Origin of the sequence: Endozoicomonas sp. 4G (genome assembly GCF_023822025.1) — a bacterium.
Classification (GTDB): Bacteria; Pseudomonadota; Gammaproteobacteria; order Pseudomonadales; family Endozoicomonadaceae; genus Endozoicomonas_A.
In genome coordinates this window covers 980,418-1,095,760 of sequence record NZ_CP082909.1, presented here as the reverse complement: position 1 = coordinate 1,095,760, position 115,343 = coordinate 980,418, and the positions used below count along the sequence as shown (strand labels likewise).

Genomic DNA, 115,343 nt, shown 5'->3' with positions numbered 1-115,343 from the left:
GTGAGCTTTAGAGGCAGGATAAAGCCACAGCCTTCGTTCACCCTGAGCGGAGTCGAAGGGTGACTGGCAGGATCTTTATAGTTGGTTCGGAGTCCAAATCCTTCGACTCCGCTCAGGATGAACGTAGATTATTCACATCAAACTTATTGAGGTGACGCACTAAATTAAAGTCACTGCATAAACAGCTGGACAATACTTTCCTGGAGAGCATCAATGTCTTCGGGAGAAACAGGCGCGACAAAAATAGTATCGTCGCCCGCTACACAACCCAGGATACCATCAGAGCGACTGATGGAATCCAATAGCCGGGCAATCATCTGGGCAGCCCCCGGACTGGTTTTGATCACAATCAACATGCCATTGTTGGCAACGTCTTCCACCAGATCCCTGACCGCAATATTAGAATCCATTTTTCCCAGTTCGGGGGGAAGACAATACACTTGTTCATTGCGGGCATTTCGGACGCGAACAGCACCATGCCGACAAAGCAGCCGGGAAACTTTTGACTGACTGATATTGTCAAAACCCTGGCTCTGCAGCTGCTCAACGATCTGGCTTTGGGATCCGCAGCGCTCTTCTTTTAGCAGCTGCCTGAAAGCCTTAATCAGTGCTTCCTGTTTTTGACTGGCCATAATCTTTATGTATTGCTCCTGAAAATCCCGACACTGCTGACCAGAAACCCCGGTCTTCTCTCGATAAAAAGCAGAAAATGAATAAATATTCACTTGCCGCTTGATTTTACCCACAATTATATAAGAGAATCCAATTTCATGTGAAGCGGTGATCTGTTCGGGCTATGCTCAACGGATTCCGTCAGCCCTGAAGAGGGTCACAACGGGGCGGAAATCACAGAGACAATGGGCATGATCGTAGAAGGCATGGTCGTAGAAGGCATGATTGTAGAAGGTATGGCTGTAGAAGGTATAGTCGTAGAGGGCCTAAGCAAAGCATTTGGCTCCACACAGGTTCTTAAAGATATCAGTTTTACTATCCCCCGGGGTGAAACTACGGTTCTTCTGGGAGCCAGCGGTGCCGGTAAAAGCACCCTGCTGCGCATGCTGAACCTGCTGGAAACCCCCGATAAGGGCACCATGCGCATTGCGGATATGACGTTTAATTTCAGCGATGGCGACAACAAACACCTGAACAAACAGGCTTGCGCCCTGAGGCGCAAGGTAGGCATGGTGTTTCAGCAATACAATCTCTGGCCACATATGACGGTACTTAACAACCTGATTGAAGCGCCCGTGGTGCAGGGGATGCCCAAAGAAAAAGCCACCACCAAAGCCAGAGAACTGCTGGAACGTGTTGGCCTGTCTGAAAAGGCCGATGCCTGGCCATCTTCACTGTCGGGTGGTCAGCAGCAGCGGGTGGCTATTGCCCGCTCCCTGATGCTGTCACCCGATGTCCTATTGTTTGATGAGCCCACTGCCGCCCTTGATCCCGCCATCACCAATCAGGTAGTCGAAGTGATCAGGGAGCTGAGCCAGTCCGGCATCACCCAGGTGGTGGTTACCCACGAAGTGGAATTCGCCCGGAAAATTGCCAGCAAAGTGATTTATCTTGAAAATGGCCACATTGTTGAAGAGGGGCCATCCGATCACTTTAATCAACCTCAGACAGAGGCTTTCCGCAGCTATCTGGAACATTGACCCACTGGAGCCTGCACCTTTGCTAACTTATTTGCAGACTTTCAGGATTTCTGGAGTATCAAAATATGAAAAAAATGTTCGCTTCTCTTCTGGCAACCAGTGTTCTGACCGTTGCCACAGTGATCATGAGCGTTCAGGCTCAGGCTGCTGAAACGATCCGCTTTGCCACAGAACCCACTTACCCCCCTTTTGAGTTCATGGGTAAGGATAATCAGCTGGAAGGTTTCGATATTGATCTGGCCAGGGCCATCTGCAATGAACTAAAAGCAGAATGTACATTCAGCAGCCAGCCCTTTGACAGCCTGATTCCCAGTCTCAAGTTTCGTCGCTTTGACGCTGTCATTTCAGGGATGGACATTACTCCGGACCGTCTCGAAGAAGTCGATTTCAGTACCCCCTACTATGAGAACTCGGCCATCTTTATCGCCAACAAGGACGAGGGACTCACGTCGGTTAAAGCACTCAAGGGCAAATCGGTAGGCGTTCAGAACGGCTCCACCCATCAGCAGTATCTGATCGACAAACTGGAGAGCCAGGGGGTGAAAGTTCGTCCTTACGACTCGGTTCAGAACGCTTTTCTGGATTTGATCAGTGGCCGGATTGATGCCGTCTTTGCCGATAAGGCGGTTGCCAAAGAATGGCTGGCAAAAAGAGGCGAAGGTCAGTACGCACAGGTAGGCCCGGTGGTGAAGGATCCGGAATACTTTGGCATCGGCTATGGGATCGCGGTCAGGAAACATAACGACCTGAAAAAAAGAATAGATTCAGCTCTGGAAAAACTGAAAGAAAACGGCACTTATCAAAAAATATACGATAAGTACTTTGACTAAAATTCCCATACGCGCTTGCTATTGGCCTGCGAGCTCCCTATTACCTGATAGACCGTTATATTCATGCTCGAGCTCTTCTTCAATGCAACGCTGATGACCCTGGGACTGGCGCTCTCTTCCCTGCTTCTGGGTCTGATGCTGGCTGTCCTGCTGGCTCTGGGCGAGCTGAGTCATTTCCGGTTGCTTAGATATCTGTCCGTTTCATGGGTCACCCTGATCAGAGGGCTGCCAGAAATCCTGGTGGTCTTTTTTGTCTACTTTGGTTCGACCCATCTGCTGTTTCTACTCACCGATGAGTTTATCGAAATCAGCCCTTTCACAGCCGGTACCCTGGCCCTGTCGCTGATCTTTTCAGCCTATGCCAGCCAGACTCTGCGGGGGGCGTTCATGGCCGTTCCCAAGGGGCAGTCAGAAGCGGCAAAAGCCTTGGGGATCGCCCCGGCTCGCTGCTTTTATCGGGTAATACTGCCCCAAGCCTGGCGTCATGCCCTGCCCGGGCTGGGTAACCAATGGCTGGTGCTGCTAAAAGATACGGCACTGGTCTCCTTAATCGGCGTAACTGACCTGCTGCGCCAGGCTCAACTGGTGTCATCCCAGACTTATGAACCTTTTACCTGGTATGCAACTGCCGGCGCTATCTACCTGATAATCACCCTTATAAGTCAGTTCTGCCTGAACAAAATGAAGCAGAAAACCAGTCAACACATCAGGACGGTCAATGTATGATGCTGGAATCCTTGCTCGAATACCTGCCTCAGCTGTTAAAAGGTCTGCAGACAACCCTGAAGCTGACGTTTGCCAGCCTGCTGCTCGGTCTGGTTATGTCATTGCTGTTCACTCTGATTCTTTCTTTGCGCATTAAAGCGCTGGCCTGGCTGGTGCGATTGCAAATTCTGCTGTTTACCGGCACCCCCCTGCTGATCCAGATTTTCCTGATTTATTACGGTCCGGCCCAGTTCCCGATCCTGCAGGAAACCGTATTATGGTCATTGCTCAGCCAACCCTGGTTCTGCGCCATGCTGGCCCTGGCACTGAACAGTGCGGCTTATTCCACGCAACTGTTCAAGGGCGCCATTGACTCAGTCTCTGCCGGGGAATGGGAAGCCGCCATGGCGCTGGGTATGACCCGCCAGCAGGCGCTGACCCGGATCATCCTGCCCCATGGGATTCGCAGGGCGCTGCCAGCCTATGGCAATGAAATGATTCTGGTGATGAAAGGAACGTCTCTGGCCAGCACCATCACCCTGATGGACCTCATGGGCTATGCCGCACGCCTGAACGCCCAGACTTACGACACACTCACCGTGTTCTCCCTGGCCGGGCTGATCTACCTGACACTGACGGGTATCCTGACACTGATTGTAAGATGGATAGAGCGCAAAGCCCTGGCATTTTCCCGCTAAAAACCCGATCAGAGCCAAGCCATGCAGAACTGCCTGAATGAAATAAAAGCAAAAGCCAGCGTTTTTTATCAACAGCAAGACCCTTACCACAACCTCAGGCATGGCGAGCGAGTGGTGAGATACGCCCTGAAGATTAATCAGACCGAAGCGGGGAATGCCTTTCTTGTCGAAGCAGGCGCCTGGCTCCATCAATACCATGATCACCTGGAACAACTCGACAAACTGTTGCAGGAGACTGGCTTGAATCCCGTTATTCAATCTCAGCTCTATGAGATTGTCAGGCTTTGCCGCCCTCATCTGATTTCCGACAGCGCCCCCATAGAAGCAAAAGTTGTCTTTGATGCCGACGCCATGGACCTTATGGGAGCTTACGGCATAACCCGAGAGCTAGCCTGTAACCTCGAAGTCAGAAAGCTCCCCTACGACCAGGCACTGACAGCAACCCGGAAAGTGCAGAACCTGTTCGAAGAGAAACTGATGACCGCAACAGGCCGTTCCATGGCTCAAAAAGATATCAGGGTCGCCCATCGGTTCTGGCGTAACTTTGATGAATCAAAGCAGCCCTGACACCCCCCTGCTCTGCACCAATAACCTTGCCGCTGTATCGCACATGCTGTTGATGGAAGCTTTGTCCAGATAAACACCGTCAATTAATAAACGACTCAGGCCGTGCAAACTGCCCCAGGTGACCTGGGCCACCCGCAGGGCATCCTGATCCTGACCGAAGCCATCGCTCGACAGGCATTGTTTAACAAAGTTTGCATAATGCTGAAAAGTTTCAAAGGAGATGGTCCTGAGCGCATCCGTGGGTTGCCCATTTTTCCAGATAGGTCGGCCAAACATCAGGTCATACTGCTCGGCATGATTCTGGGCAAAGTCGATGTAGGCATGGGAAAACTCACGAAACCAGGCTTCAAAATCGTCAGGAACCTCTCTCAACCTGCTCCCCAGCACCTGGTACCAGTGATTAAAACCTTGTTCTGCGATGGCACACAAAAGCTCATTCTTATCTTTGAAATGGTGATAGGCGGCGGTTCTGGAAACCCCAACACTTTCAGCCAGTCCGCGCATGGAGAGTTTCTCAACGCCGGATCCGGCGATCATCCGGGTCGCCTCATTAATCAGGCTTTGTCGTAAGTCTCCGTGATGGTAGCTCTTCTTGGCTGACATATTGTTACTCTGACATATTGTTACTCAAAGGCGATGCCCTGTCTCAGAAACTGAATACCCAATCTTGACAGTGTCAACATACCGCCTTATCTTGACGCTGTCCAGATAGCATAATGACAAATACTCTTTAAAACATGATGAGGATCTGTTGATGACCAGCTCCCTATACAGCCCTGAGCCATACAGCCCTGAGCCGAACAGCCCTGAGCCATACAGCCAGCCTGAGCGGCACAAGCTGTACCCCCACCTTCTGAAACCACTGGACCTGGGCTTTACCCAGTTAAAAAACCGGGTGTTGATGGGTTCCATGCACACCAACCTGGAAGAACACCCCGGAGGCTACCAACGGCTGGCCGCTTACTTTGGTGAGCGAGCAAAAGGTGGCGTTGGCCTGATGGTAACCGGCGGCATTGCGCCCAACCGGGAATCCGGCGGCCTGCCCAATGCGGCCCTGATTAAAACAGAACAAGAAATTGCCGGTCACAGCCTGGTCACCCAGGCGGTTCATAAAGAAGGCGGCAAGATCTGTATGCAGATTCTGCACACTGGCCGCTATGCCTACCACCCTGAAGCCATTGCCCCCAGTGCCCTGCAAGCACCGATCGCACCTTTTCCGCCCAGAGAGCTGACACCCGAAGAGATTGACGGCCAGATTGAAGACTTTGTGCAATGCAGCCTGAATGCTCAAAAAGCGGGCTACGACGGTGTTGAAATCATGGGTTCGGAAGGTTATTTCATCAACCAGTTTATCGTCGCTAAAACCAACCACCGGGATGATGACTGGGGTGGCCGATACGAAAACCGCATTCGACTGCCCATTGAAGTCATTCGTCGTGTAAGAGAAAAAACCGGCACCGACTTTATTATTATTTATCGTCTTTCCATGCTCGACCTGGTTGAAGGAGGCAGCAGCTGGGATGAGATTGTGGCGCTGGGCAAAGAGATCGAAAAAGCAGGCGCAACGATTATCAATACCGGTATCGGCTGGCACGAAGCCCGCATTCCCACCATTGCCACCATGGTCCCCCGTGCGGCCTTCACCTGGGTCACCGCAAAAATCAAAAAAGAGTTAAGTATTCCGGTTATTACCTCCAATCGTATCAATATGCCAGAAGTAGCTGAAACAGTTCTGGCCCGAGGCGATGCCGATATGGTGTCCATGGCCCGCCCACTGCTGGCTGACCCTGAATGGGTCAACAAAGCGAAAGCGGGTCGTGCCGACGAAATCAACACCTGCATCGCCTGTAACCAGGCCTGCCTGGACCATGTTTTTGCCCTGAAACTGGTCAGCTGTCTTGTTAACCCCAGGGCCTGTCATGAGACAGAACTCAACTATCTGCCCACCGATAAGCCGAAAAAACTGGCGGTAGTGGGTGCCGGTCCCGCCGGTCTTTCTTTTGCGACAACAGCCGCCTGTAGAGGCCATGATGTCACTCTGTTTGAAGCCGCTGACAAAATCGGTGGTCAGTTCAACATTGCCAAACAGGTTCCGGGCAAAGAAGAGTTCTCTGAAACACTGCGTTATTTCCAGCGTCAAATAGAGCTGACGGGTGTCAACCTGAAACTGAACACCCGGATTTCTGCCAGTGAACTGGAAAACAGCGATTTTGATGAAGTCATTGTGGCGACCGGTGTCATGCCGCGCACACCGGATATTGAAGGACTGGATCATCCCAAAGTTCTGAGTTACCTGGATGTCTTCAAGGGTGCAAAAGTCGGCAAAACCGTGGCAGTGATTGGTGCCGGTGGCATTGGTTTCGATTTGACTGAATTTATTACCCAGAAAGGGCCTTCACACAGTCTGGATGTTGAAGCCTTTATGAAAGATTGGGGCGTTGATATGAGCCTCAGCCACCGGGGCGGCCTGACAGTTTCTGGTTCCGGGAAAGAAGAAAGTTCACGGGAAGTCTACCTGCTGCAACGCAAAAAAACCAAGCCGGGAGCCAGCCTGGGTAAAACCACCGGCTGGATTCACCGAACCGAAATGCTCAAGCGTGGTGTGAAAATGGTGCCCTCCTGCGAGTATCACAAGGTAGACGACAGTGGCCTTCATGTCTCCATTGATGGTGAACCAAAGGTTCTGGATGTGGATAACGTCGTCATCTGTGCCGGTCAGTTACCGCTCAGAGAGCTGGCTGACACCCTCACCAGCAAGCCAGTCCACCTTATCGGTGGTGCTGACGTTGCTGCTGAACTGGATGCCAAGCGAGCCATCAATCAGGGGGCTCGCCTTGCTGCTGAAATCTGATCCCAAGCTCCGTTCACCCTGAGCGCCCTTCGACTCCGCTCAGGATGAACGTAGTACGCGGTTTCAATGTAATTGATGGGTTCCCTCTATTAATGACACCCAAACTCCGTTCACCCTGAGCGGAGTCGAAGGGTGCCGGGCACGGTCTTTATTTTTGGTTCGGAGCCCACATCCTTCGACTCCGCTCAGGATGAACGTAGATTGTTCACATCAAACTCATTGAAGTGACGTACTAGCTCAGGGCAAGCGGTCAAAGACCATAACGCTCTATTATGCTGAACCTAATTCCATTGAATTTCGATTTTTCAAGAACCCTCAGTAAGTCTCTAAAGGTCACTTTACCCTTCACTTGTTGCCATCTATGCAGCATTTCTATTGCCTTGTCATAAACCAAATTGTTATCAGCATCAATATTGTCTATGACAGCCTTTTTAAGATCACCCGTATTTCTGGCAAACAATTTCCAATGGATGCTTAGTTCATCAGCAAGATCCAGCAATAGCTCATCTGGTAAACGATTGTCGATTATGGAAGAACCCTGATTGTTTCTTTTTGATTGTTTATGCTGAGGATGTGCCGCTGCCTGAGCAACCGCTTGCTTTTCTGAACCGAGCCCAGGATTCCATTGCTGAGTCAGCTCACCCGCCAGTTCTTTAGGAACCGTGCCAAAGATCAAAAACATATTCCGAATGAATTCGTCTTTTTGTTCAGGATCACTCACTCTCAGTATCTCAACAAGCTGTCTTGTGGCTGTAATGGTAAAGGTTCTTAAGAATTCAGGTTGTTCATAGACTAATATTTGTGATAAGGCATCCTGATTCGGGAAGATTGCTTTTGAACGTTCCCCAAACATTGATCTAATAACAGCCAAAGCGGTAAACATAGCCCTGATTTTTTCAGTTTCAAATGGATTGCCAGTAATAGTCAATGCAAGATCTTGAAGTGTTCGACGATTAGGGCCATCACGTAATTTTGCCTTGTTAAATAGACTAACAAAAGAATAATTAGGATTGACCGCAAAGCCCCACGCAACAACCTCTAACTGCTCATTATTAATAACCGGAAAACCAAAACGAAACTTATCAAAAGCTTCTCTGGCCAAGCTATTAAACATCACCATTGTTTTATACTGCGATGGAACCATTTCTTCTTTTAGCACGTCACCCGTTTGCTTAAATATCTGATAAATAAAATTAATTAACTCGTCTTTCTGTCGGGGATCCAATCCTGAATACAAAGCTTGATCCGAATCATTCGGTGGAAGAATATTTTTACTCGTTAAGTAATCTTTCAAACCGTTTCCAAACAGTTCATGAGCATCTTCATTCTCAAATTCACTCCTGTAAAAAGCCAGTGCCTTTATAATTCTCGCCACCTCAACATGCTTCTTGACGTCCTGAGATTTTGCCAACTCACCGACTACTGAAATAAGCTGATAGAGTCCTACATTGCCTCTTAAAAATTCTAACCATTTTAAATGAAATTTACTTAGCGTATCCCTGTCTAATAAAAAACTATGAGTTAAAAGCTTATAAAGTTGTGGCAATTTATAGTATTCACTAAGGTAAAAATAATTTCCTGCCTGTTCTCGCAAATGCTTGAACCATTGACATATAGTGACTGCTGAAGTATCAACCTCTTTTGCCACAGAGATCGGAATTGCCTCACCTCGCTTTATTTCTGGAGGCGGTTCTCTAGTCGGTTCCTGCTCAATCATTTCAGATTGAAGATCCAGGCATTCCTGGCACATATTGAAGGCGTATATGGTTTTATAAGGGTTCTTACAACTCTGACATACCCCCTTTTTTGGTGCCCCCCCTGAACCATCGTCTTCGCCACTTTTTTTACCACCACCGTAGCCACCTGAATATTGACGACCATACTTTTGTGCTTGAGATTCTGTGTAGGAGGGCGGCTTAAGGTTAGCCATTTGCTTTTCAACCTCACTGGTCCCTCCAGAGCAGCCGACACCAGTGGGGCAGTGGCCCGGAAAAACGGATACACTGCGTAATTGTTTCGGATTTAAAATAAGCACCTGCTGCTCATAACCCTGGTAGTCTTCTGTTTGAAGCGGTTGTGGCGGGTTATTGCTCAGGTAATGATCAAATACCGCTTCGGGATTATCGGGGTTTCCGGACAATGCCAGAAAAAGCCCTGTACTCCTTTCAAGACGTGCAGCCCTTATCTTATTCCAGAGTTCCTGAGAAATAATAATCGACTGCTCATTCCAGCCCTGCTTGATGTTGAGCACGATTCGGGTATCCCAAATCTGTTTTTGTACAGTCTGGCCGTCAGTGCCGGGGACAGGCACCAGGATGATTCTGCTGAACAGCTCACTCATCCATTCAAACGCGTAAAGAGGGGCCCTCCCTCCTCCCGGCCTTTTCTTGAAATCTAAATCATCGCTACCTCCAAAACCGCCGCCACCATAGCTTGGGAATGGCTCGCTGTTGTCGGCAGCAACAGGCGCATCGGGTATTCCCAGAGGCCCGCTGAAACGGCCATTGTCGTCAGGATTATTTTCAGCCTGTGTGTTGCGAAAGAAGATATCAACAGATGATCTATTTTTGTTATCGGAAGTATTGCGGCTCAAAGACGACGGTGAAGCAGTGCTTTCTGAAACAATACCACTGCATTGGGGCTCTATAACCCAGCCATTATTATTGTCTTCAACGGTCAGAAGCAACGACTGATGACCTGTGGGTAAACGCCATCTGGCCGAGTACTGGTACTGCCAGCGACCACTGTCAGGTGCCAATGGAACCAGCTTTACTCCTCCGTCTTGTATCTCTGGCATACCCTGGCCTGCTGGCTTTGTAATGACTGGGGGAGAGGGCAAATTTCCCGCCCATAATGCCGGCGGGGTTCTGAAACAAACATTAAACAGCTCGCCTGGTTGACCATTCTGAATGATATAAAACTGATCGTTCCCCAGTTCAGAAATGGTCTTGCTGCTCTGGTCAGCCGTGTTGAGACCGTAAGTAAGATGGAGAGGCGGATGAGTTCCTCTAAACGACAGTTTGCTGATTTCACCCGGTGTCTGAATGGCTTTGGAAGAAATCCCCCAACCTGCCCAGCTCAATAGGTTAGTATAAGCATCGCTGTAACCAGCAATCGGAAAAATGACCGACAGGATGAATAACAGAAACAGGTGAGTTTTAGGGAGAAGTCTTACTGCTTTCATTGTTTGATTTGATCCACATTTTATTGGTAAGGCTTAACAATAGACCTTAAATTTGCTGATGGTTTATTTTTTTTCATCTTTGATGGTATTCAGTATTTTTTCGCTGGCCCGGTGCGTTCTTGTACTAGTTTGTCAGGTGAGGTATGCATTCCCACGCAGAGCGTGGGAACGAGGGAACGCCTTGCAAGGGCTTGACCCGCCTCTAAAGAAGCGGGATTGCGCCCTTAATTTCGTTCAAAGACCATAACGACCGATTATTTCGAACTTGGTTTTATTGAGCGCCATTCTTCCAAGAATATCTAGTAGGTTTCTAAAGGTAGGAGCACCATCTTCTTTCATTTGTCTCCATTGCGCTAGCATTGTATACGCCTTTTCAAAAGCGTCACCGCTGTTAGCATCAATATTGTCTATATGAGGATTTTTAAGAACACCCGTACATCTGCCAAACATTTTCCATTTTACGCCTATGTCTGTAGCAAGATCGATGTATATAGCTTCTGGCATGGCAGAATCTATTTTTAAAGGGCCAGAGCTCTGGTTCCTTGTTTTTGATTTTTTATGTTGAGGATCTTCCGCTACCTGAGCCCTTCTTTTCCTTATCGAGCCAAGCCCAGGATCCGATTCCTGAGTCAGCTCATCCATTATTTCTCGAGGAACTACACCAAAGATCAAAAACATATTCCGGATAAATTCCTCTTTTTGTTCAGGATCACTCAATTTCAGTATCTCACCAAGCTGTTGTCTGGCTTTAATGGCAAATTTTCCTAACAAATCAAGTTGGTCATGATCAACTTGATTTGATGAATTCGCACATTGCGAAAGTATTGCTTTTGCACGTACCTCGAACATTGATCTAATAACAGTCAAAGCGGTAATCATAGCCCTGACATCTTCAGCTTTTCCTGCTACATCAGCACCAATAGCTGATACAAGACCTTGAAGTGATTGATGACTCGGACTTATAGATAATCTTTCATTGTTAAGTTGTGTAATAAAAGAATATTTATTATTGAGCGGATAGCCCCACACAATAATTTTTAACCCCTGATCGTTAATATCCGGAAGACCAAAACCATACTTACTATAAACTTCTCTGGCCAAGACATTTAACATTCTTATTATATTGAATTGCGATGGAACCGTTTCTTCTTTTAGCACGTCACCCGTTTGTTTAAACTTCTGATAAATAAAATTAATTAACTCTGCTTTCTGCTGGTCATCCAATCTGGAATACAAAACTTCATCATCCGTCGGAAGAATATTGTTAGTCTCTAAGTAGGTTTTCAAATTATTTCTTAATTCTCCCACACCATCTTCATTCACAAATTCTTTCCTGTAAAAAGCAAGCGCTTTAACAATTCTAGCCACTTCAACATGTTTCTCACCCCCTTGAGATTTTACCAACTTGCCGACCTCTAAAATAAGGTCGTAAAGCCCTACATTGCCTCTTGTAAATTCATTCCATTTTGAATGAAACTTACGTAGCGTATTCACATTTGATAAAAAGCTATGAGTTAAAAGCTTATAAAGTTGTGGCAACTTATAGTACTCACGATGGTGAAAATAATCCCCTGTCCCGGCTAGCAAATTCTTGAACCATTGAAATATAATGACTGCTGAAGTATCAACCGCTTTTGGTGCAGAGATTGGGATTGCCTCACCTCGCCTTATTTCAGGAGGCTGTTCTATCACCGGCTCCTCCTCAAGCAGATTAGTTTCACTATCCAGACAATCCTGGCATTTATTGTAGAGGAATACAGGTTTAGCAGGGTTCTGACAAACTATACATAACCCATTGTTTGGTGCGCCCCCTGAGCCATCGTCTTCGTCACTCCCTCTGCCACCAAAGCCGCCTCGATCTTGATATAGACGACCATACTCTTGAGATCGGGCGTAGGAGGATGGTCTAAGGTCAGCCGTTTGTTTTTCGGCCTGACCGGCTCCTCCAGGACAACTGACCCCGGTCGGGCAGTGGCCCGGAAAAACGGATACGCTGCGTAATTGTTTCGGATTTAAAATAAGCACCTGCTGTTCATAACCTTGGTAGTCTTCTGTTTGAAACGATTGTGGTGGGTTATTGCTCAGGTAATGATCAAATACCGCTTCGGGATTATTGGGGTTGCTGGACAATGCCAGAAAAAGCCCTGAGCTCCTTTCAAGATGTGCAGCCCTTATTTTATTCCAGAGTTCCTGGGAAATAATAATCGCCTGCTCATTCCAACCCTGCTTGATGTTGAGCACAATCCGGGTATCCCAAATCTGTTTTTTTACGGTCTTGCCGTCAGTACCGGGGACAGGCACCAGAATGACTCTGCTGAACAGCTCACTCATCCATTCAAACACGTAAAGAGGAGCCCTCCCTCCTCCCGGCCTTTTCTTGAATAAATCATCTAAATCATCACTACCACCAAAACCGCCGCCACCAGAGCTTGGGAATGGCTCGCTGTTATCGGCTGTATCAGGTGCTCCGGGTATTGCCAGAGGCCCACTGGAACGACTACTGTCGTCAGGATGGTCAGGCTCGTTTTTTTTAGTCTCTGTATTGCGGAAAATGATATCGACAAATGATGTTTTTTTGTTATCGGAAGTTTTGCTACCTAAAGACGATGGCAAGGCAGTACTTTCTGAAACAATACCGCTGCATTCCGGTTCTATCACCCATCCGTTGTGATTGTCTTCAACGACCAGAAGCAAGGACTGACTGCCTGTCGGTATACGCCATCTGGCCGAGTACTGATACTGCCAGCGACCACTGTCGTGTGCCAATGGAACCAGCTTTACTCCTCCATCTTTTATCTCTGACATACCCCGGCCTGTAGCGGACTTGGTAATAACCGGGGGAGAGGGTAAGTTACTCACCGATAATGCGGGAGGCGTCCTGAAACAAAAATTAAACAGGTCGCCTGGTTGGCCATTCTGGATGATATAAAACTGATTGTTCTCCAGCTCAGGAACTGTCTTGCTGCTCTGGTCAACCGTGTTGAGACCATACGTCAGATGAAGAGGTGGATGACTTCCTCTAAACGACAGCTTGCTGATATCCCCCGGTGTCTGAATGGCTTTGGAGGAAATCCCCCAACCGGTCCAGATCAATAGGTCAGTATAAGCATCGCTGTAAGCGGCAACCGGGAAAATGACTGACAGGACGAATAACAGAAACAGGTGAGTCTCAGGGAGAAGTCTTACTGCTTTCATTGTTTGATTTGATCCGCATTTTGTTGATAAGGCTTAACAATAGACCTTAAATTTGCTGATGTTTTATTTTTTTCATCTTTGAGGATATTCAAGATTTTTTTTGCTGGCCCGGTACGTTCTTGTTCTGATTTGCCCCTCGTGCATCCTGAGCGGAGTCGAAGGACGCTCAGGTTGAACGGAGTTTGGGTGCCATTAATAGAGGGAACCCATCAATTACATTGAAACCGTGTACTAGTTTGTTAGGTGAGGTATGCATTCCCACGCAGAGCGTGGGAACGAGGGAACGAGGGAGAGCCCTACTTCCTTTTCCCTCTTTTTGGTTGCTGAATATATCGCGCTACATGAGCACCCGGTTTGTTTCCCCAAACAATCCTGGGATCCCATTCCTGAGACAGCTCATCTGCTAGTTGTTTAGGAACCATACCAAAGATCAAAAACATACTCCGAATGAATTCATCTTTTTGTTCAGGATCACCCGCATTCAGTATCTCAATAAGCTGTTCCCTGGCTTTAAAGGTAAACTTTGCAAATGAATCAAGTTGCTCGTCGTCTAATTCTTTTGATAAAGCAGCCGGTTTCCGAAACATTGTTCTTCCACATTCCTCGAACATTGATCCAATAAGAGCCATAGCAGTAAACATAGCCCTGACATCGTCAGCTTCTGATAGTTTATTACCAGTAATAGCTAATGCAAGATCTTGAAGTGTTTGATAGCTAGGATTGTCAACTAAAACTTCCCTGCTAGATGGTGTAATAAAAGCATGTTTAATACTGTAGGGATGACCCCACGGAATAATGTGGAACTCCTCACCAATAGTAAACGGAAAACCAAAACCATACTCATCATAAATTTCTTTGGCAAAGTCATTTAGCATATTTATTATATTGTATTGCGATGAAACCATTTCTTCTTTTAACAAGTTACTTGTATGTTTAAATTTATAATAAATAAAATTAATTAACTCTACTTTCTTCTTGTGACCCAATCCTGAATACAAAACTTCACCTGGATCATCCATCGGAAAAATATTGTTACTCTTCAAGCAGTCTTTCAATTCATTTTCAAAAAAACTCATTTGACTTTCAAATTCATTCCTTTGTGCCAACACATCGACTTTTGAAATAATGTCGTCAAGCCCTACATCTCCTCTTAAAAATTTAACCCATGCTGTATTAAATTTATGTAGCGCATCCCTATTTGATAAAAAACTACGAGTTAAAAGTTCATAAAGTTTTGGCAAATTATAATGATCACTAAAGTCAAAATACGTCCATGCCTTTTTTTCCAACCTCTTGACCTCTTGGAAGTTAGTGAATGCTGAAAGTTCAAATTCAGGATCCAGGCATTCGCGGCATATATTGGAGGCGATTACGGGTTTAGCAGGATTCTGACAAACTATGCATAACCCATTGTTTGGTGCGCCCCCTGAGCCATCGTCTCCGTCACCCCTTCTGCCACCAAAGCCGCCTCGATCTTGATATAAACGACCATGCTCTTCTTGAGATCTGGTGTGGGAGGATGGTCTAAGGTCAGCCGTTTGCTTTTCGGCCTGACTGCTCCCTCCAGGGCAGCCGACGCCAGTGGGGCAGTGGCCCGGAAAAACGGATACGCTGCGTAATTGTTTCGGATTTAAAATAAGCACCTGCTGTTCATAACCTTGGTAGTCTTCTGTTTGAAACGATTGTGGTGGGTTATTGCTCAGGTAATGATCAAATACCGCTTCGGGATTATCGGGATTTCTGGACAATGCCAGAAAAAGCCCTGAACTCCTTTCAAGATGTGCAGCCCTTATTTTATTCCAGAGTTCCTGGGAAATAATAATCGCCTGCTCATTCCAACCCTGCTTGATGTTGAGCACAATCCGGGTATCCCAAATCTGTTTTTTTACGGTCTTGCCGTCAGTACCGGGGACAGGCACCAGGATGACTCTGCTGAACAGCTCACTCATCCATTCAAACACGTAAAGAGGAGCCCTTCCTCCTCCCGGCCTTTTCTTGAATAAATCATCTAAATCATCACTACCACCAAAACTGCCGCCACCAGAGCTTGGGAATGGCTCGCTGTAATCAGCTGTATCAGGTGCTCCGGGTATTGCCAGAGGCCCACTGGAACGACTACTGTCGTCGTCAGGCTCGTTTTTTTCAGTTTCGGTGTTGCGGAAAATGATATCGACAAATGATGTTTTTTTGTTATCGGAAGTCTTGCTACCTAAAGACGATGGTAAGGCAGCACTTTCTGAGACAATACCGCTGCATTCCGGTTCTATCACCCATCCATTGTTATTGTCCTCAACGGCCAGAAGCAAGGACTGACTGCCTGTCGGTATACGCCATCTGGCCGAGTACTGATACTGCCAGCGACCACTGTCGTGTGCCAATGGAACCAGCTTTACTCCTCCGTCTTGTATCTTTGACATACCCCGGCCTGTAGCGGGCTTGGTAATAACCGGGGGAGAGGGTAAGTTACTCGCCGATAATGCGGGAGGCGTCCTGAAACAAAAATTAAACAGGTCGCCTGGTTGGCCATCCTGGATGATATAAAACTGATTGTTCTCCAGCTCAGGAACTGTCTTGCTGCCCTGGTCAACCGTGTTGAGATCATAAGTCAGATGGAGAGGCAGATTGTTCCCTCTAAACGACAGCTTGCTGATTTCTCCAGATATCTGAATGGCTTTGGAAGAAATCCCCCAGCCTGTCCAGCTCAATAGGTTAGTATAAGCATCGCTGTAACCAGCAGCCGGAAAAATGACTGATAGGACGAACAACAGAAACAGGCGAGTTTCAGGGAAAAGTCTTACTGCTTTCATTGTTTGATTTGATCCACATTTTTATTGATGAGGATTAACAATAGACTTTAAATTTGCTGATGCTTTATTTTTTGCCATCTTTAATGATATTCCGGACTCTTTCTTTTGCTGACCCGGCACGTTCTTGTTCCTCCTGGTACATCATTTCAATGAGTTTGATGTGAACAATCCACGTTCATCCTGAGCGCCCTTCGACTCCGCTCAGGATGCACGGTCGAAGGATGTGGACTCCGAACCAACTTGGCACAGTCGGCTGGCCAGCTGAACCGGTTGCTTGAGCAATACACCCAGACCGGTCAGGATGGCGATGCCGTGGTCAGCTTTATTAACCAGCATCCTTTTATCGAATTTTGCGTAAAACCCCTCGCTTCAGCCTGTCTCTTAGTCACAAATTCTATACTTGGCTTATCCTCTCTGAGATGAGTCAAGATCATGCTTCCACTACCTCCTCAACAATGGGCTGAACATACTTTCGAGTGCGCAGAATTAGGTGATAAGCGTCGTACAAAGAGACTAACCCAAGTAGCTGCTGAACTAGCTGCCCACACGGGCTCATCTTTAGCCTCCTCATGTGAAGGCAACCTTGCATTGGTTGAGGGTGCCTATCGGCTTATTGAAAATGAAGCTGTAGAGCCGGATGCTATTGCAGAAGCCGGTTTTCAGGCGACCGCACTCGCTGCAAACGATGCACAACTCTTGTTAGCCATTGAGGACAGCACCACTCTCAGCTACACACATTCCACCAGGTCAGAGCTGGGCAATATAGGCGAGTCAAAAAATAGCAAATCCAGAGGCATTTGGGCTCATTCAGTGATGCTTATTGATGCTGATACTGAGCGAACAGTGGGTTTGATTGATCAGCAGCGCTGGATTAGAGACGATGAAGAGCGAGACAAGCGGAGCGCCCGTAAACAGCGACCTTACGAAGAAAAAGAAAGTTTTAAATGGCAGCAGTCTTCTGAAAACATCAAGCACAGGTTAGGTGCCCAAATGACCAAGGTAGCTAGTGTCTGCGATCGGGAAGCGGATGTTTATGAATATATCCAGTACAAGCTGACTCACAACCAGAGGTTTGTTGTCAGGGCAACACAAAACCGAATTTTGATTGACCATGACCTACTTCTTTTTGATGCCCTGGCTGAAGAGCCAGCCTTGGGAACTTATACGATTAAAGTGCCTCAGCGTGGAGGGCGAAATGCACGTAAAGCACGCAAAGTAACTCTGGAAGTGAAGAAGAAAACCGCTACGATTCAATCACCCCAAAGACCGGGTGGGCGTTTGGCTCCAATAACTGTCAACGTTTTGATTGCAGAAGAAATCAATAATGACACTGAGGATCGGTTGCGCTGGATTTTATTAACTTCTGAATCAGTAGAAACATTTAAAAACTGTCGTACAGTGCTGAGATTTTATGAATTGCGTTGGCGTATTGAAGAGTTCCATAAAGCGTGGAAAACCGGTACAGGTGTTGAGCGCCTGAGAATGCTGTCCGCCGGTAATATGCAACGTCTGGCAGTAATACTGATGTTTGTAGCGGTCAGATTATTGCAAATCAGGGAGGCTCTGATTCTGCCTTATGACAGGAAGGCAAAAGGTGGCAAAACATGGAATGAAAAGACGCCAGCTAACAAAGTTGTGAGTGACGAGGAATGGAAAGTTCTCTGGATCACATATTATGAGGGCAAAGCTCTACCTAAAAAAGTACCAACACTGGCCTGGCTACTCCAAACCATAGCGAAAGTAGGTGGCTGGTGTGACTCTAAACGAACAGGCATTCCCGGATGGTTAGTTGTTTGGGAAGGCTGGGCGAAACTGCAAGACCGTCTCCACACCTACCGGGTGACAAAGGGTGTGGAGATCTGACTAAGAGACAGGAGTTAAAACAGAGGCTTTTTTGAGATTGTTTGAAATTCTGAATTTATGTCTTGATAAGTCATACATTGACATCAAAGCGAATTTTTTTTGAACTTCCGGCATATCATCTCTAACAGTGGGTATCCAGACATTGTCGCCTCGATACTTATCCATTCCTCTATAGCGTTCTGTTGTCTTATGTGTTCTTAAAGGCAGAATAAGTTTGTATTGATAAAGCATATTATTAGCTTTTGCCTGTTTCTTATTGTCGAATAAATGTATTTCCCATTTTATGGGTTTGCGTAGCTCGCTTGTGTTAACTATCTCGCTAAGTGTATAGCTATTTATAAAGTGGTATTTCTGTTCTGTAATATAATGTTTATCTGCATGGCATACAGCCTGTAAAAATGCACGTCTTTCATAACCAGGAACTTTAACAATCATCGTCAGGATATCGCGCTTTTTCTTCCTTTTCGTATTTCCCTTCCTTATGTCGGACAAAACTTCTTGAATATTATGTTCGTCGAGCTTTTTGTGTTTATAATAAACGACGGGTTTAATGGATTTTGGTATTATAAATCTCGACTTGTTACTGGCTTCATAAATCAGATCATTAAATTTTTTAATCGTGGTATAGTCAAACTCGATAATCTCAGCTTCATTATACATTCTGACAGGCATGAAAATATCAGTACTTATTGATTCTGAATTAAACTCATCCGTGGTCAAGTAATTGAAAACTGGATCTTCTCCATCTTTTATTCTTTCACGCACACTTTTTTCTATCTTGCCAGGATCCGTTTCTATATAAACCTGCGTGTTAACTTCTTGTTGTGCCAGATTATTTGCATTTATTATTTCTTGTATAATCGCATTCTGGGGTGAGGTTCCATTCCAATCACTTGAAAAAACATCCTTTGTCATTGTATCCATGCAATCTACTAGAAAATTGATAATATTTAACATCTGCTTTTCTACAGAAAAATTGTTTGGGTACTTATTGTGAAAATCGAAGATGGGTTCTTTATACTTTCGATATCTTTGCAGCATAGAGAATTTATTGCTAACAAGGTGGGATACCTCTGGTGCATATCTAAGGCAAAATCCTGGCTCTTTCTCACCAAAATTGTCGAAATTAAACAGTACTCTAAAAAATGCATCTTTCCACCATCCAGAGGGTGCGATAAAGTCGAGAGATACCTGAAACATATTTTTATCACAGATACGTAATCTAAATTTTTCCGGATACTGATTATCAAGAAAGGCTTGAAGTCGACTAACTGAAATATAAATCTCCCTGGCTTTAGATGCAGGGTTTTTTATGGGTGATTTTTTTAGGTGTGATAAATTATCAGGTATAATTATCTTATCGCCATTCTTTAAAACACCTTCTCGAATCATATTGACATTGGTAAAAATAAACTCTCCATTACGTAGCAGATGCATTTTTTTATGAAGGATATTGTAAGGTGGATATTTAACTGGAAAATTATATTGTTTATTATTTAATGTCCTGATGGTAGTAGTCGTTGTTATTGGTATATTAAACCGATTTTCGAGGATTATCTCTATCGAGGCTATATCCTTTGTGGGCTCTTGATTAATTGTTCTTCTTTTTGATAACAATATTTTGACATAATTAGTAACAACAGTGGCTGCGCTATTTTTTACTTTACGATCACGATAAATCATTGCTTGAACAAGATTAAACGTCCTTAATAGTGTGTAAGGTATTTCAGGTTTGGTCGTATTTCCAGTAGCTTTAATACCCATTTGTTTAGCTACTTGCCTATTCTTTTTTATAAAAAAATGTTTTTTTTCTTTTCTATTAAAATCTGCCATTACTATATTGATGTAAGATTTAGCCTTTCTGTACAAACCGTCTTTTCTTTTAAGTTCTTGATCAAGTTTTTCATAATCCTGGAGGGTGAGCTGTTTTAACATGTTTTTTTGTGTGTCGTTCAGTGCAAGAGCACTTCCTGACAGCAGTGTTATCAATAAAACGATAAAATGAATACCGATTCTTAGTGGGCTAAAAGTCATACTTGGCAATCCTTACATTATCATGCTTAAACATGCTTAAAATTTTCTATAATGAACGTCAATGGTCGAGTACGCATTACTGGCTGAATCCTGTGTCGAATGCTTCCAATGGCTGGTACCTATGTTAGCTTATAAGTTACTGGTGGGTGTGCCGGGCGTAGTAAGGAGTGCTCCAACACTGGTTTGAATCATTAATGATAAGGGGTTGCTGTCCTGTAAAGTCTCATCCATCGGAGTGGTTCGTGACAAATTAACAGCCATATTCTGGGGGGCTTCAATACTGACCGCCGCATCAAAGTGTTCCATAAGAGCCACAGAACTGGGGTAGTGGATAAGATAAGCTGAAGACTGATGAGGGTCTACCATAATTTGGGAGACGAAGAGCTTAGCCTGATCGAAATTCTGGCTTAACAACAACTGTAAAAGTGTTCCCCTTTGTCTTTCAGTGAGATCAGGAAATTTGTAATTTTCGTTTTGTAACAGAACGGCCAAAAGGTTAGGAGCAAGATTAACCCAACGCCTCAGGTCATACATCTCGTGAAAAGACCCATTGTGGCCTTGTGTAATCACCGGGAACCAGACACCCTGTGTCGGCACCAGCAAGGCAATAAGCTGGGCATCGCCAAATTGTTGCAATCGGCCTAACTCTGACTGAGCGAAAGAGTCTGAATCAGTAATGATTTTATTATTAAGAATGGCCGGAATCATGCCAGCATCGATCCCCAATAGTAGCTCAAGCTCTTGCACCAGTTTTCCTTCGTCAGAATCAATCGAGAAATAAATCTGACGAAGGTTATAATCTATTGTCTTCCTTATTTTTTGCTGGTTCCATGGGCCTGCTTGTCTTGTCCATATATTCCTGTTGAATATCTCTGCAATGGACGAGTACATACAGTTACCATCACCATTAATCCTTATCAGCTCAAAACCGTCGGGGACCGGGTTATAATGATAATCAGGGCCGACCCGTTGTTTTTTTGGATAGCTCTTTTCCATCTTTTTAAATAATTTCCCAGCTTGTTGCCTGATGTATCTGTCTTTTTCCATGCAGATTTCGTGAAAAGGCCTTACCAGTGTTTTTTTTGGTTTGCCAGTGGTTCTGTTTTTGGTACGCCCTTTCCCTCTTATGGAGTCTCTTGTTTCATAAAGTTGACGACAATGGTAACAAGTTTGTCTGAAGCCACCCTGCTCATTCGGAGCGTTGATCAGAAGCTCTGGCGTATTCTTTCTGAATAAAGAGATTAATTCATTTGTTTTTTCCTGGCAAAAAAATTCTGATTTTTGCTCTGTGTTTTTCAAAAAAGCATGCAGTGTAGCTTTTACCTCGTTGTTTTTTGTTCGACTTCGATAATTTTCTAAAACACTGAGCGTAAACTTATCTAAAAACTCATTGCTTTCGAAATCCATATCGTCGGAGTAATAGCTGGCGACAGGCAACAATTGACGCAAAAACACTGGAATAAGATTTTTCTCTCCATCAAGAATATTACGTATGCTCTTGATACTGGACTGAAGACTTTCTACCTCACTTTCATAAACAGTAAAGTCGATTTTATTTTCTTTATTACGATCGAAGACGATTTTAGTAATAAGGAAATCAGTAATTTGCAATACATTAAAAGCTAAAGAGATACCTTTTGGGTTGGCAGTGTAGATACTTTCCAGACTAAATTGCTCTGGTTTTTTTATAAGTTCTTTGATGATTCCAGTAGTTGCATCAAACTCGTTATATAAAAGAGTCCTAACACATATTTCAATGAGATAGTTTATAACAATACGATGAATAAATTCTTCCTTGTCCCGTTCGCTCATTCCGGATAGATGACTAAGGCTTGGAGCCAGGTAGCCAACAAAATAGGCTAAATCTTTGATAATATTCTTGTCAATATTGCCATTAATGACATGTTCAAAAAAAACATTGTTCGCCTCAGCAATTGAGTAATCCTGACGAGTGATAAGGGAAGACATCTGAACTTGTTGCAGCAACAACGCTAAATAGGCCTGAGTTGGCACCCAGTCATTCTCCTTTGGCATGAATAATGACTTGGTAATAATGTTATTACCAAAGTTAGAAACAGCGCCTTTTTTTAGATTACTTGGGATTTGTAATTCACTGCTTGATAAGTCAAACATTGACATCAAAGCGAATTTTTTTTGAATTTCTGACATGTCATCTCTAATAGTGGGTATCCAGACATTGGCATGATTTCCATACTGAGATCCTCCTCTAAACCGTTCTGTTGTCTGTTGCGTTTCTACAGGTAAAATAAGTTTGTATTGATAAATCATATTATTAGCTTTGGCTAATTTCTTGTTTTCAAATAAATGTATTTCCCATTCTATGGGTTTGCCTAGCTTGCTTTCGTTAAGCTTCTCTTGAATTGTCAGCTGGCGCGGATTTTCTGGAATATAATAATATTCATCCAAACTGCCTTGTTCAGGTATTGCATTTTCAAATGCATGCTTTTCATAACCAGGAACTTTAACAATCATCGTCAGGAAGTCATGCTTTCTCTTGTGTCTGGCTTTTGAGTTTCTTATCCTTATCCCATCTAAAACCTGTTGAAAATTATGTTCACCCAGCTTTTGATTTTTATAATAAACAACAGGTTGAACTCTTTCAGGTATTGCAAAACCCGACTTCATTCTAGCTTCATCGATTAGGTCATAAATGTTACTGATTGCAAGATAATCAAATTCTACAATCTTAGCTTCAGCATACATTTGGACAGGAATAAAAATATCAGTTCTTGTTGATTCATCCTTCTGTGTATTATCGAATTCTGTAAACTCTGCATTGAACTCATCATCAATCACCAAATAATCGAAGGTTGGGTCTTCTCCATCTTTTTTTATTCTTTTACGTACGCTTTTTTTTATCTTGTCATGATCTGTTTCTACATAAAGGCGCTTGTGAACTTTTTGAGCTCGATTATTAACGCGGATTATTTCTTTTGCAATCAATCTTCGGGGGCTTTTTTCTTTAAAGTTATAGGCAAGAATGCCTTCTGATCTTATGTCTAAGTCAGATAGCATAAAATTAATAATGTTCAAAATTTGCTCTTCTATAGAAAAGTTGTCTGATCCATAGCGTACACGTTTCGAGCAATAGGACCACCAGTATTCGTTAAAATCATGGTTGAACCTTTTAGAGCTTTTAAAGCTTTGCATCAGGCAAAGTTCATTTCCCATAAGGTGGGATACCCTTGGAGCATATTCAACATCAATGTCAGGGCCTTCTGTACCAATATTGTCAAAATTAAACACGACTCTAAAAAATGCATCTTTCCACCAACCATAGGGTGCTACAAAATCCAGTGACACCTCAAACATATTACTGTCGTTAATCGTTAAACTAAATTTATCGGGATACTTCTTATTAAGAAAAGCTTGAAGTTTATTAACTGCAATATAAATCTCTCTAGCTTTGGATGCAGAGTTTATTGTGGTTGATGTTTGTATAAGCGATAAGTTAACATCATTGGGTGAAATTATTTTATCACCATCTTTTAAAGTTCCTTTCCGAATGATATTGACATCGGTCAGAACAAATTCTCCATTGCGTAGCACGTGCAGTAAATTATATGGATGCCAGAAAGGATCTATTGAATGAATATCAAAGTCTTTATTTTTTGCTGATCTAATAATATTTGTTCCCAGATGTTGATAAGCACGGTCTTCATGATACACACTTATCCAATTCGTACTCTTTTGGAGCGATTTTTGAGATCTTGCTAACAATTTTCGTGCATACTTTCTGACAACACGGGCTGCTCTATTATGTTTATTGACCGTTAGGTGTTTTACACTTTTTTTGCCGATCCTGTTTGCTGTATCGAAGTGAATCATTACCTGAACAAGATTAAACGTCCTTAACAGGCTATAAGGTATTCCAAACTTGGTAGCACTCGCTTTGACACCCATTGTTTTGGCTATTTCCTTATTTTCATTTTTTAAAAATTTATATCTTTTTTTTCTATCCGCGTTTGCCATCGCGTCGTCAATGTAACGTTCAGCTTCCCTGTATAAACCTTTTTCTTCAAGTTTTTGATTAAGTTCTCGATACTCTTGGAGGGTGAGCTGTTTTAGTATGCTTCTATGCTTTTTGTCTAGTGCAAGAGCACTTTCTGACATTAACATTATCAATAAAACGATAAAATAAATGCTGATTTTATTCGATTTAGATAAGGCAGTAAAAATCATACTTGGCAATCCTTATGATATCTAAAACGTTTCTGCATTGAACGTCACTGGCTATGTATATCTTAGCAACCCCGGTAGCGAATGAAGAGTAGCTTGTTTTAAAAACATCTGCTTTCCGATTGTTGGCACAAAGCTTCAAGCTTCAAGCTTCAAGCTTCAAGCTTCAGGGCTTTCTTCAGACGGCGGTTACATAGTACTGGTGGGTGTGTTTGACGTGGTAAGCAGTGCTCCAGCTAGAATCATTAACGATAAGGGGTTGCTGTCTTGTAAAGCCTCATCAACCTCAGCGGTTTGTGATAGATCAACCTCTGTATTCTGAGCTGCTTCAATGCTTACTGCTGCATCAAAGTGTTCCAGGAGAGCAGCAGAACTGGGGTAGTGAATAAGATAAGCTGAAGACTGATGAGGGGCTCGCAGAATTTGAGAGACAAAGAGCTCAGCTTGATCGAAACTTTGCTCTAACAACAACTGCAAAAGCTTTGTCCTTTGATGTTCAGTGAGATCAGGAAATCGATAATTCCCGCTATTTAACAGCATGGCCAAAAGGTTCGGAGCCAGTTTGACCCAACGCCTCAAGTCATAAATCTCGTGATAAGTCCCATAGTCACCTTGGGTAATGACCGGGAACCAGACACTCTGTGTCGGCACCAGCAAAGTCATCAGCTGGGCATCGCCAAATTGTTGTAATTGGCCTAACTCCGACTGACCGGAAGAGGCTGACTCGGCAATGACATGGTTATCGAGAACCGCTTGAATCAAATCAGCATCAATCCCCGATAGTAGCCCAAGCTCTTGCATCATTTTTTCCTGGTCAGAATGATTCTGAATCGCGGAATAAATCTGGCGAAGGTTATCATGCATCATCTGCCTTACTGTTTGCTGGTTCCATAGTCCTTCTTGCCTTGACTGCTCATTTCTGTTGAATATCTCTGCAATGGATGAGTACATACAGTTCCCATCGCCATTAATCCTTATCAGCTCGAAACCATCGGGGACAGGGTTATAGACATAATCGGGTTTGAGAATCTGTTTTTTGGGGTATCCCTTTTCCATTCTTTTATATAATTCCCTTGCTTGTTTCCTGATGAGCTTGTCTTCTTTCATGCAACCTTTGTGTAAAGGCTTTATCCGCTTTTCTTTGGATTGGACAGTGGCTCTGCTTATCGTACGACTACTTCCTCCTATGGGGGTTTTAGTGTCATAAAGTTTACGACAACGGTAGCAGGTTTGTCTGAAACCACCTTTTCCATTCGGAACATTAATCAGAAGCTCTGGAGTTTTTTTCCTGAATGAAGAAACTAATTCATCCGTTTTTTCTTTGCTGAAAAAATCCGATGTTTGTTCTGTGTTTTTTAGAAAAGCTTGCAGTGAAGCTTTTACTTTTTTGTTTTTTGTTCTGTCTTCATACTTTTTCAAAACGTTTGACGTAAATTTATCTAAAAATTCTTTATTTTCGAAATTCAGGTCGGCTGAGTGATACTTGGCAGCAGGATACAAGTGATTTAAAAAAAGTGGAATAAGATTTTTTTTGCCATCAATAATATTACGCATATTCTTGATATCAAGCTGAAGCGCTTCTAACTCATAATCATAAAAAGTAAGATCGAAAGTCTCTTTCTGAAAAGGATTAAAGGCAATTTTTGTAAAAAGGAGGTCAGAAATTTGTAATACATTAAAAGCTACAGCAATATCTTTTGTGTTAGAAGCATAGATGTCCTCCAGGCTGAATTGCTCCGGTTTTTCTATAAGTTGTTTTACTATTCCAGTACCGGTATTAAGTTCGTCGTGCATCAGAGTCCTGACACATAGTTCAGTGAGGTAGTTTAAAACAATGCGATAAATAATTTCAGTCTTATCTTGGCTATCCATTTTATGTACGGTTCTCAAACTTGGAGTCAGATGGCCAAGAAAAAATGCCAAATCCTTGATAACATTTTCGTCAATATTTCCATTAAGGACACTTTCAAAAAAAACATTGTTTTCTTTAGCAATAGAGTAATCCACATGATCTATAAGGAGAGACATCTGAACTCTTTGCAGCAAAAAAAACAAATAAGCTTGAGTGGGTAACCATCTATCGTCCTTAGGCGTTAATAATGCTTTGGTAATAATGTCATTACCCAGATTTGAAACGGAGTATTTTTTGAGATTATTTGGAATTTTAAATTTATGTCTTGATAAGTCATACATGCACATCAAAGCGAACTTTTTTTCGACTTCCGACATATCATTGCTAACAGTAGGTATCCAGACGTTAGGCAAACTTCCATACTGAGATATTCCTCTATAGCGTTCTGTTGTCTTTTCTGTGTCTGAAGGCAAAAGTAGGTTGTATTGATAAAGCATATTATTAGCTTTTGCCAATTTTTTATTTTCAACTAAATGTATTTCCCATTTTATGGGTTTGAGTGACTTGCTTTCGTCAACTATCTCGTTCGGCGTTAAATGGTGCGAATTTTCTGGAACGTAGTAATAGCCAGATGAGTTGGCTATAGCATTTTCAAATGGTTGCTTTTCATAAATAGGAACTTTAACAATCATCGTTAAAGTGTCATGATTTTTCTTGTTTTTATTTTCTTCTTCTCCTTTTTTCTTCTTCTTTATATCACCCTTCTTTATTCCATACAAAGTTTGTTGAAAATTATGGCTATCCAGTTTTTTATTTTTGTAATAAACAGTAGGTTCAATATCTATTGGTATTTTAAATCCCGACTTTCTCCTGGCTTCATTGATAACGCCACTAAAATTTATAAAGGAGGTATAGTCAAATTCAACAATCTCAGCTTCATTATACATTTTGACAGGAATAAAAATATCAGTCCTTGCTGATTCTGAATCCAACTCATCAATCAGCAAATACTCAAAAGCCGGATCTTCTCCATCCTTTAGTCTTTCATGTACACTTTTTTCTATCTTACTATGATCGGTTTCTATATAAAGAAGTGTGTTAGCTTTTTGTGCTTCGGTATTTACGTTGATTATTTCCTCTGTAATCAAATTCTGTTGGGTTTCTTCATCGGTACTATAGTGAAGAATACCTTCTGATTTTATATCTAAATCAGCTGCCATAAAATTGATAACATTTAAAATCTGCTCTTCTATAGAAAGAATCTCTGGCTCATAGCGTGCAGAATTTTTCTGCATCACGCAAAGTTTCTTGCCAGTAAGGTGGGCTACCCTTGGTGAATATTTAACATCAATTTTTGGTTCTCCGCTATCAATATTATCAAAATTAAACTTTATTCTAAAAAATGCATCTTCCCACCATCCATAGGGTGCCACAAAGTCCAGAGTCACCTGAAACATATTTTGGTCATCGATACTTAATGTGAATTTATCTGGATATTTATTGTTAAGGAGTTCTTTAAGTCTATTAACTGCAATATAAATCTCTCTGGCTTTTGATGCGGAATTTCTCGTGAGTAATGTGGGTGAATTTCTTTTTTTATCCTGGTGAATTATTTTATCTCCATCTTCTAAACTTTCTTCCCGAATTATATTTACATTGGTTAAATGAAATGATCCATTACGTAGCAGGTGTACTTGAAGATCTGGATGATAAAACGGGTTAATTAATTGCAAATCAAAGTCTATATTTTTTTTTACCTTAATAATACGCGTTCTGCGTCTGTTATAACCTGGGGGTTCATAGAGCAGCTTTACCCAATTTGTATCGTTTGTCGACTGTTGCTCATCTCTTTTGGACAGCCATCTATTGACGTAATCTATAACAGCACTGGCTGCTTCATTACTTTCAACAGCCGTTACTTGCTCTGAATTTAAGAAGATTGATTGCTCGATAGGTTCTGCTTTGGCATAATGAATCATTGCCTGAACAAGATTAAACGTCCTTAGCTGGGTGTGAGGTATTCCAAATTTAGTGGTCTTATCAGTAGCCTTAACACCCATTTTCTCAGCTATTTCCCTATTTTCGTTAACAAAGAAATGCTTTCTATTTATTTTATTAACATTTGACATAACTTTATCAATATAGGATTCAGCTTTCCCGTACAAACCTTTTTCTTCAAGTGCTTTATCAAGTTCTGCATATTCTTCAATGGTGAGTTGTTTTAGTACACCTTTTTGTTTTTCGTTCAGTGCAAGAGCTCTCCCTGATATCATGGTTATTAATAAAGCGATAAAATAAATTCTGATTTTATTTAATTTAGATAACGCAATAAAAATCATACTTGGTAGTCCTTATAGGCTATTAAAACTTTCTGAATTGAACGTCACTGGTAAGGTTTTTCTTAATAAACACTGTAGCGAGTAAATACTAGCGTATTTTAAAAACATCTGCTTTGCGATTGCTTATTATTATTTGATCATCCCGTTCACCTCTGGCGAAACGGCAAAATGGCGTTTCTTACATAGTATTGGTGAGTGCATCTGGCATAGTAACGAGTGTTCCAAGACTGGTTTCAATCATTAACAATAAGGGGTTACTCTCCTTCTCATGGTAAGTCTCATTGGTTGAAAGGGAAGAAGTGGGATTAAGCTCCATATTCTGAGCTGTTTCAATGCTTACTGCTGCATCAAAATGTTCCAGAAGGGCGACTGAACTGGGGTAGTGGATAAGATAAGCCGGAGAGTCATGGGGGGCTGCCAGAATTTGAGAGACAAAGAGCTCAGCTTGATCGAAATTTTGCTCTAACAACATTTGCCCTAACAACAACTGCAAAAGCTTTTCCCTTTGATTTTCAGTGAGATCAGGAAATCGATAATTCTCATTTTGTAACAGCATGGCTAAAAGGTTCGGAGCCAGTTTGACCCAACGCCTCAGGTCATAAATCTCGTGATAAGCCCCGCAGTTACCTTGGGTAATGACCGGGAACCAGACACCCTGTGTCGGCACCAGCAAAGTCATCAGCTGGGCATCGCCAAATTGTTGTAATCGGCCTAACTCCGACTGACCGATAGAGGCTGAAATTGTAATGACATTGTTATAGAGAACCTCTGGAATCAAGTCAGCATCGATTTCCAATAGTAGCCCAAGCTCTTGCATCAGTTTTTCCTGGTCAGGATGATTTTGAATCGCTGAATAAATCTGGCGAAGATTAGAATCCATCATCTGCCTTACTGTTTGCTGGTTCCATAGACCTTCTTGTCTTGATCGTACATTTTTGTTAAATATCTCTGCGATGGATGAATACATACAGTTACCATCGCCATTAACCCTGATCAGCTCAAAGCCATCAGGGACAGGGTTATAGTAGTTGTTTGCTTCGGACATTCGTTTTTTGGGGTATCCCTTTTCCATTCTTTTATATAATTGTTCTGCTTGTTTCCTGATTTGCTTGTCTTTTTTTATGCAACCTTTGTGAAAAGGCTTTATCAGCTTTTCTTTTGATTTGCCAGTGGCTCTTGATGTGCCAGTGGCTCTTGATGTGCCAGTGGCTCTTGATGTGCCAGTGGCTCTTGATGTGCCAGTGGCTCTTGATGTGCTAGTGGCCTTGTTTGTTGTACGACTACTTCCTCTTATGGGGGTTTTAGTTTCATAAAGTTTACGACAACGGTAACAGGTTTGTCTAAAACCACCTTTTCCATTCGGAACATTAATCAGAAGCTCTGGGGTATTTTCCCTGAATAAAGAGATTAATTCATCTGTTTTTTCTTCACTGAAAAAATCCGATTTATATCCTGTAGTTTTTAGAAAAGCGTGTAGTGACGTTTTTACTTCTTTATTTTTTGTTCGGTCTTTGTACTTTTTTAAAACGGTTAACGTGAATTTATTTAAAAACTCTTTGTTTTCGAAATTCAAGTTGGCTGATCGATACTTGGCAGCAGGATGCAGGTGATTAAAAAAAAGTGGAATAAGATTTTTATTGCCATCAATAATCTTTCGCATATTCTTGATATCAAGCTGAAGCACTTCCACCTCACGATCATAAAAAATAAGATCGAAATTCTCGTTATGAAAAGTCTCGTTATGAAAAGTCTCGTTATGAAAAGTCTCGTTATGAAAAGTCTCGTTATGAAAAGTCTCTTCCTGAAAAGGATCAAAGGCAATTTTTGTAAAAAGGAAATTAGACATTTGTAATACATTAAAAGCTGTAGCAATGTCTTTTTTGTTGGAGGCGTAGATGTCTTCCAGACTAAATTGCTCTGGTTTTTCTGTAAGTTGTTTTACTGTTTCAGAACTGGTATCAAATTCGTTGTGCATCAGAACCCTGACACATGTTTCAATCAGGTAGTTTAAAACAATGCGATAAATAATTTCTGTCTTATCTGGATTATCCATTCTTTGTAAAGATCGCAGGTTTGGAGTCAGATGGCCAAGAAAAAATGCCAAATCCTTGATAACATTTTCGTCAATATTTCCTTTAAGGGCACTTTCAAAAAAAACATTATTTTCTTTAGTAATTGAGTAATCCTCATGATCTATAAAGAGAGACATCTGAACTCTTTGCAGTAAAAAGTGCAAATAAGCTTGAGTGGGTAACCATTCATCGCCCTTAGGCGTTAATAATGCTTTGGTAATAATGTCATTACCCAGATTTGAAACGGAGTGTTTTTTGAGATTGTTTGGAATTTTAAATTTATTTCTTGATAAGTCATACATGGACATCAAAGCGAATTTTTTTTCAACGTCTGACATATCTTCTCTAAAAGTGGGTACCCAGACATTGGCGAAACTTTTATACTGATTTCCTCCTCTATAGCGTTCTGTTGTTTTTTGCGTATCTGAAGGCAAAATAAGGTTGTATTGATAAAGCATGTTGTTAGCTTTTGCCAATTTTTTATTTTCAACTAAATGTATTTCCCATTTTATGGGTTTGAGTATCTTGCTTTCTTTAACTATCTTGTTCCACGTCAAATGCTGTGAGTTTTCTGGAACATAGTAATAGCCAGATGAATTGGCTATAGCATTTTCAAATGGTTGCTTTTCATAACCAGGAACGTTAACAATCGTCGTCAAAGTGTTATGATTTTTCTTGTGTTTATTTTCTTCTTCTTGTTCTTTATTCTTCCTCTTTATATCACCCTTATTTATTCCATGCAAAGTTTGTTGGAAAATATACTTATTCAGTTTTTTGTTTTTATAATAAACAATAGGTTTAATATTTATTGGTATTTTAAACCCCGACTTCCTCCTTGCTTCGTGTACCAGATCATTAAAAGTTTTAGTTGAGGTATAGTCAAGTTCTACAACCTCAGCTTCATTATACATTCTGACAGGAATAAAAATATCAGTCCTTGTTAATTCTGAATCGAACTCATCAATCACCAAGTAATCAAAAGCTGGATCTTCTCCATCCTTTACTCTTTCATATACACTTTTTTCTATCTTACTATGATCGGTTTCTACATAAAGAAGTGGAGTAACTTTTTGTGCTTGGGTATTTGTGTTGATTATTTCTTTTATGATGACATCCTGAACACTTTTTCCGTGCAAATAACATGAAAGAACACCTTTTGTTCTTATATCAAAGACAATTATCATATAATTGATAATACTCAAAATCTGATTTTCTACCGTTAAATTTTCTGGTTCATGGCATAGCTGTTCGGCACAATTCAACGACCATTTATAGAGCAAACTTAAGATGGGTCTATCAGGGTTTTTATACATATCCATCACGAAAGTGGAACTTTTAAAAAGATGGGATATCTCTGGTGCACATTCAATAGTTATGTCTGGTTGTTCATTACCAATGTTGCTAAACATAAGCACCACTCTAAAAAATGCATCTTTCCACCAACCATAGGGGGCGACAAAATCAAGAGATACCTCAAACATATTTCTATCTTTGATACTTAATCTAAATTTTTCTGGATAGTTCTTGTTAAGAAAGGCTTGAAGTCGATCAACCGCGATATAAATCTCTCTGGCTCTGGATGCGGAGTTTTTCACGGGTGGTTCTAATTTTCGTTTAAATGGCTTTAAGCAGGGTGAAATTATTTTATCTCCATTTTTTAAATTTCCTTGTCGAATGATATTGACATTGCTTAACACAACTTTTTCATTACGCAGCAGGTATAGTTCATGATCAGGATGGCCAGACGGAAGTATTGATTGAAAACTGAATTCTTTGTTTTTTTCTGCCTTAATAGTACGTATTTTTTCTGGATACAAAACCCGATCTTCATAAAGCAGATTTATCCAATCTGTACCATTTGTGGGAGCTTGCTCGGCTCTTTTTGATGACAATCTGTTTACATAGTCAATAACAACACTGGCAGCTCTATTATCTTTATTTATTGCAATGACAGATTTTTCTTCATGATTATGATAAATCATGGCCTGAACCAGATTAAACGTACTTAATAAAAAGCAAGGTATTACAAAGTGAGTCGTATTATCACTAGCCTTAATGCCTGTTTGTTTAGCTATTTCCCTATTTTTGCGTATAAAAAAATTATTCCTTTTTCTTCTTTTAACGTTTGCCATCGCTCTATAAATGTAAAATTCAACTTCCCTGCATAAATTTTTTTTAAGTTCTTGATCAAGTTTTTTATACTCTTCAATGGTGAGTTGTTGTAGAAAGCTTTTTTGTGTTTCGCTGAGTGCAAGAGCACTTCCTGATATCAGTGTTATCAATAAAAAGATAATATAAGTATCGATTTTTAATACACTGAAAGTCATACTTGGCAATCTGTACACTATCATGCTTAAAAGTCTCTACATTGTACGGCTCTAAATTGTACGGCTCTAAATTGTACGGCTCTAAATTGTACGGCTCTAAATTGTACGGCTCTAAATTGTACGGCTCTAAATTGTACGGCTCTAAATTGTACGACAATAGCCGAGTACACCTTACTGGCTGAACCCTGTGTCGAATGAACCTGTATCGAATGAACCTGTATCGAATGAACCTGTATCGAATGAAGAGTAGCTTGTTTTAAAACACTTGCCTTCCAATGGCCGGTACCGGTGTTAGCTTACAGGCTTTTGGTAGGAGAGACTGGCGTGGTAGTGAGTTCTATAGCTTGAATCATTAACCATAAGGGGTTGCTGTCCTGTAAAGTCTCGCTTGCAGTTTCATTGCTTGAAATGGAAGAAGAAGCGGGATCAAGCTTGATTCTTTTACTATTTTCATCGTGTGAGAGATCGTCAAAAACCTCATCAACCTGTGCAGTTTGTGGCGGATCAACCTCCATACTCTGAACTGCTTCAATGTTTACTGCGGCATCAAAATGTTCCAGAAGAGCCACTGAACTGGGGTAGTGAATCAGATAAGCTGAATACAGATGGGGGGCCAGCAGAGTTTGAGAGATAAAGAACTCAGCTTGATCGAAATTTTGCTCTGACAACAACTGCAAAAGTGTTTCCCTTTGATTTTCAGTGAGGTCAGGAAATCGATAATCCTCGTTTCGTAGCAGCATAGCCAAGAGGTTCGGAGCCAGTTGAACCCAGCGCCTCAGGTCATAAATCTCGTGATAAGACCCATAGTCACCTTGGGTAATGACCGGGAACCAGACACCCTGTGTCGGCACCAGCAAGGTCATCAGCTGGGCATCGCCAAATTGTTGCAGTCGGCCTAACTCCGACTGACCGGTAGAGGCTGAATCGGTAATGATATGTTCATCAAGCACCGCTTGAATCAAGTCAGCATCGATCCCCGATAGTAGCCCAAGCTCTTGCATCAGTTTTTGCTGGTCAGGATGATTCTGAATCGCGGAATATATCCGGCGAAGGTTATAATCCATTATCTGCCTTACTGTTTGCTGGTTCCATATTCCAGTTTTTCCTGACGGTCCAGTCCGGTTGAATATTTCTGCAATGGACGAGTACATACAGTTACCATCGCCATTAATTCTTATCAGCTCGAAACCGGTGGGGACAGGGTTATAGAAATCATCGGGTTCAAAAAACTGTTTTTTGGGGTATCCCTTTTCCATCTCTTTGAATAATTGCCCTGCCTGTTTTCTGATGTCTTTGTCTTCTTTCATGCAACCTTCATGAAAAGGCCTTACCAGCGTTTTTTTTGGTTTGCCAGTGGCTCTGTTTGTTGTACGCCCTTTTCCTCTTATGGGGCTTTTAGTCTCATAAACTTCATCACAACGGTAACAGGTTTGTCTGAAACCACCTTTTCCATTTGGAACATTAGCCAGAAGCTCTGGAATATTTTCCCTGAATGAAGCGATTAATTTATCCGTTTTTTCTTTGCTGAAAAAATCCGATTTTTGTTCTGTGTTTTTCAGAAAAGCTAGCAGTGAAGCTTTTACCTTTTTATTTTTTGTTCGGTTTCCGTAATTTTCCAAAATACGTAAAGTGAAGTTATTTAAAAACTCTTTGCTTTCGAAGTCCAGATCGCCAGAGTAATGCCTGGCAGTAGGCAATAAATGATTTAAAAACAGTGGGATAAGATTTTCCTCAGCATCAATGGACTTATGCATATTATTGATATCAAGTAGAAGAGCTCTTATCTCATTATTATTAAAAACAAGATCGGAAGGTTTTTTATACAAAGGGTTAAAGAGTGTTTTTGTGAAAAGGAAATCAACAATTTTCAATACATCAAAAGCTACAGAAAAACCTTGTTGGTTAGCAGCATAGAGGTCATTCAGGCTAAATTCCTCAGGTTTTTCTATAAGTTGTTGAGTTATTCCAGAGCTTGCATCCAATTCGTTATAGCTCAGAGTCCTGACACAGAGTTCAATAAGGTAGTTTAAAATAATGCGGTAAATAATTCCTGTCTTATTTTGGCTATCCATTCTGGATAAGCCTGACAGCCCTGGAGTTAAGTGTGGAAGAAAAAGTGCCAAGTCCTCGATGACATTTTCATCAATAGTGCCATTAATGACACTTTCAAAAAAAGCATTATGTTGCTGAGCAACTGAGTAATCCTCATGACTTATAAGGAGAGACATCTTGATTCTTTGCAGCAAAAATTCAAAATGAACCTGACTTAGCAACCACTCATCATCCTGGGTTGTTAATAGTGCTTTAGTAAAAATGTCATTACCCAGAATTGAAACGGAGGCTTTTTTGAGATTATTTGGAATGCTGAATTTATATCTTGATAAGTCATACATTGCCATCAAAGTGAATCTTTTTTGCACTTCCGACATATCATCTCTAACAGTGGGTATCCAGACATTACTGGGACCTCCAAGTGTAGTTCCTCCTCTATAGCGTTCTGTTGTCTTTTGCGGTTCTAAAGGCAAAATAAGTTTGTATTGATAAGGCATATTAGTAGCTTTTGCTAGTTTTTTATTTTCGAATAAATGTATTTCCCATTTTATAGGTTTACGTACCTCACTTTTTTTAACTCTCTTGTTAATGCATTTGCCAACTATAAAGTGGCACGAATTTTCTGGAATATAATATGTAGCTAAATGGTGTTTAGCTTCTTTAAACGCAGGCTTTTCATAACCGGGCACGTTAACAATCACGGTCAGGATATCATGGTTTTTCTTACTTTTTGTATTCCTTTTTTTTATGTTATTTAAAACTTTTCGAACATTATGTTTGTCAATCTTTTTATTCTTATAATAAAAAGTCGGCTCAATATTTTTCGGTATTATAAATCCTGACTTCCTTCTGGCTTCATAGATTAGATCATAAAAATTTTTAACCGAGGTATATTTAAGCTCTACAATTTCAGCTTGATTATACATTTTAACAGGCATAAAAATATCAGTGCTTATTGATTCAGATTTCAACTCGTTAGTGACTAAGTAATCAAAAAATAGATTGTCTTTATTTTTTGTTATTTTACGAAAATTTCTTTCTATCATTTTAGGGTCTGTTTCTATAAAAATAGGTGGGTTGAATATCATTTCTGCCTGATTATTTGAGTTTATTATTTCTTCAATAAGAGTATCCTCAGGTGAGTTTTCATTCAGATTGCGTGAAAAAAAATGTTTTATTGTTGTATTGGTTTCATCTGCTACATAATTAATAATATTCAAAATCTGATGTTCTAGAGAAAAATTGTCTGGCCACACACTGTGCAAATCGAAGATAGACTTTTTATACTTTTGATAGGTATCTTCCAGGGCGTGTTTAAAGCAAAAATTAAAGGGTGTATTTGGTGCATAGCTAAGGTTAAATTCTGGTTCTTTCTTGTCTAAGTTGCCAAAATTAAACACTACTATAAAAAACGCATCTTGCCACCAACCACAGGGTACGATAAAGAAAAGAAGTACCTCAAGCATATTTTTTTCATTGATACTTAAGCTGAATTTTTCCGGATACTGCTTATCAAGAAAGGCTTGAAGTCGATTAACAGCAATATAAATCTCCCTGGCTCTGGTTGCAGGATTTTTTATGGGTGTAGCTAGAGGATGTAAATCAATATAGGGTGAAATTATTTTGTCTCCATCCTTTAAATTTACTTGCCGAATCATATCGACATTGGTGAAGACAAATTCTCCATTACGTAGTAGATGCATTCTTCTATAAAATATATTGTCATTTAGATATTTAGTTAGAAGATTGGATTCTTTGTTATTAAATGTCTTTATAGGGATTCTTCTTGCTGGTTTATTAAATCGATTTTCAAGGAATATCTCTATCCAGGCTATATCCTCTGTGAGCTGTTGCTCAGCGCTTCCTGTTTCTGATAACAATCTGTCGACATAATGAGTAACAACACTAGCTGCGCTATTTTTTATTTTTACTTTGCCATTATAACGAATCATTGCCTGAACAAGGTTAAACGTTCTTAGCAGCCTGTATGGTATTCTATATTTAGCAGTTTTATTAGTAGCCTTAATACCCATTTGTTTGGCTATTTTTCTATTTTTGGTTGCGAAAAACTTTTCTCTTTTTCTTATCTGAATGGCGGACATTGCTCTATTAACATAAGATTCAGCTTCTGCGTATAAATTTTTTTCTTCAAGTTTTTGATCAAGCTCTTCATACTCTTGAAATGTGAGCTGTTTTAGCATGGTTTTTTGTGCGTCGTTGAGTGCAAGAGCACTACCTGACATCAGTGTTATCAATAAAACGATAAAATGAATACATAATGCGCTAAAAATCATACTAGGCAAACCTTGCAATATCATACTTAAAATTTTCTATATTGAACGTCAATGTCTGAGTACGCCTTACTGGCTGAACTGTGTGTCTAATGAATAGTCGAATGAATAGTCGAATGAATAGTCGAACTAATAGTCGAATGAATAGTAGCTGGTTTTAAAACATTTGCCTTCCAATGGCAGGTATCGGTGTTAGCTTACAGGCTATTGGTAGGTGTGTCTGGGGTGGTAAGTTCTATAGCTTGCATTATTAACCATAAGGGAGGGCTGCCCGTCTCACGGTCAGTCTCATTGCTTGAAACCGAAGAAGCGGGGTCGAGCTTTATTTTTTTATGACTTTCGTCGTTGGAAGGAACTTGAAAAGCCTCATCAGCCTGAGCGGTTTGTGATGGATCAACCTCTGTATTCTGAGCTGCTTCAACGCTTATTGCTGCATCAAAGTGTTCCAGGAGAGCCACAGAACTGGGGTAGTGGATAAGATAAGCTGAAGAGTCATCGGGGGCTACCAGAATTTGAGAGACAAAGTGCTCAGCTTGATCGAAACTTTGCTCTAACAACAATTGCAAAAGTGTTGCCCTTTGATCTTCAGTGAGATCAGGAAATCGATAATCCTCGTTTTGTAACAGCATAGCCAAAAGGTTCGGAGCCAGTTGGATCCAGCGCCTCAGGTCATAAATCTCGTGATAAGACCCGTAGTCACCCTGGGTAATGACCGGGAACCAGACACCCTGTGTCGGCACCAGCAGGGTCATCAGCTGGGCATCGCCAAATTGTTGCAATCGGCCTAACTCTGACTGACCGGAAGAGGCTGAATTGATAATGACATCGTCATCGAGAACCGCTTGAATCAAGCCAGCATCGATCCCCGATAGTAGCCCAAGCTCTTGCATCAGTTTTTCCTGGTCAGGATGATTCAGAATCTCGGAATAAATCCGGCGAAGGTTATAATCCATCATCTGCCTTACTGTTTGTTGGTTCCATATCCCAGTTTGTCCTGACTGCCCACTCCGGTTGAATATCTCCGCAATGGACGAGTACATACAGTTACCATCGCCATTAATCCTTATCAGCTCAAAACCATCGGGGACAGGATTATAGGCATGATCGGGTTCAATAATCCGTTTTTTGGGGTATCCCTTTGCCATCTTTTTATATAATTGCTGCGCTTCTTTCCTGATAAGTTTGTCTTTTTCCAGGCATTTTTTGTGAAAAGGCATTACCAGAGGTTCTTTTGATTTGCCAGTGGCTTTTGATTTGCCAGTGGCTTTTGATTTGCCAGTGGCTTTTGATTTGCCAGTGGCCTTGTTTTTCGTACGACTACTTCCTCTTATGGGGGTTTTCGTTTCATAAAGTTGACGACAATGGTAGCAGGTTTGTCTGAAACCACCTTGCTCATTTGGAACATTAATCAGAAGTTCTGGAGTATGATTCCTGAATAAAGAGATTAATTTATCTGTTTTTTCTTTGCTGAAAAAATCCGATTTTTGTTCTGTGTTTTTTAGAAAAGCTTGCAGTGAAGCTTTTACCTCTTTATTTTTTGTTCGGTCTTTATACTTTTTCAAAACGCTTAACGTAAACTTATTTAAAAACTCTTTGTCTTCGAAATTCAGGTCGGCTGAGTGATACTTGGCAGAAGGAAGCAAGTGATTTAAAAAAAGTGGAAAAAGATTTTTTTTGCCATCAATAATCTTACGTATATTCTTGATGTCAAGCTGAAGTGCTTCCACCTCATGATCATCAAAAGTAAGATCGGGAGCCTCTTCATGAAAAAGATTAAAGGCAATTTTTGTAAAAAGGAAATCAGAAATTTCTAATACATTAAAAGCTAGAACAATATCTTTTGTGTTAGAGGCGTAGATGTCCTCCAGGCTAAATTGCTCCGGTTTTTCTATAAGTTGTTTTACTATTCCATAATTGGCATTGAGTTCGTTGTGCATCAGAATCCTGACACATATTTCAATCAGGTAGTTTAAAACAATGCGATAAATAATTTCTGACTTATCTGGATTATCCATTCTCTGTACGGACTTCAGGCTTGGAGTCAAATGGCCAAGAAAAAATGCCAAATCCTCGATAACCTGTTCGTCAATATTGCCATTAATAACATTCTCAAAAAAAACATTATTTTCTTTAGCGATTGTGAAATCATCATCATTTATAAGGAGAGACATCTGAATCCTTTGCAGCAAAAAATGCAAATAGGCTTGAGTGGGCAACCATTTATCGTTCTTCGGCGTTAATAATGCTTTGGTAATAATGTCATTACCCAAATTTGAAACGGCGTGTTTTTTAAGATTATTTGGAATTCTAAATTTATTTCTTGATAAGTCATACATGGACATCAAAGCGAATTTTTTTTCGACATCGGACATATCACTTCTAACAATGGGTATCCAGACATTGGGTAAAGTTCCATATTGAGATCCCCCTCTATAGCGTTCTTTTGTCTTTTGTGGTTCTAAGGGCAAAATAATGTTGTATTCGTAAAGCATATCATTAGCTTTTGCCATTTTTTTATTTTCAAAAAAATGTATTTCCCACTTTATGAGTTTGCGTACCTCGCTGATGTCAGTTATCTTGTTATGCATCAAGTGGCGCGGATGTTCTGGAATATAGTATGCATCTGATTTTCTTTTAGCTATTTCAAATGTTCGCTTTTCATACCCAGGAACTCTAACAATCATCGTCACGATGTCGTCTTTTTTCTTCTTCCTTTTTGTATTCCCTTTTCTTATGCTATGCAAAACCTTTCGAACATTAAAATAACGAACTACTTTATTCTTATAATAAAGCATAGGGGTAACATTTGGTATTATAAATCCTGACTTCTTCTTTGTTTGATGTATCAGGTCATAAAAATCATTAATCGAGGTGTAGTCAAGTTCTACAACCTCAGCTTCGTTGTACATTTTAACAGGTATAAAAATATCAGACCTGATTGATTCTGTATTCTCTGGTTTTTCGATTTCTGAATCGAGCACATCATCCATCGTCAAATAATCAAAATCTGGATCTTCCCCATCTTTTATTCTTTCATACACACTTTCTTTTATCTTCTTACGATCCATTTCTATATAAACAGACGTGTTAACTTTTTGTGCCTGAAAATTTGTGTTGATTATTTCTTGTATGATCACATCCTGAGCAGTAATTCCATGCAGATCACATGAAAGAACACCTTTTGTTCTTATGTTCAAGTCAGTCGTCATACAATTGATAATATTCAAAATCTGCTCTTCTACAGTAAGGTTGTCAGGTGCATAGTGTACTTGTTCAGAAAATTTCAATAACCATTCTTTATAAAAATCCATTATGATGCTTTTAGAGTTATAATCAGTGTGTATCCGGAACAGCCAACCAAAAGGGCTATCAATATCTGGTGCATAATCGATATCAATTTCTGGTCCTGTGCTGCCACTATTGTTAAAGTTAAACACTATTCTATAAAATGCATCTTTCCACCATCCATAGGGGGCTACAAAATCCAGAGACACCTCAAATATATTGTTATCAATGAAGCTAAACCTAAATTTGTTTGGATATTTCTTATCAAGAAAGTCTTGAAGTCGATTGACTGCAATATAAATCTCTCTGGCTTTTGATGCAGTATTTCTTATGGGTGGTGATTCTTCGTCCCATGCAAATATATCGGGACAAATTATTCTATCTCCATCCTCTAAATTTCCTTGTCGAATTATATCGTTGAAGGAAAAAATAAACGCTCCATTTCGTAGTAGATACAGTGGAGTGTATGGATCGTAACCTATTGATTGAAAACTGAAGTCTTTGTTTTTTGGAACCTCTAAGGCACGTTTTGCTTGATGTGGGTAATTACGATTTTCATAATACACAGTTATCAAATCTATATCGAGCACTTGTTCCGATCTTTTTGATAGCAATATGTTGGCATAGTCAGTAACAAAAGCGGATGCTTTATTATCTTTAATACTTCTGCCGATAGTTTTTTTATTATCGTAATAATAAATCATTGCTTGAACAAGATTGAACGTCGTTAATAGTTTGTAAGGTATTCTAAACGTGATAATATTATCACCGGCCTTAACACCCATTCTCTGAGCTATTTCTTTATTTTGGTTTCTAAAAAAATCATTTCTTTTTCTTCTGTTAACGTTGGCTATCGCTCTATTAATGTAAAATCGAGCTTCTCTATATAAACATTTTTCTTCAATTTCTCGATCAAGTTCTTCATACTCTTGAAGGGTAAGCTGTTTTAGCATGTTTTTTTGTTCTTCATTGAGTGCAAGAGCACTTCCTGACATCAGTGTTATCAATAAAACGATAAAATGAATACCGATTTTTAATGCGCTAAAAATCATGCTTGGCAAACCTTACAATACCATGCTTAAAATTGTCTATATTGAACGTCAATGTCTGAGTACCCCTTACGGGCTGAATCCCGTGTCGAATGAATCAAATGAATAGTAGCTTATTTTAAAAATACCAGCCTTCCAATGGCAGGTAAATTTAGCTTACAGGGTATGGGTGGGTATATGTGGCGTAGTAAGGAATGCTCCAGCTTCAATCATTAACGATAAGGGATTGCTGTCCTGTACAGTCTCACGGTCAGTCTCATTGTTTGAAACGGAAGAAGCGGGATCAAGCTTGATTCTTTTACTACTTTCATCGATAGAAAGATCGTGAAAAGCCTCATCAACCTGAACGGTATGTGGTGGCTCCACCTCCATATTCTGAAGTGCTTCAACGCTTATTGCTGCATCAAAGTGTTCCAGGAGAGCCACAGAACTGGGGTAGTGGATAAGATAAGCTGAAGAGTCATCGGGGGCTACCAGAATTTGAGAGACAAAGTGCTCAGCTTGATCGAAACTTTGCTCTAACAACAATTGCAAAAGTGTTGCCCTTTGATCTTCAGTGAGATCAGGAAATCGATAATCCTCGTTTTGTAACAGCATAGCCAAAAGGTTCGGAGCCAGTTGGATCCAGCGCCTCAGGTCATAAATCTCGTGATAAGACCCGTAGTCACCCTGGGTAATGACCGGGAACCAGACACCCTGTGTCGGCACCAGCAGGGTCATCAGCTGGGCATCGCCAAATTGTTGCAATCGGCCTAACTCTGACTGACCGGAAGAGGCTGAATTGATAATGACATCGTCATCGAGAACCGCTTGAATCAAGCCAGCATCGATCCCCGATAGTAGCCCAAGCTCTTGCATCAGTTTTTCCTGGTCAGGATGATTCAGAATCTCGGAATAAATCCGGCGAAGGTTATAATCCATCATCTGCCTTACTGTTTGTTGGTTCCATATCCCAGTTTGTCCTGACTGCCCACTCCGGTTGAATATCTCCGCAATGGACGAGTACATACAGTTACCATCGCCATTAATCCTTATCAGCTCAAAACCATCGGGAACAGGATTATAGGCATGATCGGGTTCAATAATCCGTTTTTTGGGGTATCCCTTTGCCATCTTTTTATATAATTGCTGCGCTTCTTTCCTGATAAGTTTGTCTTTTTCCAGGCATTTTTTGTGAAAAGGCATTACCAGAGGTTCTTTTGATTTGCCAGTGGCTTTTGATTTGCCAGTGGCTTTTGATTTGCCAGTGGCCTTGTTTTTCGTACGACTACTTCCTCTTATGGGGGTTTTCGTTTCATAAAGTTGACGACAATGGTAGCAGGTTTGTCTGAAACCACCTTGCTTATTTGGAACATTAATCAGAAGTTCTGGAGTATGATTCCTGAATAAAGAGATTAATTTATCTGTTTTTTCTTTGCTGAAAAAATCCGATTTTTGTTCTGTGTTTTTTAGAAAAGCTTGCAGTGAAGCTTTTACCTCTTTATTTTTTGTTCGGTCTTCATACTTTTTCAAAACGCTTAACGTAAACTTATTTAAAAACTCTTCGTTTTCGAAATTCAGGTCGGCTGAGTGATACTTGGCAACAGGAAGCAAACGATCTAAAAAAAGTGGGATAAGATTTGTTTTGCCATCAATAATCTTACGCAGATCCTTGATACTAAGCTGAAGCGCTTCCATCTCATGATCGTAAAAAGTAAGGTTGAAAGTCTCTTGGTGAAAAGTCTCTTGGTGAAAAGTCTCTTGCTGAAAAGGATCAAAGGCAATTTTTGCAAAAAGGAAATCATAAATTTGTAATATATTAAAAGGTAAAACCATATCTTTTGTGTTAGAAATGTAGATGTCCTCCAGGCTAAATTGCTCCGGTTTTTCTACAAGTTGTTTTACTATTTCAGAACTATCATTAAATTCGTTATGCATCAGAGTCCTGACACACATTTCAATCAGGTAGTTTAAAACAATACGATAGTTGATTTCTGTCTTATCCGGAAAATCCATTTTTTGTACGGAACTCAGGACTGGAGTCAGATGGCCAAGAAAAAATCCCAAATCCTCGATAACCTGTTCGTCAATATTGCCATTAATGACATTCTCAAAAAAAGCATTATTTTCTTTAGCAGTTTTGAAATCATCATCATTTATAAGGAGAGACATCTGAATTCTTTGCAGCAAAAAATTCAAATAGGCTTGAGTGGGCATCCATTTATCGTTCTTCGGCGTTAATAATGCCTTGGTAATAATGTCATTACCCAAATTTGAGACGGCGTGTTTTTTAAGATTATTTGGAATTCTAAATTTATTTCTTGATAAGTCATACATGGACATCAAAGCGAATTTTTTTTCCACATCAGACATATCACTTCTAACAATGGGTATCCAGATATTGGGTAAAGTTCCATATTGAGATCCTCCTCTATAGCGTTCTTTTGTCTTTTGTGGTTCTAAGGGCAAAATAATGTTGTATTCGTAAAGCATATCATTAGCTTTTGCCAGTTTTTTATTTTCAAAAAAATGTATTTCCCATTTTATGGGTTTGCGTACCTCGCTTATGTCAGTTATCTTGTTATGCATCAAGTGGCGCGGATGTTCTGGAATATAATATGTGTCTAGGCTTGCTTTAGCCATTTCAAATGGTCGCTTTTCATAGCCAGGCACTCTAACAATCATTGTCACAATGTCATCTGTTTTCTTGCGTTTGTTTTGTTTATTTTCTTTTGTTTCTTTTTTCTTCTTCCTTTTTGTATTCCCTTTTCTTATGCTATGCAAAACCTTTCGAAAATTAAAATGATGTAGTGGTTTATTCTTATAATAAAGCATAGGGGGAACATCTCGTGGTATTATAAATCCTGACTTCTTCTCGGTTTGATGTATCAGGTCATAAAAACCTTTAATCGAGGTGTAGTCAAGTTCTACAACCTCAGCTTCGTTGTACATTTTAACAGGTATAAAAATATCAGACCTTATTGATTCTGTGTTCTCTGGTTTATCGAATTCTGAACCGAGTACATCATCCATCGTCAAATAATCAAAAACTGGATCTTCTCCATCTTTTGTTCTTTTATGCAAACTTTCTTTTATCTTCTCACGATCCGTTTCTATATAAACAGCCGTGTTAACTTTTTTTTGTGCCTGATTATTTGTGTTGATTATTTCTTGTACGACCACATCCTGAGCACTTTTTCCATGCAGATCACATGAAAGAACGCCTTTTGTTCTTATGTCCAAGCCCGTCGTTATACAATTGATAATATTCAAAATCTGCTGTTCTACAGAAAAACTGCCAGATGCATAGTGTACTTGTTCAGAATATTTCAATAACCAATCTTTATAAAAATTCATTATGATGCTTTTAGAATTATAATAAGTGTGCATCCGGAACAGATCACTTTTAAAAATGCTATCAATATCTGGTGCATATTCGATATGAATTTCTGGTCCTGAGTAACCGGCATTGTCAAACATAAACAATACTCTACAAAATGCATCTTTCCACCAACCATAGGAGGCTACAAAATCCAGAGACACCTCAAATATATTGCCATCGATGGAACTAAAACTAAATTTATTTGGATATTTCTTATTAAGAAAGTCTTGAATCCGATTGACTGCAATATAAATCTCTCTGGCTTTAGTTGCAGTGTTTTTTATAGGTGATGAAACTTCATCCCTTAAAGAAGTGCTATCGGGGAAAATTATTTTATCTCCATCCTCCAAATTGCCTTGTCGAATTATATCGCTGAAAGAAAATATGAAATCGCCATTTCGTAATAGATGCCCTGGAGTATCTGGCTTGTAATCTATTGATCGAACATTGAAGTCTTTGTTTTTTGCAACCTTTAAGGTACGTGTTCCTTCATATAGTTGATCGCGATCTTCATAATGTAGAGTTATAAAGTTTATATCGGGAACTTGTTCTGATCTTTTTGATGGCAATATATTTGCATAGTCAGTAACAACGGTAGATGCTTTATTATCTTTAATTTTTTCACGCATAATTAAATTATCGTAATAATAAATCATTGCTTGAACAAGATTAAACGTCCTTAATAGTTTGTAAGGTATTCTAAACTTAATGATGTTATCGTCGGCCTTAACACCCATTCTCTGAGCTATTTCTTTATTTATGCTTGTAAAAAAAACATTTCTTTTTCTTATGTTAACGTTTGCTATTGCTCTATTAATGTAAAATTCAGCTTCCCTATATAAACATTTTTCTTTAATTTCTCGATCAAGTTCTTCATACTCTTGAAGGGTGAGCTGTTTTAGCAAATTTTTTTGTTCTTCGTTGAGTGCAATAGCACTTCCTGACAACAGCGTTATCAATACAGCGATAAGATGAATGCCGATTTTTAATGCGCTAAAAATCATACTTGATAATCCTTACAATACCCTACTTAAAATTTTCTATATTGAACGTCAATGTCCGAGTACGCCTTACTGGCTGAATCCTGCGTCGAATGAATAGTAGCTTATTTTAAAAAAACCTGCCTTCCAATGGCAGGTACCGGCGTTAGCTTACAGGCTATGGATGGGTGTGTCTGGCGTGGTAAGTAGTTCGACAGTTTGAATCATTAACCATAAGGGGTTGTTTTCCTGTAAAGTCTCACGGTCAGTCTCATTGTTTGAAACGGAAGAAGCGGGATCAAGCTTGATTCTTTTACTACGTTCATCGATAGAAAGATCGTGAAAAGCCTCATCAACCTGAGCGGTTTGTGGTGGCTCCACTTCCATATTCTGAAGTGCTTCAATACTTACTGCTGCATCAAAGTGTTCCAGAAGAGCCACAGAACTGGGGTAGTGGATAAGATAAGCTGAAGAGTCATGGGGGGCTGCCAGAATTTGAGAAACGAAGAACTCAGCTTGACTGAAATTTTGCTCTAACAACAACTGCAAAAGTGTTTTCCTTTGATCTTCAGTGAGATCAGGAAATCGATAATCCTCGTTTCGTAACAGCATAGCCAAAAGGTTCGGAGCCAGTTGGATCCAGCGCCTCAGGTCATAAATCTCGTGATAAGACCCGTAGTCACCCTGGGTAATGACCGGGAACCAGACACCCTGTGTCGGCACCAGCAGGGTCATCAGCTGAGCGTCGCCAAATTGTTGCAATCGGCCTAACTCTGACTGACCGGAAGAGGCTGAATTGATAATGACATCGTCATCGAGAACCGCTTGAATCAAGCCAGCATCGATCCCCGATAGTAGCCCAAGCTCTTGCATCAGCTTTTCCTGGTCAGGATAATTCAGAATCGCGGAATAAATCCGGCGAAGGTTATAATCCATCATCTGCCTTACTGTTTGCTGGTTCCATATCCCAGTTTGTCCTGACTGTCCACTCCGGTTGAATATCTCTGCAATGGACGAGTACATACAGTTACCATCGCCATTAATCCTTATCAGCTCGAAACCATCGGGGACAGGGTTATAGAAAACATCAGGTGCAAGAATCCGTTTTTTGGGGTATCCTTTTGCCATCTTTTTATATAATTGCTGCGCTTTTTTCCCGATGAGTTTGTCTTTTTGTAGGCATTTTTTGTGAAAAGGCTTTACCAGAGGTTCTTTTGGTTTGCCAGTGCTTCTGTTTGTCGTACGCCCACTTCCCCTTATGGGGGTTTCAGTTTCATAAAGTTCACGACAACGGTAGCAGGTTTGTATAAAACCACCTTTTCCATTCGGAACATTAATCAGAAGTTCTGGAGTATGATTCCTAAATAAAGAGATTAATTCATCTGTTTTTTCTTTGCTGAAAAAATCCGATGCTTGTTCTGTGCTTTTTAGAAAAGCTTGCAGTGAAGCTTTTACACCTTTGTTTTTTGTTCGCTCTTGGTACTTTTTCAAAACGCTTAACGTAAACTTATTTATAAACTCTTTGTTTTCGAAATTCAGGTCGGCTGATCGATACTTGGCGGCAGGAAGCAAATGATTAAAAAAAAGTGGAACAAGATTTGTTTTGCTTTCAATAGTCTTACGCATACTCTTGATCTCGAGCTGAAGCCCTTCTACCTCATGATCATCGAAAGTAAGGTCGAAACCCTTTTTCTGAGAAGGGATAATGTTCTGAAAAGGATTAAAGGCAATTTTTGTAAAAAGGAAATCATATTTTTAATACATTAAACGCTAAAAATATATATTTTGTGTTAGAAGCGTAGATATCCTCCAGACTAAATTGCTCAGGTTTTTCTATAAGTTGATTTACTATGCCAGAACTGGCATTTAATTCATTGTGCATCAGAGTCCTGACACACATTTCAATCAGGTAGTTTAAAACTATACGATAATTGATTTCTATCTTATCTGGATTATCCATTTTGTGTACAGATCTCAGGACTGGAGTCAGATGGCCAAGAAAAAATGCCAAATCTTTGATAACATGTTCGTCAATATTGCCATTAATGACATTCTCAAAAAAAACATTATTTTCTTTAGCAGTTGTGAAATCATCATCATTTATAAGGAGAGACATCTGAATTCTTTGCAGCAAAAAATTCAAATAGGCTTGAGTGGGTAACCATTCATCGTTCTTCGGCGTTAATAATGCTTTGGTAATAATGTCATTACCCAAATTTGAAACGGCGTGTTTTTTAAGATTATTAGGAATTTTAAATTTATTTCTTGATAAGTCATACATGGACATCAAAGCGAATTTTTTTTCGACATCGGACATATCACTTTTAACAATGGGTATCCAGACATTGGGAAAACTTCCATATTGAGATCCCCCTCTATACCGTTCTGTTGTCTTTTGTGGTTCCGGGGGCAAAATAAGGTTGTATTCGTAAAGCATATCATTAGCTTTTGCCAGTTTTTTATTTTCAAAAAAATGTATTTCCCATTTTACGGGTTTGCGTACCTCGCTGATGTCAGTTATCTTGTCATGCATCAAGTGGCGCGGATGTTCTGGAATATAATGTGTGTAAGATTTTGTTTCAGCTAGTTCAAATGGTTGCTTTTCATACCCTGGAACTCTAACAATCATGGTCACAATGTCATCATTTTTCTTGTGTTTATTTTCTTCAGTTTCTTTTTTCTTCTTACTTTTTGTAACTCCTTTTCTTATGCTATGCAAAACCTTTTGAAAATTTAAAGCATGCAGTGCTTTATTCTTATAATAAAGATTAGGGGGAACATCTTTCGGTATTATAAAGCCAGACTTCTTCTTGATTTGATGTATCAGGTCATAAAAATTATTAATCGTGGTGTAGTCAAGTTCTACAACCTCAGCTTCGTTGTACATTTTAACAGGTATAAAAATATCAGACCTGATTGATTCTGTAACATCTGATTTATCGAATTCTGAATCGATCACATCATCCACCGTCAAATAATCAAAAATTGGATCTTCTCCATCTTTTATTCTTTCGTACACACTTTCTTTTATCTTCTTACGATCCGTTTCTATATAAACAGGCGTCTTAACTTTTTTTTGTGCCTGAAAATTTGTGTTGATGATTTCTTGTATGATCACATCCTGAGCACTTTTTCCATGCAGATCACATGAAAGAATACCTTTTGTTCTTATCTCCAAGTCCGTTGTCATACAGTTGATAATATAAAAAATCTGCTCTTCTATAGAAAGGCTCTCAAATGCATAGTGTACTTGTTCAGAATATTTCAATAACCATTCTTTATAAAAATTCATTATGATTCTTTGAGAATTAAGATAAGTATGTATCTGGAACAGCTGACTTTCAAAAGAGCTACCAATATTTGGTGCATATTCGATATCAATTTTTGGTCCTGCGTTACCAAGATTGTCAAACATAAACACTACTCTATAAAATGCATCTTTCCACCAACCATAGGGGGCTACAAAATCCAGAGACAACTCAAACATATTGTCATCAGAGAAACTAAATCTAAATTTATTTGGATATCTCTTATTAAGAAAGTCTTGAAGCCGATTAACGGCAATAAAAATCTCTCTGCCTTTAGATGCGCTATTTCTTATAGGTGATAAATCTTCATCATCCCATGAATATTCATTGGAAAAAATTATTTCATCTCCATCCTCTAAATTGCCTGGTCGAATGATAGCGGTGAAGGAAAAAATGAAATATCCATTTCGTAGTAGATGCCCAAAAGTATCTGGATTGTAACCCATTGATTGAACATTGAAGTCTTTGTTTTTTGCAGATTTGAAGATAGATTTTCTTTGATATGGGGCATTGTGATGTTTATAATACAGAGTTATAACGTTTGTTTCAGGCACTTGTTCTGATATTTTTGATAGTAATTTTTTTGCATAGTCAGTAACAATGGTGGATGCTTTATTATCTTTAATTATTCTACTGAAAGCGCCTAAATTATCGTCATAATAAATCATTGCTTGAACAAGATTAAACGTCGTTAATAGGCTGTAAGGTATTGTAAACTTGATGGTTTTATCACCGTCCTTAATGCCCATTCTCTGCGCTATTTCTTTATTTATGCTTTTAAAAAAATTATTTCTTTTTCTTCTGTTAACGTTTGCTATTGCCCTATTAATGTAAAATTCAGCTTCCCTATATAAACCTTTTTCTTCAATTTCTTGATTAAGTTCGCCATACTCTTGAAGGGTGAGCTGTTTTAGCATGGTTTTTTGTTCTAAGTTGAGTGCAAGAGCACTTCCTGACATCAGCGTTATCAATAAAACGATAAAATGAATACTGATGTTTAATGCGCTAAAAGTCATACTTGGTAATCCTTACAATACCATGCTTAAAATTTTCTATATTGAACGTCAATGTCCGAGTACGCCTTACGGGCTGAATCCTGTGTCGAATGAATAGTAGCTTATTTTAAAAATACCTGCCTTCCAATGGCAGGTATCGGCTTTAGCTTAAAGGCTATGGGTAGGTGTGTCTGGTGTGGTAAGAAGTTCTACCGCTTGCATCATTAACCATAAGGGATTGTTGTCCTGCAAAGTCTCACGGTCAGTCTCATTGTTTGAAATCGAAGAATCGGGATCAAGATTTATTCTCTTATTACTTTCATCATTAGAAGGATCATGAAAAGCCGCATCAAGCTGGACGGTTTGTGGCGGGTAAACCTCCATATTCTGAGGTGCTTCAAGACTTACGGCTGCATCAAAATGTTCCAGAAGAGCCACCGAACTGGGGTAGTGGATAAGATAAGCTGAAGAGTCATGGGGGGCTGCCAGAATTTGAGAGACAAAGACCTCAGCTTGAGCGAAATTTTGCTCTAACAACAACTGCAAAAGTGTTTTCCTTTGATTTTCAGTGAGATCAGGGAATCGATAATCCTCGTTTCGTAACAGCATAGCCAAAAGGTTAGGAGCCAGTTTGACCCAGCGTCGCAGGTCATAAATCTCATGATAAGACCCGTAGTCACCCTGGGTAATGACCGGGAACCAGACACCCTGTGTCGGCACCAGCAAGGTCATCAGCTGGGCATCGCCAAATTGTTGCAGTCGGCCTAACTCCGACTGACCGGTAGAGGCTGAATTGATAATGATATAGTGATCGAGAACCGCTTGAATCAAGTCAGCACGGATCCCCGATAGTAGCTCAAGCTCTTGCATCAGTTTTTTCTTGTCAGGATGATGCTGAATCCTGGAATAAATCTGGTTAAGGGTATAATGCATTATCTGCCTTACTCTTTGCTGGCTCCATATTCCTTCTAGCGCTGAATTCTGGTTGAATATCTCTGCAATGGATGAGTACATACAGTTACCATCGCCATTAATTCTTATCAGCTCAAACCCATCGGGGACAGGGTTAAAGGCATTATCGGGTTTAAAAAACTGTTTTTTGGGGTATCCCTTTTCCATCTCCTTGAATAATTGCCCTGCTTGTTCCCTGATGTATTTGTCTTCTTTCATGCAACCTTTATGAAAAGGCTTTACTCGCGTTTCTGAACCTCCTGTTCCTCCTATGGCTTTTTCAGTCTCATAAACACCATCACAATGGTAACAGGTTTGTCTGAAACCACCTTTTCCATTCGGCACATTAACCAGAAACTCTGGAATATTTTCCCTGAATGCGGAGATTAATTTATCCGCTTTTTCTTTGCTGAAAAAATCCGATTTTTGTTCTGTGTTTTTCAGAAAAGCTAGCAGTGAAGCTTTTACGTCTTTATTTTTTGTGCGGCTTCCGTAATTTTGCAAAATACGTAAAGTGAAACTATTTAAAAACTCTTTGGTTTCGAAGTCCAGATCGCTGAAGTAATATTTAGCAGCGGGCAACAAAAGATTCAAAAACAGTGGGATAGGATTTTCTTCATGATCAACGGCCTCATGCATATTGTCGATATCAAGTAGAAACCCTTTTATCTCATTATTATCAAATGCAAGATCGAAAGGTTTTTTATGTAAAGGGTTATTATGTAAAGGGTTAAAAAGTGTTTTTGTGAAAAGGAAATCAATAATTTTCAATACATCAAAAGCTACAGAAAAACCTTGTTGGTCGTAAGCATAGATGTCCTTCAGGCTAAATTCCTCCGGTTTTTCTATAAGTTGTTGGGTTATTTCAGAGCTTGTATCCAATTCGTTATAGATCAGAGTCCTGATACAGAATTCAATAAGGTAGTTTAAAATAATGCGGTAAATAATTGCTGTCTTATTTTTGCTATCCATTCTGGGTAAGTGTGACAGGCCTGGAGTTAAGTGTGGAAGAAAAAGTTCCAAATCCTCGATGACATGTTCGTCAACAGTTCCATTAATGACACTTTCAAAAAAAGTATTGTATTGTTTAGTCGTTGAGTAATCCTTATGGTTTATAAGGAGAGACATCTTAACCCTTTGCAACAAAAGCTCCAAATGGGGCTGACTTAGCAACCATTTATCGTCCTGCGGTGTTAGTAGTGCCTTAGTAATAATGTCATTGCCCAGATTTAAAACGGAGTCTTTTTTGAGGTTATTTGGAATTCTGAATCTCTTTCTTGATAAGTCATACATTGACATCAAAGCGAATCTTTTTTGAACTTCCGACATATCATCTATGACAGTGGGTATCCAGACATTGCCGTTATTTTCACGTTTAGGTCCTCCTCTATATCGTTCTGTGGTCTTTAGTGTATTTGAAGGCAAAAGAATTTTATATCGATTAAGCATATTATTAGCTTTTGCCAGTTTCTTATTTTCAAATAAATGTATTTCCCATTTTATGAGTTTTGGTACTTCGTTTTCGCGACTTAAAACTATTGTGTTAGTTCTCTTGTTATACGTAAATTTGGGCGAATTTTCTGGAATATAAGATTCAGTTGAACTGCGCTTAGCCAATTCAAACGCTGACCTTTCATAACCAGGAACCCTAACAATCATCGCCATGATATTATGCTTTTTCTTACTTTTTTTATTCCCTTTCTTTATGTCATGCAAAGCTTCTAGAACTTTATGTCTATCAATATTTTTATTCTTATAATAAACGATGGGCGCTTTGTATTTTGGTATTATAAATCCCGACTTCCTCCTAGCTTCGTAGATTAGATCATAAAAGTTTTTAATCGAGGTATAGTCAAACTCTACAATCTCAGCTTCATTATACATTCTAACAGGCTGAAAAATAGCAGTGCTTATTGATTCAGATTGCAACTCGTTAGTGACCAAGTAATCAAAGAATAGACCTTCTTCATCTTTTATTATTTTATGCACATTATTTTCTATTGTTTTACGATCCGTTTCTATAGGAATAGGGGGGGGAACTCTTTGTGCAAGAATATTTGAGTCTATTATTTCTTTTATAAGATTATCCTGAGGTGAGTTTCCATTAAAACTACGCGAAAAAAAATTATTTTTTATTATATTGATTTCATATGATATAAAATTGATGATATTCAAAATTTGTTGTTCTACAAAAAAGTTGTCTGGCCACACATTGTGTAAATCGAAGATGAATTTTTTATACCCTTGATAGTGATCCTTCAGGGTGTCTTCATCGGTATTAAAAGAGACTGTATCTGGTGCATGGCTAAGGTAAAAATACGGTTCTTTCTTGTCTGAGCTTCCAAAATCAAACACTAAACTAAAATATGCATCTTTCCACCAACCATTGGGTGCGATAAAGTAAAGAGATAGCTTAAACATATTTTTATTATTGATTATGAATCTGAATTTTTCCGGGTACTTTTTATCAAGAAAGGCTTGAAGTCGATTAACCGCAATATAAATCTCCCTGGCTTTGGATGCAGGGTTTTTTATGGGTGATAGTTCCAGATCGTTTGAAGAGTTATCGGTTGACACTATCTTATCTCCATCCTTTAAATGTACTTTCCGAATTATATTGACATTGGTAAAAACAATTTTTCCATTACGTAGCAGATGCATTTTTCTATGGTCGATACTGTCATCTAGAGTTTGATCTAGAAAAATCCATTGTGTGTTTTTTAATATCGCTATAGGGGATGTTATTACTCGTTTATGAAGCCGACTTTCATAGAGTATCTCTATAAAAGCTGTATTCTTTGCGGGCTCTTGCTCAGCTCTTTGTTCTGATAACAATCTTTCGACATAATCAGTAACAGCACTGGCTGCGCTATTTTTTATTTTACCATCATCATAACGAATCATTGCCTGAACAAGGTTAAACGTCCTTAGCAGGTTGGAGGGTATTGCAAATTTGGCAGTGTTATCAGTAGATTTAATACCCATTTGCTTAGCTATTTCTCTGTTTTGGGTTTTGAAAAAAATTGTTCTTTCTCTTATATTAATGGCTGACATAGCTCTATTAATATAAGATTCAGTTTCCTTGTATAAATCTTTTTCTTTAAGTTCGCTATCAAGTTTTTCATATTCTTGAAGGGTGAGTTGTTTTAGCATGTTTTTTTGTGTTTCGTCGAGTGCAAGAGCACTTCCCGATATCAGTGTTATCCATAAAACGATAAAATGAATACCGATTGCTAATGCGCTAAAAATCATACTTGGCAATCCTTACAATATCGTGCTTAAAATTTTTTGCATTGAACGACAATAGCCGAGTACGCCTTACTGGCTGAACCCAGAGTCGAATGAATCGAATGAATAGTAGCTTATTTTAAAAATACCTGCCGTCCGATGGCAGGTACCGGTGATAGCTTACTGGCTATGGGTGGGTGTGCCTGGCGTGGTAAGGAGTTCTACCGCTTGAATCATTATCCATAAGGGGTTGCTGTCCTGTGTCTCACGGTCAGTCTCATTGTTTGAAACCGAAGAATCGGGATCAAGCTTGATTCTCTTATTACTTTCATCATTTGAAGGATCATGAGAAGGATCATGAAAAGCCGCATCAAGCTGGGCGGTTTGTGGCGGATCAACCTCCATACTCTGAGTTGCTTCACTACTTACTGCTGCATCAAAGTGTTCCAGAAGCGCCACAGAACTGGGGTAGTGAATAAGATAAGCTGAAGACTGATGAGGATCTATCAGAATTTCGGAGACGAAGAGCGCAGCCTGATCGAAGTTCTGGATTAACAACAACAGTAAAAGTGTTTTCCTGTGATCTTCAGTGAGATCAGGAAAGGTATAATTTTTGTTTTGTAACAGAATAGCCAAAAGGTTAGGGGCAAAATTGACCCAGCGCCTCAGGTCATAAATCTCGTGAATAGCGCCATTGTGACCTTGTGTAATCACCGGGAACCAGACGCCCTGTGTCGGCACCAGCAAGGTCATGAGCTGGGCATCGCCAAATTGTTGCAATCGGCCTAACTCCGACTGAGCGAAAGATGCTGAATCAGTAATGATATTCTCATGGAGAACCGTTGAAATCACGCCAGCTTCGATGCCCAAAAGCAGCTCAAGTTCTTGCAGCAGGTTTATATTGTCAGGATGATTCTGAATGACAGAATAAATCCGATGAAGATTATCTTCCATCCTCTGTCTTACTTTTTGCTGGTTCCATGGGTCTGCTTGTCCTGACGGTTCATTCCGGTTCAATATCTCTGCAATGGACGAGTACATGCAGTTACCATCGCCATTAATCCTTATCAGCTCAAAACCATCGGGGACAGGGTTGTATTGATAGTCGGCTCCATACAGCTGTTTTTTGGGGTATCCCTCTTCCATTTTTTTATATAATTTTCGTGCTCCTTTTCTGATTTCTTTATCCTTTACCATGCAAGATGGGTGAAAAGGTTTCACCTGCGTTGTTTTTGGTTTTTTGGTGGTTCTGTTTTTCGTGCGGCCTTTCCCTCTTATGGAGCCTTCGGTTTTATAAGGTTTATTGCAATGGTAACAGGTTTGTTCGAAACCACCTTGTTCATTGGGAACATTAGCCAAAAGTTTCGGGGTGTTTTCCCTGAATGCAGAGATTAATTCATCTGTTCTTTCTTTGTTGAAAATACCTGATTTTGCTTCTGTGTTTTTCAGAAAGTTTTGCAGTGAGGCTTTTACCTCTTTATTTTTTGTTCGGCTTGCGTAATTGTCCAAAACAGTTAACGTGAACTTATTTAAAAACGCTTCGCTTTCGAAGTTCAGGTCGCTGGAGTGATGTTTGGCATCAGGCAATAAATGGTTCAAAAATAATGGGATAAGATTGTGCTTGCCATTAACAATTTCGAGCATACTCTTGAATCTGCGCTGAATGCTTGCTACCTCACGCTCAGAAACAACAAGTTCTAAGGTTTCTGATTCAAGAGTACTAAAAATTATTTTTGTAAAAAGGAACTCAGCAATTTGTAATACATTAAAAGCTAAACCAATACCTTTTTTGTTGGCAGTGTAAATGTCTTCCAGGCTGAATTTTTCCGGTTTTTCTATAAGCTGTTTGATGATTCCAGAGCTTGCATCAAATTCATTGTAGGTTAGAGTCCTGACACATATTTCAATAAGATAGTTTATAGCAATACGGTAAGTAATTTCTGTCTTATCTGAACCATTCATTCTGGATGCATAGTACAGGCTTGGAGCCAGCTGTCCAACAAAAAACGCCAAATCATTGATAACCTTCTTGTCAATATTTCCATTAATAACGCGCTCAAAAAAAACATTGTTTTTTTCGGTGATTGAATATTCCTCACGACTTATAAGAAGAGACATCTGAACTCTTTGCAACAATAATTCTAAATAGCCCTGCGTTGGTAACCAGTCATCCTCCTTTGGCATGAAAAATGATTTGGTAATAATATTATTGCCAAAATTTGAAGCGGCGGCTTTTTTTAGATCACTGGGGATTTGTAAAAAAGTTCTTGATAAGTCATGCATTGCCATCAATGCAAATTTTCTTTCAACGTCTGACATATCATCTCTAACAGTGGGTATCCAGACATTGGCTTCACCTCCATACCGAGTGCCGCTTCTAAAGCGTTCTGTTGTATTTTGAGTTTCTACAGGCATAATAAAGTTGTATTGATGAACCATATTATTAGCCTTTGCCATTCTTTTATTTTCAACTAAATGTATTTCCCATGTTATGGGTTTTGGTTTTGGTACCTTGTTTTCGTTATGTGCCAGACGGCGTGGATTTTCTGGAAAATAATCTTCATGTGAATAAGCTACAGCAAATTCAAATGCTCGTTTTTCATAACCAGGGACTTTAATAATCATTGTCAGGATGTCATTCTTTTTCTTGTGTTTATTTTCTGTTTTTCCTTTCTTTTCTTTCGCTGCCCATATATTTTGCAAAACCTGCCCATAAGTATACTGATCCAGCTTTTCATTCTTATGATAAACGACAGGTTCAATGCTTGCTGGTATTTTAAATCCTGACTTCCTTCTGGCTTCGTATATCAGATCATGAAAATTTTTAATTAATGAATAATCGAATTCTACAATCTCAGCTTCACGATGCATTTCAACAGGAATAAAAATATCAGTCCTTAGTGATTCCGGATTCTTTGGGTTATCGATTTTTTTGTCAATAACTAAATAGTCAAAAGTCGGATCTTCTTCATCTTTTTTCATTCTTTCATAGACACTTTCTTTTATCTTGTTAGGATCCGTTTCTACATAAATAAGCGGGTTGTCTTTTTTTGCCTGAGTATTTGCGTAAATTATTTCATGTGCAATCGCGTCCTCTGGGGAAACTCCACGCACACCCCTTGAAGAATATGAAATAAAACCTTCTGATTTTATATCTAAATCACTTGTCATAAAATTGATAACATTTAAAATCTGATCTTCTATAGAAAAGATGTCGGACCCATACCGCACACGTCTGGAACAATTTGAATACCAATATCGATGATAAGTGCCAGTGTGTCTTTCAGAGTTTTTATAAGTCTGCATCAGGCAAAGTTTATTGCCGAAAAGGTGGGCGACCCTTGGTGCATATTTAACATCAATTTCTGGTCCTTCGTTACCAATATTGTCAAAATTAAACTCTATTCTAAAAAAAGCATCTTTCCACCATCCATAGGGTGCTACAAAGTCCAGAGTTACCTGAAACATATTTTCTTCATTGATACTTAAACTAAATTTGTCTGGATATTTACTGTCAAGGAATTCTCGAAGTTTATTAACTGCAATATAAATACCTCTGGCTTTTGATGCAGAGTTTATCGTGGGTGACCTGAATGTAGTTTTTACTCTATTTTGTAGAATTATTCTATCTCCATCTTCTAAATTTTCTTTCCGAATCATATTTACATTGGTTAAATGAAATTTATCATTGCGTAGCAGGTGCAGTGGATGGTCCTGATTGGAATAAGGAACTATTGATTGGAAATTTAAGTCTTTATTTTTTTCTGCCTTAAAAATTTTTGTTCCTAGTCCCTGAAACCCCTGAAAAGCTCGGTCTTCATAGATCAGCTTCACCCAGTGTGTATCGTTTGTCGACATTTGCTCAGCTCTTTCCGATAACCATCTGTTTGCATAACCTATAACAGCACTGACTGCCTCATTACCTTCATCAACGGCTGCCTGCTCTTCCTCCATCATTATGGGTATTGGCTCAATAGGCTCTGCTTCGGCTATTTCGGCTTGACGAATCATTGCCTGAACAAGATTAAACGTCCTGTGCAAGCGGTAAGGTATTCCAAACTTGGCCGTGTTATTAGCCGCCTTAACACCCATTATTTTAGCTATTTCCCTGTTTTTGGTTACAAAAAATTTATTTCTTTTTGTTCTAGTCATATCTGACATAGCTTCATTAATATAAGATTCAGCTTCATCGAATAAAGCTTTTTGTTCAAGTTCTTGATTAAGTTTTTCATACTCTTCAATGGTGAGTTGTTTTAGTACAGCTTTTTGTTTTTCGTTGATTGCAAGAGCACTCCCTGATGTCAGGGTTATTAATAAAATGATAAAATGAATGCTGATTTTGTTCAATTTTGATAACGCAGTAAAAATCATACCTTTCAATCCTTATAGCCTCTTTAAAAGTTTCTGTATTTAACGCTACTGGCTGACTTCACCTTACTAAACCCTGTAGGCGAGTGAGCTTTGGAGAGTGAATAGTAGCTTATGTTGAAAGCGTCTGTTTTTGGTTTTTTTGGTACTTATGTTTTGTTTTTGGTTGTCCAGTTTCAACTCTCTTCAGCAACTCTCTTCAGAAAAGTTCTTCAAAAAAAGTTCTTCAAAAAAAGTTCTTGAAAAAAGTAGATGTCAGCCAGTGAAAATAGACTACTATCTATCGTCTGTTTCATAGATGAAAGTAACATATGTTCTAATTGGTGCATTTGTACAATCTTGAGCAGGAAGAATTAAACGTCAGTCATCGCCAAAGACGGTGCTGGCTCTGTCATCAATATGGTCCCAGCTTAGTGGAGAGGTTTGGATGGAATATACGGTCATTACAAGACGATTCAGTTCGATTATCTTTATTAATTATCTGAAACAAATGGTCACGTCCCATAATCGTCTTACAGAAACCCTGCTGCTGACCATTGTTCTTAATGTTATGGCTTCATTGACTTTTGCTACCGAAGTCGAAATGGGTGAAAGGGTAATAAACCTTAAATCTTCCATCGTCAAATGGATGCTTGCAATAAATGATAGTCCAATGCTTACTGAACCTGGCGAGCCGAAACTGGTTTTGGCAACAACAGCAAAAGATACGGATGACTTTGCCTATTTAATGGAACTCAACAGAGAGCTTCGTCACAATGGCGCTTATGAGGGTATTCCGGTTGAACTGGCTATACAGACTACCCGGTCTGGGCAAGAAAAATTATACAGTGCTTTTTCTGACACTTCAGATCTTAAAATTAATTGGTTTTTTGAGGACGAAGGGCCTAAGGATGAGGCTTGGCTTCAGATACAGCCTGCTAGCTTAACGCTATGTTTATCGAACTGTTCAGGAATGAAATTACCCAGTACACTCAATTGGCTGGCAATTGCTCAGTATTCTAATGTTGATGACAGTGATAAAGACTTGTATAAGAGTTTTACTCAATATTTATCATTATCAGAACGTTATCACCAAAGGTCTGGAGTATGTAGTCTGTTCAGTTCCCAAACCACGAACAATAATACGGACTCCCGGTATGGGGAGGAGGAGTTAAACCTTCCAAACTGCCCCATTACCGAAAAGCAAAATAAATGTTCTGCTGCCATTTCAAGGTTTGGCCTGGGTAAACTGCACCTTGGGTTACCCTTTAACTCAGAACTGATTGAGAAAGTTGATCATTACGAAACGTCAGAGGACAAAACGTCAACTGCCCTGTATAAAGATTTAAAGCAATTATTGAAAGATAAACCCTGGCTGGGACTTGGTCTTACGGGGCATGCTCTTAAGGGGGATAGTGATTTGGATACTCAGGCAGAAACTATCCTGAACACGTCGTATTATACCGCTTATTACCAAGATAAGGCCTTCTTGAAAGAGTATTTGGACATTATCAGAAGAATAGAGCCGGGTGAAATAAAAGTTGTTATTCCTCTTAAATGGGCAGGAGGCTTTACGGTTTTAAAGGATATGTTGGTGGAGCTGGGTTTTACCTATGTTCGGTACAGGTCAATAATGAAATCATCCATCTATTGTACGCACACTGCCTCTAAAGATAGAAACCTCAAGTTGGGCGACTGTGACCCCGATGCCCCTGATGCCAGGAAAATAATGGTTATTGATCCTGGCCTTATTGATGATGATAATGCTTACAATGCTCTGGTTTACTTTTCTCAACCATTAACCCTGGTGAAAGGCGATATCAACCTGACCAAAGCCATTGCCATGAATAAGATTCCTTTTTATGAATGGCTTTACACCCAAACTCAGGTGAATGAGCACCTCCAATCCTTCTGGCAAGGCACAGGACTTGAAGCATTTTTCGTGAATGAGTATCAGCCAGAAATAAAAGCAGCATTACTCAATCAATTTAACTTTGATTCAGTGGTTCGTCGTCAGATAAACAAAAGAATTATTAAAGCGAAAAATGCCATGCCCGACCTGCTCGATGTTATATGGTTGGCCCATCGCCCCAATCACCCACTCTGGGGACATCATATACCGATGAAAATAAAATTGGCTCGAGAGAAGCACAACGAGCTATTTGATGAAATCAAAAACACAGAGAGCCCGGAGATGCGTGATGTTTTGGCTGTCAAGGTATTGATCCAGGCTATTCTGGAGCAGTGCTCTGCTTATGATCAGGAACAGCTTAATGCGATATTTGGGTTAGTTCAGGATCCAAGGCTTCCAGAATACCTGCTAGCTTTGCTAAACAAACGTTAGTGGCAACTGCAACCACGAAAAAAATAGATATGACCCAGTGAAAATAGACTACTATCTGTTGTCTGTTTGATAAATAAAACAACATAGGCTCTGATTGGTACCATTGTGCTATTTGGAGCAAGACAACGACAGTTACTATCACCGAAGACGGTGCTGGCTCTGTTGTCAAATTGCAGTTTAGTGGAGTAAGGTTTTATGGGTTGCAGGATCATTATCAGGCACTTTAGCCTGATCTTTTTTATCAATTCTCTGAAACAAGTGTTCGCACCCCGTAATGGTCTTGCGGTATCAATGATGCTGCTGACTGTTATCCTTAATTTTACGGGTTCATTCGCCTCCGCTGCAGAAGTGGAAATGGGTCGGCGGGTGATAAACCTTAAATCTTCCATCGTCAAATGGATGCTTGCACTGAATGATAGTCCAATTCTTAATGATCCCGGCGAGCCGAAACTGGTTTTGGCAACCATTGCAAAAGAGACGGATGACTTTGCCTATATAATGCAACTCAACAGAGAGCTTCGTCACAATGGAGCTTATGATGGCATTCCGGTTGAACTGGCTATACAGACTACCCGGTCTCAGCAAGAAAAATTATTCAGTGCTTTTTCTGACACTTCAGATTTTAAAATTAATTGGTTTTTTGAGGATGAAGGGCCTAAGGATGAGGCTTGGCTTCAGATGCAGACTTCTAGCTTAACGCTATGTCTATCGAGCTGGTCAGGAATGAAAGTACCCAGTTCATTCAATTGGCTGGGAATTGCTCAGTATTCTAATATTGATGCCAGTGATAAAGACTTGGATAAGAGTCTTACTCAATATTTATCATTATCAGGCAATTATCACCAAAGGTCTGGAGTATTTAACCTGTGCAATTCCCAAACCACGAACAATAATCCGGACTCCCGGTATGGGGAGGGGGAGTTAAACCTTCCAAACTGCCCCATTACCGAAAAGCAAAATGAGCCTTCTACTGCTATTCCAAGGTTTGGTCTGGGTGAACTGCACCTTGGGCTTCCCTTTAACTCAGAACTGATCGAGAAAGTTGATGATTACGAAATGTCAGAGGATAAAACGTCAACTGCCCTGTATAAAGATTTAAAGCAATTACTGAAAGATAAGCCGTGGCTGGGGCGTGCTCTTACGGGGCATGCTCTTAAGGGGTTAGATACTCAGGCAGAAACTATCCGGAACACGTCGTATTATACTGCTTATTACCAAGATAAGGCCTTCCTGAAAGAGTATTTGGACATTATCAGAAGAATAGAGCCCGGTGAAATAAAAGTTGTTATTCCTTTTAAATGGTCAGGCTTTACGGACTTAAAGGATATGTTGATGGAGATGGGTTTTACCCATGTTCAGCACAGATCAATAACAGGATTCGCTATCTCTTGTACGCACTCTGCCTCTAAAGGTAGAAACTTCAGGTTTGGCGATTGTCATCCCGATGCCCCTGATGCCAAGAAAATAACGGTTATTGATCCTGGCCTTATTGATGATAATGCTTACAATGCTCTGGTTTACTTTTCTCAACCATTAACTCTGGTGAAAGGCGATATCAACCTGACCAAAGCCATTGCCATGAATAAGGTTCCTTTTTACGAATGGAGTTACACCCAAACTCAGGTGAATGAGCAGCTCCAATCCTTTTGGCAAGGCACAGGGCTTGAAGCATTTTTCGTGAATGAGTATCAGCCAGAAATAAAAGCTGCATTACTCAATCAATTTAACTTTGATTCAGTGGTTCGTCGTCAGATAAACAAAAGAATTATTAAAGCGAAAAATGCCATGCCCGATCTGCTCGATGTTATATGGTTAGCTCATCGCCCCAATCACCCACTTTGGGAGCATGATATACAGCTCAAAATAAGGTTGGAGGGAGGGGAGCACAACGAGCTATTTGATGAAATTAAAAACACAGAGAGCACGGAGATGCGTGATATTATGGCTGTCAAGGTATTGATCCAGGCTATTCTGGAGCAGGGCTCTGTTTATGATCAGGAACAGCTTAACGAGATATTTGAGTTAATTCAGGATCCAAGGCTTAAAGAATACCTGCTAGCTTTGCTAAACAAACGTTAAGCCATCAGCAACAAGAGGGCTGTCGGCTTACCGGGGGTTAAAAACGGCTATGACACAAACCGAAAGAAACATATCATAGGCCGATGTAGCACTGATCCGATGGAACCTTTGTAGACCTGATGCGTTTAATTATTGCCGAAAAACCCAGTCTGGGCAGAGCCATAGCCGATGTTCTGCCCCGGCCCCATAAACGACAGGATGGCTATATAGAGACAGCATCCGGTGATGTTGTCACCTGGTGTATAGGTCATCTGCTGGAGCAGGTTGAGCCGGAACACTATGATCCAGCCTATAAGCAATGGCGTTTTGAACATCTGCCCATCGTTCCCCAGCAGTGGCAACTGCAACCACGCAAAAACACCCGCTCCCAGTTATCGGTGATTCGTAAGCTGTTAAAAACCGCCGATGTCATCGTTCATGCCGGAGACCCGGACAGGGAAGGGCAGTTACTGGTGGATGAAGTACTGGATTATCTCAAGCTTTCACAAACCCGCAGGAAAAACGTCCGTCGTCTTCTGGTAAATGATCTGAATGGTTCCGCAGTCAAGAAAGCCTTTGACCGAATGCAAAGCAATTCGGATTTTGTACCTCTCTCTGTTTCTGCCCTGGCTCGCTCCCGTGCCGACTGGCTCTATGGCATCAATTTAACCCGTGCCTATACCGTGCTCGGCAGAAAAGCAGGTTATGGCGGTTTACTTTCAGTCGGTCGGGTACAGACTCCGATACTGGGTCTGGTGGTGCGAAGGGACGAAGATATTGCTCATTTTCAACCCAAACCTTATTTCGAGGTCTTTGCCCTGTTGATCACCGATCAGGGGGAGTGCTTCAAGGCCAGGTGGCAACCCAGTGAAGCCTGTCAGCCCTGGATGGATGACGAGGGGCGAGTGCTGGATCGTCGGCTGGCAGAAAATGTTGTCAGCAGGATTCAGGGCAAACAGGGCACCGTCACTAAGCTGGAGAAAAAACCGGGTAAGGAATCGCCACCGTTACCCTATTCACTCTCTGTGCTTCAGATTGATGCTGCAAAACAGTTAAGGATGAGTGCCAAGGAGGTGCTGGACATCTGTCAAAAACTGTATGAGCAAAAACTGGTGACCTATCCCCGTTCGGATTGTCGTTACCTGCCTGTAGAGCATTTCAGGGAAGCACCGGAAGTGCTGGCAGCGATCCGCAGCAATGATGAAAAACTGGCCAGCGCCGTGGACGGTGCATTACCTGAGCGCAAAAGCAAAGCCTGGAATGACAGCAAAGTGGGCGCACACCACGGGATTATCCCCACCACCCGAAGAGCCGATCTGTATAAAATGGCCGACCGGGAGCGTCGCTTGTACCGCCTGATTGCCAGACAGTATGTGGCACAGTTTTATCCGGATCATCGGTTTTTAGCCCGAAAAGTCAGTGTCACTATAGAAGGTGGGTTATTTACCGCCAGCAGCAGGGAAGTTCAGGAAGAAGGCTGGAAAGCCATTTTTCCCCGTAAGCCGTCCTCCTCTCCAGATAACTTTTCGGATAAAGAGCCGGATAAAGCAGACGGTCAAAGATTGCCGGAGTTGCAGCAGGGGCAGACATTGCTGTGCAAGGAAGCTGAGCTGGCAGAAAAACAAACCCAGCCACCCAGGCCGTTTTCCGATGCCACCCTGCTGTCAGCCATGACCGGTATTGCCCGCTATGTAAAGGATACCGGGATCAGGAAGGTGCTGAAGGAGACCGACGGTCTCGGTACGGAGGCGACCAGGGCAGGCATTATCGAGTTATTGTTCAATCGCCAATACCTTACCCGTCAGGGCAAAAATATTCATGCCACCGAAACCGGGAAAGCCTTGATAAAAGCACTGCCAGAGCCGGTCAGCCGCCCTGATATGACCGCTCGCTGGGAAGCCTCACTGAATCAAATCGTCGAGAAAAAAGGATCTTACCAGACCTTTATGAGTGAGCTTGAACAGCAACTGGTTCAGCTGCTGCAGGAGGCCGGGCAGTCAGGAAGCATTAATGTACAGGGACTGCCTCCGGCATCAGCCAACCGGTTCAAGAAGAAAACCCGCCGAAAAAAAACCACTCGCCGAGCTTCCTGACAGGAAAAGATGGCCTGAAAGTGAGCTCATCTACCGATTTATTCCTGCCAGTTATCGTGTTCCTCCAAGAATCTTCGGTTTCTGGCAGGGGCTGTGGTAGAGTGGTGAACTCTGACTTCTAACAGGATAAATCCCCTATGTACAAAGCTTCTCTGGCCATTCTGGTTGGGCTGGGTATGACCGGACTGGCCTCTGCATCGGATAATTACTCATATACCTGCACCTATGGCAAACAGGAACGAAAGGTCAGTGTCATCTATCTGCAACGTGAGTCTAGTGTGCCCTGCGAAGTTCGCTACACCAAAGGCCGACAGGAAGAGACGCTCTGGAACGCCAGTTACACTGTAGGTTATTGCGAAGACCGAGCCTCGGAATTTATAAAAAAACAAGAAAGCTGGGGTTGGGTCTGCACCCTGGATCAGCCAAAAACCGATGACAGTCTGCCAGAAGATGTCGAGGTTAAATTGGAGAACGGGGGTTAAAGACCCTCTTTTTTGCTGATCCGGGCACCCATTCAGGCTGGTAGCACAAATCATAATAATTGGACGACGCTCGATAGTTGTTGAACTCCCTTGAACGATTAGGGTCAAAGAATGACCAAGATCTGAGACGGGAGTATTTTATGCCACCTATTCGTTTTGCCAACAGACAGATACTTTCCATTCTGCTGACCCTTCTGCTCCTGTTGCAGGTGCCACAGTCATTCTCCTCAGAATCTTCAGAAAGTTGTCAGACAGGGCCATGCGCTGACTCCGCAGGCCATCGGTTGCCTTTGGTCGACCTGCTGGTATCCGCAGCGAGCTATTTTGCATGGTCTGAAAAACCGCACTTGCCAGCATCGGGGAATGATAAATCCTGCAATATTGAGCCCTTTGAACGCTGGAAGCCGAAACTGGACTTTGAGTTCTGTCAGTCCCTGATCGCCAGTAAAAACTTCAAAACAGCGCTGGAACTATTAAAGCAAACGGGCGACATGCAGCCTGCGACCATGGCATGCAAAGACTGGCAAGCTGACCTGGCAGACTATTTCAACTGGCGTTGGCCAGGGAACAACGCCAGCCAGTGGCAACAGCTTCCTGTGCATCATGGGAGTTACCAGAAGCTGATGGACAGCATGAGAGTAGATGAATTCATGGGCCTCCTGAAATTACTGACCCTTTCTCCTTCGGTGTTTTCGTTGCACAAAATACAGATCAACGACCAGTCATTTATTCTCAAAGGCTATCTCAACCATGGCTTGTTGATTGCCCCCTTGCTGAAAGTGGCTGAATGCTATTTTATACCTGAAGAAGAGCCGCTGGCCCTGGGTTTTGAAGAGTGGAGTGGACTGGTCGAGGGCCGTATGCACTCCCTGTTCAAAGCTGTGAAGGGGCGCTCACTCCATGATTGGGTGGCTGAGTCCCGTCAACCTTCAAGCAAGGTCAACCTTAATGCCTTGTTCCGGGAGTTTGGGCAAGTTCTGGCGAAATTTCACCTGCGTCACAGAGCTTCGGATTTCGATGGGTTGGATACCCTTTCCAGAGCGGTTCATCATGACCTGAATTTCAATAATGTTTTTTATGATGAAGCATCGGGCTTCTCTCTGATTGATACCATCGGGCTTTCTGCTTCAGTTCTGGAACCGTCTGAAGTGCGTAGTGATTTGAATCGGCTGTTCGAAAAAACGGTCGAAAATGATATATCAAGGGAATCAAAGGGAAGTTTTATCAGAGCCTATATAAGTCAGTGGCCAGAAGAAGTTCAGAAGAGTCTCTGGATGGAAATAATACCACTTCAAATCGGACAGGAAAATATATATAAACCCTGATCATTCCCCCTAAGCCTGTGCAATAAAAATTTTTACTCCAAATTGAATAAGGCTGGTTTTGTGCCATTTTTAATCAGCCTCTATAAGCGATGCAAACTTATCTTTGTACTTTTTTCAATTGGAGTAAAAAATAATCATGGTCAACTTCCTGATTAACCATCTTGTGCTACTTTCTGTAAGCCTTTTTGCTGCTTTGGTCGCAGCAAATCCGGTTGCAGAACAAAACATCAATGGCATTATGTTCGATGAACGCTGCCCCAATGGCGAAACGGTTTGTAAAAACCACCCCATTGACTGCCTCGGCGGCTGTGCGCTCAATGCCTCAACAGGAGAAACGGTATTCCAGTGGGAACGTACTATTTTTACCACCAAATTCGACAAGGCTTCACGGGTTGATATTCAGGCAATGAAAAAGTGTCTTGGCCGTGAGGCAATCCGAACGGCCTTGCTAAAGGGCCAGGAAGATGGGCAGGATAGCGGTTCAGAGACATTACCCTGCACCGTCAGTGGCTCTGAATGGCAATATATCTACCCGCAGTATTATATTTCGGCGCTGACAAAGCCCGAGTGTGACAAAACCCGGTCTTATCTTGACAAGCTGACAGGCAGTTGCCAGAGCTGGAAAAACACGGTTTCCGAAGCCGGACTCTGGATTGGTTATGGTGCAGCGGCTGTGGCGGGTACGGCTGCATCCTATTTTGCGGTTGCCCAGGTCGGTAGATGCACCGGATGGTTCCACTGGGTGACCCTTGGCGATGTTTTAGGGGCCTGTTACAGAAAGTTTTTCAAGTGCGGAGGTTACCAGAGCCCCGGTGCTTAATTTCTGAATCCAGCATTGACGAGTTCCCTCTGTCAATGGCACCCAAACTCCGTTCACCCTGAGCGCCCTTCGACTCCGCTCAGGATGCACGATCGGAGAGTGGTTGGCACGGTCTTCATTTGGTCATAGTGTTACCTCTGAACTATGCTATGGTTCTGTTGTTTTGAGGTGTTTATGGAAAAGTCATTATTTGCAGAATTAAAACGTATTGGTATTGATGAAGAGTTGGCCAGCAAGGTCAGTGCTTCTCTTGACCCGGAATACAATGCCAGTAAAAAAGATATCCTGGTATTGCAAGAAGCCATTATGCAAGTACAACTTCAAAGTGAGCGCAGCTATCAGGCACTCAGTTCAGCACTGCATACCGAGATAGCGGGTGTTCGCACTGAAATGGCTTCCTTCAACCGGCAATACGTCATTACTTTCCTCGGTTTGATTACCACCATTATCAGCGTCTTCGTCATCAACTGGTATTTCAAGTAGTGCCGACGACTCAAGGCCCATAAGCAGGCGGCGATGGTGCAGCAGCAGGTTGTTGCCCACCCCCTTGCAACGACTCTATCAACAACTGCCGCCAGTCTTTTTGTGGTTGCTGGGGTTCGGCCTGCGCTGGCTGGTTCCAGTTCTCATGATCGTCTACTTCAACCCCGGTGGCATCGTTCACGCCAGTCAACTACCCGTCCCTAAAGGAACGGGCTTGTAAAAGCCCTTGTTGACTAGACCACTATTTAGGAGAGGCAAAAATAGTAAACGTTATTTCGGATGTAGATACCTTGGAATGTCGCCTTAGTTCCTTGCTCTATCGTGGCTCTGTAAACAGTCTTATTGGGTTATAGACAGTCAACCACATTGCGAAGCCGTTATAACTGGTCGAAAGGAAGTCTGAAACTGGTTTGATCCTACAAATCAGCGTAAGCACAACTCGAAGGAGGTAGACTGAATGCTAGTTTACGTACTCAACAAGAATGGTGAACCATTAATGCCATGCAAGCCCCAACGGGCTAGAAAGCTCTTGAAAGAGGGTAAGGCTAAGGTTGTTTCAAGGACACCATTCACCATACAACTACAGTTTGGCTCTACAGGCTATAAGCAAACTGTAGTGACTGGTATGGATACTGGCTCTAAGGTTATCGGCTGTGCTGCTATATCTAATGGCAAGGTTGTATATCAGTCTCAAGTCAAGCTTAGAACCGATATTAAGAAAAAAATGGATCAAAGGAGAATGTATCGGAGCAATAGACGTAACAGAAAAACCCGATACAGAAAGCCCAGATTTTTGAACAGGAAAAACCCAACCATGTTCGGAAGGCTTCCACCTTCAGTGAAGTCTAAGGTTCAGTCCCATTTCAGGGAAAAGAAACAGGTTGAAATGATTTTACCTGTTACCCGATGGAATGTAGAAACGGCCAGTTTTGACATTCACAAGATAACCAACCCTGAAGTGTCGGGAAGGGGCTATCAGGAAGGAAAACAGAAGGATTATTACAACGTCAAAGCCTATGTCCTTGATCGTGATGGATACAAATGTCATTCAAAACAGAAGGTTAAGCATAGTGAAAAATTACACGTTCATCATATTGTATTTCGATCAAATGGTGGAACAGATGAGCCTGGTAACCTAATAACCCTATGTGAAAGGTGCCACAAGGATTTACACGATGGGAAATTTGAGATTAAGGGTCAGAAAAGCAAGACTAAACACGCTACCCAAGTCAGCATCATCAAGGAAGCGCTAAAGAAAAACTGGTCATTCAAAGAAACCTTTGGGTATGAGACAAAATTCAAGCGTGAAACGATTTTAAAATTACCCAAAACCCATTTCAATGATGCTGCAGCTATTTGCTGTGAACATGGGGAGTTGGTTGAACCGAGTCCAATTGTGTATAAGAAAGTTCATGTCTCTAAAGGTGACTATCAGTTACACAAAGGGCAGAGATCAGAAAAGAAAATTCCTGTTGGCAAGTTGTTTGGCATTAAAAAGTTCGACTATGTAAATACACAAAAGGGTAAAGGATTCATCAAGGGTAGAATGTCTACAGGATATGCTGTATTGATGGATATAGAAGGTAAAACTACAATAACCAGCACAACAATTAAGAAGGGCTGTAAAAGGTTAAGCGCTAGAAGCACAACCCTGATCGACTTCGAACATTGTGCATAGCGAATCTTGGCGGATTCGTTGCTTACATCCCCCCGCTGAAGCGCTGTCTCTTAGTCAGATCTCCACACCCTTTGTCACCCGGTAGGTGTGGAGACGGTCTTGCAGTTTCGCCCAGCCTTCCCAAACAACTAACCATCCGGGAATGCCTGTTCGTTTAGAGTCACACCAGCCACCTACTTTCGCTATGGTTTGGAGTAGCCAGGCCAGTGTTGGTACTTTTTTAGGTAGAGCTTTGCCCTCATAATATGTGATCCAGAGAACTTTCCATTCCTCGTCACTCACAACTTTGTTAGCTGGCGTCTTTTCATTCCATGTTTTGCCACCTTTTGCCTTCCTGTCATAAGGCAGAATCAGAGCCTCCCTGATTTGCAATAATCTGACCGCTACAAACATCAGTATTACTGCCAGACGTTGCATATTACCGGCGGACAGCATTCTCAGGCGCTCAACACCTGTACCGGTTTTCCACGCTTTATGGAACTCTTCAATACGCCAACGCAATTCATAAAATCTCAGCACTGTACGACAGTTTTTAAATGTTTCTACTGATTCAGAAGTTAATAAAATCCAGCGCAACCGATCCTCAGTGTCATTATTGATTTCTTCTGCAATCAAAACGTTGACAGTTATTGGAGCCAAACGCCCACCCGGTCTTTGGGGTGATTGAATCGTAGCGGTTTTCTTCTTCACTTCCAGAGTTACTTTGCGTGCTTTACGTGCATTTCGCCCTCCACGCTGAGGCACTTTAATCGTATAAGTTCCCAAGGCTGGCTCTTCAGCCAGGGCATCAAAAAGAAGTAGGTCATGGTCAATCAAAATTCGGTTTTGTGTTGCCCTGACAACAAACCTCTGGTTGTGAGTCAGCTTGTACTGGATATATTCATAAACATCCGCTTCCCGATCGCAGACACTAGCTACCTTGGTCATTTGGGCACCTAACCTGTGCTTGATGTTTTCAGAAGACTGCTGCCATTTAAAACTTTCTTTTTCTTCGTAAGGTCGCTGTTTACGGGCGCTCCGCTTGTCTCGCTCTTCATCGTCTCTAATCCAGCGCTGCTGATCAATCAAACCCACTGTTCGCTCAGTATCAGCATCAATAAGCATCACTGAATGAGCCCAAATGCCTCTGGATTTGCTATTTTTTGACTCGCCTATATTGCCCAGCTCTGACCTGGTGGAATGTGTGTAGCTGAGAGTGGTGCTGTCCTCAATGGCTAACAAGAGTTGTGCATCGTTTGCAGCGAGTGCGGTCGCCTGAAAACCGGCTTCTGCAATAGCATCCGGCTCTACAGCTTCATTTTCAATAAGCCGATAGGCACCCTCAACCAATGCAAGGTTGCCTTCACATGAGGAGGCTAAAGATGAGCCCGTGTGGGCAGCTAGTTCAGCAGCTACTTGGGTTAGTCTCTTTGTACGACGCTTATCACCTAATTCTGCGCACTCGAAAGTATGTTCAGCCCATTGTTGAGGAGGTAGTGGAAGCATGATCTTGACTCATCTCAGAGAGGATAAGCCAAGTATAGAATTTGTGACTAAGAGACAGGTTTTAACTCTGGGTAATGACATCATTACCAAAGCATTATTAACACCGCAGAACGATAAATGGTTACTAAATCAGACCAATTTGGAACTTTTGCTGCAAAGAATAATAATGTCTCTTGTTATAAGTCATGAGTATTACTCAGTTGCTAAGCAAAACAATGTTTTTTTTGAAAGTTTCATTAGTGGAAATACTGACGAAAGTGTCATCGAGGATTTGAGATGTTTTCTTCCACACTTAGCTCCAAGCCTGAAATCATTATCCAAAATGGATAATCAAAATAAGACAGGAATTATCTATCGCATTGTTTTAAATTACCTGATTGAACTATGTGTCAGGACTCTGACCTATAACGAACTTGATGCAAGTTCTGGAATAATCGAACAACTTATAGAAAAACCGGAGGCATTTAGCCTGAAGGACATCTATGCTTCCAACAAAAGAGGTATTGCTACTGCTTTTGATGTATTGAAAATTGCTGATTTCCTTTTTACAAAAACTCTCTTTAACCCTTTTCAGAATGAGCCTTTCGACCTTTTATTTAATAAAAATGAAAAAGAAGGCCTTCTACTTGATATCAAGAATATGCATAAAGCTTTTGATGACGAGGAAAATCCCATTCCACTGTTTTTAGATCACTTGTTACCTGCTGCCTGGTATTATTCCAGCGATCTGGACTTCGAAAGCAAAGCGTTTTTAAATAACTTTACTTTACGCATTTTGGAAAATTACGGAAGCCGAACAAAAAATAAAGAGGTAAAAGCTTCACTCCTGAATTTTCTGAAAAACACAGAGCAAAAATCGTTTTTTTTCAGCAACGAAAAAACGGATGAATTAACCTCTTCATTCAGGAAAAATATTCCAGAGCTTCTGGTTAATGTTCCGAATGGAAAAGGTGGTTTCAGACAAACCTGTTACCATTGTCGTAAACTTTATGAAACTAAAACCCCCATAGGAGTAAGTGACCGTACAAAAAACAGAACCACTGATAAACCAAACGAAAGGCTAATAAGGCCTTTTCACAAAGACTGCATGAAAGAAGACAAACACATCAGGGAACAAGTGGGGCAATTATTTAAAGAGATGGAAAAGGGATACCCCAAAAAACAGCTTTTTGAACCCGATTATTTCTTTAACCCTGTCCCCGATGGTTTTGAGCTGATAAGGATTAATGGCGATGGTAACTGTATGTACTCGTCCATTGCAGAGATATTCAACCGGAGTGGACAGTCAGCACCAACCGGGATATGGAACCAGCAAACAGTAAGGGAGATAATTGATTATAACCTTCGCCAGATTCATTCCGCGATTCAGGAGCATCCTGACCAGCAAAAACTCATGCAAGAGCTCGGGCTACTATTGGGAATCGATGCTGACTTGATTCAAGCGGTTCTCGATCAGCATATCATTACCGATTCAGCCCCTACCGCTGAGTCGGAGTTAGGCCGATTGCAACAATTTGGCGATGCCCAGCTGATGGCCTTGCTGGTGCCGACACAGGGTGTCTGGTTCCCGGTCATTACCCAAGGTGACTACGGGTCTTATCATGAGATTTATGACCTGAGGCGCTGGATCCAACTGGCTCCTAACCTTTTGGTTATGCTGTTACAAGACGAAAATTATCGATTTCCTGATCTCACTGAACATCAAAGGGCAACACTGTTGCAGTGGTTGTTAGAGCAAAATTACGATCGCGCTGAATGCTTTCTCTCTCAAATTCTGGCAGCCCCTCACCTGTCTTCTGCTTATCTTATCCACTACCCCAGTTCAACGGCTCTTCTTGAGCACTTTGATGCAGCAGTCAGCATTGAAACGCCTCAGCCTATCGTAATTGATCCGCCACAAACCACTCAGATTGGTGTAACTTTTGCAGATCCTGCTAACAATGGCAGTAATAAAAGAATCAAGCTTGATCCTGCTGCCATTGGCAGGCAGGTGCTTTTAAAACAAGCTACTATTCATTCGGCGCAGCTCTCAGCCAGTAAGGCGTACTAGACCATTGACGTTCAATATAGAAAGTTTTAAGTACGATAGTGTAAGGATTGCCAAGTATGAATTTTATCGTTTTATTAATGACCCTGCTGTCAGCTAGTGCTCTTGCGCTGAACGACGACCAAAAAAGCATGCTAAAACAGCTCACCCTTCAAGAGTATGAAAAACTGGATCTGGAACTTAAAGAACATGATTTATACACAGAAGCTGAATCTTATATTAATAGAGCTATGTCAGCCATTAAACTAAAAAAAATAAAACATTTTTTCGTAACCATAAATAAAAAAATAGCTAAGCAAATGGGTATTAAGGCTACTGATAAAACGGCTAAATTTGGTATACCTTATACCCCGCTAAGGTCTTTTAACCTTGTTCAGGCAATGATTCATTATGATCGTAAAGTAAACAATAGCGCAGCCAGCTTTGTTACTAATTATGCCGACAGATTGTTATCAGAAAGTGGAATAACTGAGCAAGAGCCTACAAAGAATATAGCCTGGATAAATATCCTCTATGAAAATCGGATTAATTCACAACCAATTCCAACTGCTATAAAGACATTAAATAGCAAACAAAATTATATTCTATCTGAATCTCTATCTGGCAATGTCTTCCATAAAAAAATATATCTGCTACGTAATGGAGAATTTGTTTTTACCAATGTCAATATGATTCGGAATGTACATTTGAAGGATGGAGATAAGATAATTTCACCCTTACCCGATTTTTATTTTGACCACCTAAGACGATCACCCATAAAAAACCCTGCATCCAGAGCCAGAGAGATTTATATTGCCGTTAATCGACTTCGAGCCTTTCTTGATAAGCACTATCCGGAAAAATTTAGCTTAAGCATCAATGATAAAGATATGTTTGAGGTATCTCTTGACTTTATCGCAGCCCGTGGTCTGTGGGAAGATGCATTTTTTAGAATAGTATTTAATTTTGACAACTATGACGAGAAAGAACCAGATTTTGACGTTAGATATTCACCAGAGCTCCCCCTTATTTTTAACAAAAGTTTTGCTCTACATCATAAATATCGACGATATAAAAGAAACACCTTGGACTTGCACAATGAGTTCCCAGACGATTTGTCTGTAGAAAAACAGATTTTGAATATTATCAATTCCGTAACAGATTGCATCAATACAAAAACAAAAGATGTTTTTTTGCTTGATTGGCTTGTAATCACACCCCAGGATAATTTTATAAAAGAAATAATGAATGCAACTCATATAACACAACAAGAAGTTAACACGCCTGTTTGTATAGATACGGATTCTAACAAGATAGAAAAAAGTATGGGTGAAAGAATAAAAGATGAAGAAGATCGAGTTTTTGATAACTTGACCGAGGCTGAGCTGGATTCAGAATCAATAAGGACTGATATTTTCTTGCCTGTTAAAATGTATAATGAAGCTGAGATTGTAGAGCTTGACTACGCTTCGATTAAAAACTTTTATGATCTGATCTATGAAGCCAGGAGAAAGTCAGGATTTATAATACCAAAAGATATTGTGCCCGTCGTTTATTATAAAAATAAAAAGCTCGACCAGCCTAATGTTCTAAAAGTTTTGCATGGCATAAAGAAGGGTAATACAAAATGGAAGAAAAAGCATGATATCCTGACGGTGGTTGTTAACGTTCCTGGTTATGAAAGGCTGGCGTTTGACTCTGCTAAACACCAGGCAACTAACTATTATGTCCCAGAACATACATGCCACCTTATGCAGTGCGGTATAATTCACAAAAGAAATGCGCGCAAACCCATAAAATGGGAAATACATTTATTTGAAAATAAGAAGCAGGCAAAAGCTAGTACTATGTTTTTTCGACACAAACTTCTTTTGCCTTCAGATACGCAAAAGACAACAGAACGCTATAGAGGAGGCGCTACACCTGAAGGTCCCAGCAATGTCTGGATACCCACTGTTAGAGATGATATGTCAGAAGTTCAAAAAAGATTTGCTTTGATGTCAATGTATGACTTATCAAGATATAAATTCAGCATTCCCAATGATCTAAAAAAAGCCTCCGTTTCAAATCTGGGTAATGACATTATTATCAGCGCATTATCAACACCGCAGGAAAACAAATGGTTACTCAGTCAAGTCCATTTGGAATTTTTTTTACAAAGAATTCAGATGTCTATCCTTATAAACCATGATGATTACTCAGTTGCTAAGAATAACAATGCTTTTTTTGAAAGTGTCATTAGTGGAACTATTGACGAAAATATCATCGAGGATTTGATTTTTTTTCTTCCACGCTTAACTCCAGGCCTGACACGCTTATCCAGAATGGACACCCCAAATAAGTCAGGAATTATTTATCGTATTATTTTAAACTACCTTATTGAAATATGTGTCAGGACTCTGACCTATAACGAATCTGATGCAAGTTCTGGAATAATCAAACAACTTATAGAAAAACCGGAGGCATTTAGCCTGAAGGATCTCTATGCTTCCAACAAACAAGGTATTGTTGCCGCTTTTGATGTATTAAAAATTGCTGATTTCCTTTTCACAAAAACTCTCTTTAACCCTTTGTATAAAGAGTCTTTCAACCCTTTGCATAATCTTTCTTTTAATAATGATGAGATAAAATCCCTTCTAATTGATATCAAGAATACACGTAAGACTTTTGATAGTGAGGAAAATATCATCCCAGTGATTTTGAATCACTTGTTGCCTACAGCTAAGTATTACTCCAGCGACCTGGACTTCGAAAGCAAAGAATTTTTAAATCAGTTTATTTTAAGTATTTTGAAAAATTACGGAAGCCGAACAAAAAACAAAGAGGTAAAAGCTTCACTCCTGACTTTTCTGAAAAACACAGAACAAAAATCGGATTTTTTCAGTCAAGAAAAAACGGATGAATTAATCTCTTCATTCAGGAAAACTATTCCAGAGCTTCTGGTTAATGTGCCGAATGGGAAAGGTGGTTTCAGGCAAACCTGTTACCGTTGTAATAAAGTTTATGAGACTAAAAGCCCCATAAGAGGAAAAGGGCGTACAACAAACAGAACCACAGGCAAACCAAAAGAAAAGCTGGTAAAACCTTTTCACAATGGTTGCATGAAAGAAGACAAACACATCAGGAAACTAGCAGGGCAATTATTTAAAGAGATGGAAAAGGGATACCCCAAAAAACAGTTTTTTGAACCCGATTACTCCTTTAACCCTGTCCCCGATGGTTTTGAGCTGATAAGAGTTAATGGCGATGGTAACTGTATGTACTCGTCCATTGCCGAGATATTCAACCAGAGTATACGGACAAGCCAAGTAGGCGTATGGGACCAGAAAAAAGTAAGGCAGATGATGCATTATAACCTTCGCCAGATTTATTCCGTGATTCAGAATCATCCTGACCAGCAAAAACTGATGCAAGAGCTTGGGCTACTATCGGGGATTGATGCTGACTTAATTTCAGCGGTAGTCAATAACTATGTCATTATCCATTCAGCTTCTTCCGGTCAATCGGAGCTAGGCCGACTGCAACAATTTGGCGATGCCCAGCTGATGACCTTGCTGGTGCCGACACAGGGTGTCTGGTTCCCGGTCATTACCCAAGGTGACTACGGGTCTTATCACGAGATTTATGACCTGAGACGCTGGGTCCGACTGGCTCCTAACCTTTTGGCTATGCTGTTACAAAAAGAAAATTATCGATTTCCTGATCTCACTAAACATCAACGGGCAATGCTTTTGCAGTCGTTGTTAGAGCAAAATTTCGATCAGGCTGAGTTCCTGGTTTCTCAATTTCTGGTAGTCCCCCATCTGTCTTCAGCCTATCTTATCCACTACCCCAGTTCTGTGGCTCTTCTGGAACACTTTGATGCGGCAGTCAATATTGAAGCATCTCAGAATATGGCTGTTAATTCGTCGCGGACCACTCACATTGATGAGACTTTACAGGACAGCACCCCCTTATTATTAATGATTCAAACCACAACCCTAAGCACACCAACCAGTACCTTTTAAGTTAACAACCGTGCCATGTTCACACGACACCTGCACCCCGGCAGGTTTTACTCAGTCGACCCAAAGGTAATCCACTATAATTCTCAGCGCTCTACTAAACAGCTTTTAGGATTTTATATGATATGTAGATGGCTGGGTGTGTTGTTAGTACTGTTATCGTTACCCGGTTTGGCGTATGAAAAGCTGTTTTATCCAAAACTCACTGAACGTTTTTGTGCCCGTGAACCTCTGCCTATCAGCCATGTCTTTGTGGTAGGTGACAGCACCGTTGATTCCGGGAATTTCTACAACTACAGTCGATTTCTTGAAGGCAGTGCTACCCTGGACGAACGTCAAAAGTCACTTTATCCCTGGAGCGGTCTCATATTACCGGGCTTTATTTTTGGTAGTTTTTGTGGCGCCATGCCCGGCGCTAATTATCACGGTGGGCGTTTTTGTGATGGCCTGATGGCTCCAGAGCTGGTCGCCAGGGCATTGTATCTGAATATCTTCGATAAAAACCAATATGTTGATCAGTCCCATGGTGGCAGTACCATGGTGGGCTTTTCAGAAGTGCTAATAGATTTTTTCTGGTCGTTTCTTTCTGATGAAAGCCAGCTGGCCAACATCAGCTTTCTTGCCAACAGTATTCAGGGCGGGAAACCCATTTTGAGTTCAGTTGAGGAACAGGTGAATTATCTGGTGCGGCATCATGCGCCCTTTTCTGAGAATCAGGTTTTTATTTTGGCGGGCGGCGCTAATGATTACCTCAACCGTTATTGGAATTACCCTCTGGTGGTCGCCAAACTGTCGGCAGCGATTGACAATCTCTATGCCCATGGAGTGAGAACTATTTTTTGGGGAACCCTGCCGGATGTCACCAAAACCCCTTGCCTGCGCCATTCAGAAGACCGACACGAAGTGCGTAAGGTCATCATTAACCATAACCGGTTGGCTATAAAAACGTTTTTCCAGCTGAAAAAAAAGTACCCAGACCTGCTACTGTTATTTTTCGATTACAGCAGAATGTTTGACGTTATGTTAGAACAAGCTCGAAAGCGAGGCGTCGACACCGATACACCCTGTCTGGATGTCAGCTTCAGAGGCTGTTCTGATAATGCCCCAGTAGATATCTGCGAAAGTTACAAGGCGAGCCCCTGTAAAAACCGCAGTGATCATTTTTATGTTGATTCCATTCATCCATCCAGTACGGTACAGAACTGGATTTTCAATATTAACTGCAAAATGCTGTCTATCCTCAATTACAAAGTGGAATGCCCCGAGGCGGATCGCAGGCTTGCCGATGAGCTGCTGTTGCATTACTTTACTGACAAGCCGGGGTACCTGGAGCGGGAATACGCTCAGTTGATATTCGAAGGGCAGTGTCCGGAAAAACCATGACAAACCTCACCTTCAAAAGTTTCCTGCCGACTAAGATCAGCATGAACTACCTTACCAAGCTCACCTGCATTCGCCCCAGAGTCAGTTCTGCTGACCCGGATCGGGATCTGTTTACGGAAACCGAGAGTAACCGGGGCCGGATCATTCAGTCCGCCGCCATACGCCGACTGCAACAGAAGACCCAGGTTTACCCTCTGGAAACCAATGCCGCTGTCCGCAGTCGTCTAACCCACTCTCTGGAAGTGCAACAAACCGGTCGTTTTCTGGCACAAACCATTCTTCAGCGCCTGTCAGAAGCGGGTCAATTAGCATCACTGGGGTTGGAACATCAGGAAACAGCTTTTATCAACCTGGTCGAGATGGCCTGCCTGATGCATGACATCGGCAACCCTCCGTTCGGCCATTTTGGAGAGGCTGCCATCAGCCGCTGGATGCAGGATAAAGCCGGGCTTTGTCATGAAAAAGCGTTCAAAGGTCAGCGAGCCCGGTCAGCTTTGCTGGAATCAACCCTGCTGCCGGATTTGTACATCTACGAAGGCAATGCCCAGGCGTTAAGAATTATTCATCACCTGCAGGATCTGAACCTGACCTATTCCCAGATGGGTGCGCTTATGAAATACACCCGCACGCCCTACCAGCCAAAACCTGCAAAAGATGCACCCGATGCCTATCGCAAGAAAAAGCCGGGTTATTATTTTTCAGAAGCCGATCTGGTGCGCAACATCTGGCAGCAGCTGGCGATTGATGAGGGTTGCCGCTTTCCCCTGGTTTACATCATGGAAGCCGCTGATGATATTTCCTACTGCATTGCCGATCTGGAAGATGCTGTCGACAAAGGAATTCTCTCTTTCCGCGATCTTCGCTTCGGACTCTATGAAGTCTGGGAAGAGTTTACTGAAGATAATGACTATCTGCCCAACATCATGGAATCGGCCATCAAGCGAGCAGGCGATAACAAACAGGAGTTTATTGTCCGATTGCGCACCCGTCTGGTCAGAGATCTGGTGGATTATGCGGCGAATCGTTACCTGCAACAGCATCAGGCCGTCTTCGATGGCACTCTGGATGAGCCTCTGATCGACGGCCAGTCCGACCAGCATCTGGCTCTGGATACCTTGAAAACCGTCGCCATCCGCTACGTCTTCACCAGCATGGAAAAGGAAACACCCGAGCTCAGGGGCTACGCTGCCCTGATGGGACTGATGGATATTTTCCAGCCTTTACTGGAACTCACCCGTGACGAGTTTGTCAGCATTACTGAAAAAGATTCCAGTCGGCATTTTATCGAGCAACGCCTTTACCACCGACTCTCTGGCAAACATAAAATGGCGTATCATCAAGCACTGAAATCATTGTCTGGCAGTGATTACTCCGCTAAGGAGCTGGATGACCTGGAATGGTATTACCGGGCAAGATTATTGATTGATTACGTCAGCGGGATGACTGATCACTTTGTGTTAACCGAGTTTCAAAACTTGTCTGCTATCTGACGCAGAAAAAAATAAATGGCTACTATTCAGATCTCTCACCGGAACTTTTTATTAGAAGAACTATCCAAACATTGGCCTTTTATTAAGAGGTCAAGTCCTGACTTTCTGGTGACTTGATCCTTAACCATCCGACCATGTGAGTATATCTAGTGAAAAAACTTATTCTGGCAGCCCTATTGGCTGCCGCTTCTACCATAGCTGTTGCTGAACTGAAAATATTAGCTGTGCACGACCTTAACGCTCGACTTGGAACCGTGACAAGTTTCTATGACACAGTGTCTGAGCAGTACTGTCTTATGTACCAAGCTCGTGAAGCGACGGCTATGAACTGCAAAGCTCTCCATAAGCTCTCAGAACAGGCGAAAAAAAATATCCTCGGTGACAGTTATGTACCAAAACCGGATGTTGGCACATGCGAGGCAGGTCAAGATAATTGTCCCAAAAACTGAGTATGCATTCCCATGCAGAGCGAGGTTGTCGCAAAGGTAGGCACTTGAATATCGCCGATATCTTTCTAAAATTTGTATTACAATGTATAGCAATGTAATACAAATTTAACCTATGGAGAGTAAAACATGAGGCAGGAAATGCTCAGTGCCCGTATCGATCACGATACTAAGGCTGCCTTTACTAATATCTGCGAAGCCGTTGGTTTAAGTACTTCTCAGGCTATTAATATTTTTGCTAAAGCAGTAATCAATCACGGTGGAATCCCCTTTGAGCTGCGAGTTCAGCAGCCCAATAAAACCTCGGTGGCTGCGATGAAAGAACTGGATGAAGGCAAAGGCCACAGCGCTGAATCCGTCAGTGCTTTAATCAATGAGCTGACTGATGGCAAGGTAAATGATGTATAGCCTGGAATATTCCAACCAGTTTAAAAAGGACTTTAAAAAGGTCACCAAACTGGCCATTACAGATATTATTGCCGCAGGTCATGTTATTGGTACGTTACAGCGAGGCCAAACGCTGGATGCCCGCCATGTGGATCATGCATTGGTTGGTGACTGGCTCGGCTTCAGGGACTGCCATATCAAACCCGATTTGGTATTGATCTACCGCACCCACGATAGAAAACTGCAATTGGCTCGCATTGGTTCTCACAGTGACTTATTTTAACAAACCGGTCACTCTGAATATGAGAGCATTCCTCCCCTGAAAAGCGGACTATAAAGCGCTAGATAGGTATGGGTTCCCGCGCTGGGACCCGGGCCTAAAAGCATGGGAACCAGAGTTTTGCGACACCCTCAGAGCGTGGAAACGAGGTAACTGCTCAGAATTTGTAGGGAAATTTTACCACTAATTGGCTACAGCCCAGTAAAGTCAAGGGTGCCACTTTTAAAAGTGGCTCTTTTTCCAGCCTCTCTCGGAAACTTTTTATTAGCAGGAATGTCTGAGAGCTAATCTTGCGTTTCAAGACAGCCACTCTATACAAGGCAGTACAGAATGAAAACATCCGTTAAACTAATATCACTATTCTCATGCTTTTTATTGATTAGTTCAGTCGCTTATTCAAACGCATTGAAAGAAGAACAATTCAACTTATTAAGCCACTACAATAATTCAGGTTTAGTTGAAGACAGTCTGAAACTGGCAACCAGCAGTTCCGGGCTGGCCGCTTCCACCGTAATCAATTATGGATTCTGGTACGGCATCTGCAAATCACTTGAGGTGTTACCCGCCCTTGCAGATCACTTTGACCTGTCAGGTACAGAACAGATTGAGTTACGAGGGCTCAGATTATCTTTTTGTAATCAACTCGCAGCCATTATCACCTCCACAGAGGTTGCTTTAGCTGGACAGGTAACGCTCTGGCCTTATGAGCGGCCCTGGTGGCAGCCGCTGCGATTTGTAGGAACCGCATACACGGGTTATAAAGCCTATACCAGCCAGGAACCTCATCTTGTACCCACAATCACAGCCGCTTACTTTACCCATGAAGTCATTGCAAGAACCGTAGCCGGAGCTTCTGCTATCCAGGCTTTCAGGCATCGTGATAAAGATTCAATCCGATCTTTAAATTATGCTGGTACTGAATATACCCTGTTGTCATCAGTGGCTGGCATGATGGCCGGAGCAATAATCTATGATCAGATGCGCCTGAAAGGTGCTACACACGCAAAAGCAGCCTTTGCTTATCTGGTAGCCGCTACATTGACAAAGAGAATATCAGCCATAAGCTCTTTTTCAGCATACAATCCAAACAGAAATGACAGAATCGACATAGGCTCAGCAGCCTTAACCGGAACCGGGGCTATAGCTGAATCAATGGCCACCGCCATGGCCGGATACATAGCTGTTAGTGCTGGCGACACATCAGATATATTTTTGTCCACAGCCGCACTTGGCACGGCAGCTGTGGCTACACCTAGAGTCAGCTATAAAGTCGGATTTAAATCCATAGCCGGAATGGCAGTCGGAGCCGTAGTCATGAGGTTGCTATTGCAGCAAGGCCGAACACTGGACTCAGACCATTTATTGAGAAATATTGCTCTTACTCTGGCTCCTGCATTGGCTCTCGCTCTGATCAATGGTGTTTCAAACAATGTGGTTTATGGTTACTCACTTGAAGAAAGCTTTACCGACACAACCTATAACCAATGGAAGAAATTCCGTGATCCTTTGGATTATTTGTACACCTTATTTAATTGACAGAGTGTTTGCCGCCCATTCCGGTGTATCGAAAGAAGAACCATTCTTTCCACTGGGAACGAGGGAAGTCCTTTACCCTCGATGTCGTGCAAGGTGATAGTGCCGCACATCGCGATCTGGTAAATAAAATAATAATGATATTAAAATGGCCGGGGATATATAAAGTGATATATAAAAACCAAGCGCTATCAAAGTAATCTCAGCATCGTCTAACTGATTAGTATCGCTATCAATATCAGGCGAGTTTAATGATTCTGTATCTCTTTTTATGGTTTCAACCAATGGTGGTTCTCTGTACCCATCTCTCCAGATTTCTAAATAGCTGACTTCCAATTTTTTGGAGTGCTCCACATAAATAGCACGATCGTTTTCGCCAGCTTTGTATAACTTCAGATTCTTCAGTGTAACCCTGTCGCTCCTGGCATGAATAAAATGATTAAGATAGCCGTAAATGTTAGCGAAGCTGCCACCGACATCCAGTTCAAATCCATCAATATACAATAACCGAGTGCCTGAAACTCGAATAAATTCATTAACGCCAGTGGAAAACATTGTCCCTGTCAATGACAACGTTGGATACTTGCCATCAGTTGCAACACCAACAATCCCCACATTGATGGCATTGCCTGGTACGGTAATCGGAACATCCAGAGCGTAATCTCTGGTCACAATATGCAGCGTATTTTGGGATTCCTGAATACTCCCCAGACTCTCACCCGGATCGTCATGAAAAACAACATGAGTAAACACACCCGGAAATGCTTTTAAAATCTTTTCGCAACGAGTCTGAACTTCAGCTCTATGATGAGCACAGCAATATCCGGCATTTATGCACAAAGCGGCCAATATTATTGGAAATCGGTATAACCAAATCTGCAATACTGAAAACATATCTGCTTCCGCTAAAAATAGTTAACAATAGCAAAGCTGAATCATGCATTATGGTCAATAAAGCTGGATACTGATCGAGCACCCAGCTTAATTATATGGTTTACACCTTTATTACTCGCCCTTCATTCATTCAATCAACCCACACCCGGGCATTCCTGAACATTCTCATCCAGGGTGAATCTTCACCCCAGCTGTCAGGGTACCAGCTGTTCTGAACTGCCCTGAATACCCTCTCCGGGTGAGGCATCATAATCGTTACCCTGCCATCGGCAGAGGTCAGACCCGTAATCCCTTCAGCCGAACCATTGGGATTGTAGGGGTAACGCTCAGTAGCCCGTCCCTGGTTATCCACATATCTCAGGGCCAGCTGACCACTTTCAGACAGTTTCCGGATTTGATCAGCCTTTTTGAACTCGGCATAACCTTCACCATGAGCCACGGCAACAGGCATTCTGGAACCTTCCATACCGCTGAGGAAAATAGACTTGCTCTGCTGAACTTCGACCATCACCGTTCTGGCTTCAAACTGCTCAGACTGGTTACGGACGAAGTGTGGCCAGTGCTCTGCACCGGGAATCAATTCATGGAGATTGGACAGCATCTGACAGCCATTGCAGACACCCAGGGCAAAACTGTCCGAACGATCAAAGAAAGCCGCAAACTGGTCACGGGCCATGGAGTTAAACAACACGGATTTCGCCCAGCCTTCCCCGGCCCCCAGAACGTCACCGTAGGAGAAGCCACCGCAGGCTACCAGCCCTTTGAATTCAGCCAGATCACGGCGACCGGAAAGAATGTCGCTCATGTGAACATCCACTGCGGTGAAGCCCGCTTTGTCAAAAGCTGCCGCCATTTCCACATGGCCATTAACCCCCTGCTCCCTCAGAATAGCGACCTGAGGCTTGCTGGCACCGGTAGCAATCATTGGCGCAGCAACATCTTTATTGATGTCAAAAGGCAGAGAAACGTGTAACCCTGTGTCGCTGTCATCCAGCAGGTTATCAAACTCCTGACGGGCACATTCGGGATTATCCCTCAGCGCCTGCATACGATAACTGGTTTCAGCCCACCAGCGTTGGTATTTAATCCGGCTTTCACTAATGATCAGCTCACCATCAAAAGTAACGTTAATGCGCTGGTCCGATCTCAGGGAAGCAAGGGTATGCACGCAAGAGCTCAGCCCCTGCTCGGCCAGAATATCCTTAACCTTACCTTTGTCTGCCCGACGAACCTGCACAACGGCACCCAACTCCTCGTTAAACAGCGCTGGCATAATGGCTGCTTCAGAGTCCGCCAGTTTGTCCAGATTGACTTCAATACCGGTATGACCGGCAAAGGCCATTTCAAGCAGTGTGGTCAGGAGACCACCATCTGAGCGGTCGTGATAAGCCAGCAGCAGGCCTTCTTCCAGGCATTGCTGGATACCGGTGAAAAAGCTTTTCAAATCTTCCGCTGAGGAAACATCGGGCGCCACATCACCGACCTGGCTATAAACCTGTGCCAGTGCCGAGCCACCCAGACGGTTCTGATTACGACCCAGATCCACCAGCAGCAGATCGGTTTCGCCTTGATCGGTGCGCAGCTCAGGGGTGACGGTTTTGCGGATGTCTGTGACAGGAGCAAAGGCCGAAATAATCAGAGACAGCGGCGAGGTAACACTCTTTTCTACACCACGCTTTTCCACACCACCCTCTTTCCAGCAGGTGCTCATGGACATAGAGTCCTTGCCTACCGGAATAGCAATACCCAACTCCGGGCAAAGCTCCATACCTACCGCTTTGCAGGTTTCGTAGAGCCTGGCGTCTTCACCCGGATGACCCGCAGCAGCCATCCAGTTTGCCGACAGTTTGATATCGCCCAACTTGCCAATACGGGTGCTGGCAATATTGGTAATCGCTTCACCGATTGCCATACGACCCGATGCCGGTGCATCAATCAGTGCCAGCGGCGTTCTCTCACCCACGGACATGGCTTCACCGGCATAGGTATCAAAAGCGGTAGCAGTCACCGCACAATCAGCAACAGGTATCTGCCAGCGGCCTACCATCTGCTCACGGGCAACCAGACCAGTGATAGAGCGGTCGCCAATGGTAATCAGGAAGTTTTTGCTGGCCACGGCTGGCAGTTTGAGAACCCGTTCAGAAGCTTCTGCCAGAGTTATTCCAGAAAGGTCCAGTGCCTCCTGCGGAACCGTTTCCGTCTGCACATCACGATGCATACGGGGAGGTTTGCCCAACAAAACATCCAGAGGCATATCGACTGGCTGGTTATCAAAGTGGCTGTCTTCTACCAGCAGATGTGACGCTTCGGTCGCTTCCCCGACAACGGCGTAGAGACAACGCTCACGTTGACAGATGGCTGCAAACAGCGACATATTTTCCGGTGCCACTGCCAGCACATAACGTTCCTGGGATTCATTACACCAGAGTGCCAGCGGAGACATACCCGGCTCATCACTAAGAATATCCCTGAGCTGGAAACGACCACCACGGCCACCATCACTGACCAGTTCTGGCAGCGCATTAGACAGACCACCCGCACCCACGTCGTGAATAAAGGCGATGGGATTCTGGTCACCCAGCTGCCAGCATTGATCGATCACTTCCTGGCAACGACGCTCCATCTCCGGGTTGTCACGCTGAACACTGGCAAAGTCCAGGTCTTCCTGTCCTTCACCGGACGCCATGGAGGAAGCCGCACCGCCCCCCAGACCGATCTGCATAGCGGGACCGCCCAGAACAATCAGTTGGGCGCCAACAGGAATATCACCTTTCTCAACATGATCTGCCCGGATATTACCCAGACCTCCCGCCAGCATGATGGGCTTGTGATAACCCTTTACCTCATCTCCGGCAGAGCCTTTCACCGTTGCCTCGAAGGTTCGGAAGTAGCCGCACAGGTTAGGGCGACCAAATTCGTTATTGAAACCCGCACCACCCAAAGGGCCGTCGAGCATAATATCCAGAGCGGTTACGATGCGATCCGGCTTGCCGTACTCTTTTTCCCAAGGCTGTTTGTAACCGGGAATGTTGAGATTGGATACGGAGAAACCGGTCAGACCCGCCTTGGGTTTGGAGCCTCGACCGGTGGCGCCTTCATCACGGATTTCACCGCCGGCACCGGTGGCCGCACCGGGCCATGGCGAGATGGCTGTGGGGTGGTTGTGTGTTTCCACTTTCATCAGGATATGAATGTCTTCCTGATGATACTGGTAAGTTTTCTTTTCAGGAGACGGGAAAAAACGCCCGGCTTTAGCGCCTTCAATCACAGAAGCGTTGTCTTTGTAAGCTGAGAGCACACCGTCACTGTTCATACTGTGGGTGTTACGGATCATCTGAAATAAAGAATGATCCTGCTGTTCACCATCGATGGTCCAGGTGGCATTGAAGATCTTATGACGGCAGTGCTCGGAGTTAGCCTGGGCAAACATCATCAGCTCAACGTCCGTCGGGTTCCGCTCTAATCCCTGATAGCTGGTGACCAGGTAATCTATTTCATCCTCTGCCAAAGCGAGCCCAAGGGACTGGTTAGCGGCAACCAGAGCCTCATGGCCGCCTTCCAGAATATCGACACGGGTTAATGGCGCGGGCTCGGTTTCGACAAAGAGCCGCTCGGCTTCTCTGGAATCGGCCAGAACAGCCTCGGTCATGCGGTCGTGAATCTGGCTGGATACTACCTCTTTCTGGTGTTGACTGAGACCTTCTTCGGCAGACACGTAATAAGCCAGACCACGCTCAATACGATGAACTTTGCTTAGACCACAATTTTCAGCGATGTTGGTGGCTTTGCTGGACCATGGGGAAATGGTGCCCGGACGGGGTACAACCAGAAACAGAGTACCTGAGCACTCGCCTTCCTGCATCCGGGGACCGTAGGTGAGCAACTGCTCCAGAACGTTCATTTCCTGATGGGAAAGTGGCTCATCAATCCGGACAAAGTGCTGGTACTCAGCAAAAACTCCGGTAACTTCAGGGATCCTCTGTTGCAGGGTTTCCAACAGCTTTTGGCTGCGAAACGGCGAGAGAGCCGGAGCACCACGCAAAATCAGCATATTAACAACCGTCCTCAACTGGACTCAGGGAGATAATCAGGTGCGGTATGATAATCGAAACGCCAGTGTGGAAACCAGCGATTGATTTGCGGGTTTTGTTAGTTTTTTTTTAATGGTTTTTGAGACTACCCTCTTCAGAAGCTCCGCCTTCGCCATCGAAAGGCTTTGATACGTAACTATCGTCAAGAATGTTTCTTTGTGCCCGCCCTGAAAGCTTATGGATGGGTTTGCAATCTAAAACCGAATTCTTACCATCATAAACTATCAGACAGTACTGTTCAGAAACAGTGTCAAAGTAACTGGTTATAGTTCTTGAGCCCCATTCGTTCAATGACTTTTTTCCAATTTCTCGTATTTCTGCAGCAGCCATGGCGGGTGCTACAACTAACAGGATTGCCAGAATAAGTTTTTTCATGAAAATGTACTCCTATTCTCAAAGATCAGTTCACTGAAAGAAAGGATTTGGCTCGACCCTTCAGTCAAAAGCTAATTCTAGGACAGACCCTCTTAATAGAAAGTTTTACCTCAACACAATTTCAAGCGCCTCTTCTCTGCTTTTTTAGCCTCACGCCGGGCTCTGAAAAAAGAGGAAATCATTTCGCTGCACTCCTCTTCAAGAACCCCGGGCGTCATTTCCACCCGATAATTCATATAAGGCAGCTCCAACGTTCGGCTCTGACTCACCAGAGCCCCGGCCTTGGGCTCCAGGGCACCAAAAATGACACGCTTTACCCGACTGTGGATAATGGCTCCGGCACACATGGTGCAGGGTTCAAGGGTCACGTAGAGTTCACAATCTACCAATCGGTAGTTGTTGAGGGTGGCAGCCGCTTGCTGCAAGGCCAATATCTCAGCATGGGCCACCGGATTGCAGCCACTGATGGGCTGGTTAAAACCCCGGCCTATAATTTCGTCTCCCCTGACCACCACGGCCCCGACCGGGACTTCCTGTTTTTCCCGGGCTTTTTCCGCTTCCTTCAGAGCCTCGCGCATCCAGAGGTTATCGGTGCTGTTTTGATCGGTCAAAAAAATCTCACTACTCAACGACGTTCCGCTCATTCGATAAAAAAATTAAAACAAGTATACAGGCGTTCGCCACTTTGACCGATAAAGATTCTAGTGAAGTCTTGGAGTTCCCCCGGACCGGGTATTCAGGAATTCTCCAACGCAACGCAAAAGAGCGATATATACTAAAAGTTAATTGTCGTTATTTCAGTTTCTGACTAAGCACCACTGGAGGGTAGGTTCGAATGAGTTACAAGCAAAATGTAGAAGAGAACATACAGCATTTTGCAGAGAGCATCGGTCTGGGCGAACTCAGCTTAAATGAACACGATGCCTGCGGTCTCTGTTTTGATGATACCCTGATTGTGAATATGGAATACCTGGAAGAAGACGAAGCCTTGGTATTTGTTTCTTCGGTAAAACCCATGGACGCTCACGACGATGCCAAAATCAGCCTTTATGAAAAACTCCTGTCACTGAACCTTCAGCATCACAGCATGCAGGGGGCCTTCCACGCCCTGAACCATGACAAGTCCGAAGTTCTGCTGATTCGCTCTATGCTGGCCTCATCGGATTACGGTAACTTTGAATCCACCCTGGAGAAGTTCGTCAACACCCTCGAGTGGGTGATCTCAGAAGTGGATAATACTGAAAGCGATGGCACTGCCCCACCTAAACAAAGTGGTCCAAAGCCTCCCCCCACCGCTCCCGGCGGACCCGGAGACATGGGCATGATGGTCTGACGCTTAATCAAAACATCCAAAAAAGAGGGCTGATTCAGCCCTCTTTTACTTTCTAACTGATCTAAATAACTGATCTAAAAAGCAACAAAAACAACAAAAGCAACGAGTGACAGAGGAGACAGGGATCGTGGCCGAAGCACTTAATTACCTCACTTCAGCGCTTCAAAATGCGGTTGAAAGCAGTCGGCTTCTGGATATTCGGGGCCGTGTTACCGAAGTGCAGGGCATGATCATCAAAGCGGCGGTTCCCGGTGTCAAGATTGGTGAGTTGTGTGAGCTGGTGACGCCCAACGATGACAAAACCAGCTACGCCGAGGTGGTAGGTTTTCAGGGTCACGAAACGGTACTGTCTCCCATGGGCGAAATCATGGGTATCTCTTCCACCACAGAAGTCATTCCTACGGGTAAGGTTCACCATGTCGGCGTTGGCCCTCACCTTCTGGGCCACGTGCTGGATGGGATGGGAAACCCTTTAAACCCGGAAGCCTTCGATGGAATAGAGCCTGAAACCTGGTACCCGGTTTATGCCGACAGTCCTGACCCGATGACTCGCCAGATCATTGATAAACCGCTACCGCTGGGCTTAAGAGTTCTGGATGGTGTGCTGACCTGCGGGGAAGGACAACGTATGGGAATCTTCGCAGCCGCTGGCGGTGGTAAGAGTACGCTGCTCTCCATGCTGGTAAAAGGCGCTGAGGTGGATGTCACCGTACTGGCGCTGATCGGTGAAAGGGGACGGGAACTCAGGGAATTTATCGAGCACGACCTGGGCCCGGAAGGGGTTAAGAAATCCGTTATTATCGTTGCCACTTCCGATAAATCGTCCATGGAAAGAGCCAAGGCCGCCTACACCGCCACGGCGGTCGCAGAATATTTCAGGGACAAAGGCAAAAAAGTTCTGCTGCTGATGGATTCTGTCACCCGTTTTGCCCGTGCCCAGCGTGAAATAGGTCTGGCTGCGGGTGAGCCGCCGACCCGACGGGGTTTTCCACCTTCGGTCTTTGCCACACTGCCCAAGTTAATGGAACGTGCCGGTATGTCAGATACCGGCTCAATCACGGCGCTCTATACCGTTCTGGTGGAAGGGGATGATATGACGGAACCGGTCGCCGATGAAACCCGGTCGATCCTGGACGGACACATCATCCTTTCCAGAAAGCTGGCTGCCGCTAACCATTATCCGGCTATTGATGTGCTGTCCAGCGCCAGTCGTGTCATGAATGCCATCACCCCTGAAGAGCACAAAGCCGCAGCGGGCAAACTCAGGGAGCTTCTGGCCAAGTTCGAAGAGATTGAACTGCTGGTTAAGGTCGGGGAGTACAAAGCAGGTTCAGATGCCGTCGCTGATGAAGCCTTGCGGAAAATAGATGCCATCCGAACCTTTCTGAAACAGCGCACGGATGAACTCAATGACTATGACACCACCATCCAGCAGCTGCGTCAGGTCGTAGGAGTCTGATCAGAATGATGCACGAACTTCTCAAGGTTAAGCAGATTCGTGAAAAATCTGCCCGGGACGAAGTGCGTAAGTGCGAATATCGTCTGGAGCAGGCTCAGCTGGAAGTCAAAAACAAAGAGCAGGAACTGGAAGAGTACATTGACTGGCGCTGTAAAGAAGAACAAAGGCTCTACGATAACATTATCAATACCGAGATAAAGCAGAACGAGCTGGATCAGCTGAAAGCCTCAGTAGCCCGGATGCGTGAAAAGGATGTCCTGCTGGAACAGGCCATCAACGAAGCCAGGCAAAATGTCGAGAAGGCCAGGGCACAGCTTGAGCAGGCTCGTGATGATCACATAAAAGCCATGCAGGCTGTGGAAAAGTTTGAAGCGTTTACCAAAGCTCAGGATGAGGAAGCCGCCAAAGAAGCCGCCCGCCTCGAAGACCTGGAAATGGAAGAGTTTACTGTTCGCCCGAAATTCTAGGGTGTCCAGATTGCAAGGAGGCCCATCATGCAACCCACCAACTCCAATCAGAATATTCAGCAGAATACCAACCACCAGCCTGCTCAGAATCAGAGCCAGAATCAGAGCCAGAAAGTTTCTGAAGATCAGGCTTCTGACTTTTCCAAAAAAATGAAAAAGAAGGAAGACCCGAAAAGCGCCAAAGGGGAATCCAAAGACGGTCAAAGCCTTGAAAGCCTGATGGCAGAGCGCAGAAAAAGTGCCAAGGAAGCCTTGGAAGGCAAGTTTAAAGATCAGGGCGGTGGCCATGAAGGTCAAAAAGGCAATGAAGGAAAGGAAGGCAAGGAAGGTAAGGGAGTCAGGGAAGAAACCGTCATGCAGTCTCTGCCTGATGGCAGTGAGCATGTGATCGCTCAGGTCAGGGAAACTCAGCAGGCCTCAGACATTCAGCTGAAGAGCATTCAGGCCGTCAGCGGCCCCAAAGAGATTAATGAAGTCATCAACAAGCTGGTTGATAAAATCATGGTGTCCTCAAAAGACGCTATCGAAGGAGCCGAAGTTCGAATCACCCTGAAAGACAACATTCTGCCGGGCACCGAAATCCGTATTCAGAGAATCTCAGGTGAACTCCAGGTGACCATGAATACCTCTTCAGCAGACTCCCATAACTTTCTGGTGGCCAACGAAGCCAGTTTGATGAAGAACCTGGAAAAGCTGGGCGAAAAAGTTCAGGTCAACATCAACATGTCAGGCGGTGGTGGCGAACAGAGTGACGGTCGTTCCCAGCAGGAGTACGTGGGTGAAGAAGAACAGGAAGACAATGACTCCTGACAGAACGGATAAACACTGATGGCAGCGACACCACTGACGTTTGAATCAATATCAGCCACTGAGTTTCAGTTGGGGCAACTCCTGTGCCATCGCAAAGCCCGCTATCAGATTCAATTGAACGGTATCGAATTCACCGTCTCTCTTGCCGGTCTTGATCAACAGACATCCAGTTGGCAGGCCGATATAGAACTGGCTGGCTACTCCAGTAAACTCTATCTCGGCCAACAGGTTCTGGATTTTCTTCTGCCTAAAAAGCTCGACCATCACATTATTAAAAAACTGCCCGACAGCCTTCGTGAAGCGGCTATTGCCAGCAGCCTGACCCCGCTGTTTAATTTTCTGGGACAGATGTTAGGCCAGTCTGTTACACTCTCTCATCTAAAGCCTGCCGAGCAGACCGACGCCCCTTTAATTGCCGTGAACCTTGAAGCCGAAAACATCCGTTCAAGCATTCAGATTGAGTATTCCGGGGTAATAGAAAATCTGCTGAAGTCAATTCCACCTCATCAATCTATCCCGCTGCCCGATATACCTTTATGGGTATCCCTGCAAAAAGGCAGCACCTTACTGAACCGCAGTGAGCTCAATGACCTGGAAGAAGGCGACATTGTTTTTCTGGAACAGCATGTCGGTGATTCAGAGGTCATTGTAAGCATCAAACAGAATACTGCTTTTCTCGGTACTTTTGAGGATACCCGGGTCACTATTTCACAGAGGCTTCAGGCGATGGAAGAATATTCTGCCCAAGAGCACACAGAGCATGAAGAGCCTATGCCAGACAGTGAAGCAACGGCACCGGCTGCCCCTGTTGATCTTCATGATTTGCCGGTGATGCTGATGTTCGAAGTGGGTGAGCAACAGCTGACCTTCGCAGAACTGCAAAACCTGACGCCAGGGTATGTTTTCCAACTCAGTAATCCGATAGCAGCACCGGTAAGAATCAGGGCCAATGGCCAACTGATTGGTCATTGCCAGCTAGTGGAAATAGAAGGCCGACTCGGAGCCCGGATCACCGAGCTGACGGGCAAGGCTGAATCCTAACAACCAGGCAGTACATCCAGTAGAGCAGGTTCCCGCCATGGAAAGCGGCATACTGAATTTAACCAGCCCATTTTATCTGATGGTGCCACTGGCACTGATGGCGCTGATTCCGTTCGTGGCGGTCATGGGCACTTCTTTTTTGAAACTGGTGGTGGTCTTTTCTATTCTCAGAAACGCCACCGGTCTTCAGCAGATTCCTCCCAATATCGCCATGAACGCCCTGGCTATTATCCTGACGCTCTACATTATGGCGCCCATAGGCTATCAGTCTTATGAGTTGCTGGAACCTGAAAAGATTAATTTTGAAGACCTGTCCTGGATCGAATCCGTCAAGCTGGCCAGTGCCCCCTACAAGCAGTTTCTCAAAGACAATACCAATGAAAACGAGCGTAATTTCTTTCTGAAGTCTGCTCGTCTTTTGTGGCCAAAAAAGTACCAGCAAGAACTCTCGGGCGATGATTTTATTGTGTTATTGCCCTCTTTTACGATCACGGAATTGACCAAGGCCTTCCAGATTGGCTTTTTGCTCTATCTGCCCTTTATTGTCATCGACCTGATCGTCTCAAACATCTTGCTGGCCATGGGTATGATGATGGTCTCTCCCATGACGATATCCCTGCCTTTTAAACTGCTCCTGTTTGTCTTGCTGGACGGCTGGACCCGTTTGATTCAGGGGCTGGTATTAAGTTACGGCTAGGAGCCACGGGAAAAGCTTATGATTGATTCAGACATCATTCAGCTGACAGCCCAGGCGCTGATGCTGACGCTGATTTTATCCATGCCGCCGATCATTGCTGCGGCTGGCATCGGTCTGCTGATCAGTTTGGTTCAGGCCCTGACTCAGATTCAGGAACAAACCCTGCCTTTCGCCTTCAAGCTGATTGCCGTCATCATCAGTATTTTTGCCACTGCCCGATGGTTGGGCATTGAGGTTTATCATTACTCTCTGGCCATCATGAACAAAATACCGGACCTTTAACCGGGTAATCCGCCATGGTCATCCCAATCGATGAGCTAAAAGAGTGGTTTTATGTCTTTACCATGGGCATGCCCAGAGTGGTTGCCCTGTTCACTCTGATCCCTTTCCTGCACAAGCGCATGCTGGGGGGGGCTATGATGAGAAACGGTATTTGCGCCTGTCTGGTTCTGTTTCTCCACCCTATGCTGGCAGAACACAAACCCGATGCCAGCATCACTATTTACGCCACCGCCGGACTGGTTCTGAAAGAAGCCTTTATCGGGGCCATTATCGGCTTTTGCATCACCATTCCGTTCTGGGCACTGGAATCAGCGGGTTTCTTTATTGATAACCAACGGGGTGCTTCCATGGCCAGCGCCCTGAACCCTCTGTCCGGCGCAGAAACTTCCCCCATGGGTGTCCTGTTCTCCCAGGCCTTTACCGCCATTTTCATGGTCAGCGGCTTATTCCTGCTGCTGCTACAGAGTTTGTTCATCAGCTATGACGTGTGGCCTGTGTTCAGTTACTATCCCAAGCTGAACCCTGAAGCCACCACGTTTTTCCTGAACCAGTTTAATCTGATTATTGGGCTGGCCATGTGGCTTTCCGCCCCCGTCGTGATCTCCATGTTTATCACCGAATTTGGCATCGCCCTGATCAGCCGCTCTGCTCCTCAGCTCAACGTATTTATTCTGGCTATGCCGATCAAATCCGGTGTTGCCGCAGCCATTCTGGTGGTTTACGTCAGCACGATTCTGCAACTGGCCAAAAAGCATGACGAAGGCATTCCCATGATTTTCAAAACCGTGGGAGAGCTCTGGAAATGAGCGGCGAAAAGACTGAGAAACCCACGCCGAAAAAACTGCGTGACGCCCGCAAAAAAGGTCAGGTCGCCAAGAGTAAAGAGGTATCGAGCACCTTTGGCATTATCGCTGTGGTCTGCACCCTCTGGTTTATGAGCGATACCTACCTCAATACGATTCAGGAAATGGTGATCCTCCCCGCAACGGTTTATAACGAAAACTTTCAGGATGCTTTCAAGATTGTCACACAGGGTATTCTCGATAAATCCATCGAACTGCTGTTGCCTCTGGTCATGGTCTCCATGCTGTCTGCCATCATCGGCAACATTATGCAGTTTGGCTTTCTGCTGGCTGGCGAGTCAGTCAAACCCGATCTGAAAAAGATCAGCCCCATTGCCGGATTCAAGCGCATTTTTGCTATCAAGAACCTGGTGGAATTCTTCAAATCCGTTATCAAGATTGTGTTTCTTTCCATCGTTGTTTACTTCGTCATCAAAGGCAGTCTCGGTGATATGGTCAACCTCCCCTACTGCGGTACTGACTGTATTCTTCCCGTGGTCGGGGTGTTGATGAAAAAACTGATGATCTATGCCATTGCCGCGTTCATAGTGATCTCGGTACTGGACTATCTTTTCGAGAAACATCAGTTCACCAAAGAAAATAAAATGTCCAAAGATGAAGTCAAACGGGAACACAAAGAGATGGAAGGCAGCCCTGAAATCAAGGGTAAACGAAAAGAAATTCATCAGGAGATTCTTAACGAAGCGGAAAACACCAAGAAATCAGACGTGGTGATCAAAAACCCGACTCACCTGGCGATCGGCCTGCACTATAAACAGGATGTAACGCCACTGCCGGTGGTAACGGTTAAAGGCCGGGGTGGACGTGCCCGCTTTATTGTAAAAATTGCCGATAAGGAAGGTATCCCCGTTCTGGAGAATGTCCCCCTGGCCCACGCCCTGTTTGACACCGACATTGCCAGTTACATCCCCAGCGATTTGATTGAACCTGTGGCAGAAGTCTTCCGCTGGGTAGAAGACCTCAAGGAACAACAGGGCCTCTCAGACGATTCCTGAGGTTAGCCAATTCACAACCCCACTCAACTTATGAGGACTTTCGACTTCGTCAGTACCGCTGACAAAGATGTTATGCAACCCCCTGCCTGAATCCCGTACGATCAGCTCTACATTGGTTCACACGGGGAAGTAACCATGTTCAAACGCACAAGGATTACCTTTCAGATCATACTGACACTGTTCAGCTTTTTCGGATTCAATGAGGCCGTTCTGGCAGCCAGGTACCGCAACGCGGTCTATGTAAGCAATTTCGACGTCCGGATGGCCGTCGCCCACATCGACATGGACACACCTGCTTTTGCAGGCTGTGGGCTCTCAGGAGAACAGCAATAACATTCAAGAACACTCCTTCTTGCCAGGACTCGCTCCTGGCTTTTTTTCCGTTCCCCTTCCTCACGACGCTTTAACTCTTGAGCATTTTGCTGGCCTGCTGTTGATATGATTCGCAGCAATGCTATAAATAAACGCAAAACCTTTTTCATTATCCGACTCCACTGTGACCGACGGGAGGCCCACCGGGAAACCATGCGCCTGAAACACTGTCACAACACCAGAGACTTTCGGGAGCTCGCCCGCCGACGGCTGCCCTCTCCCATTTTTCATTACATCGACGGCGCTGCCGACGATGAGACCACACTGCGCAGAAATACCGAGGCTTATTCCAACTGCGACCTGGTACCCAATGTTTTGAGAGGTGTAGAGCAGGTTGATCTTTCTACCCGGGTTATGGGGCTGGATCTGGATCTGCCGCTCTTTTTATCGCCTACCTCGCTGCAATGTCTCTTTCATCAGGAAGGTGAGATGGCGGTAGGCAAAGCAGCAGAACAGTTCGGCACGCTTTTTGGCTTATCTTGCCTGGGCACCACCAGCATAGAAAAGATTGCTTCAACCATTAAAACCCCGAAGTTGTTCCAGCTCTACGTGCATAAAGACAAGGGCCTGACCCGTAACATGATTGACCGATGCAAGGCAGCCCGTTTCGATGCCATCGCATTAACGGTGGATACCGCCGTGGGAGGCAACAGGGAAAGGGACCTTGTCACTGGTTTTACCATCCCCCCCGAACTGTCATTGCAGAGTCTGCTGAGTTTTGCCCGTCACCCGGCCTGGGTTCTGAGCTACTTTTACCATGGTGGCTTTGAACTGCCACAGCTTCAGGACTATGTTGGCGAAGGCACCCGTATTACTATTTCGGTCGGTAACTACTTCAGCACCATGCTGGATCAGAGTATGGACTGGCAGGCAGCCGAAGAAATTGCCCGCTACTGGGAAAAGCCATTGGTACTGAAAGGCATCATGTCGGTTGCAGATGCACGCAGGGCCATAGATATCGGCGCTGCAGCCATTATGATTTCCAATCATGGTGGCCGACAGCTGGATGGCTCACGCGCTCCTTTTGATCAGCTGTCAGAAATTGTTGATGCAGTAGGCGATCGGATTGATGTGATATGCGACGGGGGAATACAAAGAGGTACACACGTTCTTAAAGCCCTGTCGCTGGGTGCCAAAGCCTGCTCAGGTGGTCGCCTGTATCTTTATGCTTTGGCAGCAGCCGGAAGGGCTGGCGTTGAAAAGGCGCTGGGGAATCTGCGCAGTGAAATGGAACGGGATATGAAACTGATGGGCTGTAAAAGCATCTCAGAGTTGAACCGGAGTAACCTCCGGTTCCGTTAGAGTTCGTTCAGCTTTCTGGCCAACCCTGTGCGCCTTGATATTTCTTTGCCTGTCATTGTTTTGAGCATCTCTGTTAACTTTTCAGTATCAAACTTGAGAGTGAGTCTGCTTGAACTTGTATGAATATAATATTTGCCTTTATCAGCACCAGACACAACAAATACAGCCCTGTACCCCATAGTGGGTAACTCTTCACCTTCTTCAATAACTTTGGATAATTCTAAAAAACCCATGATGGTTTCATACAAGTCTTCTTTAGTCCTCCCCCACTGGACTACCGCAGGCTCTCCACCACTTAATTTTTTGTACTTTATCGATTTGGAGTTATCTAATATATGATCGAATGAAAATATGTCTTTGAAACCACGCCGCATTGACCATTCATGGTCATTTTCACTTATGTGTTTGGTACTGGTACTTATGTGTTGGCGATCAATAGGTGGGCAAATATCGTCTGAAGTGAGGCAGTTGAGCGTCGTCGCTTTGTGGCTAAAAAAATAGATATAGACAGCCTCAAGATCAACATTCGCATCTTTTTCCAGTCCCATACCAGCACCATGGGTTAACCGGGCAAAAACATAGTTTTTAATTGAGTCAAATATTTGATTGACCTCATTCAGTTCATCATTAGAAAAAGCATAAGTATTAATACTTCCCCTGCTTAAAGTAAAAAACCTGGACTCATAGTCTTTAGGTAAAATTTTTCCATTTAAATACGGCAGATTTTTGATGATCCTATCTTCTATATCGGCATATTGATACCCTTTATTTTCGCTTTGAACTTTCACCACCCATTCTTCTTTCGTTATGCTCTGGGAGTCTTGATTACCGTCTAAAAAAGAACCAAGAAGATATCCCACTCCTATACATGCAACAATTTTTAATAACATATCATTTAGCCTTCTCTACTGTGCAGTTTATTAGAACTATCGTTTTCTTCAATCATGACTGTGAGAGCCTGACCAATAATAGTTCCTCTAAAACCTCAAGGTTGATTTTTCTTATGCAGTTTTTTGCCGAACCCTGTGAGCTTTGATATTTGTTTTCCTGGAATAGTTTTAAGCATATTAGATAATTCTTCGGCATTATATTCGTGGGTATAACTTTTGCCAATGGTTTCAATAAAAATATCTTTATTATTAGAGTCACTCATGAGAAATACAGCCCTATAACCCATAGCGGGGAATTCTTCACCTTTACGAACGACTCTGGACAGCGATGTAATATCAGTCACCCATTGACGTAATAATTCTTTTTGGGTTAAGTCCAACTCATGGCGATTCCCGGATGTTGGTTGCTGATAGCCAAAGAAGCTTACTTTGGATTGTTTAAGAATCCTATCGAATGAAAACATGCTTTTGTAATTATCCAATACGGTATCTTTATTATTACTGCTAGCTATGCTTTTAGTATCATACGTTATATGTCGGGTATTGGTGGGTTGGCAGATATCGTTTGATGTGAGGCATTCCAGGGTGGTGGCTTTGTGGCTAAAAGCGTAAACATAGACAGCCTCAATTTTGGCAGCTTGTACTCCTTCCGGATCAGCCCGAAATGGGCCTTCGAAAAGCTCATTCATATGATCTTTTATTGAATCAAAGATTTGATCTACCTTATCCAGCTCACCATCAGAAAGAGAAAGAGCTCCCGCTTTTAAAGACCTTCTATTTAAAGAAAACAATCTGGATTCATAGTCTTCAGGTAACGTTTCTCCATCTAAACCCATCAGCTCATTGATAATCATTTTTTCCAAGCCGGAAATTCGAGATGGTTTTTCTATGCCTGTCTCACTATTTACCGATTGATAAACTTCCACCCCTGTCTCGGTCTGAGCACCTGATTTTTCTATGCCTGTCTCACTATTTACCGATTGATAAACTTCCACCCCTGTTTCGGTCTGGGTACCTGGAATATCTTCTGAATAATAATCAAGAAGATAGAGCACTCCTAATGCCGTGATAAATTCTGTTATCATGTGATCGAAACTCCTGTTTTACCCTTTCGCTAAAAGTCTGAATTTCATTCAACGGCAGCTTTGACATCAGAACTACCATTAAATTCCCAAGGCTCTCTGGTTTTTATTTTTTTGCGGTCAGTTAACTTGCTTTCGCGAAGTCAGCCTCTGAAATGGCAACTCTCTTAAGAAATGAAGTACAGCAGTACTGAAGCGCCTTATGATATTGACGATTGACGCTTCAGCAAAGTCGAACGCTCAGCGCAGTTAAAGCCAATCGGTCAACATCACCCCCACACTGATCCGATTGACACTGGCATTGTAGTCAATCAGGCTTTCTCCATAGCCATTAAAATATTGAACATAACCCCGGAAGCGTTCATTGATAGGGAAGGACCAGTCCAGTTGCACTGCACCTTTGTTATCAGAACGCAGGTTGTTTCTGAGCATCATGCCCAGCTGGTGTTCATCCAGTTTATAACCAAAGTGAAGCTCGCCGTTGCCCATGTACTGTTCAATATCCGGATTATCGTCCCCATCCGGATCATAGGGGTACTCTTTCTCGGGTTCAGGAATGCGATACCAGGGCTTGAAGCTCATATAAAAATTGCCCTTTTCCAGCAGGAAGGTCAGGTAAATCCGATTCCAGCTTCGGGACAGGTTACCCGACCGGCCATTGGATTGGTGAGACAGACCGGCCACTACAGCCCTCAAATCCAGACCCAATACCGAATAATCCACCGGGAACGCTGCAAAAATTTCCGGTTCATGATTGGTTTCCCGAAAAGGCGCAGAGTGAGGGTTGTAGGCCTGCCACCAGGATGTATTGGTATAGGCCGCATAAACAGTACCGTAACCGTTCCATATCCCTTCCCAGACCGGCGCTTTCAGGCTCAGCTGAAACTTGATTTCAGTTGACGTCAGTTCCTGACCCACAGCTTTGTAAGGTTTCTTGTTAACGTTATTGTTCCAGGAAACCGGGAGCACATAGTTGGGTCGATGAGGAGTGATCACGAAGCGATTATCAGAGGCCTGTCGTTCATTTTTGAGGCGTTCATCAAAAGCACTTTCCTCTGTCTCACGGGCCATATCAGAATCATCGGCCACGGCAGGCACAATGTCTTCTCCAGAGGGCTTACTGCACATGGCCCTTATTTCTGCCATGGTGGTCTGGCCATCGGCCTCCATAGCCTGCTTCAAAAGGCATTGTTCATAGACTGTTGATGAAAAAGCCAAAGCGGGCGACAGACTCAAAACCATCCCTGCAACCCACAAAGGCCCTTGCTTGAGTAAGACTGGCATCACATTATTATCCGAAGTTGAAATGCGAGTAAAAAAAGAAAAACCACCTGCTTCAGCAGGATCGTCAGCTGGTGGGAAAATCGGCAGAGGCCTGACCTATGGGAGAGGAGTGGATATGGACTATTTTCCACTCACCCTGATACTGTCTCAACACGTGCGTCGCCCGCAGAAACTGTGGTTCTACCGCGGCCAGCTCTACATCCCTGAGCCGGGTCTCTAACTGCCAGGTACTGCAACAGGCAATCTGGCCCTGCCCTTCCCAGGCCGACTCAATCCGGTATTTGACAGACAGAATTTCGAACTGCTGGAAGAGGGCTTCATACCAGAGCTTCAGGGCATCATGACCATTGATCCGGGCACCTTCTGAGCTCCAGAACATCAGGTCTTCTTCCGGTGCATAATGATCCAGCATGCCAGCACTGTTCTGCTGACTGTAGTTTTCAGCCTGTAGATCAAACAATGACCGGATGGTCTCTCTGGAGTCCGCCATAGTGAATCCCTCTCCTGAATAGTGCCCTGATCCAGAAATATTCGTATAAAACTATAGGTAGAGTCAACGCAGGTTTATTGACGCAAGCCACAATCAGGTCCAAACATTACGCAGCAGATTCTGAAGCTGTTGCTATGCTTAGGCATTTAGTCAATTGCCTGTCGAATGATGAAAATACTATTGAAGCCCCTTTTGCTTTTGCTGCTGGTTCTGCCCGGCTGGCAGGCTCAGGCCAGTGAAGCCGTCGATCTGATCAGAGAATACATCCGTATCACCTACGGCAACGACCTGAACATTACCAGCAGCCAGATAGAACAGCTGAGCTGGGTTATGGACAACCCTAATGTCACCCCGGAAATGTCGGCAGACCGGCTCCCCTCCAACATACACTGTGAAGTCCCCCGCGCCCTGTCACGCCTTTATTCACTGCAGTTGCTGAAATCCGGCAAAGAAAAGGACTACGACGCGTTCATCCTGCCTCAGAAAGACCTGGATATGCCGGTCCTGAGCCTTCAGCACTTCAACCAGTTGTCCAAACTGATTCGTGGGCTGGATGAGGAATCCTACGAAACACTGGCTGCGGCAGCCCTGATCAGTGCCGTCACCCTGTCGCCTACCGCCAGAGAGCGAGCCTCTGTAGTCCTCGGCACTAAACTACCAGAAGACAGCACTCGGTTCCTTTCAGCCACGGCTGAAAAAGCGACTCAGATTTACCCACTGGCAGAAGAAATTGCCAGGAAATACCATTCCAATGGTCACAAATTCACCACAGTGTTCCTGTCGGGCAGCCACCTGCGTCACATGATGTACAACGAAGGCTCACTGAATATGTACAACACTCTGAAAGAGGGCTTTCGCACCGGCAAACTGAAGTCCAGGGACCTGGATCTCTGGTACGCCTACTGGGTGGACAATATTGCCGGCTTCAGAGGACACGTCAGTGCCAAAGGCTCCCTGTACCTGACAGAGGACACCTACCGGGCAATGAACCAGATCAAAATGGAGTTGGACAAACTTCAGAAAGACCCTGGTTTCAACCCTATCCCCCCCTACCTGACGACACGCGCCCAATGGCTGGAACTCTCAAAGGATAAAGGCCTGTCTACTCAGGAAATCGAGGCCCTGGGCGCTCTGGCTGCGATGATGAGACTGTTTACCCCGGAACAAGGCAGGCAATTACTGAGCGCCTTTAAAAAGCTGCCCAAAGAACAAAAACAAGGCTGGGTCGATCATGTTCAGTCCCAGCTTCAGACCACTGACTACGCAACACCGACTTATGCGCCCGCGTTACTGGGCAACGCTTTGATTCTCAGCAATCTGGCCGAAACAGTGGAGAAGGTGTTACCTTTTTATCTGAATGCGCTGGATAGTGCTGCTCAGGCAAGAAAAGCAGGCAAACTGCCTGAAAGTACACCGCTGTCGTTCAGAGTTCTTGCCAATGACAAACAGGTTAAGGTTATACTCAAGTCAGCAACACTCAGGATACAGATCGATCCTGAAACGGGTTTGGCGACGCTAAAGGGAACTTAACGCTACCCGTATCTATTTCCGTCTCCAGAAGCAATGGATTGCATAGGAGCTATCATGTTTCTTCAAACCTTCGGGCCCAACCTCTCAGGAAGAGATTTCGTCATTGGCGACCTTCACGGTATGTATGACTTGCTGTTTGAAACCCTGGAGCGTGTGGGTTTTGATTTCGAGGTGGATCGTTGTTTCAGTGTTGGCGATTTGATAGACCGGGGACCTGATTCGCCCGGTTGCCTTTCCCTGATTAATGAACCCTGGTTCCACCCTGTCTGCGGCAATCACGAAGATACCCTGAGAACCGTTGCCCGCAACCCTGAGTCATCCGCCATTCTGGCGGACTGGGTCCTCAACGGCGGTCACTGGCACCTTAACGTTGCTACCCAAAAAATGCTGGAGTATGCCGACTGGGTGGATACTTTGCCCTACCTGATACTCGTTGAGCAATCTAACGGCAGCAAGCTGGCGATCTGTCACGCAGAATACCCATTGAACCAGTGGAATCCACAAAGCGTTGCGAGCAATCCGGAACTGACCCGACAATTAATGTGGTCAAGAGCAAAAGTACAAACCGGGAATAGCGACTGGGTTGAAGGTGTCGACCATATTATCTGTGGCCACACCATTGTCGAAGATCCTGTGACCCTGGGGAATACCCACTTTATTGATACCGGGGCTTTCAAGTCTAACCGTTTGACACTGCTGCCTCTGTCGCAACTTAAATAACGAGAAAAAATTAATCCGCCATCTCTTTCAGCTCTGCTTTATACTGGAATGTCTGAGGTATCGACAAAGCAAGAGCCTGACATGCAGCCCATAGCCGCCAGAACACTGTCCGACATCAACTGGGAAAACTGGAGAGCTCAGGATCCCGCCACCCTGACGTTTATCATTAAAGACGACCATATCCTTTTAATTCGCAAAAAGCGCGGACTCGGGGCCGGTAAAATCAATGGGCCCGGTGGCCGACTTGAGGAAGGTGAAACCACACTGGAGTGTGCAGTACGGGAAGTTCAGGAAGAACTGAAAATCACCCCGCTGAATATGGCCTTTTATGGCGAATGCCTGTTCCAGTTTGTCGATGGCTACTCCCTTCATGTCTACACCTTTGCCGCTTCTGACTACGATGGTATTCCTGAAGAAACCGACGAGGCCATTCCCCTATGGTTCCATATCAACGATATTCCTTACCATGAGATGTGGGAAGATGATCGCCACTGGCTCCCCCTGCTGCTCAAGAAAAAAAGCTTTATCGGTCGCTACCTTTTCGACAAGGATAAAATGCTGGATTACGAAATCGAACGCCTCACCTGACATTGCCTCACCTGACACTGCCCCATGTTGTCACTACCAGAGTTACCCTTCTTTATAACAGCCATTCCGGCCATCATCGTTACGGGACTGGGCAAAGGTGGCATGGGTAGCGCCCTGGGTATGATTGCTGTGCCTCTTATGTCGTTATCAATGCCTCCCGTTCAGGCGGCTGCCATTCTCCTTCCTCTCCTGTTAGTTATGGATGGATTCGCTATCTGGGGATGGCGGCGGCACGTCGACTGGCGTGTGTTAAAGATCATTATCTTTCCGGGCCTGTTGGGTATTTTTCTGGGTCTGGCGGTGTTTGCATCCCTGAGTGAAAAAGCCATCAAAGGCATGGTGGGTATCATTGCCATTGTGTTCTGCCTGAACCAATGGTTTGGTCACTACTTTCATTCACCCCACAAGCCCGGCACACTGGCTGGTATTTTCTGGTCAATCATCAGCGGCTTCACCAGCTTCGGTATTCATTCCGGAGGGCCACCCCTGAGTGTTTATATGCTGCCATTAAAACTGAAAAAGGAATTTCTGGCAGGCACTATGGCGATTTTTTTCGGTATTCTCAATCTGGTTAAATGTCCTGCCTATGCAGCCCTTGGCCAGTTCACCACAAATAACCTGCTACTGTCTTCTTTATTACTGCCCTTTTGCCCCCTGGGAGTCTGGCTTGGGATGAAAATGGTTAAAACAGTCCCTACTGATTTTTTTTACAACGCTTTATACATCTGCCTTTTTCTAACGGGACTGAAGCTCCTTGTCGGCTTTTTTTAAAAAAGATTGCACAACCCAAAAATTTGTTGACTAGAATACATGTGCCCATGGATTGATCAGTTTATTGGTTTGCTGGCGAAATAATTTTAATTAACTTTTGAAACATCAAAGCCATTATTCGACTGATAGGGACTCACGAATAACATCAGCACAGCATTGAAGCTTTTTAGATCAATAAAGTTCAAGGTTTATTAAATGTTCAAAAAAAAATCGTTGCTCTCAGAATTTCCTCACCCTTCAGGCAGTTGCTTGTTTCTCTCGGCTAGCCTTATTTTCTCTCTTTCTTCTGGAACTGCCTATTCAATTCCCCCTGTCAAAAACAGTGCCGGCTCTATCGTCTTTTCAGGTGAGGCGCCTGAGCTACCGGGTACAGAAGAGCTGGGTGCCACAGGCATCACAACCTCAGACGTAACAGAGAATGCGACAATGACAGCATTAGACACCCCTTTTGCCGCGTCTGGTGTTACCTGGTCAGTCACTATACCGTGGGAGCCTGCCTCCCAGTCAACCGAACCGCCATCCGCCCCAAACGGTGCTAGTAATGCAGCACTTTCAGGTCAGCATCCAATGCTACCAGTGTGTTCTGATTTGCCGGACGAAGACGTGGAGAGTGATTGGCAAGCCCATTTTGAGATGCTGTTGTCAGAGCTCGATAGTGACCCAGCCGATGGTACCAATGATTCGTTCCCGGCCCTTGATCTTGTCAATCCATCGCTGCAACAGATAGAGCTTAGTAATGATTCGCTAAATGGTGCGCTGCTAACCATAGAAGCAGGACTTGAAAACTATACAGTAATTGACCTCTATTATGTGCTCTGGTCGATTGCAAAGCTCAATGGTCAACAGAGCCTTATGAAAGTTCTGCGCCTGAACGCTACTATTCTCAAACATTACCTTAATCTTCGCGAAAAATCATTCTACCGCGAGCTTCGCGATAAACCATTCCTCCTCAAGCTTCTCAGTAAACCACTCTCGCTCAAGTTACCCGCTTACAGTATCAGAAAACTGGTGCACTCTGGAGAATTGGCACGTTTACGGAGTAGCCTGAGCCAAGCTAACCCTGGTCGTGAAATTGGTGAGATAATGACCCAATTTATCTTCAACGATTTGTATAGCTACATTCATTCAGAAGCAACGTCTGAATTAGAGCAAGATCTTGCCTTTTGCTGGCCGTCGGTACCCCATACCTTAAAGTTTCTTTATGAACTTGCCCAGATTTCATCCCAGCTATTTGATGGCAACAATTACGTTGTACCCAATAATATCGCCTACGCCCGAAGCAGAGCCTTCTATTTCATTTTCAGTCATTTTGGACATAAACCATTTCCACAGGCGGTTTTTGATAGTGTCACATATCAGCATCGTGATCCACGCATATTGGAGGAGATTAAACGATCTGCACAGCGCGATCGTGATCTCTACTACGCCTACAGGTCTCTAACTGCATTATTCACATTATTCCTTGGTGATTTGGATATGGCTGAAAACATGCTTGAAAGAATCGGTCGGCAAGTGCCTGCTTTTGGCTTGCGTCATGCCCCCGATGTGGATTCTCTGGTCAGGTGGGCGGTCGACGGCAACCTCCGTATGTTCGAGCCACCTGAACGCGACAGGATTATACGAGCACTGTCTTTAATGGTCAGTCATCCATTCCCTCAATCTCCTATTCATCGCGTTCCCGATACTGTTCTTTCGGCTGTTAACCCAGAGGTGTTGAAGGCGCTTGAGAAAGAGCTGTCGCGGTTTAAATCAGAATAATTCCTTTGTTGAATATTAATTCGGTACGACTGCATCGGACTAAAGCAACAGCACTGAAGCCTTTAAGATCAATAAAGTTTAAGGTTTATTAAATGTTCAAAAAAAAATCGTTGCTCTCAGAATTTTCTCACCGTTCAGGCAGTTGCTCGTTTCTCTCGGCTAGCCTTATTTTCTCCCTTTCTTCTGAAACTGCCTATTCAGCTCCCCCTATCAAAAACAGTGCCGGCTATGTCATCTTTTCAGGTGAGGCGCCTGAGCTACCGGGTTCAGAAGAGCTGGGTGCCACAGGCATCACAATCACAGATGTAACCGAGAATGCTACAGTATTGGACGCCTCTTTTGCCGGGCATGGTATTACCTACTCAGTCACTTTTCCGTCGGAGTCTGCCCCCCAGCCAACTGAAACGAATGATTCAACGCCATTCGTCCCATACGGTACCAGTAATGCACCGCTTTTATTCCAGGATCCAATGCTGCCAGAATGCCCTGATTCGCCGAACCAGGCCGTGGATGCCACCAATTATTGGCAAGCCAATTTTGCGATGCTGTTGTCAGAGCTCGATAGTGACCCAGCCGATGGTAAGTATGATACGTTCCCCGCCCCTGAGCTTGTCAATCCATGGCTGCAAGAGATGGAGCTTGGCAATGTTTCGCCAAATGATGCGCTGCTAAGTATAGAAACAAGCCCTGTAAACTATACGGTAATTGACCTCTATTATGTGCTCTGGTTCATTGCAAAGCTCTATGGTGAACGGAACCTTATGAAGGCTCTGTGCCTGAACACCCTTATTATCAAACGTCACCTTTATCTTCACAACAATACGGTATTCCTATTCCACAAATTATCCGGATCAGGTTTGGCAACAACGCTGTTACTCCAAACATTGGCAAGTTTGCGGAGCGCCCTGAACCGTGCTATTCCCAGCCATGAAACCATGACCCAATTTATCTTCACCGATCTGTATAACTTCGTTCATTCACAAGCCGCGGATGCATTCGTGCAAGAGGTTGACCGCTTCAACGGGCCGTTGGCAATCTATTATTTAACGTTCCTTTACGAACTCGACCAGGTTTCAGCCCAGCTATTTGATGGCAACAATTACGTTGAATCCAATAATATTGCCTATGCCCGAAGCAGAGCCTGGTTTTTCATTTTCGGTCAGTTTAGTCCTCGTAAACAAGTGCCAGAGTATGTTAGTCGACACTCACCGAACTACCTCGCTTCACGGCGGGATCTTCAACGATATTTAGAGCTCGATCGAAATCTCTACTCCGCTTACAAGTCTCTAACTGCGTTGTTCACATTATTCCTTGGTAGGCAGGCTTTGGCTTATAACATGCTTGAAAGACTTGCCTGTTCAAATCGTAGTTTTCAAAGTGATTATTATCTTCCCGATATGAATTCTATCGTCAGATGGGTGGTCGACGGCAGCCTCCGTATGTTCAAGCCACCTGAACGTGACAGGATTATACGAGCCCTGTCTTTAATGGCCCGTAATCCATTCCCTTCTTCTCCGCTTCATCGCACTCCCGATACTGTTCGTTCGGCTGGTAGACCGGAGGTGTTGGAGGCGCTTGAGGAAGAACTGAAAAAATCATTAATTCTACGACATTAGGCGTATTTTATGCGGAATTGACTGGCGAATGCCTGTTCCAGTTTGTCGACGACAAGATTTTGTGCATTTGCCTTTTACCTTTGCATAACGGGACTAAAGCTACTGAGCGGCCTGTTCTAAAAAAATTCATACACCAAGAATATGTTGACTACACTAAATTGGCTCATTGCCCAGTCAGTTTATCGCTTTAGTGGCAGAATAATTTGAATCAAATATTAAAGCCAGTGTCCCATTGATCGGGGTTCAAGAATAACATCACTAAGGCAAGAAAATTTAAGGTTTATTAAATGTTCAAAATAAAATCGTTGCTCTCAGAGTTTTCTCACTATTCAGGGAGCTACTTGTTTATCTCGTTCAGCCTTGTTTTCTCCCTTTCTTCTGAAATTGCCTATTCCGCTCCCCCTGTCAAAAACAGTGCCGGCTCTGTCACCTTTTCAGGTGAGGCACCGGAACTTCCGGGTACAGAGGAACTGGGTGCCACAGGCATCACAACCTCAGATGCAACAGAGAATACGACAGCATTGGGCACCCCTTTTGCCGGACTTGCTATTACAGTAACTTTACCGTCGTCGGAGTCTGCCTCCCAGTCAACCGAAACGACTGATCCAACACCATCCGCCGCAAACGGTGCCAGTAATGCAGCGCTTTCAGGTCAGCATCCAATGCTACCAGAGTGTTCTGATTTGCCGGACGAAGACGTAGATAGTGATTGTCAAGCCCATTTTTCGGTGCTGTTGTCAGAGCTCGATAGTGACCCAGCCGATGGTACGAATGATACGTTCCCGGCCCTTGACCTTGTCCATCCATCGCTGCAAGAGATAGAGCCTAGCAATGTTTCGCCAAATGATGCGCTGCTAATTATAGAAACCAGCCCTGCAGACTATACGATAATTGACATCTATTATGTGCTCTGGTTCATTGCAAAGCGCAATGGTGAACAGATCCTTATGAAACTTTTGCGCCTGAACGCTATTATTCTCAAACGCCACCTTAATCTTCACAAGAATGCAGTATTCCATAAGCTAGCCGGGTTAAGTATTCCAAAAGTGGTCTTATTAGGAGGATTGGCATCTTTACGGCGCGAACTGAGGCAAGCTAATTCCAACCGTGAAATTGTTGTGATAATGACCCAATTTGTCTTCCACAAACTGTATGAGTCCGTTCATTCACAAGTCGCGGAAGCATGCGAGAAAGAGGGTGGCTTCCACGGGCCGATGGCAACTCATACCTTAACGTTCCTTTATGAACTCGACCAGATTTCATCCCAGCTATTTGATGGCAAAAATTACGTTGTACCCAATGATATCGCCTATGCCCGAAGCAGAGCCTGGTTTTTCATTTTCGGTCAGTTTGGTCATCGTAAACCAATGCCACAGCAGGTTTATGATCAAATCTCATGGCAGGCTCCCGATCCACGCATATTAGAGGATTTGACACGATCTTCACGACACAATCGTAATCTCTACTCCGCCCACAATTCTCTAACTTCGTTATTCACATTATTCCTTGGTGATTCGGATATGGCTTATAAAATGCTTAAAAGTCTTTCCAGATCAAATCATCATTTTGACAGGGGTTATTATCCCTCCCCCGATGTAGATTCTATCGTCAGATGGGTGGTCGACGGCAACCTCTGCATGTTCGATCCATCTGAACGTGACAGGATTATACGAGCCCTGTCTAAAATGGTCAGAAATCCATTCCCTCCCTCTCCGCTTCATCGCACTCCCGAGACTATTCGTTCGGCTGGTAACCCGGAGGTGTTGGAGGCGCTTAAGAAAGAGCTGCTGCGGGTTAACTCAGAATAATTCCTTTGTTGAATATTAATTCGGTACGACTGTATCAGGCTAAAACAACAGCACTGAATCTTTTTAGATCAATAAATTCAAGGTTTATTAAATGTTCAAAAAAAAATCGTTGCTCTCAGAGTTTTCTCACTATTCAGGGAGCTACTTGTTGCTCTCGGCCAGCCTTATTTTCTCCCTTTCTTCTGGAACTGCCTATTCAGCGCCTCCCATCAAAAACAGTGCCGGCTCTGTCACCTTTTCAGGTGAGGCACCGGAACTTCCGGGTACAGAGGAACTGGGTGCCACAGGCATCACAACCTCAGATGCAACAGAGAATACGACAGCATCTAACGCCCTTTTTGCCGTGCCTGGTCTTACCTGGAAAGTCTCTTGGCCGAGGGAAGAAGCACTGGCTGCCAGAGGCAACACACCCTCAGATGTAACAGAGAATGCGACAACACCGAACCTGCCTTTCTACTCAATCACTTTTCGGTGGGAGCCTCCCTACCAGTCAGTCGAAACGACTGATTCAACGCCATCTGTCCCGGACGGTGCCAGTAATGCACCGCTTTCAAATCAGGATCCAATGCTAACAGAATGCTCTGGTTGGCCGGACCAGGACGTGAATGCCTCCAGTAATTGGCAAGCCCATTTTGCGATGCTGTTGTCAGAGCTCGATAGTGACCCAGCCGATGGTACAAATGTTGCGTTCCCGGCCCTTGACCTTGTCAATCCATCGCTGCAAGAGATGGAGCTCAACAATGATTCGCTAAACAATGATTCGCTAAATGGTGCGCTGCTAAGTATAGAAACAAGCCCTGCAAACTATACGGTAATTGACCTCTATTATGTGCTCTGGTTAATTGCAAAGCACAATGGTGAACAGAACCTTATGAAGGTTCTGCGCCTGAACGCTATTATTCTCAAACGTTACTTAACTCTTGGCGATTATTCATTACTCCACGCGTTAGGCGATATAAGTGGTGCAAAACGGGCGTTCCTCAAAGCATTGATAGATTTACGGAGCGCCCTGAGCCAGGCTAGTTCCAGACATGAAACTGCTGAGATAATGACCCAATTTATCTTCAACGATCTGTATGACTTCGTTCATTCACAAGCCATGGATGTATTCGAGCTAAAGGTTGGCTCGCCGTTGGCAATCGATACCTTAACGTTCCTTTATGAACTCGACCAGATTTCAGCCCAGCTATTTGATGGTAACAATTACGTTGAAGCCAATAATATCGCCTATGCCCGAAGCAGAGCCTGGTTTTTCATTTTCGGTCAGTTTGGTCATCGTAAGCCATCGCCAAAGGAGCCTAAGCGATGCTGCAGACATTATAGGCAATGCAGACGTCACCAAGACCTACGGCAGGCTGTTGAACGATATGCACAGCACGATCGTAAACTCTACTCCGCTTGCAGCTCTCTAACTGCGTTATTCACATTATTCCTTGGTAATCAGGAAATGGCTTATAACATGCTTGAAAGACTTTCCTGGTCAGATCCTTATTTTCGAAGGGGAAATTATTCCCCCGATATGGAGTCTATCGTCAGCTGGGCGGTCGATAGCAACCTACGTATGTTCGAGCCACCTGAACGTAACCGGATTATACAAGCACTGTCTTTAATGGCCAGTAATCCATTCCCTCCCTCTTCGCTTCATCGCACTCCCGAGACTATTCGTTCGGCTGGTAACCCGGAGGTTTTGGAGGCGCTTAAGAAAGAGCTGCTGCGGGTTAACTCAGAATAATTCCTTTGTTGAATATTAATTCGGTACGACTGTATCAGGCTAAAACAACAGCACTGAATCTTTTTAGATCAATAAAATTCAAGGTTTATTAAATGTTCAAAAAAAAATCGTTGCTCTCAGAGTTTTCTCACTATTCAGGGAGCTACTTGTTGCTCTCGGCCAGCCTTATTTTCTCTCTTTCTTCTGGGACTGCCTATTCAGCTCCTCCCATCAAAAACAGTGCCGGCTCTGTCACCTTTTCAGGTGAGACACCGGAGCTTCCGGGTACAGAAGAACTGGGTGCCACAGGCATCACAACCTCAGATGCAACAGAGAATACGACAGCATGGGATGCCCCTGTCTCCGGGCCTAGTGGTGTTACCTGGTCAGTCACTTTGCCGGCGGATGAAGAAATGCCGGCGGATGAAGAAATGGGTGCCACAGGCATCACAACCTCAGATGCAACAGAGAATACGAGAGCATCTATTTTTGACGATCCTGGTCTTAAATGGTCAGCCTCTTGGCCGAGGGAAGAAGCAATGGCTGCCGCAGGCAACACACCCTCAGTAACAGAGAATGAGGCATTATTGAAACTGCCTGTCTACTCAATCACTTTTTGGTGGGAGGCTCCGTCTGCCGAAACGACTGATTCAACGCCATCCGTTCCACACGGTGCCAGTAATGCACCGCCTTCAAATCAGGATCCAATGCTACCAAAATGCTCCGGTTGGCCGAACAACGACAAGAAGGCCGCCTGTAAATGGCGAGCCCATTTTGCGATGCTGTTGTCAGCGCTCGATAGTGACCCAACCGATGGTACGAATGATACGTTCCCAGCCCTTGACCTTGTCAATTCATCGCTGCAAGAGATGGAGCTAAACAATGATTCGCTAAACAATGATTCGCTAAATGGTGCGCTGCTAAGTATAGAAACAAACCCTGCAAACTATACGGTAATTGACCTCTATTATGTGCTCTGGTTAATTGCAAAGCACAATGGTGAACAGAACCTTATGAAGGTTCTGCGCCTGAACGCAATTATTCTCAAACGTTACTTAACTCGTGATGATGGTTCATTACGCTACCAGTCAGCCGTATTAAAATTATCAGAACGGGCGTTTCTCGAAGCATTGACAGGTTTACGGAGCGCCCTGAGCCAGGCTAATTCCAGACATGAAACTGCTGAGATAATGACCCAATTTATCTTCAACGATCTGTATGACTTCGTTCATTCACAAGCCGTGACTGCATTCGAGCATGAGGTTGGCTTCCACTCGCCATTGGCAATCAATACCTTAACGTTACTTTATGAACTTGACCAGATTTCAGCCCAGCTATTTGATGGCAACAATTATGTTGAAGCCAATAATATCGCCTATGCCCGAAGCAGAGCCTGGTTTTTCATTTTCGGTCAGTTTGGTCATCGTCAGCCATTGCCAAAGCCGTTCTGGTCCTGCAAATATCACGCCCACGTTCGGGAGGAAAATGAACGATATTCACAGCACGATCGTAATCTCTACTCCGCTTACCGCTCTCTAACTGCGTTATTCACATTATTCCTTGGTAATCAGGAAATGGCTTATAAAATGCTTAAAAGACTTTCGTGGTCCAATCGTCATTTTGAAAGGGGAACTTATCCCTCCGATATAGAGTCTATCGTCAGCTGGGTGGTCCACAGCAACTTCCGTATGTTCGAGCCACTTGAACGTCACAGAATTATGCGAGCACTGTCTTTAATGGCCAGTAATCCACTCCCTCCCTCTCCGCTTCATCGCACTCCCGATACTATTCGTTCGGCTGGTAACCCGGAGGTGTTGGAGGCTATTAAGAAAGAGCTTGAGAAAGCGCAGTCAAAGGCTAAGCCAGAATAACTGACCTGGGTTCAGCACTAACATCAGCACAGCACAGAATCTTTTTAGATCAATAAAATTCAAGGTTTATTAAATGTTCAAAAAAAAATCGTTGCTCTCAAATTTTTCTCACTATTCAGGGAGCTACTTGTTGCTCTCGGCCAGCCTTATTTTCTCTCTTTCTTCTGGAACTGCCTATTCAGCTCCTCCTATCAAAAACAGTGCCGGCTCTGTCACCTTTTCAGGTGAGACACCGGAGCTTCCGGGTACAGAAGAACTGGGCGCCACAGGCATCACAACCTCAGATGCAACAGAGAATACGACAGCATGGGACGCCCCTGTCTCCGGGCCTAGTGGTGTTACCTGGTCAGTCACTTTGCCGGCGGATGAAGAACCGGGTGCCAGTAATGCACCGCTTTCAGATCAGGATCCAATGCTACCAGAATGCTCTGGTTTTCCGAACCAGAACGTGGAGGCCACCCATAATTGGCAAGCCCATTTTTCGATGCTGTTGTCAGAGCTCGATAGTGACCCAGCCAATGGTACAAATGTTGCGTTCCCAGCCCTTGATCTTGTCAATCCATCGCTGAAAGAGATGGAGCTCAACTATGATTCGCTAAACAAGGATTCGCTAAACAATGATTCGCTAAACAATGATTCGCTAAACAATGATTCGCTAAATAATGCGCTGCTAAGTATAGAAACAAACCCTGCAGACTATACGCTAATTGACCTTTATTATGTGCTCTGGTCAATTGCAAAGCGCAATAGTGAACAGAGCCTTATGAAGGTTCTGCGCCTGAACGCTATGATTCTCAAACATTACTTAAGTCCTCGCAAGGTTGCAGGATTCCACAAGTTGAGCGGATTAAAATTCCTAAAATGGCGGTTTCACGAAGCATTGACAGGTTTACGGAGCGCCCT

Annotated in this window: 72 protein-coding genes (2 of these 72 cut by a window edge); 45 read left to right on the top strand and 27 right to left on the bottom strand. The window is 43.1% G+C overall.

What is annotated here, in order from left to right; translation table 11 throughout:
- Positions 1–11, top strand: partial view of an amidase gene (locus K7B67_RS04025; RefSeq protein WP_252179092.1) — the 3' end only. Its footprint begins 1,936 nt before the window's first position; the window shows 11 of its 1,947 coding nt (coding positions 1,937–1,947); its start codon lies beyond the left edge, outside the window; its stop codon occupies positions 9–11.
- 159 nt (positions 12–170) lie between these two features.
- Here the strand turns inward: K7B67_RS04025 and argR are convergent, their stop codons facing one another.
- The gene (argR, locus tag K7B67_RS04020) at positions 171–725 is read right to left on the bottom strand and encodes a transcriptional regulator ArgR (protein ID WP_252179091.1); all 555 of its coding nucleotides are present in this window, start codon (positions 723–725) and stop codon (positions 171–173) included.
- 132 nt (positions 726–857) lie between these two features.
- Between argR and artP the strand changes: the two genes are divergently transcribed.
- The 5 genes from artP (at position 858) to K7B67_RS03995 (ending at position 4,452) form a co-directional block, all read left to right on the top strand.
- A complete protein-coding gene (gene artP, locus K7B67_RS04015; protein ID WP_346658250.1) occupies positions 858–1,652 on the top strand; it encodes an arginine ABC transporter ATP-binding protein ArtP in 795 nt (264 codons plus the stop codon).
- 65 nt (positions 1,653–1,717) lie between these two features.
- Positions 1,718–2,482, top strand: a complete 765-nt coding sequence (locus K7B67_RS04010; RefSeq protein WP_252179090.1) for a lysine/arginine/ornithine ABC transporter substrate-binding protein — start codon at positions 1,718–1,720, stop codon at positions 2,480–2,482.
- 63 nt (positions 2,483–2,545) lie between these two features.
- Complete coding sequence (gene artQ / locus K7B67_RS04005; protein ID WP_252179089.1) at positions 2,546–3,208, top strand: arginine ABC transporter permease ArtQ; 663 nt, start codon at positions 2,546–2,548, stop codon at positions 3,206–3,208.
- Positions 3,205–3,885 (top strand): arginine ABC transporter permease ArtM, encoded by a 681-nt coding sequence (gene artM / locus K7B67_RS04000; protein WP_252179088.1) that lies wholly within the window; start codon positions 3,205–3,207, stop codon positions 3,883–3,885. The genes artQ and artM overlap by 4 nt, the downstream gene beginning before the upstream one ends.
- Before the next feature lie 21 nt (positions 3,886–3,906).
- A complete protein-coding gene (locus tag K7B67_RS03995; RefSeq protein ID WP_252179087.1) occupies positions 3,907–4,452 on the top strand; it encodes a hypothetical protein in 546 nt (181 codons plus the stop codon).
- On the opposite strand, the gene K7B67_RS03990 is transcribed toward K7B67_RS03995, so the two are convergent.
- Complete coding sequence (locus K7B67_RS03990; RefSeq protein ID WP_252179086.1) at positions 4,438–5,055, bottom strand: TetR/AcrR family transcriptional regulator; 618 nt, start codon at positions 5,053–5,055, stop codon at positions 4,438–4,440. The two genes, K7B67_RS03995 and K7B67_RS03990, sit on opposite strands and share 15 nt — an antisense overlap.
- A gap of 151 nt (positions 5,056–5,206) precedes the next feature.
- On the opposite strand from K7B67_RS03990, the gene K7B67_RS03985 reads away from it, so the two are divergent.
- Positions 5,207–7,303: an NADPH-dependent 2,4-dienoyl-CoA reductase gene (locus tag K7B67_RS03985; protein WP_252179085.1), complete on the top strand. Its 2,097-nt coding sequence runs from the start codon at positions 5,207–5,209 to the stop codon at positions 7,301–7,303.
- Positions 7,304–7,553: 250 nt separating this feature from the next.
- Here K7B67_RS03985 and K7B67_RS03980 read toward each other — a convergent pair whose 3' ends face one another.
- The 4 genes from K7B67_RS03980 to K7B67_RS23835 all read right to left on the bottom strand — a co-directional run bounded on the left by K7B67_RS03980 (position 7,554) and on the right by K7B67_RS23835 (position 16,825).
- A complete protein-coding gene (locus tag K7B67_RS03980; protein ID WP_252179084.1) occupies positions 7,554–10,487 on the bottom strand; it encodes a death domain-containing protein in 2,934 nt (977 codons plus the stop codon).
- Positions 10,488–10,721: 234 nt separating this feature from the next.
- Positions 10,722–13,682: a death domain-containing protein gene (locus K7B67_RS03975; protein ID WP_252179083.1), complete on the bottom strand. Its 2,961-nt coding sequence runs from the start codon at positions 13,680–13,682 to the stop codon at positions 10,722–10,724.
- Positions 13,683–13,978: 296 nt separating this feature from the next.
- Positions 13,979–16,489 (bottom strand): hypothetical protein, encoded by a 2,511-nt coding sequence (locus K7B67_RS03970; RefSeq protein WP_252179082.1) that lies wholly within the window; start codon positions 16,487–16,489, stop codon positions 13,979–13,981.
- Between the two features lie 201 nt (positions 16,490–16,690).
- Complete coding sequence (locus K7B67_RS23835; protein WP_256484710.1) at positions 16,691–16,825, bottom strand: hypothetical protein; 135 nt, start codon at positions 16,823–16,825, stop codon at positions 16,691–16,693.
- Between the two features lie 96 nt (positions 16,826–16,921).
- Between K7B67_RS23835 and K7B67_RS03965 the strand changes: the two genes are divergently transcribed.
- The gene (locus K7B67_RS03965; protein ID WP_252179061.1) at positions 16,922–18,352 is read left to right on the top strand and encodes an IS4 family transposase; all 1,431 of its coding nucleotides are present in this window, start codon (positions 16,922–16,924) and stop codon (positions 18,350–18,352) included.
- On the opposite strand, the gene K7B67_RS03960 is transcribed toward K7B67_RS03965, so the two are convergent.
- The 11 genes from K7B67_RS03960 to K7B67_RS03910 all read right to left on the bottom strand — a co-directional run bounded on the left by K7B67_RS03960 (position 18,353) and on the right by K7B67_RS03910 (position 59,056).
- Positions 18,353–20,386 (bottom strand): hypothetical protein, encoded by a 2,034-nt coding sequence (locus K7B67_RS03960; RefSeq protein WP_252179081.1) that lies wholly within the window; start codon positions 20,384–20,386, stop codon positions 18,353–18,355.
- 129 nt (positions 20,387–20,515) lie between these two features.
- Positions 20,516–24,589, bottom strand: coding sequence for a hypothetical protein (locus K7B67_RS03955; protein ID WP_252179080.1), 4,074 nt, complete (start codon positions 24,587–24,589; stop codon positions 20,516–20,518).
- A 186-nt stretch (positions 24,590–24,775) separates the two neighbouring features.
- Positions 24,776–28,777, bottom strand: coding sequence for a hypothetical protein (locus tag K7B67_RS03950; RefSeq protein WP_252179079.1), 4,002 nt, complete (start codon positions 28,775–28,777; stop codon positions 24,776–24,778).
- 178 nt (positions 28,778–28,955) lie between these two features.
- Entirely contained in the window at positions 28,956–33,176 is a 4,221-nt protein-coding gene (locus K7B67_RS03945) for a hypothetical protein (RefSeq protein ID WP_252179078.1), read from the bottom strand.
- 296 nt (positions 33,177–33,472) lie between these two features.
- A complete protein-coding gene (locus K7B67_RS03940) occupies positions 33,473–37,522 on the bottom strand; it encodes a hypothetical protein (protein ID WP_252179077.1) in 4,050 nt (1,349 codons plus the stop codon).
- A gap of 194 nt (positions 37,523–37,716) precedes the next feature.
- Positions 37,717–41,856 (bottom strand): hypothetical protein, encoded by a 4,140-nt coding sequence (locus tag K7B67_RS03935; protein ID WP_252179076.1) that lies wholly within the window; start codon positions 41,854–41,856, stop codon positions 37,717–37,719.
- A gap of 153 nt (positions 41,857–42,009) precedes the next feature.
- Complete coding sequence (locus K7B67_RS03930) at positions 42,010–46,218, bottom strand: hypothetical protein (RefSeq protein WP_252179075.1); 4,209 nt, start codon at positions 46,216–46,218, stop codon at positions 42,010–42,012.
- Positions 46,219–46,365: 147 nt separating this feature from the next.
- Positions 46,366–47,820 carry a hypothetical protein gene (locus K7B67_RS03925; protein WP_252179074.1) on the bottom strand — a complete coding sequence of 485 codons (1,455 nt, stop codon included), beginning with the start codon at positions 47,818–47,820 and terminating at the stop codon, positions 46,366–46,368.
- Between the two features lie 121 nt (positions 47,821–47,941).
- On the bottom strand, positions 47,942–50,518 hold the full coding sequence (locus K7B67_RS03920) for a hypothetical protein (RefSeq protein WP_252179073.1): 2,577 nt from the start codon (positions 50,516–50,518) through the stop codon (positions 47,942–47,944).
- Between the two features lie 147 nt (positions 50,519–50,665).
- The gene (locus K7B67_RS03915; protein ID WP_252179072.1) at positions 50,666–54,700 is read right to left on the bottom strand and encodes a hypothetical protein; all 4,035 of its coding nucleotides are present in this window, start codon (positions 54,698–54,700) and stop codon (positions 50,666–50,668) included.
- Between the two features lie 156 nt (positions 54,701–54,856).
- The gene (locus tag K7B67_RS03910; protein ID WP_252179071.1) at positions 54,857–59,056 is read right to left on the bottom strand and encodes a hypothetical protein; all 4,200 of its coding nucleotides are present in this window, start codon (positions 59,054–59,056) and stop codon (positions 54,857–54,859) included.
- Between the two features lie 415 nt (positions 59,057–59,471).
- Between K7B67_RS03910 and K7B67_RS03905 the strand changes: the two genes are divergently transcribed.
- The 7 genes from K7B67_RS03905 (at position 59,472) to K7B67_RS03875 (ending at position 68,628) form a co-directional block, all read left to right on the top strand.
- Entirely contained in the window at positions 59,472–61,367 is a 1,896-nt protein-coding gene (locus tag K7B67_RS03905) for a hypothetical protein (protein ID WP_252179070.1), read from the top strand.
- A 195-nt stretch (positions 61,368–61,562) separates the two neighbouring features.
- A complete protein-coding gene (locus tag K7B67_RS03900) occupies positions 61,563–63,446 on the top strand; it encodes a hypothetical protein (RefSeq protein ID WP_252179069.1) in 1,884 nt (627 codons plus the stop codon).
- Positions 63,447–63,565: 119 nt separating this feature from the next.
- Complete coding sequence (locus tag K7B67_RS03895; RefSeq protein WP_252179068.1) at positions 63,566–65,518, top strand: DNA topoisomerase III; 1,953 nt, start codon at positions 63,566–63,568, stop codon at positions 65,516–65,518.
- A 137-nt stretch (positions 65,519–65,655) separates the two neighbouring features.
- On the top strand, positions 65,656–66,000 hold the full coding sequence (locus K7B67_RS03890; RefSeq protein WP_252179067.1) for a hypothetical protein: 345 nt from the start codon (positions 65,656–65,658) through the stop codon (positions 65,998–66,000).
- A gap of 140 nt (positions 66,001–66,140) precedes the next feature.
- Positions 66,141–67,325, top strand: coding sequence for a hypothetical protein (locus K7B67_RS03885; protein ID WP_252179066.1), 1,185 nt, complete (start codon positions 66,141–66,143; stop codon positions 67,323–67,325).
- A gap of 136 nt (positions 67,326–67,461) precedes the next feature.
- The gene (locus tag K7B67_RS03880; protein ID WP_252179065.1) at positions 67,462–68,145 is read left to right on the top strand and encodes a hypothetical protein; all 684 of its coding nucleotides are present in this window, start codon (positions 67,462–67,464) and stop codon (positions 68,143–68,145) included.
- 174 nt (positions 68,146–68,319) lie between these two features.
- Positions 68,320–68,628 (top strand): hypothetical protein, encoded by a 309-nt coding sequence (locus K7B67_RS03875; protein ID WP_252179064.1) that lies wholly within the window; start codon positions 68,320–68,322, stop codon positions 68,626–68,628.
- A gap of 10 nt (positions 68,629–68,638) precedes the next feature.
- Here K7B67_RS03875 and K7B67_RS03870 read toward each other — a convergent pair whose 3' ends face one another.
- Complete coding sequence (locus K7B67_RS03870; protein WP_252179063.1) at positions 68,639–68,818, bottom strand: hypothetical protein; 180 nt, start codon at positions 68,816–68,818, stop codon at positions 68,639–68,641.
- A gap of 267 nt (positions 68,819–69,085) precedes the next feature.
- Here K7B67_RS03870 and iscB point away from each other — a divergent pair, with 267 nt between their 5' ends.
- On the top strand, positions 69,086–70,306 hold the full coding sequence (gene iscB, locus K7B67_RS03865; protein WP_252179062.1) for an RNA-guided endonuclease IscB: 1,221 nt from the start codon (positions 69,086–69,088) through the stop codon (positions 70,304–70,306).
- 54 nt (positions 70,307–70,360) lie between these two features.
- Here the strand turns inward: iscB and K7B67_RS03860 are convergent, their stop codons facing one another.
- Positions 70,361–71,791: an IS4 family transposase gene (locus tag K7B67_RS03860; protein ID WP_252179061.1), complete on the bottom strand. Its 1,431-nt coding sequence runs from the start codon at positions 71,789–71,791 to the stop codon at positions 70,361–70,363.
- A gap of 4 nt (positions 71,792–71,795) precedes the next feature.
- Between K7B67_RS03860 and K7B67_RS03855 the strand changes: the two genes are divergently transcribed.
- The 8 genes from K7B67_RS03855 to K7B67_RS03820 all read left to right on the top strand — a co-directional run bounded on the left by K7B67_RS03855 (position 71,796) and on the right by K7B67_RS03820 (position 83,343).
- The gene (locus tag K7B67_RS03855; protein WP_252179060.1) at positions 71,796–73,841 is read left to right on the top strand and encodes a hypothetical protein; all 2,046 of its coding nucleotides are present in this window, start codon (positions 71,796–71,798) and stop codon (positions 73,839–73,841) included.
- A 56-nt stretch (positions 73,842–73,897) separates the two neighbouring features.
- A complete protein-coding gene (locus tag K7B67_RS03850; protein ID WP_252179059.1) occupies positions 73,898–77,824 on the top strand; it encodes a hypothetical protein in 3,927 nt (1,308 codons plus the stop codon).
- Between the two features lie 117 nt (positions 77,825–77,941).
- Positions 77,942–79,204: an SGNH/GDSL hydrolase family protein gene (locus K7B67_RS03845; RefSeq protein WP_252179058.1), complete on the top strand. Its 1,263-nt coding sequence runs from the start codon at positions 77,942–77,944 to the stop codon at positions 79,202–79,204.
- Positions 79,201–80,694 carry a dGTPase gene (dgt, locus tag K7B67_RS03840; protein WP_252179057.1) on the top strand — a complete coding sequence of 498 codons (1,494 nt, stop codon included), beginning with the start codon at positions 79,201–79,203 and terminating at the stop codon, positions 80,692–80,694. Before K7B67_RS03845 ends, dgt begins: the two co-directional genes overlap by 4 nt.
- A gap of 149 nt (positions 80,695–80,843) precedes the next feature.
- A complete protein-coding gene (locus tag K7B67_RS03835; protein ID WP_252179056.1) occupies positions 80,844–81,143 on the top strand; it encodes a hypothetical protein in 300 nt (99 codons plus the stop codon).
- 126 nt (positions 81,144–81,269) lie between these two features.
- Positions 81,270–81,548 (top strand): type II toxin-antitoxin system RelB/DinJ family antitoxin, encoded by a 279-nt coding sequence (locus K7B67_RS03830; RefSeq protein WP_252179055.1) that lies wholly within the window; start codon positions 81,270–81,272, stop codon positions 81,546–81,548.
- Positions 81,538–81,810, top strand: a complete 273-nt coding sequence (locus K7B67_RS03825; protein ID WP_252179054.1) for a type II toxin-antitoxin system YafQ family toxin — start codon at positions 81,538–81,540, stop codon at positions 81,808–81,810. Before K7B67_RS03830 ends, K7B67_RS03825 begins: the two co-directional genes overlap by 11 nt.
- 327 nt (positions 81,811–82,137) lie before the next feature.
- Positions 82,138–83,343 carry a hypothetical protein gene (locus K7B67_RS03820; RefSeq protein WP_252179053.1) on the top strand — a complete coding sequence of 402 codons (1,206 nt, stop codon included), beginning with the start codon at positions 82,138–82,140 and terminating at the stop codon, positions 83,341–83,343.
- A 72-nt stretch (positions 83,344–83,415) separates the two neighbouring features.
- On the opposite strand, the gene K7B67_RS03815 is transcribed toward K7B67_RS03820, so the two are convergent.
- From K7B67_RS03815 to tadA, 4 genes are all read right to left on the bottom strand, one after another.
- Complete coding sequence (locus K7B67_RS03815; protein WP_252179052.1) at positions 83,416–84,234, bottom strand: hypothetical protein; 819 nt, start codon at positions 84,232–84,234, stop codon at positions 83,416–83,418.
- Positions 84,235–84,364: 130 nt separating this feature from the next.
- The gene (gene purL, locus K7B67_RS03810) at positions 84,365–88,285 is read right to left on the bottom strand and encodes a phosphoribosylformylglycinamidine synthase (RefSeq protein WP_252179051.1); all 3,921 of its coding nucleotides are present in this window, start codon (positions 88,283–88,285) and stop codon (positions 84,365–84,367) included.
- A gap of 109 nt (positions 88,286–88,394) precedes the next feature.
- Positions 88,395–88,700, bottom strand: a complete 306-nt coding sequence (locus K7B67_RS03805; protein ID WP_252179050.1) for a hypothetical protein — start codon at positions 88,698–88,700, stop codon at positions 88,395–88,397.
- Positions 88,701–88,810: 110 nt separating this feature from the next.
- The gene (gene tadA, locus K7B67_RS03800) at positions 88,811–89,311 is read right to left on the bottom strand and encodes a tRNA adenosine(34) deaminase TadA (protein WP_252179049.1); all 501 of its coding nucleotides are present in this window, start codon (positions 89,309–89,311) and stop codon (positions 88,811–88,813) included.
- A gap of 224 nt (positions 89,312–89,535) precedes the next feature.
- Here tadA and K7B67_RS03795 point away from each other — a divergent pair, with 224 nt between their 5' ends.
- From K7B67_RS03795 to K7B67_RS03745, 11 genes are all read left to right on the top strand, one after another.
- Positions 89,536–90,033 (top strand): type III secretion system chaperone, encoded by a 498-nt coding sequence (locus K7B67_RS03795; protein ID WP_252179048.1) that lies wholly within the window; start codon positions 89,536–89,538, stop codon positions 90,031–90,033.
- A 127-nt stretch (positions 90,034–90,160) separates the two neighbouring features.
- Positions 90,161–91,492, top strand: coding sequence for a type III secretion system ATPase SctN (sctN, locus tag K7B67_RS03790; protein ID WP_252179047.1), 1,332 nt, complete (start codon positions 90,161–90,163; stop codon positions 91,490–91,492).
- Positions 91,493–91,497: 5 nt separating this feature from the next.
- Positions 91,498–91,959: a YscO family type III secretion system apparatus protein gene (locus tag K7B67_RS03785; protein ID WP_252179046.1), complete on the top strand. Its 462-nt coding sequence runs from the start codon at positions 91,498–91,500 to the stop codon at positions 91,957–91,959.
- A 27-nt stretch (positions 91,960–91,986) separates the two neighbouring features.
- Positions 91,987–92,769, top strand: a complete 783-nt coding sequence (locus K7B67_RS03780; protein ID WP_252179045.1) for a type III secretion HpaP family protein — start codon at positions 91,987–91,989, stop codon at positions 92,767–92,769.
- Positions 92,770–92,787: 18 nt separating this feature from the next.
- Complete coding sequence (sctQ, locus tag K7B67_RS03775; protein WP_252179044.1) at positions 92,788–93,810, top strand: type III secretion system cytoplasmic ring protein SctQ; 1,023 nt, start codon at positions 92,788–92,790, stop codon at positions 93,808–93,810.
- Between the two features lie 37 nt (positions 93,811–93,847).
- Positions 93,848–94,507 carry a type III secretion system export apparatus subunit SctR gene (gene sctR / locus K7B67_RS03770; RefSeq protein WP_252179043.1) on the top strand — a complete coding sequence of 220 codons (660 nt, stop codon included), beginning with the start codon at positions 93,848–93,850 and terminating at the stop codon, positions 94,505–94,507.
- Positions 94,508–94,525: 18 nt separating this feature from the next.
- Complete coding sequence (gene sctS, locus K7B67_RS03765) at positions 94,526–94,789, top strand: type III secretion system export apparatus subunit SctS (protein WP_252179042.1); 264 nt, start codon at positions 94,526–94,528, stop codon at positions 94,787–94,789.
- 14 nt (positions 94,790–94,803) lie between these two features.
- Positions 94,804–95,595 (top strand): type III secretion system export apparatus subunit SctT, encoded by a 792-nt coding sequence (gene sctT, locus K7B67_RS03760; protein ID WP_252179041.1) that lies wholly within the window; start codon positions 94,804–94,806, stop codon positions 95,593–95,595.
- Positions 95,592–96,647, top strand: coding sequence for a type III secretion system export apparatus subunit SctU (sctU, locus tag K7B67_RS03755; RefSeq protein WP_252179040.1), 1,056 nt, complete (start codon positions 95,592–95,594; stop codon positions 96,645–96,647). The genes sctT and sctU overlap by 4 nt, the downstream gene beginning before the upstream one ends.
- A gap of 135 nt (positions 96,648–96,782) precedes the next feature.
- Positions 96,783–96,980: a hypothetical protein gene (locus K7B67_RS03750; protein WP_252179039.1), complete on the top strand. Its 198-nt coding sequence runs from the start codon at positions 96,783–96,785 to the stop codon at positions 96,978–96,980.
- 192 nt (positions 96,981–97,172) lie between these two features.
- The gene (locus K7B67_RS03745; protein WP_252179038.1) at positions 97,173–98,321 is read left to right on the top strand and encodes an alpha-hydroxy acid oxidase; all 1,149 of its coding nucleotides are present in this window, start codon (positions 97,173–97,175) and stop codon (positions 98,319–98,321) included.
- Here the strand turns inward: K7B67_RS03745 and K7B67_RS03740 are convergent.
- The 4 genes from K7B67_RS03740 to K7B67_RS03725 form a co-directional block, all read right to left on the bottom strand.
- A complete protein-coding gene (locus tag K7B67_RS03740) occupies positions 98,318–99,211 on the bottom strand; it encodes a hypothetical protein (RefSeq protein WP_252179037.1) in 894 nt (297 codons plus the stop codon). The genes K7B67_RS03745 and K7B67_RS03740 overlap by 4 nt on opposite strands.
- 95 nt (positions 99,212–99,306) lie before the next feature.
- A complete protein-coding gene (locus tag K7B67_RS03735) occupies positions 99,307–100,296 on the bottom strand; it encodes a hypothetical protein (RefSeq protein ID WP_252179036.1) in 990 nt (329 codons plus the stop codon).
- A gap of 246 nt (positions 100,297–100,542) precedes the next feature.
- A complete protein-coding gene (locus tag K7B67_RS03730; protein ID WP_252179035.1) occupies positions 100,543–101,535 on the bottom strand; it encodes a phospholipase A in 993 nt (330 codons plus the stop codon).
- Between the two features lie 106 nt (positions 101,536–101,641).
- On the bottom strand, positions 101,642–102,067 hold the full coding sequence (locus K7B67_RS03725) for a nuclear transport factor 2 family protein (protein ID WP_252179034.1): 426 nt from the start codon (positions 102,065–102,067) through the stop codon (positions 101,642–101,644).
- Between the two features lie 192 nt (positions 102,068–102,259).
- On the opposite strand from K7B67_RS03725, the gene K7B67_RS03720 reads away from it, so the two are divergent.
- The 10 genes from K7B67_RS03720 to K7B67_RS03675 all read left to right on the top strand — a co-directional run.
- Positions 102,260–103,597, top strand: coding sequence for a hypothetical protein (locus K7B67_RS03720; RefSeq protein ID WP_252179033.1), 1,338 nt, complete (start codon positions 102,260–102,262; stop codon positions 103,595–103,597).
- Between the two features lie 54 nt (positions 103,598–103,651).
- On the top strand, positions 103,652–104,317 hold the full coding sequence (locus tag K7B67_RS03715; RefSeq protein ID WP_252179032.1) for a metallophosphoesterase: 666 nt from the start codon (positions 103,652–103,654) through the stop codon (positions 104,315–104,317).
- A gap of 81 nt (positions 104,318–104,398) precedes the next feature.
- Positions 104,399–104,905, top strand: coding sequence for an 8-oxo-dGTP diphosphatase (locus K7B67_RS03710; RefSeq protein ID WP_252179031.1), 507 nt, complete (start codon positions 104,399–104,401; stop codon positions 104,903–104,905).
- Between the two features lie 24 nt (positions 104,906–104,929).
- Positions 104,930–105,676 (top strand): sulfite exporter TauE/SafE family protein, encoded by a 747-nt coding sequence (locus tag K7B67_RS03705; protein ID WP_252179030.1) that lies wholly within the window; start codon positions 104,930–104,932, stop codon positions 105,674–105,676.
- A 195-nt stretch (positions 105,677–105,871) separates the two neighbouring features.
- A complete protein-coding gene (locus tag K7B67_RS03700) occupies positions 105,872–107,434 on the top strand; it encodes a hypothetical protein (protein WP_252179029.1) in 1,563 nt (520 codons plus the stop codon).
- Positions 107,435–107,526: 92 nt separating this feature from the next.
- The gene (locus K7B67_RS03695) at positions 107,527–109,050 is read left to right on the top strand and encodes a hypothetical protein (RefSeq protein WP_252179028.1); all 1,524 of its coding nucleotides are present in this window, start codon (positions 107,527–107,529) and stop codon (positions 109,048–109,050) included.
- Positions 109,051–109,337: 287 nt separating this feature from the next.
- Positions 109,338–110,858, top strand: a complete 1,521-nt coding sequence (locus K7B67_RS03690; RefSeq protein ID WP_252179027.1) for a hypothetical protein — start codon at positions 109,338–109,340, stop codon at positions 110,856–110,858.
- Positions 110,859–110,949: 91 nt separating this feature from the next.
- Positions 110,950–112,590: a hypothetical protein gene (locus K7B67_RS03685; RefSeq protein ID WP_252179026.1), complete on the top strand. Its 1,641-nt coding sequence runs from the start codon at positions 110,950–110,952 to the stop codon at positions 112,588–112,590.
- A 392-nt stretch (positions 112,591–112,982) separates the two neighbouring features.
- Entirely contained in the window at positions 112,983–114,440 is a 1,458-nt protein-coding gene (locus K7B67_RS03680; protein ID WP_252179025.1) for a hypothetical protein, read from the top strand.
- Between the two features lie 73 nt (positions 114,441–114,513).
- Positions 114,514–115,343 carry the 5' portion of a hypothetical protein gene (locus K7B67_RS03675; RefSeq protein WP_252179024.1) on the top strand. Its footprint extends 706 nt past the window's final position, so the window shows 830 of its 1,536 coding nt (coding positions 1–830); it begins with the start codon at positions 114,514–114,516; the stop codon falls past the right edge of the window.

Coding starts and splice junctions, on each gene's coding strand:
- artP (WP_346658250.1), top strand. CDS start 858: ATGGGCATGATCGTAGAAGGCATGGTCGTAGAAGGCATGATTGTAGAA.
- K7B67_RS04010 (WP_252179090.1), top strand. CDS start 1,718: ATGAAAAAAATGTTCGCTTCTCTTCTGGCAACCAGTGTTCTGACCGTT.
- artQ (WP_252179089.1), top strand. CDS start 2,546: ATGCTCGAGCTCTTCTTCAATGCAACGCTGATGACCCTGGGACTGGCG.
- artM (WP_252179088.1), top strand. CDS start 3,205: ATGATGCTGGAATCCTTGCTCGAATACCTGCCTCAGCTGTTAAAAGGT.
- K7B67_RS03995 (WP_252179087.1), top strand. CDS start 3,907: ATGCAGAACTGCCTGAATGAAATAAAAGCAAAAGCCAGCGTTTTTTAT.
- K7B67_RS03990 (WP_252179086.1), bottom strand. CDS start 5,055: ATGTCAGCCAAGAAGAGCTACCATCACGGAGACTTACGACAAAGCCTG.
- K7B67_RS03985 (WP_252179085.1), top strand. CDS start 5,207: ATGACCAGCTCCCTATACAGCCCTGAGCCATACAGCCCTGAGCCGAAC.
- K7B67_RS03980 (WP_252179084.1), bottom strand. CDS start 10,487: ATGAAAGCAGTAAGACTTCTCCCTAAAACTCACCTGTTTCTGTTATTC.
- K7B67_RS03975 (WP_252179083.1), bottom strand. CDS start 13,682: ATGAAAGCAGTAAGACTTCTCCCTGAGACTCACCTGTTTCTGTTATTC.
- K7B67_RS03970 (WP_252179082.1), bottom strand. CDS start 16,489: ATGAAAGCAGTAAGACTTTTCCCTGAAACTCGCCTGTTTCTGTTGTTC.
- K7B67_RS23835 (WP_256484710.1), bottom strand. CDS start 16,825: ATGCTGGTTAATAAAGCTGACCACGGCATCGCCATCCTGACCGGTCTG.
- K7B67_RS03965 (WP_252179061.1), top strand. CDS start 16,922: ATGCTTCCACTACCTCCTCAACAATGGGCTGAACATACTTTCGAGTGC.
- K7B67_RS03960 (WP_252179081.1), bottom strand. CDS start 20,386: ATGACTTTTAGCCCACTAAGAATCGGTATTCATTTTATCGTTTTATTG.
- K7B67_RS03955 (WP_252179080.1), bottom strand. CDS start 24,589: ATGATTTTTACTGCCTTATCTAAATCGAATAAAATCAGCATTTATTTT.
- K7B67_RS03950 (WP_252179079.1), bottom strand. CDS start 28,777: ATGATTTTTATTGCGTTATCTAAATTAAATAAAATCAGAATTTATTTT.
- K7B67_RS03945 (WP_252179078.1), bottom strand. CDS start 33,176: ATGACTTTCAGTGTATTAAAAATCGATACTTATATTATCTTTTTATTG.
- K7B67_RS03940 (WP_252179077.1), bottom strand. CDS start 37,522: ATGATTTTTAGCGCATTATGTATTCATTTTATCGTTTTATTGATAACA.
- K7B67_RS03935 (WP_252179076.1), bottom strand. CDS start 41,856: ATGATTTTTAGCGCATTAAAAATCGGTATTCATTTTATCGTTTTATTG.
- K7B67_RS03930 (WP_252179075.1), bottom strand. CDS start 46,218: ATGATTTTTAGCGCATTAAAAATCGGCATTCATCTTATCGCTGTATTG.
- K7B67_RS03925 (WP_252179074.1), bottom strand. CDS start 47,820: ATGCGTAAGACTATTGAAAGCAAAACAAATCTTGTTCCACTTTTTTTT.
- K7B67_RS03920 (WP_252179073.1), bottom strand. CDS start 50,518: ATGACTTTTAGCGCATTAAACATCAGTATTCATTTTATCGTTTTATTG.
- K7B67_RS03915 (WP_252179072.1), bottom strand. CDS start 54,700: ATGATTTTTAGCGCATTAGCAATCGGTATTCATTTTATCGTTTTATGG.
- K7B67_RS03905 (WP_252179070.1), top strand. CDS start 59,472: ATGGAATATACGGTCATTACAAGACGATTCAGTTCGATTATCTTTATT.
- K7B67_RS03900 (WP_252179069.1), top strand. CDS start 61,563: ATGGGTTGCAGGATCATTATCAGGCACTTTAGCCTGATCTTTTTTATC.
- K7B67_RS03895 (WP_252179068.1), top strand. CDS start 63,566: ATGCGTTTAATTATTGCCGAAAAACCCAGTCTGGGCAGAGCCATAGCC.
- K7B67_RS03890 (WP_252179067.1), top strand. CDS start 65,656: ATGTACAAAGCTTCTCTGGCCATTCTGGTTGGGCTGGGTATGACCGGA.
- K7B67_RS03885 (WP_252179066.1), top strand. CDS start 66,141: ATGCCACCTATTCGTTTTGCCAACAGACAGATACTTTCCATTCTGCTG.
- K7B67_RS03880 (WP_252179065.1), top strand. CDS start 67,462: ATGGTCAACTTCCTGATTAACCATCTTGTGCTACTTTCTGTAAGCCTT.
- K7B67_RS03875 (WP_252179064.1), top strand. CDS start 68,320: ATGGAAAAGTCATTATTTGCAGAATTAAAACGTATTGGTATTGATGAA.
- iscB (WP_252179062.1), top strand. CDS start 69,086: ATGCTAGTTTACGTACTCAACAAGAATGGTGAACCATTAATGCCATGC.
- K7B67_RS03860 (WP_252179061.1), bottom strand. CDS start 71,791: ATGCTTCCACTACCTCCTCAACAATGGGCTGAACATACTTTCGAGTGC.
- K7B67_RS03850 (WP_252179059.1), top strand. CDS start 73,898: ATGAATTTTATCGTTTTATTAATGACCCTGCTGTCAGCTAGTGCTCTT.
- K7B67_RS03845 (WP_252179058.1), top strand. CDS start 77,942: ATGATATGTAGATGGCTGGGTGTGTTGTTAGTACTGTTATCGTTACCC.
- dgt (WP_252179057.1), top strand. CDS start 79,201: ATGACAAACCTCACCTTCAAAAGTTTCCTGCCGACTAAGATCAGCATG.
- K7B67_RS03830 (WP_252179055.1), top strand. CDS start 81,270: ATGAGGCAGGAAATGCTCAGTGCCCGTATCGATCACGATACTAAGGCT.
- K7B67_RS03825 (WP_252179054.1), top strand. CDS start 81,538: ATGATGTATAGCCTGGAATATTCCAACCAGTTTAAAAAGGACTTTAAA.
- K7B67_RS03820 (WP_252179053.1), top strand. CDS start 82,138: ATGAAAACATCCGTTAAACTAATATCACTATTCTCATGCTTTTTATTG.
- K7B67_RS03815 (WP_252179052.1), bottom strand. CDS start 84,234: ATGTTTTCAGTATTGCAGATTTGGTTATACCGATTTCCAATAATATTG.
- purL (WP_252179051.1), bottom strand. CDS start 88,285: ATGCTGATTTTGCGTGGTGCTCCGGCTCTCTCGCCGTTTCGCAGCCAA.
- K7B67_RS03805 (WP_252179050.1), bottom strand. CDS start 88,700: ATGAAAAAACTTATTCTGGCAATCCTGTTAGTTGTAGCACCCGCCATG.
- K7B67_RS03795 (WP_252179048.1), top strand. CDS start 89,536: ATGAGTTACAAGCAAAATGTAGAAGAGAACATACAGCATTTTGCAGAG.
- K7B67_RS03785 (WP_252179046.1), top strand. CDS start 91,498: ATGATGCACGAACTTCTCAAGGTTAAGCAGATTCGTGAAAAATCTGCC.
- K7B67_RS03780 (WP_252179045.1), top strand. CDS start 91,987: ATGCAACCCACCAACTCCAATCAGAATATTCAGCAGAATACCAACCAC.
- sctQ (WP_252179044.1), top strand. CDS start 92,788: ATGGCAGCGACACCACTGACGTTTGAATCAATATCAGCCACTGAGTTT.
- sctR (WP_252179043.1), top strand. CDS start 93,848: ATGGAAAGCGGCATACTGAATTTAACCAGCCCATTTTATCTGATGGTG.
- sctS (WP_252179042.1), top strand. CDS start 94,526: ATGATTGATTCAGACATCATTCAGCTGACAGCCCAGGCGCTGATGCTG.
- sctT (WP_252179041.1), top strand. CDS start 94,804: ATGGTCATCCCAATCGATGAGCTAAAAGAGTGGTTTTATGTCTTTACC.
- sctU (WP_252179040.1), top strand. CDS start 95,592: ATGAGCGGCGAAAAGACTGAGAAACCCACGCCGAAAAAACTGCGTGAC.
- K7B67_RS03750 (WP_252179039.1), top strand. CDS start 96,783: ATGTTCAAACGCACAAGGATTACCTTTCAGATCATACTGACACTGTTC.
- K7B67_RS03745 (WP_252179038.1), top strand. CDS start 97,173: ATGCGCCTGAAACACTGTCACAACACCAGAGACTTTCGGGAGCTCGCC.
- K7B67_RS03740 (WP_252179037.1), bottom strand. CDS start 99,211: ATGTTATTAAAAATTGTTGCATGTATAGGAGTGGGATATCTTCTTGGT.
- K7B67_RS03735 (WP_252179036.1), bottom strand. CDS start 100,296: ATGATAACAGAATTTATCACGGCATTAGGAGTGCTCTATCTTCTTGAT.
- K7B67_RS03730 (WP_252179035.1), bottom strand. CDS start 101,535: ATGGTTTTGAGTCTGTCGCCCGCTTTGGCTTTTTCATCAACAGTCTAT.
- K7B67_RS03725 (WP_252179034.1), bottom strand. CDS start 102,067: ATGGCGGACTCCAGAGAGACCATCCGGTCATTGTTTGATCTACAGGCT.
- K7B67_RS03715 (WP_252179032.1), top strand. CDS start 103,652: ATGTTTCTTCAAACCTTCGGGCCCAACCTCTCAGGAAGAGATTTCGTC.
- K7B67_RS03710 (WP_252179031.1), top strand. CDS start 104,399: ATGCAGCCCATAGCCGCCAGAACACTGTCCGACATCAACTGGGAAAAC.
- K7B67_RS03705 (WP_252179030.1), top strand. CDS start 104,930: ATGTTGTCACTACCAGAGTTACCCTTCTTTATAACAGCCATTCCGGCC.
- K7B67_RS03700 (WP_252179029.1), top strand. CDS start 105,872: ATGTTCAAAAAAAAATCGTTGCTCTCAGAATTTCCTCACCCTTCAGGC.
- K7B67_RS03695 (WP_252179028.1), top strand. CDS start 107,527: ATGTTCAAAAAAAAATCGTTGCTCTCAGAATTTTCTCACCGTTCAGGC.
- K7B67_RS03690 (WP_252179027.1), top strand. CDS start 109,338: ATGTTCAAAATAAAATCGTTGCTCTCAGAGTTTTCTCACTATTCAGGG.
- K7B67_RS03685 (WP_252179026.1), top strand. CDS start 110,950: ATGTTCAAAAAAAAATCGTTGCTCTCAGAGTTTTCTCACTATTCAGGG.
- K7B67_RS03680 (WP_252179025.1), top strand. CDS start 112,983: ATGCCGGCGGATGAAGAAATGGGTGCCACAGGCATCACAACCTCAGAT.